The sequence below is a fragment of the Enterobacter cloacae complex sp. GF14B genome, assembly GCF_004136805.1.
Lineage (GTDB): Bacteria > Pseudomonadota > Gammaproteobacteria > Enterobacterales > Enterobacteriaceae > Enterobacter > Enterobacter hormaechei_C.
The window spans coordinates 1-100564 of record NZ_QFRV01000008.1 but is presented as its reverse complement, the minus strand read 5'-3'; the positions used below and the strand labels follow the sequence as shown (position 1 = coordinate 100564).

General features: G+C 51.6%; 107 protein-coding genes and 2 pseudogenes. 35 read left to right on the top strand and 74 right to left on the bottom strand.

Features of this window, described 5'->3' with window-relative positions; genetic code table 11:
- The 3 genes from DD606_RS04925 to DD606_RS04915 all read right to left on the bottom strand — a co-directional run.
- Positions 1 to 493 (bottom strand): MsnO8 family LLM class oxidoreductase (locus DD606_RS04925; RefSeq protein WP_129258332.1); only part of this gene is annotated, 493 nt, incomplete at its 3' end.
- A 109-nt stretch (positions 494 to 602) separates the two neighbouring features.
- Positions 603 to 1142 carry a shikimate kinase gene (locus DD606_RS04920; RefSeq protein ID WP_129258330.1) on the bottom strand — a complete coding sequence of 180 codons (540 nt, stop codon included), beginning with the start codon at positions 1140 to 1142 and terminating at the stop codon, positions 603 to 605.
- A 71-nt stretch (positions 1143 to 1213) separates the two neighbouring features.
- A complete protein-coding gene (locus DD606_RS04915; protein WP_023314200.1) occupies positions 1214 to 1612 on the bottom strand; it encodes a cupin domain-containing protein in 399 nt (132 codons plus the stop codon).
- A 112-nt stretch (positions 1613 to 1724) separates the two neighbouring features.
- Between DD606_RS04915 and DD606_RS04910 the strand changes: the two genes are divergently transcribed.
- Both DD606_RS04910 and ansP read left to right on the top strand, forming a co-directional pair.
- The gene (locus DD606_RS04910) at positions 1725 to 2615 is read left to right on the top strand and encodes a LysR family transcriptional regulator (protein WP_063855028.1); all 891 of its coding nucleotides are present in this window, start codon (positions 1725 to 1727) and stop codon (positions 2613 to 2615) included.
- Positions 2616 to 2942: 327 nt separating this feature from the next.
- A complete protein-coding gene (gene ansP / locus DD606_RS04905) occupies positions 2943 to 4439 on the top strand; it encodes an L-asparagine permease (protein ID WP_022648235.1) in 1497 nt (498 codons plus the stop codon).
- Positions 4440 to 4532: 93 nt separating this feature from the next.
- Here the strand turns inward: ansP and DD606_RS04900 are convergent, their stop codons facing one another.
- The gene (locus DD606_RS04900; RefSeq protein WP_023324693.1) at positions 4533 to 5594 is read right to left on the bottom strand and encodes a YncE family protein; all 1062 of its coding nucleotides are present in this window, start codon (positions 5592 to 5594) and stop codon (positions 4533 to 4535) included.
- Positions 5595 to 5840: 246 nt separating this feature from the next.
- Between DD606_RS04900 and pqqU the strand changes: the two genes are divergently transcribed.
- Positions 5841 to 7958: a TonB-dependent receptor PqqU gene (pqqU, locus tag DD606_RS04895; RefSeq protein WP_023314203.1), complete on the top strand. Its 2118-nt coding sequence runs from the start codon at positions 5841 to 5843 to the stop codon at positions 7956 to 7958.
- 123 nt (positions 7959 to 8081) lie between these two features.
- Here the strand turns inward: pqqU and DD606_RS04890 are convergent, their stop codons facing one another.
- From DD606_RS04890 to DD606_RS04880, 3 genes are all read right to left on the bottom strand, one after another.
- A complete protein-coding gene (locus tag DD606_RS04890) occupies positions 8082 to 8750 on the bottom strand; it encodes a GntR family transcriptional regulator (protein ID WP_032658540.1) in 669 nt (222 codons plus the stop codon).
- Positions 8751 to 9009: 259 nt separating this feature from the next.
- Positions 9010 to 10044 (bottom strand): NADP-dependent oxidoreductase, encoded by a 1035-nt coding sequence (locus DD606_RS04885; protein ID WP_109948785.1) that lies wholly within the window; start codon positions 10042 to 10044, stop codon positions 9010 to 9012.
- A 66-nt stretch (positions 10045 to 10110) separates the two neighbouring features.
- Positions 10111 to 10686 carry a helix-turn-helix domain-containing protein gene (locus DD606_RS04880; RefSeq protein ID WP_003856978.1) on the bottom strand — a complete coding sequence of 192 codons (576 nt, stop codon included), beginning with the start codon at positions 10684 to 10686 and terminating at the stop codon, positions 10111 to 10113.
- A 148-nt stretch (positions 10687 to 10834) separates the two neighbouring features.
- Here DD606_RS04880 and DD606_RS04875 point away from each other — a divergent pair, with 148 nt between their 5' ends.
- Together DD606_RS04875 and DD606_RS04870 are read left to right on the top strand one after the other, a co-directional pair.
- Positions 10835 to 11353, top strand: coding sequence for a GNAT family N-acetyltransferase (locus DD606_RS04875; RefSeq protein WP_129258328.1), 519 nt, complete (start codon positions 10835 to 10837; stop codon positions 11351 to 11353).
- Positions 11350 to 11799 (top strand): DMT family transporter, encoded by a 450-nt coding sequence (locus DD606_RS04870; RefSeq protein ID WP_003856973.1) that lies wholly within the window; start codon positions 11350 to 11352, stop codon positions 11797 to 11799. The genes DD606_RS04875 and DD606_RS04870 overlap by 4 nt, the downstream gene beginning before the upstream one ends.
- A 3-nt stretch (positions 11800 to 11802) precedes the next feature.
- Here DD606_RS04870 and DD606_RS04865 read toward each other — a convergent pair whose 3' ends face one another.
- The gene (locus tag DD606_RS04865; RefSeq protein ID WP_003856971.1) at positions 11803 to 12036 is read right to left on the bottom strand and encodes a YdcY family protein; all 234 of its coding nucleotides are present in this window, start codon (positions 12034 to 12036) and stop codon (positions 11803 to 11805) included.
- A 101-nt stretch (positions 12037 to 12137) separates the two neighbouring features.
- Positions 12138 to 13736 (bottom strand): ABC transporter substrate-binding protein, encoded by a 1599-nt coding sequence (locus tag DD606_RS04860; RefSeq protein WP_003856968.1) that lies wholly within the window; start codon positions 13734 to 13736, stop codon positions 12138 to 12140.
- A 282-nt stretch (positions 13737 to 14018) separates the two neighbouring features.
- Between DD606_RS04860 and DD606_RS04855 the strand changes: the two genes are divergently transcribed.
- The 3 genes from DD606_RS04855 to DD606_RS04845 are packed head-to-tail and all read left to right on the top strand — an operon-like array spanning position 14019 to position 20513.
- Positions 14019 to 15356, top strand: coding sequence for an SrfA family protein (locus tag DD606_RS04855; RefSeq protein WP_023324697.1), 1338 nt, complete (start codon positions 14019 to 14021; stop codon positions 15354 to 15356).
- Positions 15357 to 15360: 4 nt separating this feature from the next.
- On the top strand, positions 15361 to 18342 hold the full coding sequence (locus DD606_RS04850) for a virulence factor SrfB (protein ID WP_129258326.1): 2982 nt from the start codon (positions 15361 to 15363) through the stop codon (positions 18340 to 18342).
- Positions 18339 to 20513 (top strand): virulence factor SrfC family protein, encoded by a 2175-nt coding sequence (locus tag DD606_RS04845; protein ID WP_063401978.1) that lies wholly within the window; start codon positions 18339 to 18341, stop codon positions 20511 to 20513. Before DD606_RS04850 ends, DD606_RS04845 begins: the two co-directional genes overlap by 4 nt.
- Positions 20514 to 20546: 33 nt before the next feature.
- On the opposite strand, the gene DD606_RS04840 is transcribed toward DD606_RS04845, so the two are convergent.
- Both DD606_RS04840 and DD606_RS04835 read right to left on the bottom strand, forming a co-directional pair.
- Positions 20547 to 21305, bottom strand: a complete 759-nt coding sequence (locus tag DD606_RS04840; RefSeq protein WP_032658563.1) for an alpha/beta fold hydrolase — start codon at positions 21303 to 21305, stop codon at positions 20547 to 20549.
- Positions 21306 to 21391: 86 nt separating this feature from the next.
- Positions 21392 to 21565: a GhoT/OrtT family toxin gene (locus DD606_RS04835; RefSeq protein WP_003856960.1), complete on the bottom strand. Its 174-nt coding sequence runs from the start codon at positions 21563 to 21565 to the stop codon at positions 21392 to 21394.
- 243 nt (positions 21566 to 21808) lie between these two features.
- On the opposite strand from DD606_RS04835, the gene DD606_RS04830 reads away from it, so the two are divergent.
- The 3 genes from DD606_RS04830 to DD606_RS04820 are packed head-to-tail and all read left to right on the top strand — an operon-like array spanning position 21809 to position 22702.
- A complete protein-coding gene (locus DD606_RS04830; protein WP_023303799.1) occupies positions 21809 to 22135 on the top strand; it encodes a DUF1971 domain-containing protein in 327 nt (108 codons plus the stop codon).
- Between the two features lie 27 nt (positions 22136 to 22162).
- Complete coding sequence (locus DD606_RS04825) at positions 22163 to 22516, top strand: DUF1971 domain-containing protein (RefSeq protein ID WP_003856958.1); 354 nt, start codon at positions 22163 to 22165, stop codon at positions 22514 to 22516.
- Between the two features lie 3 nt (positions 22517 to 22519).
- Positions 22520 to 22702 (top strand): DUF1869 domain-containing protein, encoded by a 183-nt coding sequence (locus DD606_RS04820; protein WP_003856955.1) that lies wholly within the window; start codon positions 22520 to 22522, stop codon positions 22700 to 22702.
- A 35-nt stretch (positions 22703 to 22737) separates the two neighbouring features.
- Here DD606_RS04820 and patD read toward each other — a convergent pair whose 3' ends face one another.
- The 3 genes from patD to DD606_RS04805 form a co-directional block, all read right to left on the bottom strand.
- Complete coding sequence (gene patD, locus DD606_RS04815) at positions 22738 to 24162, bottom strand: aminobutyraldehyde dehydrogenase (RefSeq protein ID WP_023314212.1); 1425 nt, start codon at positions 24160 to 24162, stop codon at positions 22738 to 22740.
- A 139-nt stretch (positions 24163 to 24301) separates the two neighbouring features.
- Positions 24302 to 25726: a PLP-dependent aminotransferase family protein gene (locus tag DD606_RS04810; RefSeq protein WP_017693361.1), complete on the bottom strand. Its 1425-nt coding sequence runs from the start codon at positions 25724 to 25726 to the stop codon at positions 24302 to 24304.
- 82 nt (positions 25727 to 25808) lie between these two features.
- A complete protein-coding gene (locus DD606_RS04805; protein ID WP_003856945.1) occupies positions 25809 to 25997 on the bottom strand; it encodes a hypothetical protein in 189 nt (62 codons plus the stop codon).
- 393 nt (positions 25998 to 26390) lie between these two features.
- On the opposite strand from DD606_RS04805, the gene DD606_RS04800 reads away from it, so the two are divergent.
- From DD606_RS04800 to hslJ, 4 genes are all read left to right on the top strand, one after another.
- The gene (locus DD606_RS04800; protein WP_045333086.1) at positions 26391 to 27785 is read left to right on the top strand and encodes a cytochrome ubiquinol oxidase subunit I; all 1395 of its coding nucleotides are present in this window, start codon (positions 26391 to 26393) and stop codon (positions 27783 to 27785) included.
- A gap of 5 nt (positions 27786 to 27790) precedes the next feature.
- Positions 27791 to 28801: a cytochrome d ubiquinol oxidase subunit II gene (gene cydB, locus DD606_RS04795; RefSeq protein ID WP_023314215.1), complete on the top strand. Its 1011-nt coding sequence runs from the start codon at positions 27791 to 27793 to the stop codon at positions 28799 to 28801.
- The gene (locus tag DD606_RS04790; RefSeq protein WP_017693358.1) at positions 28801 to 28929 is read left to right on the top strand and encodes a DUF2474 domain-containing protein; all 129 of its coding nucleotides are present in this window, start codon (positions 28801 to 28803) and stop codon (positions 28927 to 28929) included. Before cydB ends, DD606_RS04790 begins: the two co-directional genes overlap by 1 nt.
- Before the next feature lie 122 nt (positions 28930 to 29051).
- Entirely contained in the window at positions 29052 to 29489 is a 438-nt protein-coding gene (gene hslJ / locus DD606_RS04785; protein ID WP_023314216.1) for a heat shock protein HslJ, read from the top strand.
- 1 nt (position 29490) lies between these two features.
- Here the strand turns inward: hslJ and DD606_RS04780 are convergent, their stop codons facing one another.
- The gene (locus tag DD606_RS04780; RefSeq protein ID WP_003856935.1) at positions 29491 to 29757 is read right to left on the bottom strand and encodes a DUF333 domain-containing protein; all 267 of its coding nucleotides are present in this window, start codon (positions 29755 to 29757) and stop codon (positions 29491 to 29493) included.
- Between the two features lie 270 nt (positions 29758 to 30027).
- On the opposite strand from DD606_RS04780, the gene nifJ reads away from it, so the two are divergent.
- Together nifJ and ompC are read left to right on the top strand one after the other, a co-directional pair.
- Positions 30028 to 33552, top strand: a complete 3525-nt coding sequence (gene nifJ, locus DD606_RS04775; protein ID WP_129258324.1) for a pyruvate:ferredoxin (flavodoxin) oxidoreductase — start codon at positions 30028 to 30030, stop codon at positions 33550 to 33552.
- Between the two features lie 387 nt (positions 33553 to 33939).
- The gene (gene ompC / locus DD606_RS04770) at positions 33940 to 35067 is read left to right on the top strand and encodes a porin OmpC (RefSeq protein WP_017382260.1); all 1128 of its coding nucleotides are present in this window, start codon (positions 33940 to 33942) and stop codon (positions 35065 to 35067) included.
- 34 nt (positions 35068 to 35101) lie between these two features.
- On the opposite strand, the gene DD606_RS04765 is transcribed toward ompC, so the two are convergent.
- The 3 genes from DD606_RS04765 to DD606_RS26385 form a co-directional block, all read right to left on the bottom strand.
- The gene (locus DD606_RS04765) at positions 35102 to 35524 is read right to left on the bottom strand and encodes a GFA family protein (RefSeq protein ID WP_129258322.1); all 423 of its coding nucleotides are present in this window, start codon (positions 35522 to 35524) and stop codon (positions 35102 to 35104) included.
- 3 nt (positions 35525 to 35527) lie between these two features.
- On the bottom strand, positions 35528 to 35725 hold the full coding sequence (locus DD606_RS04760; protein ID WP_003856931.1) for a hypothetical protein: 198 nt from the start codon (positions 35723 to 35725) through the stop codon (positions 35528 to 35530).
- 221 nt (positions 35726 to 35946) lie between these two features.
- A complete protein-coding gene (locus DD606_RS26385; RefSeq protein ID WP_255301129.1) occupies positions 35947 to 36078 on the bottom strand; it encodes a hypothetical protein in 132 nt (43 codons plus the stop codon).
- A gap of 70 nt (positions 36079 to 36148) precedes the next feature.
- Between DD606_RS26385 and DD606_RS04755 the strand changes: the two are divergent.
- Positions 36149 to 36346, top strand: a pseudogene (locus DD606_RS04755) (tyrosine-type recombinase/integrase); the annotation flags it as partial.
- 324 nt (positions 36347 to 36670) lie between these two features.
- Positions 36671 to 37339, top strand: a complete 669-nt coding sequence (locus DD606_RS04750) for an SOS response-associated peptidase (RefSeq protein WP_108453102.1) — start codon at positions 36671 to 36673, stop codon at positions 37337 to 37339.
- A 13-nt stretch (positions 37340 to 37352) separates the two neighbouring features.
- Here DD606_RS04750 and DD606_RS04745 read toward each other — a convergent pair whose 3' ends face one another.
- The 4 genes from DD606_RS04745 to DD606_RS04730 all read right to left on the bottom strand — a co-directional run bounded on the left by DD606_RS04745 (position 37353) and on the right by DD606_RS04730 (position 40802).
- Positions 37353 to 38324 carry a hypothetical protein gene (locus DD606_RS04745; protein ID WP_129258320.1) on the bottom strand — a complete coding sequence of 324 codons (972 nt, stop codon included), beginning with the start codon at positions 38322 to 38324 and terminating at the stop codon, positions 37353 to 37355.
- A 57-nt stretch (positions 38325 to 38381) separates the two neighbouring features.
- A complete protein-coding gene (locus DD606_RS04740) occupies positions 38382 to 39650 on the bottom strand; it encodes a Y-family DNA polymerase (protein ID WP_108453100.1) in 1269 nt (422 codons plus the stop codon).
- 2 nt (positions 39651 to 39652) lie between these two features.
- Positions 39653 to 40072, bottom strand: coding sequence for a translesion error-prone DNA polymerase V autoproteolytic subunit (locus tag DD606_RS04735; RefSeq protein WP_108453099.1), 420 nt, complete (start codon positions 40070 to 40072; stop codon positions 39653 to 39655).
- A gap of 172 nt (positions 40073 to 40244) precedes the next feature.
- Entirely contained in the window at positions 40245 to 40802 is a 558-nt protein-coding gene (locus tag DD606_RS04730) for a recombinase family protein (RefSeq protein WP_058691830.1), read from the bottom strand.
- A 34-nt stretch (positions 40803 to 40836) separates the two neighbouring features.
- On the opposite strand from DD606_RS04730, the gene DD606_RS04725 reads away from it, so the two are divergent.
- Positions 40837 to 41682, top strand: coding sequence for a hypothetical protein (locus DD606_RS04725; protein ID WP_255573081.1), 846 nt, complete (start codon positions 40837 to 40839; stop codon positions 41680 to 41682).
- Positions 41683 to 41690: 8 nt separating this feature from the next.
- The gene (locus tag DD606_RS26380) at positions 41691 to 42536 is read left to right on the top strand and encodes a hypothetical protein (protein WP_223307879.1); all 846 of its coding nucleotides are present in this window, start codon (positions 41691 to 41693) and stop codon (positions 42534 to 42536) included.
- Here DD606_RS26380 and DD606_RS26375 read toward each other — a convergent pair.
- The 37 genes and pseudogenes from DD606_RS26375 to DD606_RS04525 all read right to left on the bottom strand — a co-directional run bounded on the left by DD606_RS26375 (position 42481) and on the right by DD606_RS04525 (position 72608).
- Positions 42481 to 43587 carry a tail fiber domain-containing protein gene (locus DD606_RS26375; RefSeq protein WP_176691435.1) on the bottom strand — a complete coding sequence of 369 codons (1107 nt, stop codon included), beginning with the start codon at positions 43585 to 43587 and terminating at the stop codon, positions 42481 to 42483. The genes DD606_RS26380 and DD606_RS26375 overlap by 56 nt on opposite strands.
- A gap of 58 nt (positions 43588 to 43645) precedes the next feature.
- A complete protein-coding gene (locus DD606_RS04705) occupies positions 43646 to 43879 on the bottom strand; it encodes a hypothetical protein (RefSeq protein ID WP_017382566.1) in 234 nt (77 codons plus the stop codon).
- 107 nt (positions 43880 to 43986) lie between these two features.
- The gene (locus DD606_RS04700) at positions 43987 to 44658 is read right to left on the bottom strand and encodes a hypothetical protein (protein WP_108453096.1); all 672 of its coding nucleotides are present in this window, start codon (positions 44656 to 44658) and stop codon (positions 43987 to 43989) included.
- A complete protein-coding gene (locus tag DD606_RS04695; RefSeq protein ID WP_047365592.1) occupies positions 44659 to 44973 on the bottom strand; it encodes a hypothetical protein in 315 nt (104 codons plus the stop codon).
- A 40-nt stretch (positions 44974 to 45013) separates the two neighbouring features.
- Complete coding sequence (locus DD606_RS04690; RefSeq protein WP_129258316.1) at positions 45014 to 48565, bottom strand: host specificity protein J; 3552 nt, start codon at positions 48563 to 48565, stop codon at positions 45014 to 45016.
- Positions 48566 to 48613: 48 nt separating this feature from the next.
- Entirely contained in the window at positions 48614 to 49243 is a 630-nt protein-coding gene (locus DD606_RS04685; RefSeq protein WP_129258314.1) for a tail assembly protein, read from the bottom strand.
- Positions 49244 to 49275: 32 nt separating this feature from the next.
- Entirely contained in the window at positions 49276 to 49986 is a 711-nt protein-coding gene (locus tag DD606_RS04680; RefSeq protein WP_108453093.1) for a C40 family peptidase, read from the bottom strand.
- 1 nt (position 49987) lies between these two features.
- Positions 49988 to 50743 carry a phage minor tail protein L gene (locus DD606_RS04675; protein WP_108453092.1) on the bottom strand — a complete coding sequence of 252 codons (756 nt, stop codon included), beginning with the start codon at positions 50741 to 50743 and terminating at the stop codon, positions 49988 to 49990.
- The gene (locus tag DD606_RS04670) at positions 50740 to 51087 is read right to left on the bottom strand and encodes a phage tail protein (RefSeq protein WP_045336368.1); all 348 of its coding nucleotides are present in this window, start codon (positions 51085 to 51087) and stop codon (positions 50740 to 50742) included. The genes DD606_RS04675 and DD606_RS04670 overlap by 4 nt, the downstream gene beginning before the upstream one ends.
- A gap of 74 nt (positions 51088 to 51161) precedes the next feature.
- Positions 51162 to 51845, bottom strand: a complete 684-nt coding sequence (locus tag DD606_RS04665; RefSeq protein WP_129258312.1) for a hypothetical protein — start codon at positions 51843 to 51845, stop codon at positions 51162 to 51164.
- A gap of 113 nt (positions 51846 to 51958) precedes the next feature.
- Complete coding sequence (locus tag DD606_RS04660) at positions 51959 to 54889, bottom strand: phage tail tape measure protein (RefSeq protein ID WP_108453091.1); 2931 nt, start codon at positions 54887 to 54889, stop codon at positions 51959 to 51961.
- Positions 54886 to 55149, bottom strand: coding sequence for a DUF1799 domain-containing protein (locus DD606_RS04655; protein ID WP_048244186.1), 264 nt, complete (start codon positions 55147 to 55149; stop codon positions 54886 to 54888). The genes DD606_RS04660 and DD606_RS04655 overlap by 4 nt, the downstream gene beginning before the upstream one ends.
- Positions 55150 to 55196: 47 nt before the next feature.
- The gene (locus DD606_RS04650) at positions 55197 to 55508 is read right to left on the bottom strand and encodes a phage tail assembly chaperone (protein WP_020690995.1); all 312 of its coding nucleotides are present in this window, start codon (positions 55506 to 55508) and stop codon (positions 55197 to 55199) included.
- Between the two features lie 64 nt (positions 55509 to 55572).
- Positions 55573 to 56244, bottom strand: coding sequence for a phage tail protein (locus DD606_RS04645; RefSeq protein ID WP_063444226.1), 672 nt, complete (start codon positions 56242 to 56244; stop codon positions 55573 to 55575).
- A 69-nt stretch (positions 56245 to 56313) separates the two neighbouring features.
- The gene (locus DD606_RS04640; protein ID WP_059294645.1) at positions 56314 to 56724 is read right to left on the bottom strand and encodes a DUF4128 domain-containing protein; all 411 of its coding nucleotides are present in this window, start codon (positions 56722 to 56724) and stop codon (positions 56314 to 56316) included.
- A complete protein-coding gene (locus DD606_RS04635; RefSeq protein ID WP_063444227.1) occupies positions 56721 to 57305 on the bottom strand; it encodes a hypothetical protein in 585 nt (194 codons plus the stop codon). The genes DD606_RS04640 and DD606_RS04635 overlap by 4 nt, the downstream gene beginning before the upstream one ends.
- Before the next feature lies 1 nt (position 57306).
- Positions 57307 to 57657, bottom strand: a complete 351-nt coding sequence (locus DD606_RS04630; protein WP_059294643.1) for a hypothetical protein — start codon at positions 57655 to 57657, stop codon at positions 57307 to 57309.
- A gap of 1 nt (position 57658) precedes the next feature.
- Positions 57659 to 58141, bottom strand: coding sequence for a DnaT-like ssDNA-binding protein (locus DD606_RS04625; protein WP_059294642.1), 483 nt, complete (start codon positions 58139 to 58141; stop codon positions 57659 to 57661).
- Positions 58142 to 58177: 36 nt separating this feature from the next.
- Positions 58178 to 58456: an Ig-like domain-containing protein gene (locus DD606_RS25900; protein ID WP_225738779.1), complete on the bottom strand. Its 279-nt coding sequence runs from the start codon at positions 58454 to 58456 to the stop codon at positions 58178 to 58180.
- A 2-nt stretch (positions 58457 to 58458) separates the two neighbouring features.
- Positions 58459 to 59412: a major capsid protein gene (locus tag DD606_RS04620; protein WP_129258311.1), complete on the bottom strand. Its 954-nt coding sequence runs from the start codon at positions 59410 to 59412 to the stop codon at positions 58459 to 58461.
- A 12-nt stretch (positions 59413 to 59424) separates the two neighbouring features.
- The gene (locus tag DD606_RS25895) at positions 59425 to 60195 is read right to left on the bottom strand and encodes a hypothetical protein (protein WP_159077847.1); all 771 of its coding nucleotides are present in this window, start codon (positions 60193 to 60195) and stop codon (positions 59425 to 59427) included.
- A gap of 79 nt (positions 60196 to 60274) precedes the next feature.
- Positions 60275 to 61372: a phage minor head protein gene (locus DD606_RS04610; RefSeq protein ID WP_108453087.1), complete on the bottom strand. Its 1098-nt coding sequence runs from the start codon at positions 61370 to 61372 to the stop codon at positions 60275 to 60277.
- Position 61373: 1 nt separating this feature from the next.
- Positions 61374 to 62762 (bottom strand): DUF4055 domain-containing protein, encoded by a 1389-nt coding sequence (locus DD606_RS04605; protein ID WP_129258309.1) that lies wholly within the window; start codon positions 62760 to 62762, stop codon positions 61374 to 61376.
- A gap of 1 nt (position 62763) precedes the next feature.
- Positions 62764 to 64071 carry a terminase family protein gene (locus tag DD606_RS04600; protein WP_045336395.1) on the bottom strand — a complete coding sequence of 436 codons (1308 nt, stop codon included), beginning with the start codon at positions 64069 to 64071 and terminating at the stop codon, positions 62764 to 62766.
- A pseudogene (locus DD606_RS04595) lies at positions 64049 to 65034 on the bottom strand (terminase small subunit). The gene DD606_RS04600 and the pseudogene DD606_RS04595 overlap by 23 nt, the downstream one beginning before the upstream one ends.
- Positions 65035 to 65080: 46 nt before the next feature.
- Complete coding sequence (locus tag DD606_RS04590; protein ID WP_048243820.1) at positions 65081 to 65530, bottom strand: hypothetical protein; 450 nt, start codon at positions 65528 to 65530, stop codon at positions 65081 to 65083.
- 1729 nt (positions 65531 to 67259) lie between these two features.
- Positions 67260 to 67529, bottom strand: coding sequence for a hypothetical protein (locus tag DD606_RS04580; RefSeq protein ID WP_129258338.1), 270 nt, complete (start codon positions 67527 to 67529; stop codon positions 67260 to 67262).
- Positions 67530 to 67536: 7 nt separating this feature from the next.
- Positions 67537 to 68166: a glycoside hydrolase family 19 protein gene (locus tag DD606_RS04575; RefSeq protein WP_129258307.1), complete on the bottom strand. Its 630-nt coding sequence runs from the start codon at positions 68164 to 68166 to the stop codon at positions 67537 to 67539.
- Positions 68166 to 68447 carry a phage holin family protein gene (locus DD606_RS04570; RefSeq protein WP_048240575.1) on the bottom strand — a complete coding sequence of 94 codons (282 nt, stop codon included), beginning with the start codon at positions 68445 to 68447 and terminating at the stop codon, positions 68166 to 68168. Before DD606_RS04570 ends, DD606_RS04575 begins: the two co-directional genes overlap by 1 nt.
- On the bottom strand, positions 68434 to 68820 hold the full coding sequence (locus tag DD606_RS04565) for a phage holin family protein (protein ID WP_129258305.1): 387 nt from the start codon (positions 68818 to 68820) through the stop codon (positions 68434 to 68436). Before DD606_RS04565 ends, DD606_RS04570 begins: the two co-directional genes overlap by 14 nt.
- A gap of 93 nt (positions 68821 to 68913) precedes the next feature.
- Positions 68914 to 69102, bottom strand: coding sequence for a hypothetical protein (locus DD606_RS26370; protein WP_022651287.1), 189 nt, complete (start codon positions 69100 to 69102; stop codon positions 68914 to 68916).
- Positions 69103 to 69608: 506 nt separating this feature from the next.
- A complete protein-coding gene (locus DD606_RS04555; protein WP_129258303.1) occupies positions 69609 to 69800 on the bottom strand; it encodes a hypothetical protein in 192 nt (63 codons plus the stop codon).
- 192 nt (positions 69801 to 69992) lie between these two features.
- A complete protein-coding gene (locus tag DD606_RS04550; protein WP_129258301.1) occupies positions 69993 to 70826 on the bottom strand; it encodes an antitermination protein in 834 nt (277 codons plus the stop codon).
- Positions 70823 to 71185 (bottom strand): crossover junction endodeoxyribonuclease RusA, encoded by a 363-nt coding sequence (gene rusA, locus DD606_RS04545; RefSeq protein ID WP_129258299.1) that lies wholly within the window; start codon positions 71183 to 71185, stop codon positions 70823 to 70825. The genes DD606_RS04550 and rusA overlap by 4 nt, the downstream gene beginning before the upstream one ends.
- 2 nt (positions 71186 to 71187) lie before the next feature.
- The gene (locus DD606_RS04540; protein ID WP_072032019.1) at positions 71188 to 71394 is read right to left on the bottom strand and encodes a hypothetical protein; all 207 of its coding nucleotides are present in this window, start codon (positions 71392 to 71394) and stop codon (positions 71188 to 71190) included.
- Positions 71394 to 71996, bottom strand: coding sequence for a DUF1367 family protein (locus DD606_RS04535; protein WP_129258297.1), 603 nt, complete (start codon positions 71994 to 71996; stop codon positions 71394 to 71396). Before DD606_RS04535 ends, DD606_RS04540 begins: the two co-directional genes overlap by 1 nt.
- A 387-nt stretch (positions 71997 to 72383) precedes the next feature.
- A complete protein-coding gene (locus DD606_RS04525; protein ID WP_129258295.1) occupies positions 72384 to 72608 on the bottom strand; it encodes a DinI family protein in 225 nt (74 codons plus the stop codon).
- Positions 72609 to 73133: 525 nt separating this feature from the next.
- Here DD606_RS04525 and DD606_RS04520 point away from each other — a divergent pair.
- The 3 genes from DD606_RS04520 (at position 73134) to DD606_RS04510 (ending at position 78118) form a co-directional block, all read left to right on the top strand.
- On the top strand, positions 73134 to 74018 hold the full coding sequence (locus tag DD606_RS04520; protein ID WP_129258293.1) for a potassium channel family protein: 885 nt from the start codon (positions 73134 to 73136) through the stop codon (positions 74016 to 74018).
- A gap of 567 nt (positions 74019 to 74585) precedes the next feature.
- Positions 74586 to 75614, top strand: a complete 1029-nt coding sequence (locus tag DD606_RS04515; protein WP_129258291.1) for a DUF5677 domain-containing protein — start codon at positions 74586 to 74588, stop codon at positions 75612 to 75614.
- Positions 75615 to 75784: 170 nt separating this feature from the next.
- Positions 75785 to 78118 carry a YecA family protein gene (locus tag DD606_RS04510; protein ID WP_219824221.1) on the top strand — a complete coding sequence of 778 codons (2334 nt, stop codon included), beginning with the start codon at positions 75785 to 75787 and terminating at the stop codon, positions 78116 to 78118.
- A gap of 226 nt (positions 78119 to 78344) precedes the next feature.
- Here the strand turns inward: DD606_RS04510 and DD606_RS04505 are convergent, their stop codons facing one another.
- The 4 genes from DD606_RS04505 to DD606_RS04490 form a co-directional block, all read right to left on the bottom strand.
- Entirely contained in the window at positions 78345 to 79031 is a 687-nt protein-coding gene (locus DD606_RS04505) for a replication protein P (RefSeq protein ID WP_129258289.1), read from the bottom strand.
- On the bottom strand, positions 79028 to 79945 hold the full coding sequence (locus tag DD606_RS04500) for a replication protein (RefSeq protein WP_176691434.1): 918 nt from the start codon (positions 79943 to 79945) through the stop codon (positions 79028 to 79030). The genes DD606_RS04505 and DD606_RS04500 overlap by 4 nt, the downstream gene beginning before the upstream one ends.
- Positions 79946 to 80029: 84 nt before the next feature.
- Entirely contained in the window at positions 80030 to 80581 is a 552-nt protein-coding gene (locus DD606_RS04495) for a toxin YdaT family protein (protein WP_129258287.1), read from the bottom strand.
- Positions 80582 to 80583: 2 nt separating this feature from the next.
- Positions 80584 to 80811 (bottom strand): YdaS family helix-turn-helix protein, encoded by a 228-nt coding sequence (locus DD606_RS04490; protein ID WP_033486903.1) that lies wholly within the window; start codon positions 80809 to 80811, stop codon positions 80584 to 80586.
- A gap of 104 nt (positions 80812 to 80915) precedes the next feature.
- Between DD606_RS04490 and DD606_RS04485 the strand changes: the two genes are divergently transcribed.
- The 4 genes from DD606_RS04485 to DD606_RS04470 all read left to right on the top strand — a co-directional run bounded on the left by DD606_RS04485 (position 80916) and on the right by DD606_RS04470 (position 82877).
- Positions 80916 to 81299: a helix-turn-helix domain-containing protein gene (locus tag DD606_RS04485; protein ID WP_126522960.1), complete on the top strand. Its 384-nt coding sequence runs from the start codon at positions 80916 to 80918 to the stop codon at positions 81297 to 81299.
- A gap of 216 nt (positions 81300 to 81515) precedes the next feature.
- Positions 81516 to 81944 (top strand): hypothetical protein, encoded by a 429-nt coding sequence (locus tag DD606_RS04480; protein WP_126522958.1) that lies wholly within the window; start codon positions 81516 to 81518, stop codon positions 81942 to 81944.
- On the top strand, positions 81934 to 82386 hold the full coding sequence (locus DD606_RS04475) for a helix-turn-helix transcriptional regulator (RefSeq protein ID WP_050515878.1): 453 nt from the start codon (positions 81934 to 81936) through the stop codon (positions 82384 to 82386). Before DD606_RS04480 ends, DD606_RS04475 begins: the two co-directional genes overlap by 11 nt.
- Positions 82386 to 82877 carry a hypothetical protein gene (locus DD606_RS04470; RefSeq protein ID WP_129258285.1) on the top strand — a complete coding sequence of 164 codons (492 nt, stop codon included), beginning with the start codon at positions 82386 to 82388 and terminating at the stop codon, positions 82875 to 82877. Before DD606_RS04475 ends, DD606_RS04470 begins: the two co-directional genes overlap by 1 nt.
- Positions 82878 to 83278: 401 nt before the next feature.
- On the opposite strand, the gene DD606_RS04465 is transcribed toward DD606_RS04470, so the two are convergent.
- Positions 83279 to 83779, bottom strand: a complete 501-nt coding sequence (locus DD606_RS04465; RefSeq protein WP_255573079.1) for a hypothetical protein — start codon at positions 83777 to 83779, stop codon at positions 83279 to 83281.
- 227 nt (positions 83780 to 84006) lie between these two features.
- On the opposite strand from DD606_RS04465, the gene DD606_RS25890 reads away from it, so the two are divergent.
- The 7 genes from DD606_RS25890 to ttcA all read left to right on the top strand — a co-directional run bounded on the left by DD606_RS25890 (position 84007) and on the right by ttcA (position 91458).
- The gene (locus DD606_RS25890) at positions 84007 to 84171 is read left to right on the top strand and encodes a YdaE family protein (protein WP_176691433.1); all 165 of its coding nucleotides are present in this window, start codon (positions 84007 to 84009) and stop codon (positions 84169 to 84171) included.
- 138 nt (positions 84172 to 84309) lie between these two features.
- Positions 84310 to 87582, top strand: coding sequence for a RecE family exodeoxyribonuclease (locus tag DD606_RS04460; protein WP_129258283.1), 3273 nt, complete (start codon positions 84310 to 84312; stop codon positions 87580 to 87582).
- A 9-nt stretch (positions 87583 to 87591) separates the two neighbouring features.
- Complete coding sequence (locus DD606_RS04455) at positions 87592 to 88677, top strand: RecT family recombinase (RefSeq protein WP_129258281.1); 1086 nt, start codon at positions 87592 to 87594, stop codon at positions 88675 to 88677.
- Between the two features lie 38 nt (positions 88678 to 88715).
- Entirely contained in the window at positions 88716 to 88958 is a 243-nt protein-coding gene (locus DD606_RS04450; protein WP_020882485.1) for a DUF4060 family protein, read from the top strand.
- Between the two features lie 64 nt (positions 88959 to 89022).
- Positions 89023 to 89235 carry an excisionase family protein gene (xisR, locus tag DD606_RS04445; RefSeq protein WP_014884030.1) on the top strand — a complete coding sequence of 71 codons (213 nt, stop codon included), beginning with the start codon at positions 89023 to 89025 and terminating at the stop codon, positions 89233 to 89235.
- A gap of 1 nt (position 89236) precedes the next feature.
- Positions 89237 to 90475 (top strand): site-specific integrase, encoded by a 1239-nt coding sequence (locus DD606_RS04440; RefSeq protein ID WP_129258280.1) that lies wholly within the window; start codon positions 89237 to 89239, stop codon positions 90473 to 90475.
- A gap of 47 nt (positions 90476 to 90522) precedes the next feature.
- On the top strand, positions 90523 to 91458 hold the full coding sequence (gene ttcA / locus DD606_RS04435) for a tRNA 2-thiocytidine(32) synthetase TtcA (RefSeq protein WP_129258278.1): 936 nt from the start codon (positions 90523 to 90525) through the stop codon (positions 91456 to 91458).
- Between the two features lie 43 nt (positions 91459 to 91501).
- On the opposite strand, the gene dbpA is transcribed toward ttcA, so the two are convergent.
- The 10 genes from dbpA to DD606_RS04385 form a co-directional block, all read right to left on the bottom strand.
- Entirely contained in the window at positions 91502 to 92875 is a 1374-nt protein-coding gene (gene dbpA / locus DD606_RS04430; RefSeq protein WP_048244253.1) for an ATP-dependent RNA helicase DbpA, read from the bottom strand.
- 57 nt (positions 92876 to 92932) lie between these two features.
- Positions 92933 to 93085, bottom strand: coding sequence for a hypothetical protein (locus DD606_RS25885; RefSeq protein WP_015570430.1), 153 nt, complete (start codon positions 93083 to 93085; stop codon positions 92933 to 92935).
- 274 nt (positions 93086 to 93359) lie between these two features.
- A complete protein-coding gene (zntB, locus tag DD606_RS04420) occupies positions 93360 to 94343 on the bottom strand; it encodes a zinc transporter ZntB (protein ID WP_032609311.1) in 984 nt (327 codons plus the stop codon).
- A gap of 90 nt (positions 94344 to 94433) precedes the next feature.
- Complete coding sequence (locus tag DD606_RS04415) at positions 94434 to 95564, bottom strand: methyl-accepting chemotaxis protein (RefSeq protein ID WP_022651306.1); 1131 nt, start codon at positions 95562 to 95564, stop codon at positions 94434 to 94436.
- A 316-nt stretch (positions 95565 to 95880) separates the two neighbouring features.
- Positions 95881 to 96369, bottom strand: coding sequence for a hypothetical protein (locus tag DD606_RS04410; RefSeq protein WP_129258276.1), 489 nt, complete (start codon positions 96367 to 96369; stop codon positions 95881 to 95883).
- Positions 96370 to 96397: 28 nt separating this feature from the next.
- Positions 96398 to 97714 (bottom strand): VasL domain-containing protein, encoded by a 1317-nt coding sequence (locus tag DD606_RS04405; RefSeq protein WP_129258274.1) that lies wholly within the window; start codon positions 97712 to 97714, stop codon positions 96398 to 96400.
- A gap of 23 nt (positions 97715 to 97737) precedes the next feature.
- Positions 97738 to 98193, bottom strand: a complete 456-nt coding sequence (tssE, locus tag DD606_RS04400; protein ID WP_045895854.1) for a type VI secretion system baseplate subunit TssE — start codon at positions 98191 to 98193, stop codon at positions 97738 to 97740.
- Between the two features lie 417 nt (positions 98194 to 98610).
- Positions 98611 to 98910, bottom strand: a complete 300-nt coding sequence (locus DD606_RS04395) for a hypothetical protein (RefSeq protein WP_223307880.1) — start codon at positions 98908 to 98910, stop codon at positions 98611 to 98613.
- Positions 98911 to 98986: 76 nt separating this feature from the next.
- The gene (locus DD606_RS04390) at positions 98987 to 99970 is read right to left on the bottom strand and encodes a DUF6402 family protein (protein WP_063444238.1); all 984 of its coding nucleotides are present in this window, start codon (positions 99968 to 99970) and stop codon (positions 98987 to 98989) included.
- 4 nt (positions 99971 to 99974) lie between these two features.
- Positions 99975 to 100564, bottom strand: a 590-nt coding sequence (locus DD606_RS04385) for a DUF2345 domain-containing protein (RefSeq protein WP_129258272.1), incomplete at its 5' end; no start/stop codon positions are given.

Here is a 100564-nt window from a genome sequence, read left to right as displayed (position 1 = left end):
CAGGCACCGGCGGCAGCGGCGTGGCACGAACGTCCTCCTCCGCTGACTGATTTTCAGGGCGGATCCAGCGATCAAGCTGCGTCAGTTGGTCCGCAAAGCTGCCTTTCTCCTGCGGATTTAGGCCGTACTGCAAGGCGCGGGTAGAGAGCGGCAGACCGCCGGGCGCTTTGCCAACGCCCAGATCAACCCGGCCCGGCGCAATGGCGGCCAGTACGTTAAAATTTTCGGCGACTTTGTAGGGGCTGTAATGTTGCAGCATGACGCCGCCTGAGCCCACGCGAATACGCTTTGTTTGCCCGAGGATCCAGGCAATAAGCAGCTCCGGCGAGGGGCTGGCAAGCTGCGGGGTATTGTGGTGTTCGGCAATCCAGAAGCGGTGATAACCCAGCGTTTCTGCCTGCTGCGCCAGTGCTAAGGTTCGCGCCAGCGCATCGGCGGCTGTTTCGTGTTCTGCGACGGGGCTTTTATCCAGAATGCTGATTCGCCATGACATGTTGCGTTCTCGTTTGACTTAACATGTCGTCATTATTAAAGGCGGATTTCACCTCTGAGAAACAATTAATTTACATTTGGATTGCCGGAAAACGGCAATAGAGAGTCTGTCATCGGCGTGATTTAAGCGAGGCAATGAGTCTTTCGGCATCCTGCCGTCGGGTAATGCGGAGAAAGCGAATGTGTTTGTACTGCGGGTTTTGCATATCCGCTTGATAGCGTTTGCGGTTGCTGCGCCAGGTTTTGATCGTCCAGATGATAATAGAGTCCTTGCTAAGGAACGACCGACGAAAGCTTTCGCGGTTCCCCGTGCCGGGCCAGAGCTCCTGTTTGTGCCAGGCGCGTCTGGAGGCCCGCGTCACCACTTGCCAGAGCGTGCGGATAAACCCACGATCTATCCACACCACCAGATCGACGTCGCGCCACTTAACGTCGCGTGTGCGGTTGTAATTCCCGTCCAGGACCCAGTCAGGCGAGGCGGCGAGCGCTTTTTCCAGGGTTGCAAGAAACTCATCGTCCGGTGTTCCCTGCCAGTTCGCTCGCCAGTAAAGCCTGTCCATCTCAATGTAAGGGATAGCCAGCGCCTCCGCGATTCGCCTGCCAAACGTGCTTTTCCCACTTCCGCTGGTACCTATGATATTGATTTTCACCGTTCCGCCTGCAAATGCTGAAGAAAACGGATCGAATCATAACGTTAATAATTTGTTTACGAAACGCCAGACTACTCGTTCGGATACTGCTCGTCGGTGACCTTCTCCAGCCACGCCACCGGACTCCCGTCGACCGCTTCTGCGATGGCGATATGGGTCATCGCCGTCTGCGCGCTTGCGCCGTGCCAGTGCTTCACGCCGGGTGGGATCCAGGCGATATCCCCCTGATTCAGCGGTTCCGCCTCTTTCCCCCACTCCTGTAACCAGCCGCGCCCCTGCGTCACGATCAGCGTTTGTCCAAGAGGATGCGTATGCCAGGCGGTACGTGCGCCGGGTTCAAAGGTGACGGTCGCGCCACCGACTTTTGCCGGTTCAGTCGCCTGGAAAGGCGCGTCAATGCGCACGCTGCCGGTAAACCAGGCCTCTGGACCCTGAACGGAAGGTAACGAACCGCTACGGATAATTTTCATGATTTACTCCTCGTTTGCTGTTGCGTTAACAGTAGCGTAAAGCCATGGGGAGCATTAGAGTGCATAATCAGAAAGGAACCATGAGTTCAATTCATAAATCGAGTAAGCCGCCATGTTAAAAGACAACTTCAACGATCTGCTTTCCTTTATGGTCGTCGCCCGGGAGCGCAGCTTTACCCGCGCCGCGGCGCAGCTTGGGGTATCTCAGTCGGCACTCAGCCACGCAATGCGCAAGCTGGAAGCGAGGCTGGAAGTCCGTCTGTTAACCCGCACCACCCGTAGCGTGGCCCCTACCGAGGCCGGCGAGCAACTCTTTAGGCGCTTAAGCCCCCATCTGCTGGAGATCGAGCAGGAACTCACCGCGTTGCGTGATACCCGCGACAGACCTGCCGGGAATATTCGCCTTAACGCCGGGGAACACGCCATGTCTAAGGTGCTGTGGCCTGTGCTTAAACCCTTTATGGCGCAGTATCCTGACATCAACGTTGAAGTCACGGTGGACAATGGGCTGACTGATATTGTCGATGGCCGCTTTGACGCGGGGGTGCGTCTGGGTGAGCAGGTGGCGAAAGATATGATTGCGGTACGTATTGCGCCGGACATGCGCATGGCGGTTGTCGGGTCAGCAGAGTATTTGCAACGTTTCGGCATACCGAAAACGCCGGAGCAGCTCGATCAGCACCGCTGCATTAATATGCGCCTGCCCACACGCGGCGGATTATATGCCTGGGAATTTGAACGGGACGGACGTGAGCTGCGCGTGCGGGTTGACGGCCAGCTGATCCTAAACAGCCTGCCGCAGCGCATCGATGCCGCCGAAAACGGTCTGGGGCTGGCGTATGTTCCGCAAGATGCGGTTCAGGACGCCCTTGCTAAGGGCCGGTTAGTGGGTGTGCTTGAAGCCTGGTGTCCGGCTTTTACGGGATACCATCTGTATTATCCGAGCCGCCGCCAGCACACTACCGCCTTTGCATTACTTATTGCAGCCCTGCGGCATACATAGTCTCTACCTATAAGTAACTATTAAGTAAACCTGATGATTAAATCAGCATTCGCAGACCTTTTTGCCTAAAAAAACGCCACGATTCAGCGCGTTGTGATCCCCGTCTGCTCTGACCACACGATTTCCTTCGACGTGCATCACTTTCGGCACGGTTATATTTTGCGTCGCTTATCAATTGCGGGTAGGATGCCTCGCCATGTTTTGCCTTATCCATACACAGAATGACTGGAAAGGCAGCATGTGTCTGCGCAGAAGCAATCGTTTGTTTCGGCATCTGCCAGGCAGGACTATCACGTTAATGGTTCAGACAGGCAAACAGGTAACTCAATGAAAACAAGCAATAAAAGCGCAGCCGATCATCATGCTGCGAAACGTCGCTGGTTGAACTCTCATGAAGAGGGCTATCACAAGGCGATGGGCAACCGTCAGGTGCAGATGATCGCCATCGGCGGCGCTATCGGTACAGGTCTGTTTTTAGGTGCAGGCGCACGTCTGCAAATGGCTGGCCCCGCTCTCGCCCTGGTCTATCTGGTGTGCGGGATCTTCTCTTTCTTCATCCTTCGTGCCCTCGGCGAACTGGTACTCCACCGCCCTTCCAGCGGCAGCTTTGTCTCTTACGCCCGCGAGTTTCTTGGTGAAAAAGCCGCGTATGTCGCGGGCTGGATGTACTTCGTTAACTGGGCAATGACCGGTATTGTCGATATCACCGCCGTTGCGCTGTATATGCACTACTGGGGCGCGTTTGGCGATGTGCCGCAGTGGGTGTTCGCCCTCGGAGCGCTGGCAATTGTCGGGACCATGAACATGATCGGCGTGAAATGGTTCGCCGAAATGGAGTTCTGGTTCGCGCTGGTTAAGGTGCTGGCCATTGTGATCTTCCTGGTGGTCGGTACCGTATTCCTCGGCACCGGTAAACCGCTGGACGGTAACGCAACCGGCTTCCACCTGATTACCGATAACGGTGGTTTCTTCCCGCACGGCCTGCTGCCAGCGCTGGTTCTGGTGCAGGGGGTGGTGTTCGCCTTTGCCTCCATCGAACTGGTCGGTACGGCGGCAGGTGAATGCAAAGATCCGCAGACGATGGTGCCAAAAGCCATCAACAGCGTGATCTGGCGTATCGGCCTGTTCTATGTGGGCTCCGTGGTGCTACTGGTTCTGCTGCTGCCGTGGAACGCATACCAGGCGGGCCAAAGCCCGTTTGTAACCTTCTTCTCTAAGCTGGGCGTGCCGTACGTGGGCAGCATCATGAACATCGTGGTACTGACCGCCGCGCTCTCCAGCCTGAACTCCGGACTCTATTCGACGGGCCGTATCCTGCGCTCCATGTCGATGGGGGGCTCTGCGCCGAAGTTTATGTCGAAGATGAGCAAGCAGCAGGTGCCTTACGCGGGTATTCTGGCCACTCTGGTGGTGTATATCTTTGGCGTGTTCCTGAACTATCTGGTGCCGTCTCAGGTGTTTGAGATCGTGCTGAACGTCGCTGCACTGGGCATTATTGCCTCCTGGGCCTTTATTGTGGTGTGTCAGATGCGTCTGCGCAAAGCGATCAAAGAAGGAAAAGCGGCTGACGTCAGCTTCAAGCTGCCGGGCGCACCGGTGACCTCCTGGCTTACCCTGCTGTTCCTGCTGAGCGTGCTGGTGCTGATGGCCTTCGACTACCCGAACGGTACCTACACCATCGCCACAATACCGCTGCTGGCGGTGCTGTTGATTGCTGGCTGGTTTGGCGTTCGTAAACGCGTGAATGAAATCCACAGTACCGCACCGGTTCATCCTGGAGATGACAAACAGGACGGTCCGCTGGTGGAAGAGACGTCGCGTTAATAAAAAAGCCGGGTGGCGGCTTCGCCTTACCCGGCCTGCATTTCATGGTTTTTTTATGCCCGGTAAGCGCACCACCACCGGGCAAATCCCACATCAGAGCGCGATACGAATCACATCGTCAGGCTGGGTCGCTTCCTGCTGACGGGTTGATTTCTGTTTCACCGTTACGTACAGCGTTTTACCGTCCGCGGACAGCGCCAGGCTGTTCGGGTAAACCGGGGTATCGTAGGTCTTGGTCACTTTGTAGGTTTTGGCGTCAATCACGCTCACCTTGCCCGCCTCGCGGTGCGTCACATAGGCTTCGTTACGCGCCGGGTTAAACAGTACGGCCAGCGATTCTGGCGCGGCGATTTTCTGCATCACGCTGCCATCTTTCAGATTCACCACCAGCACTTCTGGCTGTTTTGAATCCGTCACAAACGCACGCTGGCCGACAGTGTCCAGGCTCAGGTTCAGGTAGAAGTGCTCTTTTCCGTCATCCTGCACTTTTTTACGGCTGAGGATTTTGTTGGTTGCCGTATCAATGGTCACCAGCTCGCCGTCCGCATTGGTGGTATACAGGCGTTTTGCCTTCGCATCCAGCGCCAGTCCGGTGCTGAACGTGCCGGTGTTCGTGATAGTGTCCTTCAGCTTCAGCGTTGCGCCATCAACAACCCAGATCACACTCTCCTTGCCGATGCCGGTAATGTACACCGTATTGGTCGTGTCATCGGCCACCAGCTGGCGCGGCTGAAGCGGCTTCACCGTGTCGCTACGCTTGCGATCGTCCAGCACCAGGCGCCCTTTCACCTCGCTCGTTTTGGCGTCAATCGCCGTCACGGCGCTGTTGACGGTATTACCGAACCACAGCGTCTGGGTGGCGTTATCGATCGTGGCGCCAAACGGCTTGAGATCGTTATGAATCGCCTGCGTCACTTCCAGCGTGACCGGATCCAGACGATAAACCACGCCGCCCTTATCGGTTTTGCGGCTTTGTGACGTCGCAACCCACAGCGCGTTTTCCTGCTGGCTGACGGCCATTTCATACGCGCCCTTGCCGACCGCTTTGCGCAACATCTCTTCAGCGGCATGAACCTGGAACGTACCGGCAAACAGTAAAGAGCCCAACAGCAGAGACCCACGCAGGCGCGGCGAGCACAGATGACGTAAAGACATAACAATTCCTTTTTAAATGAGGAGATTTACCGCTGACATCACTTCCGGTGGGCAAAGTCATCGCTTTGCCGTTATTTTAATGAGAATAGTAATCATTAATCAGTTGAATGTGGAGTATTTCTTTCCTTCAAAGCCTTACATTCACGAAATGTGCGGTTATAGTTTTCATAACATTTACAAAGGATTTAACATATATACACAGGTTCCAGTTGATTTGGTTCGAATTTTTCTTAACCGGTTTACTCCATGAAAATTATTACTGCCCGCAAGGCATCACTACCCCTGCTGTTCGCTCCCGTCATTTTTGGCCCGCTGAGTGCGATGGCCGCGGATGAACAGACCCTGATCGTCAGCGCCACGCCGCAAACTGTCTCCGAACTGGACACCCCGGCCGCAGTCAGCGTGGTGAGCGGCGAGGATATGCGACATGCCACACCGCGCATCAACCTTTCTGAATCCCTTGGGAGCGTGCCTGGCCTGCAAATCCAGAACCGCCAGAACTATGCTCAGGATCTGCAACTTTCCGTTCGCGGATTCGGCGCGCGTTCAACCTTCGGCGTACGCGGGATCCGCATGTACGTGGACGGCATTCCGGCAACCATGCCCGACGGCCAGGGGCAGACGTCAAACATAGACCTCAACAGCATTGAGAGCGTCGACGTGCTGCGCGGCCCCTTCTCTGCCCTGTACGGCAATGCCTCCGGCGGCGTAATCAACATCAACACCCAGACCGGACAACAGCCAGCCACAATTGAAGCCAGCAGCTATTACGGCAGTTACGGCACCTGGCGTTACGGCATGAAGGCCACCGGTGCGGTGGGCGACGGGACTCAGGCGGGGGATGTGGACTATGCGGTATCCACAACCCGCTTCACCACCCATGGCTATCGCGACCACAGCGGCGCACGGAAAAACCTCGCCAATGCGAAACTGGGCGTACGCATTGATGATGTCAGCAAGCTAACGCTGATTTTTAACAGCGTCGACATGAAAGCCAACGATCCGGGCGGACTGAGTTATCAGGAGTGGCAGAACAACCCACGCCAGTCACCCCGTGGCGATCAGTACAACACGCGTAAAACCATTAAGCAGACCCAGGCCGGGATCCGCTACGACCGTCAGTTGAGCGAACAGGACGACCTCAGCGTGATGATGTACGCCGGTGAGCGTGAAATGACCCAGTACCAGTCCATTCCGGATACCGCGCAGACTGAAAATCCTGCGCATTCGGGTGGCGTAATTGATATGCAGCGCCACTATCAGGGTATTGATACCCGCTGGACCCACCGCGGTGAGCTTCTGGTGCCGGTAACGTTTACCACCGGCCTGAACTACGAAAATATGAGTGAAAATCGCCGCGGGTATGAAAACTTCGTGATGAACAACGGCGTGCCGGATTTTGGCGTGAAGGGTAACAAACGCCGTGACGAACGTAACCTGATGTGGAACCTTGATCCCTACCTGCAAACCCAATGGCAGCTCACGCAAAAGCTGTCCGTTGAGGCGGGCGTGCGTTACAGCTCCGTCTGGTTTGACTCCAACGATCATTACATTACCCCTCAAAACGGCGATGACAGCGGTGACGCCAGCTACCATAAATGGCTCCCGGCTGGTGCGGTGAAATACGCCGTGACCGACGCCTGGAACCTGTATGCCGCGGCGGGACGGGGATTTGAGACCCCTACCATCAACGAACTCTCATACCGTTCTGATGGCAAAGGCGGCCTCAATATCAACCTGCAACCGTCAACCAACAACACCTATGAGATTGGCAGCAAAACCCGCATCGGCAATGGCATCCTGACGGCGGCGCTGTTCCGCACGGATACCGACAACGAGATCGTAGTGGACGAAAACAAAGATGGTCGCACTACCTACAAAAATGCGGGGAAAACGCGCCGTCAGGGTGTGGAAATTGCGCTTGACCAGCAGTTTGCCGAAAACTGGAAGCTGAAAATGGCGTGGACCTATCTCGATGCGACCTACCGTACCAACGTCTGCGATAAAGCAGATTGTAGCGGCAACCGAATGCCGGGGATTGCCCGTAATATGGGGTATGCGTCGTTTGGCTGGGAGCCTGAGGAAGGCTGGTACGCGGGGGCAGATGCCCGCTACATGAGCGACGTGATGGCAAACGACACCAATACCGCCAAAGCGCCCTCTTATACCGTGGTCGGTCTGAATACCGGGTATAAACTCAATTACGGCAAATGGGGAATGGACATCTTTGGTCGCGTCGATAACCTGTTCGATAAAGAGTACGTCGGTTCAGAGATTGTAAACGCCGGCTACAATCGCTATTACGAACCCGCCCCTGGCCGTAACTATGGCGTGGGCCTGTCGGTCTCTTATCGCTTTGAGTAAAACATTTTCCGGCAGCGCACGTTGCCGGTAAAAAAATAACATCATTCCCGGTAGCCTTAAGCGCCGGGAATATACTCAGGGAAGTTTAAAACGAATAAAAAAATAAGTGCGCCAGTGCGATCCTTAACTGTAGTATTGCCGTTGCAGGAGGATATTGGCTTCATCAATGGCTCGGTCGATCGCTTCCCGACTGGCCGTCACGTCCCTTTGCTCAAGCGCAGAAAGCAGATCGGCATAATGGTAAGTCGTGGCAGGGATATCTTTCATCTCTTCGTGCAGGTAGTTGATACACGGACCAATCCGTACCCATAGCTGCTCAATCAGCGAGTTCAGGGTCGGCATTTCGGCATACTGATAGAGCGTAAACCGGAACACGCGGTTGGCATGGATCGCTTTCTGCACGTCGCCCTGATGCATGGCGGTGCTGAAGTTATCTGACAGCGCGCGTAATGCACCCAGTTTGGTCTCGGTCATATTCTGACATGCCGCCGCAACGGCCATCGGCTCAAGCTGTTTTCGGATGGCGTTAATTTCGTTATAACGCTCCAGCGTAACCTCTGGCACCAAAAACGCCTGAGCAGGCGTGGCCTGTAATGCGCCTGCCGACACCAGACGCAGCAGGGCTTCGCGCACTGGTGTGATGCTGGTGCCTAATTTATCCGCAATCTCTTTCGTGATGAGTCGAGCCCCAGGTTTTAATGAGCCCGTAATTAACGCTCCCTTTAAACTGTTCTCAACTTGCATCGTCAGACTGATTCTTTGTGCTTTTTCCAGGTTTTCCAAATCAAGCATGTTTAATTCCCGTAGCCAAAACAAAATGCCATTTTCAGCGACTGTTTAAAAAAACATCGCCGGTTTGATATATCCTGTATCGTCATGCCTGGTATGAAGGGCGCGCGTTAAAATAAAAATTGTTCAATTACTATTACGTTTACCACTTCTGGCTCAGCTGGGCCGATGGCGCGCAATGCTTATGGATTAATTAAAGACAATATATCGTATCTTCACAAATAATTATGGCGGACTTTGCCCGCCATAACCGATGCTCTGTTTAGTCCGCCGCCACGCGGATCACGACCTTGCCGAAGTTTTTCCCTTCCAGCAGCCCAATCAGCGCCTCCGGCGCCGCGTTCAGCCCTTCGGTGACCTGCTCGCGATAGTGAATTTTGCCTTCCTGCACCCAGCGTCCCATTTCCTGCTGGAACTCGCCGATACGATGACCATAGTCCTGAGCGATGATAAAGCCCTGCATGCGGATGCGTTTTTTCAGGATGGTCCCCATCAGCAGCGGCAAGCGATCCGGCCCCTCCGGCAGGTTGGTCGCGTTGTAGCCGCTGACCAGTCCGCAAACCGGCACGCGCGCGGAGGTATTCAGGAGCGGCAGCACGGCGTCAAAGACTTTACCGCCGACGTTTTCATAATACACGTCAATGCCCTGCGGGCAGGCTTTCGCCAGCTGTTCGGCAAAATCATCCGCATGGTGATCCAGACAGGCGTCGAAACCGAGCACGTCGACCGCATGACGGCATTTCTCCTCCCCGCCAGCCACGCCGATGACCCGGCACCCTTTGATTTTTCCGATCTGCCCCACCGTTGCGCCAACCGGCCCCGTGGCCGCCGCCACGACGAGGGTTTCTCCTGCCTGAGGCTGGCCGATATCGAGCAGCCCCATATACGCGGTGAAGCCCGGCATCCCGAGCACGCCGAGTGCCCATGAAGGATGCGACGGGTTTTCACCCAGCTTCACCAGCCCCTGCCCGTCGGACAGTTCATACTCCTGCCAGCCGCTGTAACCCAGCACCCATTCACCCTCTTTATAATCCGGATGGCGGGAGGTCTCGACGCGGCTTACCGTGCCGCCCACCATCACCGCACCAATCTCGACAGGAGGTGAATAGGATGGCGCATCGCTCATACGGCCCCGCATGTACGGATCAAGCGAGAGCCATACGGTGCGTAATAACACCTGTCCCTCTGCGGGCGTGGGGATCGGCTGCTCTTCCAGGCGGAAATTTTCGGCAACCGGCGCGCCGTGTGGACGGGAAGCCAGTACCCAGCGTCGGTTTTGCGTAGTTGATTGATTCATTCTTCGCTCCTTACTGCTGAAAATGTCATTCAAGTCTGGCACGTTATCCTGCGGATCGCCTTTGCATTATGAGCCGGACTGATTAAGCCGCACGACCAGATAGAGGCACGATTCATCCGTTTCGTTGATAAACCGGCAGTCGTTCGGCGGCCCGAGTTCCAGACAATCTCCGGCCTTCATTTCATGGCGGGTATCCCCCTCCAGAAAGACCAGTTCACCTGCCTGCAACCAAATCAGCTGTCGCGCCAGCGCGTAAGAGGAAGCGGGCATCGGCACATCGCTGCCTGCGGGTAGCTCCACCTGGACGAGGTCGATAGGCATATCGGTGCGCGGCGACACATGGCGACGCAAATAGTGGGTTTGCGGATCGCGCCAGACGGGCTGGTTCGCCAGACGTAACAGTTTGCCCTCCTGCATTTCCGCGCGCGCAATGAGCGTAGACATGCTAATACCGAAGGCACCGGATAACCGCGCAAGCAGCGTCGCCGTTGGGCTACTGTCACCCCGTTCAATCTTATGGATCATGGCGCGTGAGATACCTGCCCGTTCGGCCAGTTCGCTTAATGACCAGCCACGCGACTCGCGTTCAAGGCGTATGCGGGCGCTAATGCGTTGATTCATATTGTCTGTCATTGTATTCATGACGTCATACTATAGTGTACGGATGGTTTTTCGGGGCAGTTTTGTGACAAAAAAACAGGGATTTTGTCGTAGCGATGGAATACATGAACTGTGTAATATTGTGAGAAAATCATACTACTATAGTGAACAACACAGCCAGAGGTTAACCATGATTGTTCGTCATGCCTGCAAAGAAGATTGTGCCGCTATCGGTGAAATTTATAACCATGCGGTGCTGCACACCGCCGCAATCTGGAACGATACAACTGTCGATACCGATAACCGTATTGCATGGTTTGAGGCGCGCACGCTGTTGGGTTATCCGGTGCTGGTCAGTGAAGAAGAAGGTGTAGTGACGGGATACGCCTCATTTGGCGACTGGCGAGCATTCGACGGTTTTCGCCATACGGTGGAGCACTCGGTTTACGTTCATCCCGATCATCATGGCAAAGGCATTGGTCGACTGCTAATGACGGAATTAATTAAGGAAGCCCGCCAGATTGGTAAACATGTGATGGTTGCCGGTATTGAGGCGCAGAACCAGGCGTCGATTCATCTGCATGAAACCCTGGGCTTTATTACCACCGGAAATATGCCGCAGGTAGGAACCAAATTCGGTCGCTGGCTGGATTTAACCTTTATGCAACTCCAGCTCGATGAGCGCAGCGATCCGGATGCTCTGCCATGAATCAATCGTTGACGTTAGCATTTCTGGTGGCCGCCGGGATTGGGCTGGTGGTACAAAACACCCTTATGGTGCGCATTACGCAATCCTCTTCCACCATTCTTATCGCCATGCTACTGAACTCGCTGGTGGGGATTGTGTTGTTTGTCAGCATGTTGCTGGTGAAAAATGGCATGGCGGGGTTTAACGAACTGGCGTCAACGGTGCGCTGGTGGACGCTGATCCCCGGCCTGCTGGGGTCATTTTTTGTCTTTGCCAGTATTAGCGGATATCAGAATGTGGGCGCGGCAACGACCATTGCCGTACTGGTGGCAAGCCAGCTGATTGGCGGTCTGGTGATGGACATCCTCAAGAGCAACGGCGTTCCCCTGCGCGCGCTGGTTGGCCCGGTCTGCGGCGCAGTGATGCTGGTGGTTGGCGCCTGGCTGGTGGCACGGCGCCAGTTTTAACCCTTACAGGATAGTCCCACCCTGCGTGAGGTGGGCATGGCGTGCCTCCGCCTCTTCTTTATGTTGCTTGCCATGATGCGCAATCGCGGTACGCAGGCGCTGCTGCTGGGTATAACGATCTTCACGGCTGAGCTCTGCATCGTCGCTTAATTCGATCAGCAGTTCGTTCATGTGGGTAATCACGCTCTCTTCGATGGTGGCATCGACGCGGGCGATAACTTTGTTTAAATGTGACATTGTCACTCCTTATCACGTGCCGGGTGACGCTACGCTTCCCCGGCCTACGGGTGCTAACTGTAGGCCGGGTAAGGCATAGCCGCCACCCGGCAAGAATACGATCAGTTCAGCTTCGCTTTCGAGAAGTCACTGCCCATCAGACTCACGCTGTACCCGGTCACGTTGCTGCGGGTCGCATAGAACGTTTTGCCGTTAGCTAACGCAATCCACGGTGCCTGCTGATAGAAAATCTCCTGTGCCTGTCCATACAGCTTCGCACGTTCGTCCGGGTTGCTGGTCAGTTTGGCCTTTTGCACCAGCTCATCATACCCCTTATCACACCAGCGCGCGGCGTTAGATCCGGTTTTGATGCTGTTACAACCCAGCAGCACATCGGCGAAGTTGTCCGGATCGCCGTTATCAGACATCCAGCCGAACAGCGCGGAATCATGCTCGCCTTTGCGCATGCCGGAAAGGTACTCACCCCACTCGTAAGAGACGATTTTCGCCTTCACACCCACTTTCGCCCAGTCAGCCTGGATCATCTCCGCAATGCGTCGCGAGTTCGGGTTGTACGGACGCTGAACCGGCATGGACCAGAGGGTCACTTCCGCGCCCTTTTCCAGACCCGCCTGCTTCAGCAGCGCTTTCGCTTTTTCCGGATCGTAGCCGTAATCCTTCAGGTCTTTATTAAAGCCGAGCATGTTCGGCGGGATCGGCGATTTAGCGACCGTACCAGACCCCATAAAGACCGCGTTCACAATGGCCTTTTTGTCCGTCGCGTAATTCAGAGCCTGGCGCACCAGCACGTTATCAAACGGTTTTTTCTCCGTGTTGAACGCCAGGTACCCCACGTTCAGCGCATCCACCGAGTGCAGGGTCAGGTCTTTGTTTTTCTTGATCGCTTCAAACTGCACCGGCGACGGCGCAGGAATGATCTGACACTCGTTCGTTTGCAGCTTCGCCAGACGCGTCTCAACGTTTGGCGTGATGGAGAAGATCAGGTGTTTGGTCGGCACCTCACCGTCCCAGTAGTTCGGATTGGCGACGTAGCGGATCAGCGAATCCACCTTGTACTGCTGAAGCACATACGGGCCGGTGCCGATTGGCCAGGTGTCCACATTTTCAGGTGTCCCCTTTTTCAACATCGCGTCCGCGTACTCGGCAGAGAGGATCGAGGCGAAGTCCATTCCCCAGTCGGCCAGGAACGCCGCGTTGGGTTCGCTCAGCGTGAACTGGACGTGATAATCGTCGATCTTTTTCACATCCTGAATGAGCTTGTCGAGGCCCACGTCATTAAAGTATTCGTAATTACCCTGGGAAACATTGTGATAGGGATGCTTAGGGTCTTTCTGACGCATAACGGAGAAAATAACGTCATCAGCGTTAAAATCACGGGTAGGTTTGAAGTATTTATTGCTGTTGAATTTTACCCCTTTACGCAGGGTAAATGTGTATGTTTTGCCGTCTGGCGAAATGGTCCACGACTCGGCCAGAGAAGGCACCGGCGTGTTTTTTACCGGGTCGAAGTTAATCAGACGGTTATACAGCGTTTGCGAGCTGGCGACAAACGAAGGTCCAGAGCTGGCGATCTGCGGGTTAAACGACTCCGGCGACGCCTCGGAGCAGTAGATAATGGTGTCTTTATTTGCCGCCCATGCGGCGCTTGCCGGTAGCAGCGCGCTCAGCGCGAGGGCGAGCACGGTTTTCCCTGTAGACATGGTTATTACCCTTTCGGTTTTATTATAGTGAACAGTAATAACAGCACAGACGTATTGGCCTGACAAATAACGAATCACTATCAGGTTATTCTAAAGCCGTACATTTCGCTGGTTTTAGCATCACCCCGCAGAAACCGATTTGCCTTAAGGTTCATTATTCGTCAAGCACAACCATCACGATCAATGCCGCAAGAAATCGTCCCTTTTATCGTCTCCTCCGCCGTTTGCTTGCTTAGCTGTTTCGTTAAAGTAATGGCGTGAAGAAGTCTACAGGACCAAATCGTGGCAAAAACACTTTTACGCAGCGGTAATCTGGATGATTTTCAGGCCGTTGGTGGCGGCGGACAGGCCGTTTTTGAATCAGCGCTGCAAATCCGCGAAGCGCTTCGGTTGCGCAAACAACAGGCTATCGTCGATTGTCTGGCCATCCCCCAGGTCTACGACGGCGGCGATCGCGTTGACTGGTACTCCCCGGTTGAGGGAACCGTCTCCAGCTGGAAGGCGGCGGATGAAGATGATCGTTATCGCGCCCTACGCTATCTGGAAAACACGCTCGCCAGCGTGGAGTCGCTGAGTAAAAAATGCCTTCAGTCACCGAAAACGGCGCAGCAACTGTTTGGCTCTCTGCTCTCAAAAGCCTTTCAGTTTCCCGGTGAAAACTTTGTTTTCCTGGTGGATGGCAAACCGGTGATCTGCTTCTGGGGTTTCGTCAATCTTAACGAGAACGCGCGCGACGACGTGCTGGACTGCCTGCGCGAATCGTTGGTCCCTGAACCTGAGCCAGTGGTGATTAACGAGCCTGAACCTGAACAGGAGCAAGAACCGGCCCCGGTAGTGACCTTTGAGCAGGCCGACGCGCCGCTTATCACGCCTGTGGCTTCCGTCCGTATCACCGAAGATGAACTGTATACGCCAGAGCCGGTGCGCATGAACGCCGCGCCGCCAGAGCCCGCACCGGCGGCCATGCAGAAAAAACGTCGCTCCCCCCTGTGGTTGCTGCCGGTTGCCGCCGTCATTATTGCGGCCATTGCCACCCCGCTGCTTTGGCCAAAACAGGCCCCGACCGCAGCGCCTGTTGCCACACCAGCGCCAGTGCCTGTCGCCATTGCTCCGGCCCCCGTAAAGACGGTCGAGCCGCTTGAGCTGAAACTCCCGCTGCACCAGGCCGAAGTGGTAGAGCCGAAGGTGAAAACGCCTGCACCGGCAGCCGAACCAGTGGTCATTACCGCGATACCGAAAGATGCGATGGTGATGGAGGCAAACCAGGTCAAAGCGGGGTTAACGCGCTTCCTGAATGGCACCTGGCGCGCGTTTCTCGATGTGCAGGATCCGCTCACCGGCAAACCGCCGTCGCTGCGCTACCAGATCCAGAACAATAAAGGTTTCGCCCGGGTTGTGCATGGCGACAACATTGTCTGCCGGGTAGACGTCTTTTCCGGATTACACAGCAACGGCGAGCTGTTGATCAAAACGCGCGGAAACGCTCGTTGCACCGACGGTTCACGCTATCCGATGCCGGAAGTGACCTGTAAGGCAGGTGCCAGCGACGTGGCGGAATGCACCGCACGTTACGATGCCAACACCATCGTTCCTCTGACGTTCAAGAAAGCAGGTGTCTGATCCTATGCTGGTTAATCTTTGCGACTATAAACAGAGCGTGACGCTGATTGCTAACAGCGGCGTGCAGTTTCTCGATTTTGGCCTGACTCCGCAGGACACCGCCAGCAACGGGCGTTTCGTGCGTAAAACGGCAAATGGCCCGCTGTTGCGCCTGGATTTTGATCTGGTTAACGGCCGGTACACGCTGCCTGCCACCGATGGCGGGCAGCCGGAAGTGGTCAAGCCTGAAAGCACCATTCCACTGCGTAACTCCCTGAACGTGCTGGACGGCGTCTGGCTGCCGCTCCCTTTCCTGCGCTTTAACCCGCCGCGGACGTTTGTTGATGGCCCGGATAACTGGGCACGCGTCCAGGTACGAAAGCTTTCCACGCCCGACGCGGCTGGCAATACGCACCGGGTCACCGTCGCGCTCGACAGCCAGATTGCAGAGCATGCGACGTCTGCGCTGTCGCCGGTTGAAAACGATATCCTTAACGGCACGCGTTTCGCGCTCGCCTGGCGCGACAGTGAGGTTGAGAGTTTCCTTGACCAGACCTGGATTGACGGCTGGCTGCGCGAAGCCTTTACGCAATTTGCCGACGGGGTTGAAAAACGCTCCGAGCGGGAGCTGCATCAGGCCATGCGCAGCTTTGAATATCAGGCACACTGGCTCAACCTGCTCTCCATGCTCGGGGAACAACTCACCGTGCCGGAAGTGAAGTTTGTCACCCATACCCTGAGCACCCCTGCTATTCCTGTCGATCTGATCCTTGACGTAGGCAACACCCACACCTGCGGCGTGATTATTGAAGATCATGGTGATGCCAACGACGGCCTGCGCCAGGCGGCTGAACTTCAGGTACGATCTCTGAGTGAGCCACAGTTCCTGAATGAGCCGCTGTTTACCAGCCGTCTTGAATTTTCCGAAGCGCGTTTTGGCAAGCAGCACTTCTCGGTGGAAAGCGGCCGGGAGGATGCATTCGTCTGGCCGTCCATTGTCCGCGTGGGTGATGAAGCGCGTAAGCTGGCAATGCAGCGTCTGGGCACGGAAGGCAACAGTGGAATTTCCAGCCCGCGTCGCTATCTGTGGGACGAGACGCCGGTAGTGCAGGACTGGCGCTTTAGCCAGATGAACAGCAAAACCCAGCGCGAACCGCTGGCAACTGCGTTTCCGCTGATGAACCTGATGAACGACGACGGGGAACCACTCTTTACGCTGCCGCAGGATGAGCGTCTGCCGGTGTTCTCTCCGCAGTACAGCCGCAGCACCCTGATGACGCACATGCTCTGCGAGCTGCTGGCTCAGGCGCTTGGCCAGATTAACAGCGTGGCCACCCGCTTGCGGCTCGGCTTCCCGGCCTCTCCCCGCCAGCTGCGGACGCTGATCCTCACCCTGCCTTCGGCAATGCCGAAACAGGAGCGCGAGATTTTCCGTCGCCGCATGTTCGAAGCCATCGCCATCGTCTGGAAAGCGATGGGCTGGCACCCGCAGGATGAAGATTTTGCCAGCCGCAAGCAGCAGGAAAAAAGCGTGGTGCCGGTCCCTGAGATCCAGATGGAGTGGGACGAGGCCAGCTGCGGCCAGCTGGTGTGGCTGTATAACGAAGCCATTTCCCATTTCGGTGGCCAGACCGAGGCCTTTTTCGCCTCCCTCGCCCGTCCGGATCGCGCGCCTGAGCCTGGCGTCCTGCCGGGGCGTGCGCTGCGCGTGGCCTCGATTGATATCGGCGGCGGCACGACGGATATGGCCATCACGCACTATCAGTTAGATGATGGTTCCGGAAATAACGTCAAAATCACCCCGCAGCTGCTGTTCCGCGAAGGGTTCAAGGTCGCTGGCGATGATACGCTGCTGGACGTGATCCAGCGCTACGTTCTGCCCGCGCTGCAAACCCAGCTTCAGAAATCCGGCATAGCCGATGCCTCCCAACTGATGGCATCCCTGTTCGGTGATTCCGGGCGGATCGATACCCAGGCGGTCCTGCGCCAGCAGACGGCGCTTCAGCTTTTTATGCCGATAGGTCACGCGATCCTGGCGGCGTGGGAATCGAGCGATGTTGACGATCCGCTGGCCGGGCTGCATGCCACCTTTGGCGACCTGCTTACGCAAAAACCGACGCGCAACGTGATGAATTATCTCCAGCAGGCGATTGACCATGCGTTGCCTGCCGGCTCAGAACACTTTGATCTGTTCAGCGTACCGCTGCACGTCAGCTTTCGGGAGATGCGGGACGCCATGCTGGCGGGTCAGTTCACGCTTGCCGCCCCGCTTCATGCGGTATGTGAGGCGATCTCTCACTACAGCTGCGATATCCTGCTGATCACGGGACGGCCGGGCTGTCTGCCGGGCGTTCAGGCCCTGATTCGCCACCTGCAACCGGTGCCCGTCAACCGCATCGTCTGGCTGGATAAATACCAGGTTCATGAATGGTATCCGTTCAGCCAGCAGGGACGGATCGGCAACCCGAAATCCACCGCTGCGGTGGGAGCGATGCTCTGTAGCCTGGCGCTGGATCTTCGTCTGCCGCGCTTTAACTTTAAAGCAGCGGATATCGGCGCGTACTCTACGGTGCGCTATCTGGGCGTGCTGGATAACACGATCAATACCCTGCGGGACGAGAACGTCTGGTATCACGATATCGACCTCGATAAACCCGGCGCGAAACTGGACGCCCGTCTGCACTTCCCGCTGCGCGGCAACGTTACGCTCGGCTTCCGGCAGCTGGCCAATGCCCGCTGGCCCGCGACGCCGCTCTATACCCTGAGCATCAACTCTGCCGAGCTGGCGAAAGCCATTGCGGGCGACGGCGTACTGAACGTGCGCCTGAAGCTGCGTGGCGGCACTAAGCAGGGAGGTCCGGAATCTTTCGAGCTGAGTGATGCCTGGCTACAGGACGGCACGCCAGTGCCGCCGGATGCCCTGACCTTTAAACTGAATACTCTGGCCGATCGCCGACACAGCGGCAGCCACTACTGGATCGACAGCGGGAGCGTATACCTCAAATGACTGCGACGACTGCCACCACTCAGGCCTTAATCGGGTGGATCAACGAGACGCGACAGCACGCCCCGATGCTGGATAACGAAGCCGACGCCCTGCTTGCCCGCCTTAACGCAGTAAGCGCGCGTGAAGAGGCGCTCGATCGCGCCCTTGTCAGCCAGGGCAGTATCGGCCTATATGGCCACTCGCAGGCCGCGAAAGCGCACCTGCTGGCTGCCCTGTGCGGCAGCGGGGACGAACGGCTGAACGTTACGCCGGGTCAACGCACGTTTGATTACTTCTCGCATATTAACCCCGGGCATGCACCGACCAACATGGCCGTGCGTTTCAGCAGAGCGTCCCGCGAGGTCGCAGACGACGCGTTTCCCCTGCGCCTGCGCCTGGTAACGGAGGCCGAGCTGGTGCAGCTGTTTATCGCGCGCACCACGCTGGATCCACAGATCCGCGCGGTGGATAAATCGGTGATTGAAGCACGGCTTGAGAAGTGGCGGGCGCTGCGTCAACCGCAGAGCGTGCCGGGAATGACGGCGCGGGAAGTCGCGACCATAGCCCGGTTCTGGCAAAGCGTAGTACCCGGCGCTAAGCAGCATATTGATGATGCCCTGTGGCACCAGTTTGCTCTGCTGGTTCCGTCGCTTGATCTCAGCACCCGCGCCAGCGTCTGGTCTCTGCTGTGGGGTGAGCAGCAGGAGTTAACCCAGCAGTGGCTTAAATTCGCCCAGGTGCTGCATCAAACCAGCCATGCCAGCGCACTTGCGGCGCCGTTGAGTCTGCTGGTGGACAGCTTTGGTCTACCCTGCGAAGGCTTTCTTACTCACAGGGCGTTTACCGTGCCGGAAGCACAGGAAACACTGCTTCATCCGGTAAAAAACGGCGAGCTGCTTAACGCCATTAGCCTGCCCGTTGATGTACTGGCATCTCTGACCCGCGAAGTGGTGCTGCCCGTTGAGAACTGCGTGCTGGATAACGTTGACGTCATTGATATTCCGGCCATTTCTGAGGAAAACACGCCGCTGATGATGCAGGCAAAATGCCTGTGGTTGCTGGAGCATTATCGTCAGCACATTCAGCCAGATGTCCTGGTTATCTGCAATGCAACGGCGCACCACCAGCAGACCGCGAAAACGGCAAGGCTCTTGCAAAACTGGGTCAAAGAGACGCAGCCGGTTGAAGAATCCGCGTTGCCGGGGCTGGTCTGGGCCATTACCCCTCATGATGCGCGGTTTACCACAAAGCAGAATCTGGACGAAGCGGTGCAGCAATTGCTGGGCCAGCCGGGTCTGCGCTGGGGCACGCTTCAGGCGCTCGATAGCCACAGCATGCAGCGAGTGATTGAGTGGCTGTCGCAGGCTACCCTGCCGGCACAGCGCCAGAAGCGTCTCCGCGCGCTGAAAAGGCTGTTACAAGAGTCGCTGTCAACGCTGATGCGCCCATATGTCGCGCCTCTCACTCAGGAGCCAGGCGCAGGGCGGGCAATGGCCGAAAAAATGGTCCGAACGCTGCAAGGCAGTGCCGCTCGTCATGGTGAACTGCTTGAGGGGCTTCTGCCGCCGTTAAACGCGTTTGAGACGCTGCTGACCGTCCACCAGCCTCGTGAGGAACAGGTCAACGGCCTGTTTAACGATGTTATCGATCTGTTTGCGGAAGAGACGCAGGAAAATCCAGGCGCGTTGCAGACCAAAGACAAAGCGCGGCTGGCCCATAACGTGTGGGTTAACCATCTTCGTCAGTGGAGTCGCAACGACGCGGCGGCTGCCCGTCTGGGCCTGGACGCAGAGGTACTACAGCAGATTGCGGATGTGCTGATCGTTACCAGCTACCGGCTGGATCTGCCGCTGCAACTGCAACGCATTGCAGAAAAAGATAAAAGCAGCGCCGCGCAGCTGCATGCCGCGACAGGCAATTTCATTAGCTGGCTTGGCTATGAACTGACACCCGTCTCTGAACGGCCTGCAAGCCGGATCCGCAAAGGTGAGCCAATTTTTGTGACGCCCGTTGTGAGCAGCGCCTCACCCCGTCTTACCCGACTTGGCGAGCAGCCTGTCCATGCGGCGACAGCCTATGTCTATGACTGGTTGGTTGCGCTCTACACCCGCGCGATTGAGAACGTGGATTATCAGTGTCCGTATGACGTTCAGCCTGCGGCACGGAAAGCCTTGTCTGCCTTGCTGTCTTAATCATTCCAGCCCGCAACAATGCGGGCTGCCCATTCATGAGCCGTTTATGAAGCCAGACAAAGCCTGAGCCAACGCTGACGGGTTTTCCCAGGACATTGAATGGCCCGCATCAGGGATAATTTTTACAGCAACGCCGTTTTGTTGCAGACGATTAAAATCGTCATCAGGCAGGGATCGCTCACCAAAAACTAACATTACCGGGCAGCGCAATGACAAGAACAGGTGTTCCCAGTCAGGTTTAACGCCCTCGACCAGGCTTGTTGCGCCGCGCCAGACGGCCCAGGGGGCATTACTTTGAAGGCTTCCAGCCCACGGCGACGTTTCCGCCCGCAGCATGTCATCATAGCCCTGAGCCAGAAAATGTTGTTCCGTTTGGGCCGCAATTGCCCGGCTGAACATCCCGCCACCCGCATGAAAATTGGGTTCAGACACTATCAGGCCCTTAACGCGCGACGTTAACAGCGTTGCCGTTTCGATCGCGATACTCCCCCCCATGCTATGACCATAGAGCCATAGACTATCCAGGCCGAGATGGTTTAACAGTTCAACCACCACCTGCGCCTGTTCGCTCGTGCGATAACGGTAGATGTCAGGTTTGTCACTGTAACCGCTACCGGGAAGATCGATCAGAATGGCTCTGCGCCCCCCGAAACGGGTATCACAGACAATACGAGGATATTCATACGACGATGCACAGCCCAACCCGTGGATAAACACAACCGGGTCACCGAAACCGGGAAGATCCTGCCAGCGCACAGTGCAGCCTGCTTGCTGCGAATAGAAACTGTTCATAAGCACTCCATGTATGACAGACTGTATATTTATACAGCCTCAATGTATGGAATGCTATGTCTGGATGCTGATTCTGGAAGCGTGCTTCAGAAAAGAGAGATCAACAGGGCAACAGGAAAGCTCATCGGCCAGGTAGATCCCACCAGGAATGCGCTCAACAGGCGAATACGTTTACGATCTTTAGACAGGAACCAGGTGATTAATGCGCAGATGGAGGCCATGATTGCGTAGAACACCAACATCTTTTGATACAACGTCATTCTGTTTACCTGAGCCGAAAAATAACCGCACGCAATATGCGTCATATGTTGACACAGATCAAGTTTTTTCGTTACATCATAACCACTTAAATACTATGGATAATAACAACTGAGTACCTTGTGTAACAACGCCGGGTAAAGCAAAACGGTTATTATTGATAACATGCAAATTAAATGCACTTTTTGATAAATCCATCCCCTCAGAAAGCAGTTTAATAACAGCAGGCTTTTAAGGGAGGAAACATGCTACGCATTCCGCAGAGTTGCATTCACACCCGTTCCACGCCTTTCTGGAACAAAGAAACGGCCCCCGCCGGCATTTTTAAACGTCACCTTGATACGGGCACGCGTCCGGGCGTTTACCCTCGCCTGTCGGTGATGCGTGGCGCAGTGCGTTATCTGGGCTATGCTGATGAATTTACCTCTGAGCCTGACAGCGAGCTCGTCATTGAAGCGGGTCGTTTCGGCGTTTTCCCGCCAGAGAGATGGCACCACATTGAGGTGATGACCGACGACACCCTGTTCAATATTGAATTCTTTGTTGAACCTGAGGTGCTTAAGTCCCTTTAAGCACCCGCCAACATGAAGGAAACTATGATGTTACGTATTCCTGAAAACTTTGTTCATACCCGCTCGACGCCGTTCTGGAATAAAGAGACCGCCCCAAAAGCGCTTTTTACCCATCACAACACCAAAGCCGGCGTGTACGGTCGGTTGTCCGTCATGCAGGGTGCGGTGCGTTACTTTGGCTTTGCCGATGGCGACGCCACCGAGCCCGATCTGGAAGTGGTCATTGAGGCCGGTTCTTTTGGCATCTCCCCACCGCAAAAATGGCACCGCATTGAGCTTCTGACCGACGACACCTATTTTAATATCGACTTTTTCGCGGATCCTGCCGTCACGCTCAGCGGTGCGGGCATCGGTAAAGTGGTCAACACGCATAAGGAGTAAATAATGGGTAAGGCTACCTATACTGTGACCGTCACCAACAACAGCAACGGCGTGTCAGTGGATTATGAAACAGAAGCGCCAATGGAGCTGTTGATCCCGGACGTCGCGGCAGATGTCGTGAAGGATCTGGTGAACACCGTTCGCGCCTACGATACGGAAAATGAACACGAGGTATGTGGCTGGTAAGCTGAATCGCCCGGCACTGCGCCGGGCATGAGGGTTTAGTGTTTAAACATGACATGTCGGACTACCGTGTAATCCTCAAGTCCGTAGACCGACATATCTTTTCCGTAACCGGATAACTTCATCCCGCCGTGCGGCATTTCGCTCACCAGCATAAAATGGGTATTGACCCAGGTGCAGCCATACTGCAACCGTGCGCTGAGGCGATGGGCGCGTCCGACGTCTTTTGTCCAGACGGACGAGGCCAGGCCGTATTGCGAATCGTTAGCCCAGTTCAGCACCTGCGCTTCATCCTCAAATTCTGTCACGCTGACCACCGGGCCAAACACTTCTCGCTGGACGATCGCATCTTCCTGCTTCGCCCCGGCCAGCAGCGTTGGCTGGAAGTAATATCCTGCCCCCTCTTTTTTACTGCCACCGGTGACGACGCGGATATGTCCAAGGGTTTTGGCCTCGTCCACGGCAGCACAAACGCGGGAAAGATGCGCTGCGGAGCTGAGCGGGCCCAGCTCGGTTGAAGCATCGTCCGGCGCGCCCATTTTCAGGCTGGCAACGGCTGCGCCCAGCTTTTCGACCAGCGCGGGGTAAATCCCCTTCTGGGCATAGATACGACAGGCTGCGGTACAATCCTGACCAGCATTGTAGAAACCAAACGTACGCACGCCTTCAACCACGGCATCCAAATCTGCATCGTCAAAGACAATGACCGGCGCTTTTCCGCCCAATTCCATATGGGTACGTTTAACTGAAGATGCGGTATGCCCGATAATATGTTCTCCGGTAGCAATAGAGCCGGTGAGAGAAACCATACGGACTTTTTCGTGGCCGGTCAGCGGATCTCCTACGGTTTTTCCGCGACCAAACAGCACGTTCAGCACGCCTGGAGGGAAGATATCTTTCGCCAGTTCCGCCAGCTTCAGCGCCGTCAACGGGGTGATTTCAGACGGCTTGATGACGACACAGTTTCCCGCCGCCAGCGCGGGCGCCAGCTTCCACGCCGCCATCATCAGAGGATAGTTCCAGGGCGCAATAGAGGCGACAACGCCAACCGGGTCGCGGCGGATCATCGAAGTATGTCCTTCGAGGTATTCTCCGGCAGCCAGCCCGTTCAGGCAGCGGGCGGCCCCGGCAAAGAAGCGAAACACATCGACCACGGCCGGGATCTCGTCCCCCTGGACACAGTGCAGCGGTTTCCCGCAGTTAAGGGATTCCAGATTTGCGAACGCGTCAGCGTTGGCTTCTATCACATCAGCCAGTTTCAACAGACATTCGGCGCGCGTTTTCGGCGTCGTTTGTCCCCACTCTGTAAACGCGCGATCGGCAGCCTGGACGGCAGCGTCCACCTGTGCTTCCGACGCTTCAGCAATCTCCAGCAGCACATCACCCGTGGCAGGATTATAAACCGCCTGCTTCTCACCTTCGCCGGCCACCAGTTCACCATTAATCAGCAATTGATTTTGCATAGCATCGTCCTGTTGAAATCGACATTGTTTTCGCTGTCAGCACACGTTCTGGCGGACATGTACGTGACAACGTCACGTCACCAATCCGCACTCCTTTACTAAAGGTAGACCGCGCGTCATATCGCTTCAGGAATTTTCATCAAGGTGTGACTGGGTGCAGCATCATTTCGCGGATTAGCCCCGCCAGCTGGACGACCGCCTGCTCCTCCCGCTCGCCCCATCCCCATGAGGTATTGAAACGGAAAAACGGTGTCCAGATATTGGAGGTGGAAAACATCTTGCCGGGCGCAATGCTGATTTGATGGGTTAACGCCTTCTCACTCAACCGCCCCGCATCCAGCTGTTCAGGCAGTTCCAGCCATAAAAAGTAGCCGCTGTCGTTATGATGGATTTTGACGCCGGCAGGCATATGGCGCAAAAGCGATTGCCAGGCCTGCTGTTTGCGTTCAGCAAGCGTGCGTCGCAGGCGGCGAAGGTGGGCGTCGTAACGTTTGGTCGCCAGGTAATCCACCAGCGCCAGCTGCATGGGAGAACTGGTGGATAACGTACTCATCAGCTGCAACTGCTGAATACGGCGCGCATGTTTTCCCGCCGCCACCCAGCCAATACGAAAACCAGCCACCAGACACTTGGAGAATGAGGAGCAGTGCAACGTCATATCCTGCTTATCCCAGGCCTTTGCCGGAAGCGGCTTTTCGCGGCCAAAGTAGAGTTCGCTGTAAACATCGTCTTCAATCAGCGTGACGTTATGCCGGGTTAATAACGCCACCAGCTGAGCTTTCTTCTCTGCACTCAGCGTGAAGCCGAGCGGGTTCTGACTGTTGGTCATCAGCCAGCAGGCTTTCACCGGATAATCATTTAATGCCTGCTCAAGGGCACTGAGATCGATGCCCTCACGCACGTCAGTGGCAACCGACAGCGCTTTCAGTTTCAGACGTTCAAGCGCCTGGAGTGCGCCATAAAAACAGGGATTTTCAACGATAACCCAGTCCCCTGGTTCAGTCACAGCCTGCAAACTGAGGTTGAGCGCCTCAAGCGCACCCGCGGTGATCACAATTTCATCTGGGGAGATATTCATTCCCTGCTGAGCGTAGCGACGGGCAATGGCATGACGTAAGTCGACGTTACCCGGCGGCAGGTTTTCAATCACGCTCATGGCGGTAGCCGTTTTGCTGACGTTAGCCAGCGATCGGTTGAGTTGCTGAAGCGGGAAAAGGCGCGGATCGGGAAACGCCGAGGCAAAAGGGACAACGGAGGGGTCGCGGCTGGCCTGTAGCACGTCGAAGATATAGGTGTTGATGTCGACCACTTCATCGCGCATCACCTGCGCGGGCGGTGCAGGCTGGTGTGTGGTCGGGCGGGCGGCAACGTAATAGCCTGACTGCGGTCTGGCAACAATGCGCCCCTGACTTTCCAGCATCTGATACGCGTGGCCCACGGTCATAAAACTCATGCCGCTGCTTGCCACCTGCTCTCGCAGAGAAGGCAGCTTATCGCCCGGCAACCATACGCCAAGCTCAATCTGCGAGATAATTTGTTGCGCCAGACGCTGGTATTTTTTCATCAGATTCTCCTTATTGCTGACAGTGTATATCAGCAGGAGAAAAAGAGAAGATTTTGCTAACTGTTATGGGAAACGCGGCAGATTACTTGCGGTACTCAGTAATGTGATTCTGAGCCGAACGCGCTGCGGCCAGGTGGTCGAGCGTGATCATTGGCGATTTGCAGAAAATGCATTTCGCGCCGAACGGATTTTTGTCAGACACATCAAAAGCTGAGGTGCGGTACTGCGAGCCATGACAGCATGGGCAGCGGAAATGGATATAAGAAGTCATAGGATTCTCCTGTAAACGTAAAAACGTAAATTACTCATGAGCCGATCAGGCAAAAAATGGTTCGATACAAAACTAATCGGAATGTAGATAAAGACCCAAGAGAGGCTGCGGAGAGGCACAACGTGATGAGAACTGCTTTATAAAACTACGTCAGATATTTATTTGGATTCAAAACCAGAAATCCATTAACGCATGTTGCTGGCGACAAAGCAAGCTGTTTAATGCGTAATAATCATAAAAAGAAATTTTTTATTCTTACTTGTTAGCTATATCAGCCAGATAAAGTTCACCTTTTCACACAACTGTTATAGGTAAATTATCAATTTCTGCTTCTGATATCTCATTCCCCCCCTCTTTATCATAACAGTACACCGTTTAACATTGAGGCAATGCATGTTTGGTCCAGATGCGTTTCATCTTGCGCGAATACAGTTCGCCTTTACCGTATCCTTTCATATTATTTTTCCGGCGATAACCATTGGCCTGGCGAGCTATCTCGCCGTGCTGGAAGGGCTGTGGCTGAGAACAAAAAATCCCGTCTGGCGATCGCTGTACCATTTCTGGTCAAAGATCTTCGCCGTCAACTTTGGGATGGGCGTGGTCTCCGGCCTGGTGATGGCTTATCAGTTTGGCACCAACTGGAGCGGGTTTTCGCAGTTCGCGGGCAGTATTACCGGCCCCCTGCTGACCTATGAAGTGCTTACCGCGTTCTTCCTTGAGGCGGGGTTCCTCGGGGTGATGTTGTTTGGCTGGAATAAGGTCGGGCCGGGGCTGCACTTCTTTTCGACCTGCATGGTCGCACTGGGGACCCTCATGTCTACGTTCTGGATCCTCTCGTCAAACAGCTGGATGCAGACACCGCAAGGGTATGAAATCATCAACGGTCAGGTCGTTCCGGTGGACTGGTTTGCCGTGGTGTTTAACCCCTCCTTCCCTTACCGCCTGCTGCACATGTCGATAGCGGCATTTCTCAGCAGCGCACTGTTTGTTGGTGCCTCCGCGGCCTGGCATTTGCTGCGCGGAAACAATACCCCCGCTATTCGCACTATGTTCTCCATGGCGTTGTGGATGACGTTAATCGTGGCCCCAGTCCAGGCGCTGGTGGGGGATATGCACGGGCTTAATACCTTAAAACACCAGCCAGCGAAAATAGCCGCCATCGAAGGTCACTGGGAGAATCCGCCGGGTGAGCCTACTCCACTGCTGCTGTTTGGCTGGCCGGATATGGAGCAGGAACGGACCCGTTTTGGCCTGGAAATTCCCGCTCTCGGCAGCCTGATCCTGACCCACAGTCTCGATAAACAGGTTCCGGCATTGAAGGAGTTCCCAAAAGAAGATCGCCCGAACGCCACCATTGTCTTCTGGTCTTTCCGCATCATGGCCGGCCTGGGGATGTTGATGCTGCTCCTGGGCGTGACGGCAATCTGGCTGCGTTACAAACAGCGCCTTTATACATCACGTTCCTTCCTGTGGTTTGCCCTGCTGATGGGACCGTCCGGGCTGATCGCGATCCTCGCCGGATGGGTAACAACGGAGGTCGGCCGCCAGCCGTGGGTCGTCTATGGACTACAGCGTACGAAGGATGCGGTTTCCGCGCATGGCGATCTGCACATGAGCGTCAGTTTGCTGGCCTTCTTCGTAGTTTATACCGCGGTATTCGGCGTGGGTTACAGCTATATGGTGCGTCTGATTAAAAAAGGGCCGCAGCCCCATGAATCCTTCGCGACTGAATCCGATGGCCGCCCTGCTCGTCCGCTTTCTGCCGTCACCACTGAATTTAAGGAGTAACCGTAATGGGTATTGATCTTTCCATTATCTGGTTCGTGATTATCGTTTTCGCCACGTTGATGTATATCGTGATGGACGGTTTTGATCTGGGGATAGGCATCCTGTTTCCGGCAACGCCGAATGCGGACGACCGCGACGTGATGGTCAACAGCGTGGCTCCCGTCTGGGATGGCAACGAAACCTGGCTGGTGCTTGGCGGTGCGGCCCTGTTTGGCGCCTTTCCTCTCGCCTATGCGGTTATCATCGACGCGCTAACCATTCCACTGACAATCATGCTGATCGGGCTTATATTTCGTGGGGTCGCCTTCGAATTTCGCTTCAAGGCCACTCCGGCGCACCGCCCGTTCTGGGATAAGGCCTTTATTGGCGGGTCAATTGTGGCGACCTTCAGCCAGGGCATCACCGTCGGTGCGGTCATCCAGGGGTTCAGCGTCACCGGTCGAGCTTACAGCGGTGGTCCGTTTGACTGGTTTACCGCGTTCAATTTTTTCTGCGGAGCGGGTCTTGTGGTGGCTTACGCGCTGTTAGGATCAACGTGGCTGGTAATGAAAAGCGAAAATGCCCTGCAAAAGCGGATGCGTCAGCTATCGAAAGTGCTTCTGCCCCTGCTTCTGGTATTCATTGCGATAATCAGTATCTGGACCCCTCTCGCCCAACCAGCCATTGCTGCGCGCTGGTTTACTCTGCCGAATCTGTTTTATCTGCTGCCTGTTCCTGCGCTGGTTGCGATCCTGAGTCTGTGCCAGTGGCGCTGCCTGCACGATCCTGCGAGCCATACCCTGCCGTTTATCATGACGTTAGGGCTGGTTTTTCTTGGCTTTAGCGGGCTTGGGATCAGCATCTGGCCGCATATCATCCCGCCGGACATTACCCTCTGGCAGGCCGCTGCGCCGGCCCAAAGCCAGGGCTTTATGTTAGTGGGTGCACTGTTGATCATTCCCGTGATTCTGGTCTACACCTTCTGGAGTTATTACGTTTTTCGCGGAAAAGTACAGCATGGGGAGGGTTATCACTGATGCAACAACCTGTATGGAAACGTTTGATGTGGCTTGCCATCATCTGGGGCGGCAGCGTCCTGGCGCTGGCCTGCGTAAGTATGCTTTTTAAAATGCTGATGGCCGCAGCTGGATTTAAATCGCACTAACTCGCTGACCGGGCGCGCCGCCGCCCGGTCCCTTCCCGCACTTTCAGATAAACCCCATTAACACTCAGGAGGGTATGGTTACACTGAAAAAATATTTACAGCATTGATAGTTTGAGTAGAAAATGAAAAAGCTCGCGGCAGTAAGTTTAATCAGCCTTGTACTGGCTGGATGCGTTAATCCTGGTAAAGCCTCCGTTCAGACCGATCAGTTAGAGAATCACCGTTTCGTTCTTGAAAATGTGGATGGCAAAGCAGTCAAAGGCGGGAAAACGCAGCCTGAAATTCGCTTCAGTGCGCAACCCAATATCAGCCTGATCAACAACATTGTCGTCTCCGGCACAATGTGCAACGGCTTCAACGGCCAGGGTAAACTGTCCGAAGGAGAGTTGACGGTCAAAACGCTGGCAATGACGCGGAAACTCTGCACCGAGCCGCAGCTAAATGAACTGGATCAGACCATCGCCGATATGCTACGCACAGGCGCACAGGTAGACCTGACCGAAGACCAGTTAACGCTGGCGACAGCCAATAAGACATTGATGTTTAAGCGAGTTGAATAACTCAGTAGCTTCCGCACGAACCAACGGCAAGCGACTGCTCACTACAGCGTTTGCCATTTGGCAACGCGCACATGCCGATGGCTGAGCCGTCGAGCTGACGGGCAACGGAGAGTGAACCGCCGATCATTGCGCAGTTGGCCTGACCTGAACTGGACATAGCCGCTCGCATACCCGGCGTAACGTGTGCCGCTGTCGCCTGCTGTACAGGTTCATTGCTGCATGCCGACAACAGTAACGCGGCACATCCGACCCAAAATGCTGAACGCATACCTTCCTCCCCATAATTAACGCGAAACCTATGCATAATAGGCATCACGCGCCGCATCGTCGAGAGCGGATGTGCGTATTTATGCGCCCTGGTAACAATTTCTCGCAATTTTTTAACGCGAATAGCCTTCGAGTCATTGATACAGCGCATACCAAGGACACAAAAGCGAAAATCGTAAAACCTGAGCTTTGCTAAAATACACAGATAATATTCAGGGTCTGTCGTCGTTTTACAGACCCCTCTTTTTGCGCAATGTAAGGGTGTTGTCCTATGCAAACTATTGACGGCAATGGTGCAGTCGCGTCTGTTGCGTTTCGTACCAGCGAAGTGATCGCCATCTACCCCATCACTCCCAGCTCCACGATGGCTGAACAGGCTGACGCCTGGGCTGGTAATGGGATAAAAAACGTCTGGGGCGATGTCCCGCGGGTTGTTGAGATGCAGTCCGAAGCCGGGGCCATTGCCACCGTACATGGTGCGTTGCAGACCGGTGCCCTGTCGACCTCGTTTACGTCGTCTCAGGGGCTGCTGTTGATGATCCCCACGCTTTACAAGCTGGCAGGGCAATTAACGCCGTTTGTGTTGCACGTTGCCGCACGCACCGTAGCCACTCACGCTCTCTCTATTTTTGGCGACCACTCAGACGTGATGGCCGTGCGTCAGACCGGCTGCGCTATGCTCTGCGCCAGCAGCGTACAGGAAGCACAGGACTTCGCGCTGATATCGCATATCGCTACGCTGAAAAGCCGAGTGCCATTTATTCATTTCTTCGATGGTTTTCGCACGTCCCACGAGATCAATAAAATCGTTCCACTGCCGGACGACACCATTCTGAATCTGCTGCCGCAGGCTGACATCGATGCGCATCGCGCTCGCGCCCTCAATCCGGAACATCCGGTGATCCGGGGTACCTCTGCGAACCCGGATACCTATTTCCAGTCCCGCGAGGCGACAAACCCATGGTACAACGCGGTGTATGAGCACGTTGAACAGGCGATGGACGATTTTGCCGCTGCGACGGGCCGCGAATATAAGCCGTTTGAATATTATGGTCATCCGCAGGCCGAGCGCGTGATCGTCCTGATGGGCTCTGCCATCGGCACCTGCGAAGAGGTGGTCGATGAGCTGCTGACGCGTGGTGAAAAAGTTGGCGTGCTCAAAGTTCGCCTCTACCGTCCCTTCTCAGCGAAACACCTGCTCGCAGCCCTGCCGGACAGCGCGCGTGCCGTGGCAGTACTGGACCGCACCAAAGAACCTGGCGCACAGGCTGAGCCACTTTATCTGGATGTGATGACCGCACTGGCTGAGGCGTTTAACCGCGGTGAGCGCGAAACGCTGCCGCGCGTCATTGGCGGGCGTTATGGATTGTCTTCAAAAGAGTTCGGGCCGGAGTGCGTCCTTGCGGTATTTGCTGAACTGCGCGAGGCAAAACCGAAGCCGCGCTTTACGGTCGGCATTTATGATGACGTGACTAACCTTTCTCTCCCTTTGCCGGAAAACACCCTGCCCTCGAATGCGAAACTGGAAGCGCTGTTCTACGGTCTGGGCAGCGACGGCAGCGTCTCGGCGACCAAGAACAACATCAAAATTATCGGCAACTCTACGCCGTGGTATGCGCAAGGATATTTCGTTTACGACTCCAAAAAAGCGGGCGGACTGACCGTCTCCCACCTGCGCGTCAGCGAACACCCGATCCGCTCGGCATACCTGATTTCTCAGGCGGATTTTGTTGGCTGTCACCAGCTCCAGTTCATTGATAAATATCAGATGGCCGAGCGCCTGAAGCCTGGCGGTATTTTCCTGATCAACACCCCTTACAGCGCCGACGAGGTCTGGGCACGCCTGCCCCAGGAAGTGCAGGCAGTGCTTAACCAGAAACAGGCGCGCCTGTATGTCATTAACGCCGCGAAGATCGCCCGCGAATGCGGCCTGGCGGCGCGCATCAATACGGTTATGCAGATGGCGTTCTTCCACCTGACCAATATTCTGCCGGGCGACAGCGCGCTGATGGAACTCCAGGGGGCGATCGCCAAAAGCTACAGCAGCAAAGGTCAGGAACTGGTTGAGCGCAACTGGCAGGCGCTGGCGCTGGCCCGCGAATCGCTGTTCGCGGTGCCGTTGCAGCCGGTCAATGCCAGCAGTCCGAACCGGCCGCCAGTGGTGTCTGACGCCGCCCCGGATTTCGTCAAAACCGTCACGGCGGCGATGCTTGCCGGACTGGGAGACACCCTTCCCGTCTCTGCGCTTCCGCCTGACGGCACCTGGCCGATGGGCACGACCCGCTGGGAAAAACGCAACATTGCCGAAGCGATCCCTATCTGGAAAGAAGAGCTGTGCACCCAGTGCAACCACTGCGTGGCGGCCTGCCCGCACTCGGCCATTCGCGCCAAAGTGGTGTCACCAGAAGCGTTAGATGGCGCACCGGAAAGTTTGCACTCGCTGGATGTAAAATCCCGCGATATGCGTGGTCAGAAATATGTTCTTCAGGTGGCGCCGGAAGACTGTACCGGCTGTAACCTGTGCGTCGAGGTGTGCCCGGCGAAAGATCGTCAGGACCCGTCAATCAAAGCCATCAATATGATGTCGCGTCTTGAACATGTTGAAGAAGAGAAAGTGAATTATGATTTCTTCCTCGACCTGCCCGAAATCGATCGCAACAAGCTGGAACGCATTGACATTCGTACCTCGCAGCTCATCACCCCGCTCTTCGAGTACTCCGGGGCGTGCTCCGGCTGCGGCGAAACACCGTATATCAAACTGCTTACCCAGCTTTACGGCGACCGGATGCTGATTGCCAACGCGACGGGCTGCTCGTCGATCTACGGAGGTAACCTGCCGTCCACGCCGTACACTACCGACGCAAACGGTCGCGGCCCGGCGTGGGCAAACTCGCTTTTCGAGGACAACGCAGAATTTGGTCTGGGATTCCGTCTGACGGTCGATCAGCACCGCGCCCGCGTAATACGTCTGCTGGCACAGTTTGCCGATAAGATCCCGGCAGAACTGAATGATGCCCTGCATGCGGAGGCCACACCTGACGTTCGTCGCGCGCAGGTTGCTGAACTGCGCCACGCGCTTCAGGGTGTTGAAGGGGCTGAACAACTCCTGACTGATGCTGACGCGTTGGTTGAAAAATCTGTCTGGCTGATCGGCGGCGACGGGTGGGCCTACGATATTGGTTTCGGTGGTCTTGATCATGTCCTGAGCCTGACCGAAAACGTCAATATTCTGGTGCTCGATACTCAGTGTTATTCCAACACCGGCGGACAGGCCTCGAAAGCAACGCCATTGGGGGCGGTCACGAAATTTGGTGAGCACGGCAAGCGCAAGGCGCGTAAAGATTTGGGCGTCAGCATGATGATGTATGGGCACGTCTACGTCGCGCAAATTTCGCTTGGGGCGCAGCTCAACCAGACGGTGAAAGCCATTCAGGAAGCGGAAGCGTATCCAGGCCCGTCGCTGATCATCGCCTACAGTCCGTGTGAGGAGCATGGCTACGATCTGGCACTCAGCCACGACCAGATGCGTCAGCTCACCGCAACCGGCTTCTGGCCACTGTACCGCTTTGACCCGCGCCGTGCCGATGAAGGGAAATTGCCGCTGGCGCTGGATTCGCGTCCGCCGTCAGACGCCCTTGCCGAAACCTTACTTCAGGAGCAGCGTTTCCGCAGGCTGAACGCCCAGCAGCCTGAAGTAGCAGAGCAGCTATGGAAGGATGCGGCAGCGGATCTTCAGAAGCGTTATGACTTTCTGGCGCAACTGGCAGGAAAAGCCGAAAAATCGACCAGTGAATAACCTGTATGCCCGGCTTGTCCGGGCATTTTTTTGCTATAAAAAAGCCCGATGCACGTGCACCGGGCGAATCCAGAAGATCGGTGAAAATTGCCTCAATGTTCTGAACAATATTCACGTGAATTATGGATGAAATAATCTTAAAGGCATATAACGGCGTGGAGATTACCTTGTTTTCCGCGTAATTAATAATTTTTATTTTGTATTGATTATAATAATTCATTCATGACGTTTATCATTATTTCAACCGCATCATTTAGTTTAGATTTTACTTAACCCGTAACAATTATATTTTATTCATCCGCCGCCAGAGTGATTTAGCATGGGACACCTTTCCAGCCCGGAAAGTTCACTAAGCAATAAAAAAATAACTGCAAAGGAATAATCAAAATGCAAAGAAAAGTACTGGCACTGATGATCCCCGCTTTGTTAATGGCTGGAGCCGCTCACGCAGCTGAAATTTATAATAAAGACGGCAATAAACTGGATCTGTATGGCAAAGTAGATGGTCTGCATTATTTCTCTGACGACGCGTCTAAAGATGGCGATCAAACCTATATGCGTCTGGGTTTTAAAGGTGAAACCCAAATCAACGACATGATGACCGGCTTCGCCCAATGGGAATATAACATTCAGGCAAACAACACCGAAGGTTCTGACAATCAGTCCTGGACGCGTCTGGCCTTCGCGGGCGTGAAGGTGGGCGATTACGGCTCCTTCGATTACGGCCGCAACTATGGCGTCCTGTACGACGTTGAAGGCTGGACCGATATGCTGCCAGAATTTGGTGGCGACTCTTATACTTATGCCGATAACTTTATGACCGGTCGTGCAAACGGCGTGGCGACCTACCGTAACACCGACTTCTTTGGTCTGGTGCAGGGTCTGAACTTCGCGGTGCAGTATCAGGGTAATAATGAAGGTAATAACTGCGACGAGAATTTCTGCTCTACCAATGAAGGGACCAACAACGGTCGTGATACACGTCATGAAAATGGTGACGGTTACGGTATATCCGCAACCTACGATTTCGGCATGGGCTTCAGCGCAGGTGCAGCATATACTTCATCTGACCGTACCAACGATCAGGTAAATTACACTACTGCGGGCGGCGATACTGCGGATGCATGGACCGCAGGTCTGAAATACGATGCCAACAACATTTATCTGGCGGCAATGTATTCCGAAACCCGCAATATGACGCCGTACGGCGACAATGCAGATGCGGTGGCAAACAAAACCCAGAACTTCGAAGTCACCGCACAATATCAGTTCGATTTCGGTCTGCGTCCGGCCATTTCCTATTTACAGTCTAAAGGTAAAGACCTGGGCAATGGCCAGGACGATAAAGACCTGGTAAAATATGCTGACGTCGGTGCTACCTATTATTTCAACAAAAACATGTCCACCTATGTTGATTACAAAATCAACCTGCTGGATGAAGATGATTCATTCTACAAAAACAATGGCATCGGTACGGATGACATTGTAGCGTTGGGTCTGGTTTACCAGTTCTAATCCCGTTAGCCCGCAGCGATCTGCGGGCTAGTTTTCATCGCTGTTTCGCCTGTTCTTTACGGAAAGAGAGATAGCCAAATACCCCGCTGTCGCCATCCATAGGGTGATTTACTCCATCCATTACCGCCACTTCCGGGAAGTCGAATGGCGTGACATTTTCCAGACAGGCGACATTCACTCCATATTCATTGGGATTGGAACGTCGTTGGTGGAACGTGTAAATACCGCAAATCGAACAGAAGAAATGGCGCGCCGTGCCGGTGTTGAAACGGTACTCTGTGAGCGTGTCCGCGCCCTGCGTCACCTTAATGCCCGTCAAAGGCGCTGAAACCACGACCGCCCCACGCATCCTGCAAAACGAGCAGCTGCATCGACGTGCGGTATTCAGGCCGTCCGTCAGCTCAACCGTAAATTTCACCGCCCCACAATGACACTGTGCATGACGAATGTCAGCCATCGCTTATACCCCTTTTCTCACTAACTCAGCCGCTTTTAAAAAGACCTCATCTTCGACACCATCCCCCTTCTGCCTGCCGAGCCTTACCAGTTCATCGACAATACTTTCACGGTTGATGATCTTCTGGGATGAAACCAGCCCGATAACGGCGGCACCAATCGCCAGCCCAACTAATCCTGTCTGCTCGTCTTTATTTTTCATAGAAGCGCTCCCTTGTCCCCCTCAAAAGCGTAGCAGGAGAACTGTAAAACGCGCTGGTACGCGGAAATGAGATCCGTGCTTTATCTCACCCGTTCATCCGGCAAAAAAGGGATGGATTCTGAGCGGTTATCAGACGACGTTGATGAGGATAACGTGAATAGCGGTGCGCGTAGAGAGGCCGTAATGGGTGTTAAAACCGCCTTCGTAAAGGCGGTTGGTCATTACTCTGGATCTTTATCGCCTGATTCAGGCGCTGAGCCAGGATCATCTTTCGGTTTTCTTCCATCCTTTTCCGGGTTATCCGGGCTGGGATTATAATCAGGATGGTCACCATGAACGGGACGGTCAGTCATTTTCACCTCCGTTTTTACTGCGTAAGCTGTAAGTGTAGACAACCCTTCAGTCTTAACCAAACTTCTCCTGTGGGGCTCATTTGTAAATCGTGCTGGCATTCGGCGCTGCAATCCGTACCATACACGACACACTTTCGCATGCTGGTTTTTACCGGTAGCCGCAAACCCGTCTTTTATCGCTAACCAGATGGGGCACGTTAATGCGCAGATGGTGTATGAAATCTATGCTACATGGATAGAAGAGATGAACACGAAGCTGACGCTTTGAAATCGTTTTCCTCACCCTGTGCCCCATTTGAGATCTGAGTAACGAATAGATGCAAGAAAATCAAGAGATTAACAAGAAAGAACAGTACAACCTGAATAAGCTACGCTGATTTTTCCAACTCATTGATGTCATTTATTTTTTCCAATTATTCAATTAGTTATAGCATAATAACTTCTCCCTAAAGCTACCCAGACCTACATTTTCAGTGCCCTTTTTTTGCCCCTATTCCGCATTTTTGCCCCTAAATTTGCCCCTAACTTTACTCAGTACGTACCTCTTTTTCTCCCTGCCCTATACTTTCAGTCTGACTGACTGGAGGTTTCTATGTGTGGACGTTTTGCACAAGCACAAACCCGTGAAGAATATCTGGCTTACCTGGCCGACGAAACCGATCGTGACATTGCCTATGACCCGGAACCTATTGGCCGGTACAACGCGGCGCCAGGAACCAAAGTCCTACTGCTGAGCGAATGCGATGAGCAACTTCATCTTGATCCTGTGTTCTGGGGTTATGCCCCGGGATGGTGGGATAAAGCGCCACTGATTAACGCGCGCGTCGAAACCGCGGCCACAAGCAGAATGTGCAAACCTCTCTGGCAGCATGGCCGGGCGATCTGTTTTGCAGATGGCTGGTTTGAATGGAAGAAGGAAGGCGGCAAGAAACAGCCCTACTTCATTCACCGCGCCGACGGCCAGCCGATATTTATGGCCGCGATCGGCAGCACACCGTTCGAGCGCGGAGACGAAGCGGAAGGATTCCTGATTGTGACGTCTGCAGCTGATAAAGGTCTGGTCGATATTCACGATCGGCGGCCGCTTGTTCTGTCACCTGAAGCGGCGAGGGAGTGGATGCGACAGGATATAGGCGGAAAGAAAGCTGAAGAGATAGCTGCCGACGGTTCCGTGCCGGCAGACAAGTTTATCTGGCACGCCGTGACGCGTGCGGTAGGTAATATTAAAAACCAAAGTAAACAACTTCTTTCTGAACGTTAAAGGGTTGCTTAAACTATTTATTTTCTGTTTTTAAGGCCTTAATTGCCTCTGTTAGAGATGCCATAGCCTCTTTTCCAAATGTATCTTCTTTACTTTCTATAACAGAGACATCTGGCCATATAATATCCTTGCTCAAGGAATTGATAGTAGCTTTGTTTTTACCATTCCCCCCTGCATTATTATCATTCTCTAAATGGTATAGTAGAAGATATCTGTCAAAAATAGCTTTAACCTTAAGTAAATACACTGAATTATCAGTAAAGTTTTTGTACTGCTTCAAAAACCAGGCGCTTAAAAACTCAATAAATAGAAACAAAAAAGAACAGGATGCAATCCCCCATAAATATTCCTTCTTGTATCCATTATAAAAAAAGATAATCTGCCAAAGAATTATTGACGCCAAATAATATGCAATACCAAATTTTGTATAGGCAATCCCTCTCTGCAGTAAGATCGACGCTTTTTCGTCAGCCGCATCAGCTTTGGCTTGCAGATGAGAAAGCACTCTTAAAGAATGCCCGGCATAATCAACTGCTTTACCTTTAACAGAATCTACATCAGCATCATCGCTGTTGTGTTGATTCACTTCAGAAAAACGTAATGAAATCTGCTCGTCGATGTATTTTTCTACACTATGTACAGAGCTGTATTTATAATCAACATCAACAAAACTATTTTCTGCTTTTCTTGTATAATACCTTCCATGTGAAGAATATGTATATATACCAACCAAAAGTGCCACGCCTATAAAGGTGGGCCAGATATTAGAGAAAAACGGAAAAACAACTGAGCCTATGGGGAATAAAATCAAACCCAATGCAACAACACTCAAAATATAAAAAATTATTTTTTCTGTTTTTATACCATCAACTCTATCATCCATATTTTTAGATTTTATTTGCGCACTATTTGAATCAGTGTCATTTTTTTGGGGTGCAGAATCCTCCGTCCCTTTAGACAACTTATCTGTCTCAACGTCACTCATATTTAACTAATCCATTAACTAAAACCTTTGTATTGTTCATGATAATTTATATACATCTTACCGAACTGTCAAAATATCTGTGTATCGTGTTGTATACCGGGGCGAAAGCATTTCTCGCTTCATCTGCCACTGTTGTTGGATGCCCTGCCCAGCAAAGTAGAGCGTTCCTTTTCCGTCTTTCGCGTTCAAGTGATCAAGCACCTCCATTAACTTAACGCTTCCGGCCCGCGGCGCGTTCTCGTCGAACAGGTTGAGCTGGGCCACCCCTTGGCTGAAAAAATCTCCCAGCATGATTCCAGCCTTTTGATAGCGATGGCCATCCTGCCAGATTTTGTCCAGGCACTTTACCGCGGCGTTGATGATGTCGCGAGAATCCTGTGAAGGGGTGAGAAGCTTTAAGGACGCACTGTTACCGTAATATGGCTCGTTAAGCGCAAAGGGAGAGGTTTTCACGAACGCAGAGATAAAGCGGCAGTACTGATGTTCACCCCGAAGTTTTTCAGCACCACGGGCGGCATAGCTGCAGATAGCCTGGCGCATCTGTTCGTACTCGGTGACGCGTTCGCCGAATGACCGACTGCAGACGATTTCCTGCTTAGCTGGTGCAAACTCCTCCAGATCCAAACATGGTTCGCCGCGCAGCTCCCGGACAGTTCGTTCCAAGACGACATTGAAGTGCTTTCGAATAATCCACGTACTCTGCTCAGAGAGGTCCAGAGCCGTTTTGATACCCATGGCATTGAGCTTCTTGCTGATACGCCTTCCGACGCCCCATACGTCTTCTACTGGTACCAGAGCCAACAATCTGCGCTGACGGTCGATATTGGACAGGTCCACTACCCCGCCTGTCTGCCGCTGCCATTTCTTTGCGGCGTGGTTTGCCAGCTTAGCGAGGGTTTTTGTTTGCGCAATGCCAACCCCGACAGTTAGGTGCGTACGCTTAAGAACTGTTGCGCGGATCTCTTTGCCGAAGTCAGTCAGGTCCCGGCAGTTCCTAACGCCCGTCAGGTCACAAAATGCTTCATCGATACTGTAAATTTCGACGCGAGGGCTCATTTCCTCCAGAGTCGTCATTACCCGGTTCGACATATCAGCGTAAAGCTCGTAATTGCTGCTGAAGCAAACAACGCCAGCGCGCCGGAAAAGCTCCTTTTGCTTGAAAAATGGCTCTCCCATGGTGATTCCTGCCGCTTTTGCTTCTGCGCTACGTGCGATTACACAGCCATCGTTATTTGATAGAACGACAACAGGCCGCCCTCTCAGGTCTGGCCTGAATACAGTCTCGCATGATGCGTAGAACGAATTCACATCACAGAGGGCAAACATATTCAGCTCGCAGATTTAACGATGAAAGTAACAACGCCAAAAACGTCCAGCGTGTCTTCGCTACCAACAACAATCGGACTATATGCGCTGTTCATAGGATTGAGTTGCACTGTAGGGCGCAGCTGCAGGCGTTTTACAGTAAATTCCCCTTCTACTGCTGCGATGACAATGTCACCATGCTCAGCTGTGCGCGAGCTGTCGACCACCAGCAGATCACCGTCGCTGATCCCGGCTTCGATCATCGAATCCCCTGCGGCTTTAACGAAATACGTTGAGCTGGGATGGGAAACAAGCAACTCATTAAGATCAATACGCTGCTCTACATAATCAGCTGCAGGGCTGGGAAAACCACATTGCACCAAATCGCTGTATAGCGGGATTGCGATAATTTCTCGCAGTTCAGTAGGCCTGATAAACTCCATTACGCATACCTCAAATACTGTTTTTATATACAGTAGTTTCGTTTCTGTCAGCGCGCAATACACCTTAGTCGTAGCGACTGTTTAAAGCTTCACCGCTTCGTTTCTAAGTTTCTATCAGGCTTCGAATTATTATTTTTGTAAATTTTCCGACTGAAATCCCAGGTGCACAAATTTAAGCCGGTTTGGATGCAGGGAATTTTTTATACAGCGTGCACACCGCTACGTCGTAAATAATCGCCACCTGCTTTCTGTCCAGGCCGTTTGAAATCAACCTGCCAGCCTGCGCCCATTGCTCCGGTGTTAGCTTTGGTCGTCTGCCTCCTATGCGCCCCTTCTCCCGGGCAGCCGCCAGTCCTGCCCGGGTGCGTTCCACGATTAACTCCCTCTCCATCTCGGCCAGGGCTGACATGATGTGGAATATGAAACGCCCCATTGGGCTGGAGGTGTCTATGCTGTCCGTAAGACTTTTGAAGTGGATGCCGCGCTGCCGGAGTTCGTCTACCAGCAGTACCAGGTTCCGCATGCTTCGCCCGAGGCGATCCAGCTTCCACACTACCAGCGTATCGCCCTCATTCAGCGTTCGCAGAAGCTTTTTAAGCGCTGGCCGGTTCGCTACCGTCCCGCTCATTTTTTCCTCAAAAACCTGTTCACATCCTGCTCGTTCGAGAGCTTGTCGCTGAAGATCTGTGTTTTGGTCATTTGTTGACACCCTAACGTAGCCAATTTGCATATTTTTCACCCAATATTTTCTGCAAAAAAATCAGGTGAAGTTATCGGCATGGATGCCGCAGGGCAATCTAGAAAACGTCGGTTTAGGAAGTAGCGCGACTAAGAACGTCGGAACGGCAGTGGGAAATGTTATGGAGGTGGGCGCGTTTGGGTTCGGAGGCAAAGGAAACTCATTCAACGCGGATACAGTTGCTGAGGTATGGGCAAACCTCATGGATAAAGGTTCTCGTGTATTTCGTAACAACAAAACTGTTAACTCACAAACATCTTATGCTGCATCGCTATATTTTGCAGCTGAAGATACGCATGCGATCATCAGCGTTGCTTACGGAACTGGGGTGGTGGGGGTCTTGGCAAGAAACACCTCAGGAACCTCCGCAACCTCAACCTTTAACATGCTTTACGGCACAGCCAACACGACCCGCGCAAGCGACGGTACATTGAAATCTGCATCGCCAGTGGTGGCAATATTTTCGAATGGCTCATACCGGACGAATGACGAATCGGAGGGCTGCACTGTAACCCGTCTGGCCACCGGCCAATATCTGGTTGAAGGATGTCAGGGGCTGAACTCAGACGCAGCATGGGGCGGCATCGATGGCGGTTTTGACATCCCTACCGATCGCAACAGGCAGCCGCTTATCTGGCTGGATTATGAGGTTAACGGGGATGGCTCGGTGCTGGTGAAAACCTATCACCGTACTCACCCTGATGCGCCAGCGTTTGCCAGGAACGAAATAGACGGCGTAGGTGATGGAGATCCGGTCGACATCCCCCGCGACCAGTTTGTGTCCGTGCGTGTCGAAATGCCTGCTGATTCTTTGTACAACCAAAAACTCAGTGCGGCAGAGCTGGCCATGACTGCCGATGCAGGTGAATAAAGGTCGGTTTGGTAGACAGCAATGGTGTCATCCCATTAGAACTGGGAGGAACAGGTGCAAAGACTGCCAGTTCTGCACTCTCAAACCTTGGCGCGCTGGGCTTGAGCGGAGGTACATTAACGAATGCTCTGAATATCGCAGGTATCGCTGGCAACCCTTACGCTTTTACCGTTGAAGGACTTTCAACGGTGGGTAGTGTATGGGCTCATACGGTGATGGTTAACGGTACTCCTCGCTTCAGGGCAGGTGTTGCAGGCATTGGTGGTGCCGTCTCTTACCAAATCGCAGGAAGAAATAATGGCACCGATGCATTCTCAACAATGCTGTCTGTGAAGCCAGGCTCAGTTGTTTACACTTCTGAAAATACCACGAAAGCCAGCGACGGAACGCTCAAGGCAGCATCCCCTGTAGCCCGTATAGTGAAAAGTCAGGAGGAATGTCAGCGGACTGATATCGATGAACCAGGCTTTTTCTGGAGCGGCTGTGGTACGGCGAACGCCGAGGCTGAAGGAATCAAAATCTCCCGCCTGGATGTTGGTGTATATGCCCTGTTCGGTTCCGCAGGCTTGGCATCAGAAGGCTGGCAGTTACTGCCGCCAATGGACCCTGGCGGCATGGGAGAACTGGGTGTGGCTGAAGCTGAACAAACCGCTGACGGCGAGCTGACTATCCGCCTGTTTAAGCGAAAATACATGCTGAGCGATGAAGGGGAGATCGTCAAAACAAAAGGGGAACCGATGGACGTGCCGGTGAACAGCTGGATCGATGTTCGCCTGGATATGCCTGATGATTCTGCCTTTAATCAGCGGATGAGACAGGAACCACAGCTTGAGCCTCTTTCTCCAGCTCTCTGACACGGATTGTCAGGGCTTTGATGGCAGCAAGCGCATCGAGCACTAGAGGGTTGAGGTCAAGTGTCATTTTCCCCGATTCCTCAGCTGAATGAACATACTGGGGATCTATCTTTTCCAGTTCCTGAGCAATAACGCCGCGGCGAATGACTTTATCTTCATCAGCAAGATAGTAGAAGGTTTTAAAATCCATTGCCCCGATGTTTGACAGCGATTCGTTTAGATCCAGATCCCCGGTCACTTTCTTAAAGTTAATGTCCGATGTTCCTGCTGACTGAAATACCGTCCATGGAGCATCTGTTTTTGCAGTTTGAGGATTCGTGTTTAACAGAAAACGGCAATAGCCAGCTCCGCCAGTGGTAACCCACATTTGCGCTATGCGCTGAGTGTTATAAGAGCTTTGGTAGCCACAGCCATTGGCAGGAGCCCAACTTGTGTTACCGTCAGCATCACTGATAAACGATGAGTTTGCATCATTTGGCCTTGGAGCCTGGTATGTTCCAACCCCAAAAGCCCCCACTTGCATGACATTACCGGAGTCCGTTCCGACGTCCCTCGTCGCGGATGTTCCCAAACCGAGGTTTGCGCGAGCGTCAGCGGCATTCGTTGCCCCGGTCCCGCCGTCCGAAACTCCAACCGCCGCATTGCTCCCTTTCTGGACCAGTTTGCCGATCGCAGGAATGGTCACGCGTACGCCGTTGATGGTGACGGTGATGTTCTGGTTTGCTGAGGTGGTGGCGAACGTCTCCCAGGCGCCGATGTTCTCGTCGTACTCGTTGATGAGCTGAGACATGCTCTGCGCCAGGCCGTCGACTGAGAGACTATCAGTAACAAGAATGCCGTACTTCTGGCCGCTCAGCGCCGGAGACGCGGCAGGCGTAACCGTCAGTGACGTCGCACTGTTGATGGCGGTGATCTGAAACATCTGTACCGGGTTAGAAAGAACAAACAACGTCTGGCCAACCCGAATCTGGCTGGCCGGTGCCGTCCAGTTCGTGCCGGTGCCGGTGGCTGTATTTCCGTTAATGGCGATGGTGCCAGTGTTATAAAGCATATTTTCTCCAGGCAATAAAAAACCCCGCCGAAGCGGGGTTTGTTCAAAACTGAATGGGTTAGTGGCAGGTGGTGCTGGTGAACGTGTTGGCGCTCACCCATGACCAGTTAAAGGGATAACCGGCGCGGTACTGCGTCTGATTATTTTGCTTGCGGACTCCGTAGATCTGGACGCTGCTTTCCTGTCCGCCAACCAGGGCTGTTCCGGTGCATACAGGTTGCTGCTTCTCAATAACGCCAGCGCAACCGGAGAGCAAAACCGCTACCGCCAGGCAAAGAATCATATTTTTCATATTTGTTATATCCCAGGGCATTCATGAAGCTACACAATAACAATATGAATCAATGGGATATAATTGATTTGGTAGATCAATTATTCGAAATTGATCGTTCAAAACGATCAATCATAGTTGGCGCAGTTAATGGCCATAATCACGTTCCTCAGATTCGAATACGCGACGTTTTGAAGGTTGCCGCCGGGGGTTGTCTGCGGTCTGGCGAATATCCGCGTATTGCTTCCCTCAAGTTTTGCCATGCTCTTGTATATGGCCATGTATGGCTGCGGCTGACCGCCAGCCGATATAACCCCGGTAATTAGCCCCAGCATGGCAGGCATACAGGCCCACTTCCCCGCCAGAGTTGTATTGATGTTGTATCCTGAGCTGGCATCCACCCCGGCGGTACCGAGGGTGACAACATCGTTCAGCGTGCGCGTTTCGTTTGTTAAAATCAGCGTCCCTGATGCATCCCACACAGCCAGCCCGTAGTCTGGCTTTGTCTGCGGGAAAATAGAGAAAAAATAAACGTACGCTGTGCCGGTTGCATTCGGTCTGAGAAAATCAATCGTGATGGTGTTCCCGCTTATCGTCTGAGTGATTTCGACCTCAACCGTGCAATGAACGAAGGCGACAACAGGCTGACCTGCGGGGAATGTGTGCGTCACTTTGGTATTGAACCCCGATGTTCCCTGAAGTGCCGCTGTCTTTCGCGCCTGAAGAGCGATTGGCGAGCTGTTCGCGGTCACCCATACTTCCCCGCTCGTGGTCGTCAGTAAAACGCCATACTCCGCCATTTATGCCCTCTCGATCTGGAAAATGAGATAAGCCGCTGCCGCAGGCTCAGTCCCTGCTGAGTAGTCGGTATCGCCTACTGCTGACACTGTTGCTGTTCCCCCCGAAATGGTGATCTTCCTCCGACTCGTACCAAACTGATCACCGTTCATGCTCTGAAAATAGGTAAGCCTGCAACCCGGTGGAAGCGCTACGGAGTAAGAGCCTGTTTTCTGGTTCTGGGCCAGCTGAAGATAGCCACAAACGCTGACAGGCTTAACGCCATAGTTGTTTACCTTGCCTGAGGCGTCCCATGTCTGGACACCATATTCCGCCATCCAGTCCTCCTGAAAAAAGAGGCCCGTAAGAGGCCTCCCGTTACCATGTTCCCGTGATTCTCCCGATCTGCACCCTCAAAACATTCCTGGAGTCCCGCACGCTGATTGTCTGGTTTGTCTGTTTCATTGCCCCCTCACCAGCTGTCGAACCGTAGTTCTCAAACGTACCGCCCTTATCCAACCTCCACCCGACTGAGCCAGCGACATAGTTATTGGACTGGATGTAGTTGCCGATCTTGGCGTTGCTGATGGTGCCATCACCTATCAGCGCGTCTCTGATGAACACCTGCCCATTCTGGATAACGAACGGAAGGGTCACCGTAGCTCCGGCCTGGTGCGTTACGGCGAAGCGGTCAGCCAGGAAGATAACCTGCGACTGCATACCAGAAGGCGTATTCTCAACGCCGATCCCCATCCCAGCCGCGTAATACTGACCGTTGCTGGATAACCCGACCTTGATGCTGTACATCGCCTTCAGATCCCCGTTAACGTTCGCGATGGCCTGAGCGTTAGTGGTAATGGCTGAGGTATGTCCGTTGATGGTCGCCGTGATGCCGTTTATCTGCGTGGCCGTGGCCTGCTGGTAATCGGAGAAGGTCTGGTTCAGGCTGTTTATGGATGCCTTGTTGCCGTTCACGTCAGTCTGCAAACTCAGCAGCGAACGCGCCGTTGCCTCCTTCTCGTTGACGATCACCTCATCAATGCGGTCCAGCTGCGCGCTGTTACCGGCGACCGATGCAGACAGCGTTTTTCGCGCCGCCACCTGCGCCAGGTTACCCTGAATAATCGCGATGGCGGAGGTCTTCACTCCCCCCGCCATGCCGTCCACAGACACGCTGATGTTATCGATGCGCTGGCCCAGCGCGGTATTGGCCGTCGCCACTGTCTGCTCAAGCTCGCTCAGAGAAGAAGACACATTTCCGACCTTGCTCGACAGGTTTGTAACGCTGGTCTGAACCTTCCCGATATCCTGGGCATTTTGGGCAATTTTCTGCGCCTGTTGCTCCAGTTCGTCGTTGGCCTGTTTGATGTCGTTAGCCATGCCAGCAATTTTTTCATTGCTGTCTACCGCGTTCTCGATCAGGTCCTTGAATGTATCGGAGCCTTTCATGTCCTCCAGAATGGCATCGGTGATATCGGATACATCAATGCTGGCCTGTCCGCGCACAAAGTCAGTGTACCCTGATTCGTTTCCGCTGCGGTCAACCAGCTGCGCGCGGTACCAGAAAATTTGCCCTGCCTTAAGGCCCATCTGCTGATACTTGCGCTGCGGATAGGGTACGTCTGCCAGAAGCATCGCATCGTCTTCCGTCCCGGTCAGGCTGTACTGAATTTCCGTCTTCAGCGTGTCGTCGGTGTTCGCCGGGAATCCCCAGCTCATCTCAATACCGAAAATCACATTATCAGAAGCGATGAAGCCGACCGGTTTCGGCGGATTGCCCACTTTACCCGTCAGCGTTTTCTCTTCTGAATAGCCCCACCCGGAAGAAATTTCTGCGGCATTGATGGCGCGCACCCGTACCAGATAACGCCCGGCATAAATTCCAGGAACGTCGAATGACGTGGTGGAACTGCGCGGCACGTTAACCCAGTTCCCGTCGTTGCGGCGCCATTGCGCTTCATAGGCGATAGCGTTCTGCGCCTGGTCCCAGCTCACGCGCATTGTTTCGACGCTGATATTCTGCTGCACTACTGAAAACGAACTGATTACGATGTTGTCTGGTGGTGACTGATTGCCAGGCGGGATCACGCTCACCGGCCGCTGGTCAATGATGGCTCCGGTATCGATTCGGGCATATTTATCCGGATCATGATTTGCACCGACGATTGTGAACGTGCCGTCATTATTATCAGTTACCGTAATAACGCGATACTGCTGTGCATAGAGTTCATCAGACTCTATGACCCACACGGCCTGAGTCACAGGTGTTTCGCTGTAAGCAGTCGTAACGGTTACTTTATTGCCCGTTATCGACTGGATGGTGCGTGACTGCGCAACCCCTGATGGCAGATTGATAATCATCCTGTCGCCCGAAGATGCATCTGGCGCCCTGTCCAGCGTCAAAATACGACCATTCACCGCTGAAACACGGCCGCCAAGGTCACGTCCGGAAAGATTTCGGTCGGCTACAGCAATTACATAGCCAGGCTGTGGAATATTGCCGTCTTCCCCTACATTGAAAGTAACAACGCGATCTTTGTTGTTGGTGAGGATCCCCCATCGCCCTTTGCGATTCGCTTCCGACTGACGGGTACAACCGATCGCAGTTATCTCAAGTTGATTAAACCCATAACGCGCAACCAGGGCCTGCTCAAAAACAGGCTCCATCGCATCAGAATAAGCGTTATCAGGATCAGACCAGGAAACCAGCGCATTGGTGTAACGGTTCTTTGTGGTGCTGCTGGAATAGGTAAAGCGGCCATCAATAACGTTCGCATGAGTGTATGTAAAATCAACATCTCTCGGCATGTCCGCCAGCGCCACAATCTGGTCGTCGCCCCAGTAGGTCATCCCACGGAAGATGGCAGCAAAATCACGCAGGACCGTATAAGCGTCGTTGCGTTCCTGAATGTAGACGTTGCAGGTATAACGTGGTTCGGTACCACTTCCGCCTTTGCCATCCGGTACCATTTGATCGCAATACTGCGCAACCTGGTAGAGCGTCCATTTATCTATGTTGGCCGTTGTAAGACGATCCCCAAGACCGAAACGGTCGCTAACCACCAGGTCGTAGAAAATCCATGCAGGGTTATCGGTCCAGGCCCATTTAAATGTCCCAGCCCACGTACCGCTATAAGTGCGGGTTTCGGGGTCGTAAGTATCCGGAATGCGGATAACGCGGCCGCGGGGCTCGCAGGAGATCTGCGGGATAGAGCCGTTAAACTGGCTGGAATCGAATTCGATATAAAGCAGCGCTGTGTTTGGATAGCGTAATTTGGCGTCAATTACCTCGGTGAAGCTCTGCAGCATCATCGCGTCGCCGATCTTCGCACTGTTGGCATCAGACGTAATCTTACGGAGTCGGATTGTCCAGGTTCTGCCAGCCTGAGGTAGATCAATACGGTGGCTGCGCTCGTAACCTGACGTCGTTTTGCCGGTCACGCTGGTATTGAGTACCGTCTGCCATGTGCCGCCGTCCGTCTGCAGGTCAATCGCATAATTAACCGAGTAACCGACCAGATCGCCGTCGTCCTCCTGCCTGAAAAGCGAAGGCCATTTCAGGCGCAGGCGAACAGCTGAAAGCTGCGTATTGGTAAACGTGCGCGTCCACGCTGTAGCGCTCGATACCTCAGTTCCCACGTTGATTTCGTTTTCGGTACCAGGTATGCCCTGAATATATTTTTGCGCCTGAGTTCCCGCGCGAAATTCCCACGTAACGCCGCTGAAGTTTTGAGAGCCATCAGCATTCTCCAGGGCCGTTCCGTCCAGGTAGATATCTTTCGCCGTCAGCTGCCCTGCAAATTCTCCCTCTCCCAGTGCAACGAGGATTTTTGCCTTTGCAACAGATTGCAGATCATCAGGCTGTTCGGTAGGGGTTCGGGAACTTGAGCTGCCGCCCTTGCGGCCTTTTATAGCGATTGCAGTTGCCATATTGCGCCCATGAAAAAAGCCACCCGAAGGTGGCCTGAAAGAAGGTATTTATTGCTGATCTTCGGCATAAATCCCGGCAGAAATAATCGCGCCGCCGATTCGCCGGCGGCCATAAAGAAGTGGTACCGGATTCCCCTGGGCTGTCGTGTTTGTTACTCCACCAAAGGCGTAGCTGGCTTGGTTATCCGCAGATTGCTTACTGGCGAGCCCGGTTGTCTGTGGAGAAAGCATCTGGACTACGCCTCCGATCGCCATTGATGCCCCAATCCCCGCCACAGCGCCCCATCCACCAGCGAAAGCGGTACCACCAATCCCAATCGCGGCCCCTCCCGTGACGAACGCGGCAACAGCGACAAGGGCAACCCCGAGGATTGTCTGAAACACCCCGGCTCGCTTACTGCCGATGATCACCGGCGCGATGCGGATTTCCTCTTTGCTCCTGTCCATACTGAGCTCATCGTTTGAGAGGTTTCGTTTCCCGCTGAATACCGCATAAGTTAAACCTCGTTGCTTACTGGTATTAAGGAAACGTTCAAAACCCGGCACGATAACGCTCAGGGCGCGGATGGCCTCCTTTGGTGAAGCGACTGATAAACGATATTCACGCCCGAAGGTGGCGCCTAGCACGCCGTATAATCGAATTGTGCGGACCGGCTCAACATTGAGTAATGCAGCCATTTTTCCCCCATAAAAACTGTCACAGGCAGTTATCAGAAACAGTCTTTAAAGCGCAGTATTTTCATCGTGCGCTCACGCCAGTAACCGCCATAAGGTACGCGCTGGCTCAGATGCCCATAAAGGTGATGCAGTAGCATGTTGCCTTCCAGCAGAATCCCCGCATGATTCCACTTATCAGCCTGAACCTGCATGATCACCATATCGCCAGGTTTTGGCGGCCCGTCGAATTCACGGAATCCGCACTCATACCAGCAATCCTGATAGAAGTTGTCCGGGTAGTCGTTTTCCCACCAGGGATAATCGACCCGGTAATCGTGAAGCTCTATCCCGTGTGTTTGCCGGTAATAGCTCATCACCAGACCCCAGCAGTCGAAGTGACCAAGCACAAACGGTCGCTCCAGCAGCGGCAGTTCTCCACGCGGCTGGATAGTCCGTAAATCCCCCTCCGGCCAGCTCACGATATGCCAGGGTAAAAGGGTTGCATCGCATTGCGCTTTATCCAGCTCGCTCGGTTGCGTCGTGGCATCTGGGTGACTGTGAGCGATGGCGATCACCTTCCCCCAGTCTTCTGCAGCTGCATAGTCTTCGGGGCAAAGTACAAAATTGTCCTCCGGCGCCGCGGCAAGATTCCGGCACGGGAAATAACGTTCAACACAGCTTTTCTGCGCCACCACGCCGCAACACTCGCGAGGATACTCAGCTGCAGCATGAGCCATAATCGCATCGATGGTTTTCTGACGCATATCAGCTCCTGATCAAAGACGTGCCAGGGAACCCACCAAACGGCAGTTCGTTGCCGTCTCCATGCCGGAGCTTACAGGCCGTAAGCGTGCCGTTGCATTCATCCAGAGAGGGGTCGCTCACCGGGTTGTTGTTTTTATCGAAATAGCGGGTTCCGGCATAGTCGCAGCCATCGCCGGTGCGATATTTATTCCGGATACACCAGGTACACAGAGAATGAAGTTGACGTGTAGGAATCATCTTTCCCTGTAACGACATTGGGCTATCGAGTACAAATTCGATACTTTCGCCCGGAATTTCGCTGCTTTTACTATCGATGTAAAAAACTCGTTTTCTGACCTGTTGCGGATCAGCTGTTGGGTTACCTGCTGGGAAGTTCTTCGCATCGAGATAGTGCGAATAGGTGTCATGGATAGAGACTTTCGCCTGTAGCATATCGTCATAAGCAAGGCACAGCGCTGTAATCTTGCTTTCGATATCTGCAACCGTCAGCGTTGGCTGGGCGCTGTTGCCTTCAGTGGATGCTTCAAGTCCTTCAATTTGATACGGCCAGGCGGCATATTCTTCCCCCTGCCACCAGATGCTTTTCGCCTTCAGCTTTGATTCATCACCACCAGCGGCGGCGATTTCTTCTTCCGTGTGCGGGAGATTGTACGCGTGAAATCGCAGTACATCATCCACGCCGAACGTAGAGCCATCAACTTCGATAAGCCGGACTTTGTTGCCGGGCTCAAGGCTTTGATAGTCTGCGGTGATCATGGTGCGTACGCCTGTTTGAATGTTGAAGAAATGGTCAGAACGTTGCTGGATAAGGGCTGTGACTTGATTGATTCGGCCTCAATCCGATAGAGCCCTGTTTCGCCAACTGGCGATGTCCAGATAAATGACTTTGTGACGTGAGAACGAAAGAACTTCAGGGCCTGAAGCATGTCCGCTTTTTTCCCCGTCAGTGTGACAGGCCATGACTGCTTTTCAGGGTTAATGCCTTCCCCGGCGATCTGCTCATAGCCGTCGCCAAAGGTTGCAGAGCGCGTTTTAAGGCTGAATGCCCCTTCCATCCCCGCCTGTATCTGTGTTCGCCAGGTGAACGTTTCGATTGCCATGCTATCTCCGGACATAAAAAAACCCGCCGAAGCGGGTTAAGTGTTAATATATCAATAAATAAGTTAAAGATTTTTCAATTGGTATTAAAGTTTCGCGTAAGCTTAAAAGTGATTGACTGGTTATTCGCCTCAAGGATATATAAAACAGCACCTTTATAGCGTATGGTTTTTGATTCAGAAAGGTCATATTCGACTTCATTTGAGAAGGCAGCTCTTGCCAATCCCCCCTGAAACTCACGATAACCAATATTTATCTTATTCCCAACCTTACCATTATAAATCAAGGTTTGTTGAAAAGCCGACTGCTGTTCTGTTTGAAATTTCACTTTTGAATATGGTTTCCCTGTATCACATTTGGTCGCGCCATAGATTGTCACAATACAGATCTCACCATTTTTTTTGAGCTGAATACTTTGAGTTGGATCGTTGACCATAAATCGATTCGGTACTAGAGCACCTGATGATCTTTCTACATTAGAGAAAAACTCAGATTTGGAATCCTCGCCAATTTTTACGTAGTCACCTGCAGGGATTGTATATACCCCTATGGATCCGATCTCAACTGCCTGATTGAAATGAATAGCATCAATACTGGCGTCGATACCCTGTCTAACCATATCTTCACCAACATAGGTAGTCGTAGTCGTATTAAGCGGCGGTATACTTATCTCTTTCGTTTGGGGTACATAGTTTCTAGCTGGCGTAGTACATCCGGCAACCAGTAAAGTCAGAATTGTCAGCCCTAGTAATTTTCTCATTGCAATATCCTTAAGTTACAATCAGAAACATCCTAACATTAACTTTTATTTGGTCAATGACTATCCATTTCCTAAGATCAGCAATTAAAACCGAATTTTAAGAAAGTTTTCCATTAACGCATTTTCGTTGCATTCCAGATGAGCCCTCCGGGCCTTAATTGCTTCGCAATACCTTCGCGCACTGACTGATCAATAGTTTGCTTATAGGCTCGGTACATCGTATCGCTACCAGCGTTTGTTTGCTGTTGCGGGCTCTGGTTCTGCACAACAACAGACGTTTGAACAGTAACACTGCCAGCGCCAGCGGATTGCAATCCATACATGGGCGCGGTGCCTACATACCCGCCGTTTGCATAGCCCTGAGCGCCTCGCATCAACGCGTAAAGGTTGCCAACACCCAACGCGCTGGTAGCCTCTTTGGTGAAAACAAACTCCCCACCGTGGACCACACCCTTCGGCTGATATTTACCGCCATCGCCGGTATAGCCAACCGCACCACCATTGGCGTACTCAGGGATATAACCGCCTGACCACGCCTGTTTTATTCCAAGGAAATTACCGAACCACGTTCCACCAAAGGCTGACTTCATTCCATTAACCAGAGCCAGTTGAGTCAGCATCTGGGCGATGCCCTTCAGGAAGGTAGTCAGGAAGTCGGAGAAGTTAGATTTACCAGTAGTAAAAAAGTCGGTGAGCGTGCTGGCCATCCCGGTGAACGCATTGCTGGTAATCGTCTGCACCTGCGAGTAAACATTGGTCGCGCTGTCCTCAAATTCAGCCCAGCCCTTTTTCGCGCCAGTCAGCCAGTCGCCACGTAACCGATCCTCAGCATCATAGTAATCATTCGCCGCTTTAAGCTGCTTCTGATAACCCTCGTCGTCAAGCGTGCCGCCTGAGTTGATCCATCCAGAAGAAAGCTGGCTCTTTGCCAGCTCACGTTGTGCCTGACGGTCACTCATCCCGGCACCGTTCACTAATGCAGCCTGCTTCTCTGCCATCTGTGTGACGTATTTCTGCGAGGTATCCATTCGCTTGTTCAGCTGTTCCTGTGCGGTAATCTGATCACCTAACAGGGCTTTCTGCCGTGCCAACTGAAGCACCTGGTCTTTACTCGCCAGCAGGGATTGTTCCTGCTTTGTCAGTGAACGTGAACGCGAGGCCTCCTCCAGCACCTGAAATTTCGCTTCAGTTGTCCACAGATCTTTGCGCTGCTGGCTGATAGTGTCGTTCAGCCTTTTATGCTGCTGCAGCGCGCGTAACTGAGCCTGAAGCGCCAGCAGCTCTGCCTGGGCAGCATCCGTGCTGCGATCGCCAGCCGATAAAGTGCCCTGCTTTCCGGTTTTGGTCTTTTTGCCGAAAGAAGCGACTCCTTCCCGATCCTTCTGGGTGGTTGCGGTACTTATCTTTCTGGTCGTATCGAGGTATTTACCTGCACTGATATCAGCGGCATCCCAGTCATTTTTCAGCTGAGAGACGCTGTCGCCATAAGCGCTGGCCATTTGTTCGTTGTAGTCCTGCCATCCCTGCAAAGTATCTGTTTTCGCCCAGTCGGGAACGAGGTTGATCGCGGCAGCGATAGAGGAAGAAATGATCTGGTTCAGCTTCTGGAAAACGATCGCAACGCTGTAATAAATTGCGTTGAATTCCTTCAGGGTGTTTGATGCCAGCTCAGCTACCCACTGACCGATACTCTGCATGGCCTCAGACGCCCAGCCCTTAATATCCAGCCACAGGCGACCAAACGGCGTCAGCGAGTCGTAAGCCTGTTCTCCGCGCTTTGACATCGTATCGCCAAACAGGTCCATAGCCTGCGTAACGGCCGCGGTCTGGTCCTTTTGCTTGATCAGATCGTCAACATGCTTAAGTTGTGAAACGGTCAGGAAATTATATTGTTCGTTGAGACTCTGCAGCGCTTTAACAGGGTCTTTTTCGATGTCCTTATAGGCTTTGGTGATGTCCTGCGCCGAGACTATACCGGTCTGAACCGCCAGCGCCGTGGAGCCCGCTGCTTTTTCAAGTTGCTGCTGTGTCAGCGATCCCATGCCAACTAGCTCAGTCATCAAACTCTGAACGGTTCCTACAGTAGCGCCAGTAGAGGCAGCAATAGACTGGGAGGAAGCCATGATCTGAAGCGCTGACGTGCCGGCAATGTTGCCAGTCCTGATAATGGCCTTGTTGATTTCGTCGTAGGCGGTGAAGTAGTCCGACCCCGCTTTCGCCGCAATCAGAACGGCACCAGCCAGGCCGCCAATGGCCACTCGGGCAGGAGTCACCATCGACAACATCGCTTTCAGAGCATTGCCTACACCGCCAAACGAGTCACGGAGCTGACCGCCCTGCTGAATAGCAACCATATAAACCGGCATGCCGGAAGCCAGTGAAGTCACAATGTCGGTCATTTGCATCGGTAGATAACGCATAGCATTGCGATATTGACCCGCGCTGACAGCCCCAGACTTCCATGCTTCTTCCTGCTCTTTCAGCTTTGCGATCATTGGTGCAGCACGATCGGATACGCCGAGTTGGGCAGCTTTTAGCTCTAACAGTTCTGCGCGCGTTCTTCCGATTGCTGTGACCTGCTCCTCCAGCGAATCGATAAAGGTTTTGCTCGCTGCAGCTGCCCGCTGCGCTGCCTGAGCCTGCTCAATGCGAGCCCGCCCCTCTGCGGTCTCAGACTCCATTACCTGTGCCAGTTTTGCCCGCGTCGTCTCAAGCACGCTGTTGTAACGAGTAAAATCCTCGTCTCCCACCAGCCCTTTACCACGAAACTTCGCCAGGCTCTCCTGGATAGTGTCCAGCTCATCCAGCGCCTTGTTTACCGGACTAATTTTATTCAGCAGGTTCTGCAGTTCCTGACGCTGCTGCTTCAGGCTTTCGCTGTTCTTCTTCTGGTTATCGATGCCGGTGCGGAACGTACTGTTCAGGTCATCCGCTTTACCTGCAGCAGCGGTCGCGGTCTCCTGGAAGCGATCCAGTGCCTGGTTACCGCGCTCCAGCTCAGTGGTATTTACGCGCAGGGAAATCGTGGCGATATCGTTACTCATTCCGCCCTCTCTTTATGCATAACTTTTAGTGCGGCGCTCTCCATGATTCGGATGTCCGAAAGTGCGGTTGCCTCGTCCTCGACGTGGTGCAGGCGCATTACCCAGGGCAGCACGTTGTAATCAAGCCCTGATGCCCCTCCCATACCCGTGCGCCACTGCGTGCTGACAGCCTGAAACACCAGGAATGAAGGCCATACATCTGGCCATACGTCGATGTATTGATCGTCGTAGTCATCCGGCGTAAGCCCGTAAGGCGCCAGGTCTGCCGCTGTGGGTTCAGGCGTATAGAACGCAGAGGCAACCGCTATCAGTTTTTTTCGCGCTGCCCCATCAGCTCGCGGTAGTAGGTTTCCGGAATGGCCTTCATTGCCGCCGGATAGTTTTCAAGCAGTACCGACAGATTCTCCGCGTTGAACGCATCGGGAAGCGCCCAACCAGAAATGATTTCCATTAGAAAATCAGTGGCGGTTTTGCCTTCGAGTCTTTCCAGGTCAGCTAGTTCTTTAAGCGGCTTGTGATTAAACGTGAACGTCAGCACGCCATCCTCATCCCCGGCACGGGGAATCGAGACATTGGCCTTAAAAGTAGGTTTGGGCTGAAGAGTGAATTTGGTCGCCATTGATACCTCTTACGAAAAAAATGCCTCCGCAAAGGGAGGCAAAGATAGTGAAAGTTCTGACGGGTCAGGCGGCAGCGTCGGTCAACTTATAAAACGTCATCGCAGGTGACTGCAGGTTCAGCACCACGCTCACTGTCTCTACCTCGTTAACCGCTGTGGTCGGCGTGTCATCAAAGGATACCGTGGCCGCCCAGTACCGGTTCTCCTTCGCCTTCGGCACGTACATGTACGCTGCAACAGTCTCTTCCTCTTCATCCAACTGGCGCAGTAGTGGATAAACCGGGAGCGCAGAGTCATGTGCAATCGAGTAGGTCTGAGAGACAGCAGATTTATAGGTATTCAGGTTGCGCTGGCGGTCATCGCTCAGGAACTGAATCTGCGTTGTGTTCTGATCGCCACCGGATTTAGAAACCTCAGTGATTTGCGGCAACTCGGTCCATTCAAGCACTTTGCGGATCGAACCGATACCGCCACCAGCAGCATATTTGTTTTTGTTGGTGGTATTGATATTGCGAAGAGTGACAGCGCTTTCTGCAATCGCATCAATTTTTGCAATGACGTTATCAACACCGGACCAGTTGCAGCTCACATGGACAATATCACCCACCTTGAGTGCGTCAGCTTCACTCACGGTGATCACCATGTTTTCGGCGTTCGTCGCCCCGGTGAAAGTAATGGCTGGGCCATAGCCCGATGCAAGATAGACGTGAGCGCCGTTAGGCAGTGCAAAGCCCATAATGGTTACTCCTTTAGAAACGGGAAAACCGGCTCAAGGCCGGTCAGTTGTGGGACATCACAGAGGGAATCAGCTGGTAATGTCTGTCCGATAATTCAGGCTGACAGGAACGGTGTAGGACACAGGTGTAGGGACGCCGCGGAATATGCCAGGCGCGCTGCTAATCCAGCAGGTAAAGTCTTTGCCTGCAATTTCCAGCCCCTCGGGGAACAATTCCGCTACTCTGCCCGCCAGGGCAACGACGGAGGTACGGCCGGAGCCGGCTGGCGCCACGACATTAATCTGGTACACGCCAGAATAAGTCCGACAGCGCAAGCCGAGATCGATTATTCGCGGTGTAACGGGCATATCGTGAACGGCCAGGTACATCTCGTTAGCAGGAGGTGAAAACGGCACATTCTCCCATGCAACCGAAATGCCCTCAGCATCGGCCCAAGTACCCAGTCTGGCGGCCAGTGCAGATGCAATATCAGGAATCACTTAGTCACCTCCCTGACAGCTTCCTCAAAGAAGCGTTGAAACTCAGCTGCAGTTATGCGGACCACGCCGCCCGGCGCCTGTGTGGAATGCCCCATTTCAAGCGGGTAGGCATAGGGCACGTTGTTGCAGAAATAAATGGCCTTCATCCCGACTTTGAAGAGCGACAGCGTGTAGTTCCCGGCCGCTTTTGTCAGGTCGCCGGTCTTGTCTATTCGCCCTGTTTCATCAGTCGTTGGCGCATCAAAGGACACCTGCCAGTTACCGCGAAAGCGTCCGCCCGTATACCCCGGCGGTGTTTTGATATCCATCCCATCCACCACCTGGGCTTTTTTCTTCAGTCGCCCGGTTTTGGTCAGGTTGTCGGGATTGGCCCGCTGCGCTTCGTTATGGTCGTAAACAGCGCGATTATAGGAAACGGCTGTCTGGTTAACTTCCCACAACTCCGGGTTGCCCACTGGGGACATCATCACCAGTTGATTAAGGATCCGAATGCCGACTGCGCGTACGACTGCTTCCTGATTCGCTTTGGCTTTGTCCACAAATGCTGTGATAGCAGCTGTGAACGCCTTATTATCGCCCATTTTATGCCCTCAACTGAGCTTTGTAGCAGAGCACCACAGCGCCCGGTTTCACCGGGTTAGGTTTAACAACGCGGTGGCTTACGCCGTCCACGTCAATCAGATCGCCGGTTTTAATTTCCTTCTCAGCAGTGAAGGCAATCCGTACATCGCCGTTTTCAATGACGGTTCCGTCAATTTCGCCTGGCTCATATTCGGTTTTTACCCCGTTCGCAGTGAACTGAACATCATCCGTTTTGTGCTCGACTCCGCCAATAACAGTCACAGAGCCTTTACGGATTACGCTGTATTCCGTACCGTTTTGCCTGAGCATGCGGGTCGTTCTGGCCTGCATAAGTTGGTAATCAATCGACATATCAGGCCCTCTCTGCAAATGCATTGATGGCGTAACCTCGACCACCAGCAAGGTCGCCCAGCAGCGCCATAACGGCAGGATAGGACGGCGTGAAAACCTCACCATCTGCGACCGCATAGGTCATCGTGACGGCACCTTCCACACGTTCCGTTTTCACAGCGGCTTCGCGCACACTGGAGAGTAAATCGCCGTCGATTGCCTCTACCGCCAGCATGCACTGCGCGGTTATAACCTGCCGTGGAACTTCATCCGGCGGGAAATCATGTTCATCCAGAACGACATTCACGCGTGGCCATGCCAGCGGCTGTCGAGGGTCGGCTTTTGAGCCAACCCAGTCCAGCCCCTCCAGGTAATCCATTGCCTTAATCAGCAAAGGTGTGAGCTTGTCAGGCAGTTCAATGCCGCGTATTTCCGCAAATGAGACAAGATCCTCTTCACTGGCGTAGCTGTTGGCATCAGGAGAGGTGATATCGGTATTGATCATCGAATCATCCTGTTTATGGGGCTTTCGCCCCATTCGTTATTCTCCGGCAGGCGCAGTGAAGGTGATCTCATCAGTGGTTTTCGCCACTCCTTCAACCGTGCCGGTTACCGTAAAGGTGCCAGCAACGTCTGATGTGAGTTTCACCGTTGCACCACCAGCAGAACCGGTCTGAGAGCTGGCAGTGCTGAGCGTGCCGCCCGTTGAACTCCATGCAACAGTCTTACCGGAAACACCTGCGCCGTTTAGCGTGTACTTCAGGGAAATGGTGACCGCATCGGTGCTGTCAGCGGTTGCGGAGGTTTTATCCGCTGACAGCGTTACTCCCCCACTGCGGATCCCAGTTTAATCAGCACACCTGCAGTTGATTTGTTGCTGGTGAAGTGTTTCTTCCAGTTGCCCGCAGTGCCGATGGCGGTCAGGTCAGGGTTATCACCTTTGGCGGTATCCCAGCTGTAGCCCAGCAGGTCAACGTTCACCACGCCTTCAGCGCGATAGCCAACCGCAAGGTTTTCCTGATCGTTGATATCGTAGGAACGGAAGCCCGGCGCCTGAGATTCGGTGACGGTAACCGCTCCGGCCACCAGCCCAAGGATCGCATCAGCGTCCATGGTGTCGGTAACCAGGACAGGTTTACCCAGGGTGCCCGGCTGCCCGCCGTAAACCACCACCCCCGCTTCTTCATAGATTTTGTTGGCGATCGCCTCATCCACGATGTCGAAGTAAGTGGCGGAGTGCATAACGAAGAGCACCACACGGTTGAACTTGTCGCCGTACTTACGCAGGCCGCGCGTCAGGGTCTTCTTGCCGTCTGTTTCGATATCGGCGGTAACCACCATGTCCGCGTTGGCGCCAATAGTAGCCGTCAGCGCCTTCAAGCCGTATTTCACGTAGCCTTCCAGCGTCGCGTCAGCCACATCAGTGCCGATCACTTCGGAGAACTCGTCAACCGAGCGGCCGCGGCGTTTGAACGCTTCTTCAGTCGTTTCGTATGGACCGTATTTCCACGGCGCTTTGACGGAAACTGCTTCGCCGGCGCCAATCTTCTTACCCGTCACTTTTTCGGTGGAGTTCACGTCACGCGATTCGATAGAACCGCCCACCTTGTAGAAGGCTCGCTTGCGGAAATCACCTTCAATCAGCTCGTTATCCAGCAGAATCGCCCCGTTGGAAGAGGCGTTAAAGATTGCCAGGTTATCCTGTCGGCGTTCAAGGAAAGCGGTCTGCGCCAGGTCGTCATAAATAACCAGGTCAGTATTAACAGTCGTTGCCATGGTTTAAATCCCTTATTTCGGAAGTTTGAGGAAGGCCTGCTGGCCGTGTTTGCGGATGTAGTCCGCTTTGTCGCTGGCGCTCATTTCGGAACGTTTCAGGCTGCCACCGCTGTTTGATTTGTGTCCGCCTGCGCCGGTGCCTTCGGCGCGCGGGAACAGGTGCGGAGCCGTCTCCTTAAGAGACTCCGCCCATTCAAGCGGGCTTAGTGGGGTTTTGCCGTCTTTACCGAACAGAACATCGCCATTTGCATCAACTGCCACGGCCTCGCCTTCGTCGTTGAGCTGGAATGTGCCTTTGGCACGCAGGATCAGATCGTCTGATGCTTCCGGCAGCGCGCCAGCTTTTGACGCTGCTGCACGGATTGCATCGCACAGAACTCGATCCCGGAATTTGTTGGAGAACGCTTCGGCTTTGTCCGCGCGTTCATTTGCGGCTTTAATCTGCTTATCAACGTCAGCACGCAGACGCTCGGTGCGCTTATTGAGCACCTCATCGATTTTTCCGGCGGCAATCAGCTTTGCCTCTTCGTCGTCGGAAAAACGCTGGAGAATGCCGCGCACAGCGTCTGGATCGATACCTTCAAAGCGGGACAGGTTTTCTTTCTGCTGTTTAATGGTGCCCAGCAGTTCACTATTTTTCGTTTTGAGGCCAGTGACTTCACTGGTCACGCGCTCATCAATCAGCTTCTGGATTTCAGGAGTGATTTCGATACCACCGCCACCGCCGCCCTCACCGCCGCTTTCAGGTGCGTAATATTTCAGAAGCATGTTTCGAATTAACATAATTTCCCCTCGGGATTTTGCCGGGCCTCGCCCATAAAAAAGCCCCAGCGGATGCCAGGGCGTGGAGTAAGATGGATTGTTAGTTGTCTGTGCCTGAGAGCTGCTTCAGACGTTCCAGGCTGATCCATTCGCCTTTGTCAGTGAACATATCAGCCAGGTCGATTTCACCCGCGCGGAACAAACGGCCACGCTCGGCGCCCAAAACCTGATCCTGGCGTTGTGCAGGCTGGCGCGCGAGCCATTCCAGATATGATGTTTTTCCCGGTACCTGTCCATCCATGCTGGCACGAGTCCCCTCGTCCATCTCGTCGATATCGATGCCGAGTTCGCGCCACGACTTGAGAATCAGGGTTTCAGTAGAACGACAGCAGAAATGAATCCTCCCGGGTCCCTGCAGGTAAGGCACCTTATGCCCGACCGGTTTGTTATCCAGGGTGTAACGCAACAGGTCACGAATAATGCAGTCGTGGCTGGTTTTATTGTCCAGCGTAGATAGCCACTGTTTGCCTTTTACGATATCGCTGTTGGCGCTGGTGAAGCTGTTGCGTGCTGTGGCAGCCAGATGATTCACGGCTGTTTTAGCGATGCTGGCAGCGTTTGCCCTGCTCATCTGCAGCGCGCCGTCACGATAATCTTTATTGGCGTGGCCGCGAACACTGCGCGCGATTGTTTCTACCGTGTCGCCGGCAAGATACCCTCTGCGGACGGCGTTCACTATCCGTGCCAGCCTGTCCGATTCCAGATTCTCCGCCCACTCACTCAGCAGCCTCCCCTGAAAGGGCTGCGCCATTGCTGCGGCATACACCATATCGGCGGTGATGCCCTGCAGCGGATAGTGAGACAGGACCTGTGAAGGCAGAAGGGAATCGAACAGGCTCAGATGATAACTGGCTTCGTTCTTTGCCAGTGCCACCAGCTCATTTTCGAGCCCTGCCAGCATGGACGCTACGGCTTGATGGTTAAGTTCGCGCACGCTGCCCAGTAAACTCTCCAGACGGTTAACGGTGAAGCTCTCAGGAGGCAATTTGTCCAGCGCATCGAGCAGGTGGGCTGACAGATCCGCGTCCGTCTCGTTAAGCAACTTCACCATCCGATTTGCCACACCAGTGGCGTAGCGACTTAACCAGACGGAATGTGCGATAGACTCATCGCGCAGGCTTTCGTTAATGGTGGCCATATCAGCCTCCGGTCAACGTGGGTGCCTGATTGCGAAGCGCATCAATAACCTCGTCCGGGCTGTCTGCCGGGTCAATGAGATCGAGCTTCTGCAGCGCTCGAATCATATCGCTGTCGCGCAGCGCACCGGACTGCCAGGCGTTAACGATCGCCGTCACCATGCCCGACTCAGCAACCTTCGCAATGAATTCCTGATTGATGGTGTAACTCGTCGTTTCGCCCTTGATGCCGAGGTATTTCGCACACCAGCCAAGCGCCAGCGTATAGGCTTCAGAAACGTTTGAAACGCAGATACCGAGCACCGATGTTGAGGATGTTTGCTCACCGCTCGCTTGGGTTGCCGTCTTCGCCGTGGCGTTCTGCTCAATCAGCCGGGCGCCAAGCTGCACCATGTAATCGCGCTTGCTGTCCATGGCCTCTTTAGCCAGCATGTTCGGCTGTGCCTGGGCATAACCAAACGAGCCTTCTTTGGGAAGCAAAAGCGGTGATCGGGAACCAATTTTCACGCCCTTCTTCTCAAGGTGATCTCGCCAGTTGGTATCAAGCCCGGTAATATACGGCTGTACCTGGCCACAGAACCACACGCTGTCTTCATAGTCAGCACTGTTACGGTAATGTCCGTGGTTTATCTCCACCAGCGCGGCCAGCGGCGAATCATCGATAGTAGGATCATTGTTTTGGGCACCGACAAAGGTGAACGGGATTTCGTCCCAGTAGTCCTTTCCTTTCGGCTTTGGGTGGTACTCACTATCAACAGTGTAGGCTCCGCTTGCAGTGCCAACAGCCCGGCGCCATACCCGGCAGATGAACCGCCCTTCTTCCAGCGCCAGCTCGCGGTATTGGATTTCATCCTTGTAAGCGTAGCCATCCGGCTCTTCTACGCATTCGCGCAGTACCACCAGCACCAGCTGATCGCGTCCGTTAATTCGCTTTGTTCGCCAGTTAATAATGTTCTCTGCCGGATAGCGGAGGATGATCGCCTCATCGGATGCTTCTGCGTAGTCAACATAAAGCCCCTCTCGTGCCACCTCCAGCACGTTCTCGGTCACCAGTTGCGACTGCTGATAGATGCTGGTACCGGCCCCGTCAGCATTGTCCAACAGGTATTTCAGCTTTTCAGGACCGTTAAACGTGGGGTCCTTGCGATACGCCATTCCAAGCATGCCGATCTTCGTATTGCCGGCAATGGCGTAGAACACAGCGCGGCTCAGATAGTCCTCATTACGCTTTTTATTGCGTAATGATTTATCGGTTGGGTCGAGATACGGCAGATACTTATTACCTGCCCCTTTTACGGCCTCGGCCCCTTTGCAAAAGTCCCTGTATTTCCGCCAGGCAGCAGAAGCCGCCCGGTGTTCTGGTCGAACCCAGGTGATGTCGTCGTTTGCCATATCAGAAAGTGGTGTCCATGGTGATTGAGTATGCCGGCTTCACAATGGGGTAATCCTTCACGATGAAGTACCCACCAGCATCATTGGGGTGATCGTTATCCGCTGATTTATCCGGTTCGCCGTTCGCAGCCCAGACTTGTTGTTCAAGGCTTTCGGTATAGACCGGGCAGTTCTGGACGTTGACCAGATAGCGGCGTTCGCCGTTGGCGTTACAGAACATGGCGTTCATCGAGTTGATACGGTCCTTAACCGGCGGGTTGGCATCATCAACAATGACGCTGAATCCGGCTTCGTTGAGCTGGGCGATATCGGTCTTACTGGCGTTCTGGGATTTACGGGAATCGCCTGAGGCATCCGGGTAAATATAAATCTCCCGGTTTTTCACATAGCGGCCATCCTCGTAGCGCCAGAATTCCTCCTGAATGCGCTTAATCATCGCCGGCGTGTCGTAGACCTTCACTAACTCACGAACAGCGCGCGGCAGGCCGTTACGCTTTACGTGAACAATCGCGGCCATTTTCCCAACGTTGAAGTCCATGCCGATAAACAGCGGATCCCCATCCTGAACCTCATCAGAACAGTTATTGAGCTTACGGTTGAACGTGTGGTAAATGGTCCCGCTGTTGAGGTTGGTGAATTTGCCGCGCAGATAGGCCTGAATCAGTTCGTCAGGGTATGAGCTCAGCAGCGATGGGATGTAATCAGGCGGTAGATTCTTCGCATTGTCAAACGTGCTGGCCTGAATCAGTCCATAGAGGGCCGCGAGCTCCGGCTTTTCACGAACCGCCTTCACGAACTGCTGGTAGACGAATTTGAAGCCTTCCGGCGTTGTCGTTACATCGATGCCGTTACGCAGCCCGTCTACTTTGTAGCGCATACGGGCGATGATTTTTCGCCAGGCCTGCTGCGCTTTGGCTGCCGCCATGACGTCCAGCTCATCCACCATCGCATTACCGATTTTGAAACCAACTATCGAGCCAGGTTTCTCCATCGAACGGCAGATTGTCGTCCCGCGGTATCGTCGCCCCTCGTAGAAGTGAACCTCTTTGTTCCCCTCGTTGATTTTGACGCTCAGCCCCCAGTCAAAGGCCACTTCCTCAATCGTCGGGTAGAAGATGTCACGGATCTGCGGGTACGTCGGCGCGAAATAACCCTGGTTGATTTTAGGGTGCTCCCACATCCCCTTACAGATGCCGCCACAACCCACCCACGTCTTACCGGAACCGAACCCGGCAACGTAGGCTTTGAATTTGTGCTGCATCGCGAGGAAACGCGCCTGAGGAATGTTAAGTGTCGGGCTGATCCCCATCTTCCGCCCTCGCGTCCACTACATTGATATTGATCTGAACTGGGGTCGGTTCGTCATCATCACCATCACCGGCCAGCTCTTTGCGGAGTTTCTCAACCTCCAGCTGCCGGCGGTCGATTTCGATTTGCTGGAGACGTTGAGCGAACTCGCTATCCGCCAGGCCGAGCCGCTTCATTACCGCTTCAAACATTCGCTCACGGCTGATAGCGGTTATCTCGACGCCATTCTTCCCCAGCTTCACACCGGAATAAGCCAGAGCAGCAACAGGGGAGAGTTTCCGAGTATCGGCGAAATACGGCTGACCAATACCATCGCCGTTGCAGCGCGGACAGCCTGGGTTAGGCTCTCGGGTGTGATCGTAGCCGTAACCTCCAACATCGACTGGCTCACGCTTATCGCGTTCTGTAGCTTCGAGGCGCTTCTCTTCGAATTCCACCATATCGCGCCACTGGTACTGGTGACCGAAGCCCCAGCAGTAACGACACGCGCCGCGGCGATACTGCGAAAGCTGGTTTGCATCGAAGGTGGCAAGCTGCCACATCTGCGCGAGGACTTCATCGGCACCGCCAAGCGTGCGAGCAATGGAAGCTTTCTGCTGTTGTGCAATAGCCTGGGCAACTGAAGTTTTCTGAAGGAGTTGATAACCGATTTGTTCAGCGGATTTTTTGCTGTAACCCGCCCTGATAGCGGCTTGTGTGGCGTTACCATCCTTTAGGTATTCTGCGACAAAACGTCTTTGCTGTGCCGTTAATCCATCATCATCCACCAGCTCTTCTGCGCTTTGTTCTTTTTGCGCAGTGCGCACTTTTTTCTGCGCAGTTTGCGCAGAAGGTTTTTAATATATCGACGGGCGGTAGCGTAATTCAGTCCCTGCGCTTCACACCATTCCTTTGGTGATACGCCGGTTGCGGCATGTTCGGACAGGAACCGTTGCTGAAGCTCGCCCCAGTCCGGTTTTGCCATATTAACTCCAATAAAAAACCGCCCTTAGGCGGTTAAATTTTGAGATTTAAAATTTTGGTGCTAAGCCATACTTCGGCGTCTTTATGTTAGCAGCCCAGACCTTGATATCGTTCTGAAGCAACAAAGTGAAATCTGACTTGAGGTGGTTAACCATCTCATTGACCTTGCTTGCATCATTCACTGAAAAGTGTTCAATCCTGTCTGCTCCGACTGATACACAGGTGTAAGTTGCAGGCACATCCTTCCCGTTAGCATTAAGCCGCACCTTCTTATCTCCACAACCACCATCGGACATATAGGATACGAGCATATTAGCTGACTCCCTCCCCGGTTGAGAGATGCTTATCATGACAGGCAATCCCTCTGAGGTCTGGGTAATGTCGTAGAGTACAGCATCTTTTTGATACCAGGTATTGTATTCTCTTTCCTGAAACGCTGCGTAGGATGGCGAAGAAATCGTCGCCAGCAAGGCGATTGTAATAAAGTGAATTTTCATCGGTTGCTATTGTTTTGTTTAGGCAAAGTTATTATCCATATTGTGCCAACAGCAACAACGACGTAAGATTATTCCTACTATTTTTAGTGGTGCTAAATTCTCTTTTAGCAACCGTTAAGTATCCATATATCTCATATCAATAAAGCATTATAAATCCCGATAATTTGCATTAAGTAAAAGCTAACTCCATGGTAACGAAAAAAATTTGCAATCACCTCTCAATACATTATCAGCATTCTACAGCATCAACCTTATTTTTGGTGAGCTTTTTCGAATGGCGAACTGGCTGCTATGTTTCGTCCATGATGTCTAATAACAAAGAGTCACTTATTAAACAAATATGCGAGTATGCCAGGCTTAACGAGCAGGAAGAAATCCAGTTGCGCAAGATAATCAGCTGATTGATTCATCCGCTTAATCTTATAACTATTATCAAGCCCACCAGCAGGTGGGCGTTGTAATGGCTGCCACTACCCGGAGTGGCCACGCTCATGCCCTTGAGTTGCTGTCGCTTCATCGCCGCTTATAACCGGTGCGCGTCTGGCGTTCGCGCTGCTTTACCGGAGCATGTCCCCTTATTTACCCTCACAACGGTCTGCTATACCTGCTCGCCATAACGCAACTTAGAGCAGCATCATGGTTGCCGCATCGCCTTACGGCTGCGGTCATCCCGTCTTACTACTTCATGATCTCTCGTCACCCACTCTTTGTATCTATCTAAGGAAATTCTCAATCCCCCACGCTTACGCTTGTTGTTATCTGCCTGGCTGCTAGGCTATACATGACTCTGATGCGGAGAATGCCAACTCCGGGGAACATCAATAAAAAGAGCAACGAAACTGAGACTCCTGTAGCCCTCCCTGAGAGGGCTTTTTTTTCAAAAAAAAGCCAGTTCGGACAGAACTGGCTGGGTCTAGCAGTAAGTAGGTATTACTTCGCACTCATTTCGACGTGTACCCTATTCCTTTAGTCAAGCATTCAGATGCCGGGTGCCTCCCGGTGGACTTGCATCACTCAGCAAACCCGCAACATTACGTCCAGCAGTGACTGGTTGCCCCTCCGCTCAGGGGGATTCATCTGTATGGCAGAGATATCGAATCACTCGTGCCATTAAAATGTAGCTGACAGACAAAATAAAGTTGTGAGCATTGTTAAAATTCTTCGCTAATCATTCATTCCGTGTACCCATCAGGCATTAGAAGAAAGTGGGTTTTCGCTCCTTTGAGTTATTTATTTAATACACCTTTTTACTTTTGAGAAATGGATTACATTTACATTCTCTTGTAATGATGACCCCTTTGGTCTCCCTTCCGAATTGCAGGATTTCATTTCGGAAGGGACTTTTTTTCCTTTCCCGCCTTGATAAATACTCATTGTTTTCTAGACTCTTACGTAGACTTTGCTATGTCAGGTGAAGTCGTCGTTCAGGACTACCCGTGTGCTCAAGGATGAGCCACCCTGATTTGTTCAAGCTTTTCCCTGCCAACTAATCATATGCGCTCCAAGAATTGTCCATTCGTATAACGGAATCCTCAATACTTGCTATGGTTAAAGTCCAGAGGAGAGACTGTGTCCGAACCTCAGGGATGAGGCTCAATTTTTCCCGCAATTTGCTTTCCATGCTTTGTTATGCGCCAAGATGTCTTTTTTGGTCTGCCGGTCTAGCACATCCCAGTCGTGCGCTGTGCCGTAGATGGGTTTAACCCAGTCGCAAGCCGTGTCCACCACCTCAACCCTTACGGGTCCAGTTGTCCCGCAGCTCGCGATCAACATCGTCGCCAGGCATATGGTTAACAGTCTGCTGTACATTGCTGGCCTCTTTCGTTGTTTCTACCCTGCGTTCGGCTGCTGCGACCATTGCCGCTGCGTTATCTTCGGTTCGCTGCTGGTCGGCTTTGGCTTCTGCTTTGCTGGTACCGCGAATATGGCCCAGGCCAAAAGCGCCGGCGATAGCGGAAATGACCAGTGCGGCCAGCCCGATTATTGTCTCGATCCCCACACTCACCTCATACCAGAACTGATTTCGCCAGGTTAAACAACGCACGGCGTATTTCCAGCCCGTTGCGGCCGCCATTGATTAATAGTGTCACGCGCTCAACGTCGCCGGAATGAAGAAGGCAACCGCGGGAGGCATAGAACCATGCGGCTGAGCGCGCGGCGTATTCATTCTCTTCAAGCAGTTCCGGGTGGGTTACAAGGTCCAGTTTCAACGCCTGGCCACAACTGCGATAGTTACTCAGACCAGTAACCTGTTTCAGCCCGCGACCGCGATATTTCCATCCATCACCGGCAACCTGATTGCCCAAGTGTTCTTTTCCCCACTCACCACCGTATACCAGATTAGCGATCGCTTCCTGGTTTGCCGGTTGCGTTGTCGTTCTGCCAAGTGCAGCGGCTTGCTGAGATGTGATGCGGTGGCTGCCGAACGTCGGCACCAGGTTTTCTGCCGCATAATTAAGATTTTCCACCACACGGGTAAATCTGGAGCTTTCATGCCCCATCTGGGCAATAAACATCGCCTGATCAAGCGGTGTGGTTATGCCGTATTCCTTCATAGCGGCGTCGATATTCGGAATCCAGCGCGCAGCTAACCCGGCGCTGATACCAGCCGCCTTCTGAAATTGTGTTTGGTTCATTAGTGCCTCAGATGATCAACCAGACGTGCAACGTTGCCTTTGACGGCCACCAGCACGGAAAGGAATATGATGTTTGCCGCAATGGTGGCCCATGATGAATGCGGGTAAATCCCACACAGGTACGCCAGCGGTACAGCGCTGTATGTGACGGTAATCAGCCAGGCTAAACGCGAAATCCATGGCCGGTGCCGCGAATCACCACGGCGATAAAACATCAGGGTAATCACAACTCCGGCGCAGAGTAGCGCGTTGATCGTTGCTGATGGGTCATTTAGTACCACCTGAACCTCCCCGGCGCGTTATCAGCGCCACCAGCGAGCCGATATCCTGCTTATTCAGGAACGTAAGGATTTGAACGGCCAGCGCAGAGACAATCACGGCACCGATGGCATCCAGCGGTTTATCGCTATATTCCGTCCATGATGCGAGCTTAGATCCAACCAGACCAGAGCCAAGAATGCCGACGATATACGACACGAAGAAGTATGCCAGGCGACGTAACACACTCAGGTCAGCCGCAGTCGCTATGTAAAATACGGCGCCCGCAAATGCACCAAAAACTACACCGTAGTCAGTTCCGGTCAATAGACCGTAGACACTGGCTCCGGTCAAAGCTAAACCGGCCAGCCCCGTGCCGGAAAATGGATCGGACATCGGCCCCCCTCATATTGCTGTGAATCCTCTCAGTAAATTTGAGGGGAAATAAAAAAGGCCGCCCTGAGGCAGCCTGTGTTCTTCGAATTATGTTCATAATGGTGGGGATATGGGTCCTTCCAGAACGACCGCTTCACCGTTATGGCAAAGATCGTAGCCACGAGTTAGATGCCAAACGCCTCTGATTATTTTTCCTGTAACCATATCTTCGGTTTTACCGTGCGAAAAGTAGGCGATCTGGACACAGTCATTGTGTCTAATCCAATAATATCCCTCTTTCATAATTCACCTCTTAAATTGTTTCATTTAGAAGTGTATATGACGATTCAGAACCTGGTAGTCGATAAAACGTTTTTTTGAGGATGTGATGTCGGGCGCTTCCTGGTGACTTATTTCTCATCGTCAAAGTCGTGTGCATACCTGCACATAGCAGTTAACCACACGTTCCACTGCTTAAGAGGGATTCACCACATTCATAACTAAAACAAGAAACATTCATCTGGTCAATGGATGATTAATAAGTGAAAAAAAAGCCTGCTCGGAAAAGCAGGCATAAACAGCTAAGTTGGCAATAACTGAGGGAGTGGTGCCGGGTGCCTCCCGGTGGAAATGATTACAGCGTTCATCTCCGCGCGCTGGTTGGACACTCTGGAAAAATGTCCTGCTGAACCGCCCCTCCGCTTAGGGGGATCCACCACAAAAACGCTTTCAGAAACATCCATTCCGCAGGATGCTTAAGAAGCATATGTGCAGTATGAAAAATCTGCCACGTAATCAGATGAATATATTCATATAAATGGTACAGGCAGAGGGCCTTCAATCACTTCAGCCTCTCCGTTGTGGCAAATGTCGTCTCCCTGCGTAAGATGCCAGACACCAGTTATCAACTGGCCCGTTTCAAGGTCATCGGTTACACCATCGGTGTAATAGGCTACCTGAATTCTGCCGTTGTGCTGAATCCAGTAGAAACCTTCTTCCATATTCCCTCCTGCGTTTTTGGGGTAATTATAAATCACCGCAGGGTTAGATGGTTTTAGATATTCTTAAGTCGCTATTAAGCAAAAAGCCCCACGGGGTTGACCGCAGGGCTTTAAACGAATGCAATAAACCATCGTTAGAGCAAAATTACCACAGATTCGGGAAAAGTAAATAGCTCACGATAAAATAACGCCCTATTTTGTTATCTGTTTCAACTGTACATCGGCCCATTCCTCTTCGATGTCAAATTTTGTGATTAGCTGATCGTAAAAGGGCTTAACAGACTTCTTCCAGGTATCCAAGCTGATTGTATTCGTTATCTGGCACACCGCGGCGTAAGCCTTAGTTGAGGGGATACGCTCATATCCACGTCCGCTGCAGCGCTTGCAATCGGCCATAACCGGAACACCCTGCTGTTCTGTAAGGGCCTGATTAACGGCTTTCCCGCGTCCATGGCAGTCATTACAGGCGCAGCTGACAACCTTCTTCCCCTTACACTGAGGGCAGAGAACGCGCGCTACTTCCCTAACCTCTCTACACACCTCATACTCAGAAGGACGAATATCCTCTGCGCCCATGTTCAGGGAGATCTTCACGAACTTCTTCTCTTTTGCCGGAGTGTGAGACTTCATGCTGAATACCTCAGCGTCAATAAACCCTTCCCCATTGCAGCCATCGCACTGCTTCACACTTGCGGCGCTGCGGGAATAGTCCTCGAACGCGAAAGTGGCCAGCTGGTGCATCACCATTGATTTAACCTCTGGATCCAGTTTGCGAAGCGCCGCCACCCGATTGCACTTGGTCAGCGCGTACTGCGCCAACAACTTAATCGCCCTCTCTCGGTCATTGTTGCTGATACCCATCTTCCCGAGAAAGGCGCTGTAACCCATGGCGGCCCGTTCCTGCGTCATGCCCATAGCGGCCATGATATCCGTTCCGGTTAATGAGTCTGACGCCGTTGCGCGCGGAGAGTCGCTAATCATTGTCGATTTGGCGAAGTGATATTTGAGGGTGTTTTCAAGATTCATGCGGTCTCCAGCTCAGTGATGGTGAGTTCTAATTTCCCGCCCTTAACGACAGGCATTTTCACAACGCGATAGTCGACAACCTGGCAGTCATCCAGCCAGAATCCCGCCTTGGTTAAAGCGTCGAATGCAGCTTTCTGCAGGTTATCCAGATCGCGGCGCCGACGGTCGGGCATGTGACATTCAATACGGATTTTGAGTGGTGTAGCTGTCCGAATATTAAGCCGGGCGCTTTGAATGACGCTGGCCACCGCATAGCGATACGCGACACCATCAGCGCTAATGTGCGTTCGCCCTCGGTTGTGCCGGTAATACCGGTTATTGCTCGGCGGCCAGGGCAATGTGATTTGATATGTCTTCACGTTCACCCCCACATCCGGTTTCGCCAGCGACTATCCGGGCGCGCTGGTGTATTTGAGGTCGGAAGGAATGCACTGACAGTCCAAGTCACGTAATCCTGGTTAAGGCTGCGCTCTACTCTCACGCCGCGCGCTTTGTAACGCTTAACCAGCTCGTCGGCCTGTTCGGTGCTGCAATCGGTGTGGTGGAACCAGGTATATTTCATGGCCATCACCCCGCGAAGCCAAGCAGCTGTGCAGCGACACTTTCTGCCTCATCACGACTGCGGAATGAACGGTACAGGACCCAGCGCCAGAGAACATCGAGCGCAGCTTTATAGAGTTGCTGGAACTCGAGTTCGTCCATGTTGGCGAATGAAATGCTACGTGGATGCTTTTTGAGTGTGCCGTCAGGTAGCTGAATGGCATCAAAGTGCCCTGCCTCGACGATCACCCATGAACGGTAAGCATCGAATGATTTGCACAGGCTAATGCCATTTGTGACGCGCCGATAAGCAACCTGCTCAAGATACTGCTCAGCAGCATCGATCAGCGCGCCCTCATTCCCGCCATAAGAAGCCAGGAATTTTGCGTAGCCGGTAATCAGCTTCCGCTCGTTACTCGATATAGCCCCAGCGGTTGGTTCCCAGTATTCAAAACCAAGATTTAGAAGCGCGAAAAAGCGCCGGTGAAATGCCGGGTTTCGTACCCGCCTGAACTCGGCAACAAGAACATCGCCGAGCCGGGTTTTTGATTGCAGAATATCGCTGGTCTCGGGCGTAGCCGGGATCAGTATTCCTGAATGGTGTTTGATAAGTTGTAATTCTAGCGCCATGGTTATCTCCGTGGCGCATCAGGTATAGGGTGTTCAGGCCTATGAAAGAATAATATCAGACGGTGGTGTAACTCGGTACCCCAGTCGTTTTGCAAATTGCATAAACCCGTTGAGAGTGAATATTTCTTCCTCTTCGAGTAACGGTCGTAATGAAACTATTCCATTTACTCGATAAACCAGATATCTCCCTTCCGCCGGGAAGCTATAGATAACTGCTTTATCGGCCCTTCTGACCACGTCGTACCATTGATCATCTGCATTAAAGGCATCTGCACTACACACTATTTCCCCCAGAGCGACTTATTGACGCGGTAAACAGTAATCGGGAACAGCAGGGGAACGCAAACAGCGATACTCTTTGAAACTGCTCCAGTGAAATTCACGCGATTAATAAAACCACTCGTCCGCGCTTTCCCAGGTCACCTGCACTATATGTTCGACCTCTTTCTTGTCGCCCCCGAAAACAGTCAAACCATCATTACTGGCACGCTTAATCGTTAGCTGGCAATCATCGAACTGTTTGCTGAGTCTTTTGAGCAGTTCTGACTCGAGCGCAGGTAGGGCTCCATCAGGAAGTTTCTTCATGCGATCAATGGTTAGCTCAATTTTCATTTTTCCCTCCGCAACGAATTACTGTATGCATATACAGTGTATTTATAAACGTATCTCACGGATTTTGCAACGATTTAAGAGCTCTCAATGTATCTCACTGAGATTGTGTGGCTCACAAACAAACAACAGGTTATTCTTGAGTGAAGACATGTAGTTTCTATGGATTGCATGTTTTAAGGCGGAAGCAATAAAGAATGTTTAGATAAGGCAGCATGACTCACAAGCACCTTCTCATTGTCAAGTTCTGTAGCAAGAACCTGCCTTGCAGGCTCTCGCTTTGGGATCATCGTTAAAGCACCCGTTGCATAATGTTCTACCCAAATCCGCCAAATGCCAAAAATTTAGCTTTAATCACAATCTAAATTGATAAATCATGAACTCATGTCTCCGAATTTGACAACTCAACTGTTTTAATAGCACTTTCTTCAAATTTATCATATTATATTAACTACTCCCTCCCCAAAAAGAGTTGTTTTTTTAAACGCAAAACACAAAAAGGTTTGCAATCACAATCAGGATCTAAATATGAAATTAAAACCATGGATGTATCTTGCCACTTATATCTCCTTAATATTTGTTTTTGCTCTACTTTACTGGTTATGTTCAAATGAAATTAAAACATTTGACGGAGAAGAACTATCTTTTCCCAAATCTCTTTATTTTAGCACTGTAACAATTACCACCCTAGGATATGGTGATATTCTGCCTCTAACAAAAACCACAATGGCAATTGTGGCCAGCGAAGTTGTACTAGGCATAGTTATCATTGGTCTTTTCTTAAGTTCTTTGTGGCAGTCTTTTGCCAATCGAATTGAAAAACAGCAAGGAATGCTCATCAAAAAACGTTTAGCTGAGCAGAACCTATACAAACTTCTAAGTTTTTATTCCTATCTAAGTGTTGTTATCAACAATTATAAACTTGCATTATGCGAAGTTACAACGCCATTAAATAAAAGAGGTTCTGAATTCAAATTAAATATAGATTTCCAATTTTCAGATTTGAAAGATATGTTCGGACCATCCTTACTATTAAAAAACTCTTTCAACAAATCGGTTTTTAACAATTATTACAGCAATTTAGAGTTTGTATTACTTGAATTTAAGTTCATTCTTTCAAATTTTGACCTAACCGACCACCCTGAAATACATGCAAATATAATTGATTTTCTCCGCACATCAAAAGAAGGTGATGTAAAAGAAGCTCTGGAATCTATTAATGAAATGAACAGCGATGATGGAAAGATGAAGAAAATGGTAATCGACATGATTGAAACCATTGAACCAGATCTTGAGAAATACAAGTCAAACCTAGTAACTCCTGTGATAATATTTTTCATAGTATTAAAAAAACAAACCGATTTAATATTGGCAATAGAGAAAGATATTAGAAATCTCAAGACACACTCTTAATAATAACGTCCTTATATAGACTTAAATTTGTAATTAACAACTGTATGATATTGTCCCCTATAGCTAAGTGCTCACTAGGGGCTATTTTATTTATGATGCGGTACTATCGTATGGTTTTGACCTGCTCCCAGTTAATTAACACGCCGCAAAGTTAGTAATACGACTATTTGGCTGCGAGTTCAACTGCTTACCTCCGCTCCTCGTTCACCGCACACCTTCAGCCTAGCCATCTTGTTCGCGTCGTGCCAGAAGCGAACAAAGTTGACATCATCATTTGCCTATCCACGCGACGCCAGCTAGTTTGGGACGGGAGAGAGTAATCAACAGTTGTCGCCCTCTACCAGCGCCATCGGAGACTCATAAGTGTACCCACCGTAAGTTACAGTGGCTTCAGTCAGTTAGTTTTTACAAACCACATAAACAGTTGTATTATTTGTTAAACAACATTGTTTTTTACATGATTTTCTCAAGTCAAATTCAAGCTTAAATGGCATGATTTTAATGATGTTTTTTATGAAAGGTGTTATTTTTTATTTTTAACAATTGCTCATGCAACTTAGGTGCAGAATGGAAACTTTTCATAATATTTTTTTGAAAAATCTTGATAGTCTTTTAGAGGCGCAGTCAGAATTATCAGATGACTTCGATTTAGAAGGAAAAATAAATAATATAATACCCAAGATAGTAGATCTTATGAGATCTTCTTTAATTGGCTCAACAGAAGAGATGTTGAGTGAAAATCGCGCACGTTCGAAAGAGTTTTTTCACCAAAATCACGTAAAATGGGGGGTTGGATTTGATTTACTTGAGGCAATGATAGTTCTCTGTACGGAGTCTGGAGCCGAGTTTAATAGTTCTTACAGACCTAAGGCTGTTTTAGATGATAATTTAGTCTTTGAGATAGTTGTTAGACACCACGCTAGAGCCTGTCAGATTTCACAAGAGATATTATGTCTTTTAAAACATGGGTTCGCAGATGCAGCGCATGCTAGATGGAGAGCCCTACATGAAGTCAATATCACTGCTATGTTTATTTCAAAACACGGCCAAGAATGTGCAGAGCGTTTTTATCTCCATGATGTAGTAGATTCTTATCATGGAATGGTTGAACATAAAAAATATGAACATAGACTTCAAGCGAAGGGGCCAAAAAATGAGGATATTGATAAATGTAAAGAGCATTTCAATTTTCTAATTAAAAAATATGGCAAGAAGTTTGCTGATAATTATGGGTGGGCATCCTATATTTTTCCTAACCATAATAAACTTGGTTTCGGTGCAATAGAAAAAGATGTTCAATTAGAACATATGCGTCCATATTACAAGTGGGCAAGTCAGAATATACACGCTGGCGCTAAAGGAATGAGAAACAGACTTGGTCTCTCTCATTCTTCAGATGATATATTATTGGTTGGTCCTAGCGATGCTGGGATGACTGACCCTGCTCATGCAACTGCAATTAGTTTAATGCAAATAACCACCACATTATTATCTCTTGAGCCTACTCTTGACCATATTGTAGTGACCAAGATAATTCAAGAATATACAGATGATATTGGGGCCGCATTTGTGAAAGTTGATAAAAGTTGCGAATGAGAAGTTGTGAAGTGTTTTGTTGAGGGGTGGTTATTATCTCGTTTTAACAAATAATATTAGGTTGATTAGTTTTTAAAAATAAAAATTAGAATTTTGAGATCTAGATTTGGTTTACATATGTAAAATGGTAGTAATATTTAGTTAACTTTATACTTAAAAAGGCAATGCCCATGATGTTTGCAGAAAGGAAAGAAAAAGTTGCAGAGTCAGGTGTTAAGCTCCTTGAGGAAATGGAAGCGACAGCATGTGAGATGCGAACTCTCATTGCAAGTATGCCGCCTGAAGATTTAATCGGATATATTTATGCTCAATTCATGATGCATGCGGCTTCTGATAGTCAGGATAAAGATACTGCAGATACCAAAGATTTAGTGAACGATAATCAATTCCTTCTTGAATATGTGCACGCCGTGCTTGCGACAGACATTCCTCCTAAGGAAATTAGTTTTGATGAAAAAAAATGTAGTTATTTATTTAGCCTAAGCAGGGATTTACGTCAGAAGGCTATGCTATACGCAATAGCATCTTCACTTGAAGCAAAAGATAGCATTTTTGGGCCTGATACATCGACTATAGAGTTCCATTCAAAAACAGCATGGGTAATGCTTAGAGGGAACCGCTATCAAGTTTTAGAAGAAGAGTTTTATAGGTACGTACTTTCGCCACATGATGATATTTTAAAAGAGGTCTACGGAGCAAGTGGAGATGAGATAGCTCACGGTATTCAATCCATGGCCAATGCTATTCGTACAGGTCATACAAATGCTTTTGAAGAAATGATGATGCAGTTTATAGAAGTGCAAGAAATTGCTTCGCAACAGAAAAAAACCATAGAAGAGGTTATGGCATCATGGAAGGAAGAAAATGGAGAAAAATTAAAATCTGCTAGTCAAGCAGCTAGTGATATGTTCCGGGGGGGGATTACCAACGTCAGTCTTCATACTGGGTTACCAGACAAATTATTAGCGGATTTAGCCTATCAACGCGGGGAGGATACGGAATTCTTTGCCATTGGAGATTTTTCTGGCACTCCTTATAGAACTCTGCCTGCAAGGAAAAAACCTCTTATTAAACTCGATGCCGGTTATTATGCTGTAGACCCTTGTTTCATGCGTGATGCAGGATATCGGGCACTTCTACATAATCTTTTGCAGCGAAAGCCTGAATACAAAAAAGAATTCGAAGAACGTCAGAAAACGATGAGTGAAGGTGCATTCTTTGACATTTTGAGAGCACAATTTCCAACCGCTAATGTTTACCAAGAGATTTATTATAAGGATCCAGAAACAAATCAATGGTCTGAAAATGACACACTAATATTAATGGATGATGTGCTATTTCTTATAGAGGCTAAGGCTGGTGCTGCAGCAACGATTGCTTCACCTGCAACAGATTTTAAAAGACACGCCCAATCTGTACAGGATTTGGTAATCAAAGCATACAAACAATGTGAGCGTTTTTTTAACTATTTGAACTCAGCAGATGAAATCGTTATTTATCAGTTAGTAAACGGTAAGCACAGAGAGTGTGGTAGAATTAAAGCTTCGAATTATAGAGTAATGTTGCCTATCGGATTAACTGTTGAATCATTTTCTCCATTTTCATCTTTCTGTAAGCAGTTGCCACAAATCACACCTCTATTAGGTAAATATGGATTTGTATCCATGTCGATTGACGATTTGTTTGTTCTGAAGCGTTTTCTACCTTCTCCTGGGGAGTTTTTACATTACATGGAGGTGAGGCAGTCATTTGCAAATGTGAAAAATGCGTTTCTTTATGATGAATTTGACCACTTGGGATCATATATAACTCAGAATCGTTTTGACTTAGTTAGCATTGAAAAGTTGGCAAAAGAAAAAGGCAGTATGCTTCTGTGGGACGGTATGAGTAGTGTCATTGATAAGAGTTTTGAAGGACTCGATTGGGACACTAAACCATTACCTACTCAGGATTTTCCAAAGGAAGTGAGAGATTTGCTGGAAGCACTTGATTCCACACGTGCACCAGGTTGGCTAGCAATAGACAGCCATATCAGAAACTACGATGCACAAACGCGATCTACTCTTGGAAATATGCTTAAGAGGCTAGGTGATAGTTTAGATGAACATCCTGCACGCTATTTCTTGATTGGAAATGATGAAGAATCTTTGTTTGTTTGGATGCAAAATTACGAGAATGAAATAGACTGGCTGAAAGTTAATGATAAAGCAAGTTCAATGGCTCTTAACATTAAAGATGCTGCCAGACATAATTTTGTTATTGTAGAAGTGGATTCTGAAGGGAATTACATCAAGGCTTTTGGCATTAATGTTATTGTGCCTCAAGTGAAAACCGATGAAAATGCTCACATCTTCGAAGATGCTGAACGATTGATGAACTCTAGCGGTTCTGATTCAAATTTTATAATGTCTTCAATAAAACCGGAAGACTTCGGTAAAGTTGGCCGGAATGAAACCTGCCCTTGTGGAAGCGGTAAAAAGTATAAAAAGTGTCATGGCCGCTGAATTCTAAAAATCATGTAGAGAGAGCCCATTTTATGGGCTCTCTGAAAGCAAGTCTTAAGTTGAATTCGAATTTTAGTGGATGAATTTATACACTCTTTAGTAAAGTTACCTTGATGGGGGTACTTTTGGGGGTATCTCTAAGATGTTGAAATCAAACTTTCTTTTATATCATGCTATTAGGTTGTGTGATTTGTTCCTATTACCCTCATAACAGACCATTTCTTCGCTATAACGCCCCTTCAGCCTTCAACCGCTCATATTTAGCTTTCAAAAGCTCAGCAGGTGTCGGCCCCTTCGGCGATACTGGCGCAGCCAACGCCCTCCGAACGGGCGGGATCGGCTTCCCGGCCAGCACCCGCTTTTCCCACATAGCCAGAATTTCTCCAGCTTCACGCTCGAGTTCTTTCTGGCTCAACTGCCCATCAGTTCCGCGGCGCCGCAGTTCCAGACAGATGTGGTAAAAAACCGGCTTCGGCCAGGGATACTGCTCACTGCTCGGGTACCGGAACACCAGCTTACGCCACTTCCAGTACTCAGTCATGACGTCAGCGGTGGTGATCCCCAGCACGCAGCGCCCTTCCCTGCACCACTTGATGAACTGGCCTGGCGAAGGCAGGAACGGGCGATCCTGGCGACGCACCATGCGCATACCGGCTTCAACCTGCTCCAGAGTGGTGATCCCGTTTTCTTTGAAGGCCAGCACCCACTGACGGCGAATCTCGTTCACGTCTTCCTGGCTGCGATTAACCAGGCTTGCTGGGAACGCGGCGGCCAGCTGTACGAATAGCCCATTGATAATCTGCGCCACCTGCTGCGTTTGTTCGCGTTCGGTGTACTGCTCAGGCAAGTTGTGCGCCACACGGCGAGCCTGTTCCCGGTCAAAATTGCGAATGCTCTCGGCAAGGTTTTTCATTCCAGCACCCCGTCAATCCAGTCGGTGTTATGCAGGTCGATACCGCCCCGGGATGGTTTTACCGCTCCGGTTGCGCGCAGCCGTTTGGTGGTGAGCTGATCCCACTTTTTACGAAGACTCGAAGGGCTCAGGATGTTGTCTTTCCAGAACTCGTCCCTGTTGGCCCACTGGAACAGGTCACAAATTTCGTAGTGCGTGCGCTTGTCCTGGACGCGCATCAGCCTGATGGTGTTTGCCCATTCAGCCCAGTTGGGCTCAGATAGCGATGCGTTGACGGTGAGAAGCCTGTCGTAAATCCAGCGAGCCGCCTTGAGGTCGTCAGCTGATCCCCATGATTTACCTGCCGGGGTGTATATCCCGGCGGCAGCTTCTGGATGGCGAGAGAGAAACTTTTGAGTTTTCTGGTTTCGGGATTCGTCAGAATTCCGAGACGAGGATATTTTAATATTGTTCTTGTTATAGTCTTGGGTGTCTACCGTTTCCGGGAAGGTTTTTCCCGTTTTCGGTAACACTTTTCCCGATTTCGGGAAGACTTTTCCCGTTTTCGGTTTGTCTAAAATCCATGCTAAAAGGTCAGTATTTATACCGACCGTTTTCATTACGCCCTGCTTTTGACTGAAGATAATTTTGCGTTCAGCGAGCGATTTGAGCGCATCAGAAACATGCGAATCACTCAGCCCTGTAAGCTCGGCGATAACTGTGTTCGTAACGCGGTCTTGTTTCTTGTTCCAGCCGTAGGTAAGCCAGATCACCGCCTCAAAACACTGCCACTCCCGGCCTGACATTCTCAGACGAGGCTTGAGCTGTTGGATCTCGTTAGCGACCTTGGTATACCCGTTCGACAGGTCGGCCATACGACCTCCCGGTTGTTCAGTTCTGTTGGGAAAATTGATAATTTCAGCTGTGTTTGACATACTTAGCTCCGCAATTACACTCCGTTTTTGCACCTGAAAGCCGTTGGTGTTCGAGCACCGCGGCTTTCGCCTTTTCTGAAGTCTTCACACTGCCCCCAGCATGGTTGTGACCATCGCCAACAGCGGCGCCGTAAGGTCCGGATCGATCCTGAACATCTCAAAAATCCCCTCTCCTAACTCCTTCAGCTTTTCCTTCTTCGGTGCATCGAGCATCAGAGCTTGCTTCGCCTCACTCACCTCTTTTTCCAGCCTAGCCATTCGATAAGCAAACGAGTCGTTCTTTACGACACGGTCGCGGTACCGAATCGCTAATACAGACATGATCGCGGGCAAGAGCTGTTCGACGTTCTTTCGGTACGATGCGGAGTCTTCTTTGTTGTCCAGCCATCGGAACAGCTTCACGTTCCAGACATCGGCTTGGCCTGAATAATCCACGCCATCAAGTTGTATTTCTTTCGCCGCTTCCTGGATTTGAAGCGCAACAGCTATGCGCCCTTCTGCCGCTGCCCAGGCTCGGACCGCTGAGCAGATATCTCGATGATCAATATCCTGCGCTGCCGGTTCGCTTTGATGACACGGGAATATCAGTCGATTAGAGGAAGCTCTGCTACTCTGTTGAAATGAAACAGTTTGCATTGTTAAGGCTCCTGTTTAGGTAAACCATCAGTAGGGTTCGGGTAGAGATCGGGGCGTAGCTCGTGGGGTGTCACGCCAGTTATTTTGAAAATTGGTAGAACACGCTCAGCAGGAACTACACCCTGATATCGATTTTTCCAGCGACTAACTGACATTGGTTTGATTCCAAGTAGAAAGGCTAGCTTTGTCGCATTACCAGCCCTATTTATGGCTTTTGTTAACCCATTCATCTTGTTCTCCGCTATGAATGCAAATCAAATTAAGCCCCAGGCTTACATTAATGTCAAGCCCCTGGCGAATTTCCAAGTTTAAGCAAAAGGCTTATTCTTTAACTATGAAAGAGAAAATCTTACTTAATCCGACGCTTGTTCAACGCTTGTCCGAATTGAACGGGCGAGGTATGACTAAATCCGATATGGCAAGGGTTGCTGGTGTAACACCGCAATCTGTTAACGGCTGGTTCAAAAAAGGGGTTATAAGTAAAAAATCAGCGCTTGCAGTTGCTGATGCTGCTGGAGTATCAGTACCTTGGCTGCTTGGTGAGAATGTGGATGAAAAAGAAGGGCTCAAACCGGACGAACAGAGAATGTTAGAGCTCTATAGACAACTTCCAGAAGAAGAACAGAAAAATATGTTGCGTATTTTTTCACTTCGCCTTAAAGAGCTCGACGAGATGTACGAAAAGTACATGAAAGGACGGATCCGTTCACAGCAGTGACGTATAGTCCCCCATGAAATCTGTTGCTATGACTTATGTGTTCTTTGATAAGCGTTAGATAAAGATGAACATTTTTTATCAATATAAACATATAGATATCTCATGTCATTAAGTCTTTTTTCGTATAAAAACAGTTGATACTTTTTGTGCGAAACGGTAGCCAGCAAACTTGACATTGCAGAGTTAACATATATATTAACTGACACGAGGTCACTGATGAGCAACGATGAGTCGCCATCCAAATGTCCTAACTTGATTGTTGGCTCAATGCTACGAGTCGTCCATTGCGAAGGGGCTTGGGACACATTTATCGAGGCTTTAAATAGCGTATCTGCAAGTAAACGAGACTCAGTAAAAACTCAAATGGATCTGTTGGTTAAGCGGTTATCCGATGGGGGAAGACTATCCAAAGACTCTTTTCCGCCTGAAGGCCCTCTTCCCTGTCGCCCCGGAAGACCGGCAAAACAGTTTTACGCATTCAAAAAGATTCCTATTCGAGCTTATGGTTGGTTTTCAGAAAGGTATGAAAAAACGTTTTTCATCAGCCATTACATCTATAAGAATCAAGATAAGCTCGCACAGAAAGATACAACAAAAGTCCAAGGGAATTGGACGAGAATTGAGGTAGACGGCGATGAGAAATGACAGTCTTTATCATACTGAAGTTGAAATGCATTCTGAAGAACACAAGCGCCTCTATGCAGCCGAAGAATTAACGTTTAATGTCACTGAAGATATCCTGATCCAAATGGAAGACAGAGGTGTATCTAAATCGGATCTTGCAGAGAAGCTCGGAAAAACAAAAGCTTACATCTCACAATTGCTAAGTGGTTCTAGAAACATGACTTTACGAACCCTTGCAGATATTTGTTTTGCTTTGGATATTAAACCAACTGTTTGTTTTGAAGAAGAAGCAACCACCTCTATAGAATCAAAACCTATACTGTTGAAAGAAACTTGTGGCTGGCAAGATGTTGTTAATGAATTCAATGGCTTTACTGACACCCTGCTTCAGGGAACTAGTACAGTAAATAAATCCAACGTTATTGTAAGGGCCCAGAAAGAGTTCTGGAGCAAAGCTGCATAATGAAGGAATCACTAAAGGTAGCAATTGAAAACTTGGCAATACTGTCAGTTCATTTACGTAATGCTAAGATTGAAATGGATGATTCATATAATTTCCTTAACATTAATTCTATTCCAAGGAAGAATCAGTCGTTTAGAAATGTTGTAAAAATTGAGTTAATCGAAATGGTTCGTGAAGATGATCCGAACGATAAAAAACTCTTTTATTCATTTCTTTATGATGTGGGCGCTCGCCTTGTCACACCTGAAAGTGATGATGATGGCAAAGATGATGATGCGATACTTACTATTGAGTCTTGCTTCGAAGCTATTTACTCAGCAAAAAAAGAGCTTGGAGAAGAAGAACTTGAAGCATTTGGTGCTAATAATGTCGGTTATCATGTTTGGCCGTACTGGAGAGAATATCTTCAATCAACATGCTCCAGGTTAGGAGTTAATCCTATAAGAACCCCTTTTTATGACATGAAGAAGTCAGACATCCGAAAAGACTAGTACACAGCGACCCGGCCAATGGCCGGGTTTTTTGTATTCATTTCCATATCTCTTACCTCAAATCACTCCCTGTAAACCAACGGTCAGTTCTTCAGTACTTTGCCGGCTTTTACAACCCCAAAATTATCGAAATCATCACATTTAAGCCTAAAACTTAGCTATCAACTTCGCCCTGAGCTTGACATTAATTAAGCCCAGAGCTTAATATCACTACACCAAGACGCACTACGAACCACCCAGGCAGGACGCCCACGAAGTAGTCGCCGACGGCATACGAATAGTCGGATGAGGTGGAGAGATTAACGCGCATCAGGTGTAAACGTTCCGCTGGCCGGCGATAAGGCATAAAAAAGCGCCCAAAAGGACGCTTAGCTCTTTAAAAATCTGGGTATCCCTGAATGTCAGCTAATCCAGCTGGTATCAAGAGTGTAGTTAGAGGTATTCATCGAGTAAGAGGCATTACAGTTATGGCAAATAGATTGGTGAAAATAGCATCTGGCATGAGCGTTATAGTACGGCTCTCCAGTAGGCTGAAGTATCGATACTATTCTCTTTGTAAAACACTGTGGGCAAAGATGCACCGTTACCTTCTTTTCACCCACAATTTGCTCCTTCGAATACACAAACGTACCAGATTCAAGTTGATTGAAAACATAACCTTCAGTCTGGGATTGAAAATCTTCGTACTCTGCAATTTTTGCTTTGAGAAGCATTGCTTCTTCTTCACGTTGACGGATCACGTCACCGAGCGAGAAGCACTCCGCCTGAAGTGTAATTAACCTGTTCTGAAGCTCAATCGTGGCAGCTTTAACTTCCGCATCAGTTTTTGCATCGTTGATGACTTTGGCTAAACCTGCGGTCTCTTTTATGGCGGCCATGGCAGCTGATAGTTCGGCAATCACTACGAATACTCTTCTTGTTGATGGGGATATCCAGATTAAACGAATCCTTGTTGTTGGGGAATAGCAGGATCCACCGAGCCTGATGTGGTCAAAAGACAGGCATTACAAGGAGATCAAAGTGATTGATTACGCACGTAAGCCATCACGGCAGCAGGCAGTAAAGCTTAACTGCATCGAGGTGATTCTTCGCCGCCTGTGCTATCTGCTGGCGCAAAAGGGGAATCCAGATGTGTAACTCAACGAAATGTGGGTACTGCGGCAAGCCGGTTGAACCGGAGAAAGTAGTCAAAAGTACCCTTCTCTATCGCAACGGCGCACAACTGGCGCGCAAAGAAAAAGAATACTGCTCTGTACGTTGCGCTTCGTTCGACCAGATGGCCCACGAAGCATAACGAAAACCCCGCGCAAGGCGGGATTCACGTCCGGTGCCACCGACCAAAGTTACACCGGAATTTATACCAAACCAAAAACATACCCAATGGGCGCTATCTCTGGCCCGGGGATCTTACATCCAAAAATGAGGATCTGACATGGAATTTTTCTATGTAGTTAAGGCTACGCAGAAATCTGGCAAAGAAGACGCAGTGATTTGGTTCACTGCTAAATCAGAAGCCCGTGCAAACCTGCAGCTCGATGTTGAGTTAGAAGATGCTGGTATTGAAACCGGCCGCGGTAAGGATTACGTCAAACCGGTTCGCACCGATTTCCCGGTGTATAACGACCTCCCGGAAGAAAGCACAGTGGATTACACCTGGTGCAAACGCTACGAACTGCAGGACGATGGACGCACCTGGCTGCCAAAGGCTGGTGCTGAGTTGACTGGATCAGCGGACACCACTGCCGCACCGGAAACGACCGTTAAAGTCGAAACTATCGTCGAAAGTGTCCCGCTTGAAAACCGCACTCCAGCGGTCCGTTTTGCCGTCCATCTGACCAGCGACAAATACCAGTCACATATCACTAAAGAGCAGCAACTGGCTGCCAGCGAAATGTCACTGGATGAAGGCAACACCTATCTCCATAACCTGCTGCTGGCGAAAAACGGCATCCCAGAAGTAGCCGAACTCAGCCTGAACGCTGAGTGGAAACTGGTTCAGGCGATTAAGCAGGTATTTGCGCCAGATGAAGAGCACGAAGTAAAGCTGCTTGCTGCTTTCATGGCCGACTGGTTGAGAGTAGAGGCAGGTGACCGCAATGAGTTAGTTAGAGAGTGGAGAAGCGGAAAGCTTACACTTCTCAAATCAGAAAGCACCAGCGAGACCGGCGTTACAACCGATCAGGATCCAGAACCCGATAACGGTATCCAGATTGACGAGAATGATGACGAAACCACACGTTATCCAGTCGTTCGTATGCCGTTCCGGAAGCAGCTACTCGCCCAGTTCACCGCCAACGAACTGCGCCACCACTTAACCCGCGAAGAATACGAAGGTATCAGCGCGCTGGAAATGGACACTGACAACGGCTACGTCCAGAACCTGCTGCTGGCGGCAGAAAACTGCAAAGAGGTTAAGGGTTACGATACCAAAGACCTGTGGCGCTACACCGAGGCCATTCGCAAGGTGTTCAGCCAGGAGAAGCGTCACGAACTCGCTTTGGTTCTCCGATTCACCAGAATCTGGGCGGCGACTGATTACATTGACCGCGGCATTCTCGTTCGCGAATGGGCTGTAGGTAATCGCATCAGTAATATTCAGCGCACTGATTCTGGTACCAATGCAGACGGCGGCTATGTAACGGATCGCGGCGAAGGCGCGCACCACACTCTGGACACTCTCGATCTTGAAATCGCATGTGCCCTACTGCCTATGGACTTCCACCACTTCGAAATTCCTTCGAGCGTGTTACGACGTGCCAAAGAAATCGTGGCTAAGAAAGAAGAGCCATGGAAATCATGGAGCGCCATCTTGCGTAATCAGCCGGGCGTACTAGCGGTGAACCGTGCGGCAATCTTCAATCTGATCCGCATCGCACCAGAAAACATTCATCACACGCCAGCGGCTCATCTTGAGTTTGTGAATAAAACCATGACGGCTGAGTTTAACTCTGCTGTGGAGTTGCTGCCGCTGTCTACTCCGGCTGTTGAGACCGAAGCACCTGTTGAACAACCGCAGGTTGAAAATCTCGGCAGCGGCATGTTCTCCATCGATGGCCTGATGTGTGGAAATACCGAACCGGTCATCAATACCTCCTCAAATGATGTTCAAAAAACGGAAAACGCAGCGGAGACCACCAGCAATGTGCAGATGGAAACGACTCAGCCAGAGAAAGTCGAAAATACTGATCCGGTACAACCAGGCGAAGGCGCTGATGCAGCTGATACGCAAGCAGTTACCGTAGCACCAGCAGAGATACTTGCCGCTGCCGCGCCAAGCCTGGCGAATCAGGAACAGGCGAGCGTTGACCATAAAACAGATTCAGCCAGCCAGAATAGCGTTCCTGCACACCAGAATGAGCCAGAACCGGCACAAAGCGAGCCAGAACTGCAGCAGGGAGAACCAGCTGTTGAATATCCTGCTTATTTTGAGCCAGGCCGCTATGAAGGTCTGCCGAACGAGGTTTACCACGCCGCCAACGGTATCAGCTCCACCCAGGTGAAGGATGCCCGCGTGTCGCTGATGTATTTCAATGCGCGCCACGTTGAGAAAACCATAGTCAAAGAGCGATCCGCGGTGCTGGACATGGGTAACTTGGTACATGCGCTGGCGCTGCAGCCTCAACAACTGGACGCAGAATTCAGCGTTGAACCGGTAATCCCGGAAGACGCATTCACAACGGCCGCGACCTTGCGCGCCTTTATCGATGAGTACAATGCCAGCCTGCCGGTGCTGCTAAGCGCGGACGAGATTAAAGCGTTGCTTGAAGAACATAATGCAGCCCTTCCCGTTCCAGTGCCGCTTGGCACGAGCCTGGAAGAAACGGCTCAAAGCTATATGGCTCTCCCTGTTGAGTACCAGCGTATTGAAGAAGGCCAGAAGCAGACAGCAACAGCAATGAAGGCATGCATTAAAGAGTACAACGCCACCCTGCCCGTGCCGGTTAAAACCAGCGGCAGCCGTGATGCGTTACTTGAGCAATTAGCAATCATCAATCCAGACCTGGTGGCGCAAGAAGCGCAGAAACCGACACCACTGAAAGTGTCCGGTACCAAAGCAGACATGATCCAGGCAGTTAAATCAGTTAAGCCCGATACCATCTTCGCCGACGAACTGCTGGATGCCTGGCGCAGCAACCCTGGCGAAAAGATATTGGTTACCCGCCAGCAGTTGGCCACAGCGCGGGCAATTCAGTCTGCACTCCTGGGGCACCCGACCGCCGGCATGCTGCTGACACATCCAAGCCGCGCCGTTGAAGTGAGCTACTTCGGCTTTGACGACGAAACAGGTTTAGAGGTGCGTGTACGCCCTGACCTCGAGATTGAACTGGACGGCGTGCGCATCGGTGCTGACCTGAAAACCATCAGCATGTGGAATGTGAAGCAGGAAAGCCTGCGCGCCAGGCTGCACCGGGAAATCATTGACCGTGACTATCACCTGAGCGCGGCCATGTACTGCGAAACCGCGGCGCTGGACCAGTTCTTCTGGATTTTCGTCAACAAAGACGAGAACTACCACTGGATCGCCATCATCGAGGCGTCAACCGAACTGCTGGAACTGGGCATGCTCGAGTACCGCAAAACAATGCGCGCCATCGCATCCGGATTCGACACGGGCGAATGGCCAGCTCCGATCATCGATGATTACACTGACGAACTGAACGACTTTGACATGCGCCGCCTCGAAGCGCTGCGCGCTCAGGCTTAAGGGGGATTTATGCATAACACTAACGTTGCCGTTGCTGATCAGAACACCGTTATTAACTCCAACGTGGCTTTGTTCGATTCCCAGTATCTGAACGCCATCAGCACGTTCGCGCAGATCATGGCGCAAGGCACCGCTACCGTTCCTAAACACCTGCAGGGCAACCAGGCCGACTGCATGGCTGTAGCGATGCAAGCAGCACAGTGGCAGATGAATCCCTTTGCCGTGGCGCAGAAAACACACCTGATTAACGGTGTGCTCGGGTATGAAGCGCAGCTGGTTAATGCCGTCATTTCACGAAGCGGCGTGCTGGCCAGCCGCTTTGAGTATGAATGGTACGGGCCATGGGAAAAGGTCGTTGGAAAATTCAATATCCGTAAAGGCGACAAAGGCGAGTACCGCGTTCCGGGTTGGACCCTGGCTGACGAAGCCGGGATCGGCATCATTATCCGCGCAACGTTGAAAGGTGAAGATCAGCCGAGAGAACTTGATTTACTGCTGGCTCAGGCCCGTACCCGAAACTCTACCCTTTGGGCTGACGACCCTCGCCAGCAGTTGGCGTACCTGGCAGTCAAACGCTGGGCGAGACTGTTCTGCCCGGATGTGATTCTGGGAGTTTATACCCCGGATGAACTGGATGATCGCCGTGAAGAGCGAGAGGTAAACCCGGCACCGGCGCAGCACGTTAGCCTCGCTGACATTTCAAGTGACAACGTCACTACTACTCAAACGGCTCAGGAATCAGCTCAAAACATCGATGCACTTGCTGATGATTTCCGTGATCGCATCGAGGCGGCTCAGGATGTGGATAGCGCTAAAGCTCTGCGCGCAGATATTGAAACCGTGAAAGCAACGCTGGGTTCTGCCCTGTTCACTGAGCTGAAAAACAAGGCCGTGAAGCGTTATTACCTAGTTGATGCACGGAACAAAGTCGAAGCAGCCATCAATTCCTTGCCACCTTCAGATGAGCCCGATGCAGCTGCGCGGTTCGCAGAAGTAGAGCGCGTTCTTGCATCTTCGAAACGACATCTGGGCGACGAGCTGCATAGTCAGTTCAGCATCACCCTGGCGGATATGAAACCGGAATACGTGGACTAACGAGATCGGGAGGGGAAACTCTCCCTCAAGGAGAAGAAATGCGACTGATTAACCGAGGCAGTAAGCAATCCCCTTTGGCTCGCCAGGCATGTGAAATCGCACTCGCAGCCCACCAGCAAAGATACGGCGACTATGGGCGCAGCAAGATGAAAGAGACCTATACGGTGAGAGTGGAAGGCGTGAAGGTCTGGGTTGAAGTGGTCAACTGCAAGGCAAGCTACGTGGCCACGGCAATGACCGGCATGCGCCGACTGCGCTCCCTGCCCGGCCAGGCAAACTGAAACTGAAATATCAACGACTGAAGACCGGCATATCTATACTCATGCCGGTTACCTTAGGTGAACCATGTCGCAGGTAATTTTTAACGAAGAATGGGTTGTTGGCGCAAGGCTCACAGAAAAAACTGGCCTGACCGAACGACAGATTGAGAAGTATCGCCAGGGCTGCTGGGTGGAAGGAGTCCATTTTAAACGGGTATCTCCTTCAGGAGAAAAAACCTTGCGTGGCACAACCTGGTATAACTATCCGAGAATTAATCAGTTAATAAGGGATGCGTAAGATGGCAGCTTTGCCTACAGGTGTCGAAATCAGAAACAATAAGATTTGCATCTGGTTTATGTACCGGGGAAAGCGTTGCCGCGAAATTCTAAAAGGTTGGATTAACACCCCGGCGAACATCAAAAAAGCCGGGAATCTTCGGGCTGTGATCGTTAGCGAGATCAACCTTGGAGAGTTTGATTACCACCAGCGCTTTCCTTCATCTTCCAGAGCAAAAAAAACCGTAACCACTGTTTCAGTTCAAACCTTTTCAGAGCTGTGTGAACTGTGGACGAACATTAAAGAAACAGAAATTAGCGCGAATACGATGCGTAAGACGCGCTCACAACTCGGTACGTTAATGCACATCATTAACGAAGACACGCCGGTTTCAACTATACGGCACAGCGACATTCTGAAATACAGAAAGGAACTATTGAACGGTGAGACACTTTACCTGGCAAATCCCAGAAGCAACAAACAGGGACGCACTGTGCGTACCGTGAATAACTATATATCGCTACTGTGCTCCCTTCTTCGGTTTGCACACAAATCAGGCTTTATCAATGGCAAGCCCTTCGAAGGGATCAAGAAATTACACAAAGGGAAAGTTAAACCGGATCCTTTAACGAAGCAGGAGTTTAGTTTGCTTGCGGAATCCGAGCGTGGCCAAAGCCTGAATATGTGGACGTTCGCAGTATATACTGGCGTCCGTCATGGAGAGCTCGCAGCTCTTGCCTGGGAAGATATTGACTGGGAAAAAGGTACAGCCCATATAAAGCGCAATCTTAATGCGTTGGGCATGTTCGGCCCACCAAAAACCGAAGCAGGTAACCGGGTTATCACCCTATTAGAGCCGGCACTTGAAGCCTTGAAAGCACAGCGTAAGCTGACAGCACTACAGCCTAAAACCGAAATTGTCTTTAATCATCGCGAGTATGGCGCAGTGGAAAATCAAAGCCTGCGATTCGTTTTCATACCCCGGATGCGCAAAGGAGAGCAGAAAGCCTACTACTCTTTATCAAGCATCGGTGCGAGATTCAACGCAGCTGTAAAACGTGCTGGTATTCGCCGCCGGAATCCGTACCATACGCGGCATACTTTTGCCTGCTGGCTTTTATCTGCCGGCGCTAACCCGTCTTTCATAGCCAGCCAGATGGGGCATGAAAACGCGCAAATGGTTTATGAAGTCTACGGTGCGTGGATTGAAGAAATGAATGGCGAACAGGTGCTGATGCTTAACGATAAGCTCGCACGCTGAAAAATTTGCCCCTATTATGCCCCTATTGGCTCCGAAGGTAGTAATAAATGCAACAAAATCAAGAATTTAACAAGAAAGAACAATACAACCTGAATAAACTGCAAAAGCGACTGCGCCGTAACGTGGGCGAAGCCATTGCAGACTTCAACATGATTGAAGAAGGCGATCGCATCATGGTCTGCCTGTCGGGCGGTAAAGACAGCTACACCATGCTGGAGATCCTGCGTAATCTACAGCAAAGCGCACCGGTGAACTTTTCCCTGGTCGCGGTTAACCTCGATCAGAAACAACCTGGCTTCCCGGAGCATATCCTGCCGGAGTACCTTGATAACCTGGGCGTTGAGTACAAAATCGTAGAAGAGAATACCTACGGCATTGTTAAAGAGAAGATCCCAGAGGGCAAAACGACCTGCTCGCTCTGCTCACGTTTGCGTCGCGGCATTCTGTACCGCACCGCAACCGAACTGGGTGCCACCAAGATTGCGCTTGGCCATCACCGGGACGACATTCTGCAAACGCTGTTTCTGAATATGTTCTACGGCGGCAAAATGAAGGGAATGCCACCGAAGCTGATGAGCGACGACGGCAAACACATCGTGATCCGCCCACTTGCCTACTGCCGCGAGAAAGACATTGAGCGTTTCTCTCAGGCCAAAGCCTTCCCTATCATTCCGTGCAATCTGTGCGGCTCACAGCCGAACCTGCAACGTCAGGTCATTGGCGACATGCTGCGTGACTGGGATAAACGCTATCCGGGCCGCATCGAAACCATGTTCAGCGCCATGCAGAACGTGGTGCCTTCGCACCTCGCCGACGTTGAACTGTTCGATTTCAAAGGGATTAACCACGGTTCAGAGGTGGTGAATGGCGGGGATCTGGCGTTTGATCGCGAAGAGATCCCGATGCAGCCTGCTGGCTGGCAGCCAGAGGAAGAGGATGCGCAATTCGATGAACTGCGCCTGAACGTGGTAGAAGTCAAGTAACCTGGCAGCGTCTCAGATATCGTTTCTGAGACGCGTTTTAAGCTTACTTCAGCAGTCGAACGCGGCAGGTTTTCCCTTTAATCTTCCCGCCCTGCAACTGTTTCCAGGCCTTATGCGCAACCGACTGGCGAACCGCTACGTAGACATGCGCAGGGTGGACCGTGATCTTGCCAATATCTGCCCCGTCGAGACCGATATCCCCTGTTAACGCCCCCAGAACGTCACCGGGACGCATTTTGGCCTTTTTACCGCCGTCGATGCACAGGGTGGCCATTTCCGCCGCCAGCGGAGCGATGCTGATATTACCTGGGGTATTCACCCAGTTGAGTTTCAGTTGCAGCATTTCCGAAAGAATATTAGCGCGCTGCGCCTCTTCAGGTGCGCAGAAGCTGATGGCGAGACCACTGTTACCCGCACGCGCAGTACGCCCGATGCGGTGGACATGCACTTCCGGATCCCATGCCAGTTCGAAATTCACCACCAGCTCAAGCGATTTAATATCCAGGCCACGGGCCGCCACATCCGTTGCAACCAGCACGCGAGCGCTGCCGTTAGCGAAACGCACCAGCGTCTGATCGCGATCGCGCTGTTCCAGATCGCCATGCAGCGATAATGCGCTCTGTCCGGCATCATTCAGGGCATCGCACACCGCCTGACAGTCTTTTTTGGTATTACAGAACACCACGCAGGACGCTGGCTGGTGTTGGCTCAGCAATTTTTGTAGCAGTGGAATTTTGCCCTGCTGCGATGTCTCGAAGAACTGCTGCTCAATCGCCGGCAACGCATCGACAGTATTGATTTCAATGGTCAGCGGGTTCTTCTGCACGCGCCCGCTGATCGCCGCAATCGCCTCAGGCCAGGTGGCAGAAAAGAGCAGCGTCTGACGCGTGGCTGGCGCAAAGCGGATCACTTCGTCAATCGCATCGCTGAAGCCCATATCCAGCATGCGGTCAGCTTCATCCATCACCAGCGTTTGCAGTGCATCGAGTGAAACGGTGCCTTTTTGCAGGTGATCGAGCAGACGGCCCGGCGTTGCTACAATGATATGCGGCGCGTGCTGAAGGGAATCGCGCTGCGCACCAAACGGTTGCCCGCCGCAGAGCGTTAAAATTTTAGTGTTAGGCAAAAAACGCGCCAGACGACGCAGCTCACCCGCGACCTGGTCGGCCAGCTCGCGCGTCGGGCAGAGTATCAGGGACTGAGTCTGAAACAGGGTTGCATCAATGTGTTGTAACAGGCCTAGCCCGAATGCAGCCGTTTTTCCACTGCCGGTTTTCGCCTGCACGCGCACGTCACGGCCTTCAAGGATAGCCGGCAGCGCGGCGGCCTGGACAGGGGTCATAGTGAGGTAGCCCAACTCATTCAGGTTACTCAGTTGGGCTTCAGGCAGAACGTTCAGCGTGGAAAAAGCGGTCACAATATACTCTCGTGGTAATGATTGCAGTCAGATGGCGCGTATCCTCGCAGATCTGCGCTAACGATGCGACAATTTAATCGGTTCTTCATCCGGCGGTGGATCAGGCATCGGCTGCGGACGTGGGACAGGGTCAGGTATCGGCGTCGGATCGGTGGGCACCGGATCGGACTGCCAGGTGTTCAGGCGTTGCAGGGCAAGTAGCATACTCATCTTTTCCTCCAGATTAGGGTGCTGACCCCTAAAGGGTAGACGCAGATAGACAGGAGGCAAAAAAAAGCCGACTATGAAGTCGGCGTCGTACGAATCAATTGTGCTATGCAGTAATTCAAAAAAAGGAAGTAAGACAATATGGAGCGCAACGCCCATCGCTTGACGTTGCATTCACCTGCGGGAGTAATATTGCACCTAACATGGTCGGAGTTTATTGACTTCGCTCAATTAAAATGTCGTTTTGAAGCCGACTCTGCCACAGAAAAGCGTAAATTTACAGCCATTTACTACGATGCAACCACCACGCAACACCGCCAATCAAAACCACTAACATGACGCAAAATGTCGTGAAGCCATAGTGATATTCACCGCCGGGGATCCCTCCGAGGTTTACGCCAAACAACCCCGTCAGGAAGGTACTCGGTAAAAAGACCATCGCCATCAGCGACATGGTGTACGTTCTCCTGGCTAACGACTCCTGCATTACCTGGGCTATCTCATCCGCCATGACTGCCGTTCTGGCAATACATGAGTCAATCTCGTCCAGACCACGTCCGAGCCGGTCAGCGATATCCTGCATTCTGCGGCGCTGATCGTCGTTCATCCAGCTCATGCGTTCGCTGGCCAGTCGCGCATAAACGTCGCGCTGGGGGGTCATATAGCGGCGCATCACGATGAGCTGTTTACGCAGCAACGCCAGAAAACCACGTGGGGGGATTTGCTGATCGAGCAAGTTATCTTCCAGATCGATGATTTTATCGTGAAGTTCTTCTATAAACTCGCTGGCATGATCGGTCAACGCATCACACACATCCACCAGCCAGCTGCCGCAATCCGTTGGTCCCGTGCCCTCTTTCAGATCGTTAATGACGTCATCCAGCGCCAGCACTTTTCGCTGGCGGGTGGAAACAATCAGCCGTTCATCCATATAAACACGCATGGCCACCAGCTGATCCGGACGCTCATCCGTACTGCCGTTTATACAACGCAGCGTAATTAACGTCCCCTCACCCATCCGGCTGACGCGGGGTCTGAGACTTTCTCCCGCCAGCGCATCCCGAACGTTGTTGGGCAATAGCGGCGTGGACGCGAGCCACTCGGCGCTGTCCGGGTGCGTGTAGTTGAGGTGCAGCCAGCATGGATGTTCGTTGTCGATATGATCCTGATCTTCAAGCGGCCTTGCGCCGCCACGTCCATCAAACACCCATGCAAAAACTGCGTCAGGTACGTTAACCTCAGACCCTTCGATGCTCTCCACAGCGCCTCCACCGTTTTATCTCTTTCGGTGTCAGTCTAGCTTTCGCCGAGGGTTAAGCAATAATTATGTGAGGCATCGTCCTGAATACGCTCAGGAATTCACCGCCCATTCGCGGCTTCTTAACGCATTGTCAGCCTGGAGCTCATTTTCCAGACGGAAATTACGTGTTCGTGTCTGGAGCTCAATCACCTGATTGCGCAGCACATCTGACGATCCATTGAGTTCTTCAACCATCGACACGTTGCTCTGCGTTACGCGTTCAAGCTCAGACAATGCCTGCGTAATTTGTGAAATACCTTTTTCCTGTTCTGATGTTGAGGCGGATATTTCATCCATCAGTCTGCTCACATTGCCCGAACCGGTAACAATATCATGCATATTTTTTTCGGCTTCAGAGACCACGTTAACGCCCTGTGTCACGTTATGGCTGGTAACTTCAATCAATGACTTAATATTTTTTGCCGCTTCGGCGCTACGATGCGCAAGGCTTCTCACTTCGCCCGCGACCACAGAAAACCCTTTACCATGGTCGCCCGCTCTTGCCGCTTCAACGGCGGCGTTAAGCGCCAGAATATTGGTCTGAAAAGCGATACCGTCAATCAGCGAGATAATCTCTGTCATTTGCTGGGCGCAGTCGGTAATCGACTGCATATTGTTCGCGACCTGCCCCATTAACTCTCCGCCTTTACGCGCCTGCAACGTCGCGAGATTCGCCTGTTCGCTGGCTAAACGGGTATTGTCGGCATTATTTTTTGTACTTGCAGCCATCTCTTCCATGCTGGCTGCCGTTTGCACCAGCGAAGCTGACTGCTGTTCTGTTTTGACGGAAAGCTGCGCGCTGCGTGAAGAGAGTTGATCTGACAGGGTCATCGCGGTTTGCGAGGAGGCGCGGATCTCACGGACCAGCGTTGCAATGTTGCTGGAGAGACTATTAATCCCCGGGATCAGACGTCCCGCACAGTTGTTGCCAAATTCAGGTATCGACACGCCAAGTTTGCCTGACGTCACTTCTTCAATACTTTTTTTCACAGTATTGATCGGCGTCACAAGATATTTTGTCATGTACGCCCAGAGTAAAAATAATGCGATGAATTGTACAATTATGACTGCAATAAAAAGCGAAGAATTCCGTGAAAATAGCGCTATAACTCCATCACTTACCAAAAATACACATAAAAGGAAATAGACAATGAACGTTCTGACACTAATATTTCTTAGCATACGTTTTCCTGGGGCATTATATTTTGGTTGGCATTAAGGGTTATAGCATTGCCATACGAATTTGTCCTCACGTTCGTCGCTGGTTTGTTGTTTTGCAGTTTGATTTGTGCAGTTTTACTTAAGGCGGATAAAAAGCATGTGTTACGGTAAATATCTGGCTTGTCGTTTGGTTACTGATACTCCTTCAATAACGGTAATTATATATTTAAGGAGAGATACTGTAGAGTGCCGATGTTTAGTGGTGCTTAATAAGTTAACGTAGTTAATATATATTAACTACGTTATTGCACGCCCCTTCCGTTAGGGTGGCTGACGTTCAGGCCAGACAGTCGATAGCCTGGAAAAAACAGTCCTCAGTCATGAGGATATTCTCTTTTGCACTTTGATGCCCGCGACGAATATACCAGCCTGCTTCAGGCGCCATGCTTAAATGGAATATCCTGGCCCCCGACAGACTATCGGGGACAGTAATACTCATCGTCACACACCCCTTCTCCGCCCCCCTGATCACCTGTTCTGGCATAATGGTGACGCTGCGATCCCCATTTTGCAAAATGATCGTCGTAATAGCATAACGACATATACCGCTACTAAGGCTGTAGCCAACCGTACTTAAATCGGTGATATGTTTTTTAGATAAAAATATTTCAATACCAGAACCTTCAAACCATGTAATGATTTGCTGCGCAAGATCCTCCATCCGCTCACAAAACGCCCTGACTTCGGCCTCAGCCGTATTAACATTGATCGGTTTGTCCCCGATACTCTGTTGCACTTTCTTAAAAAAACGCTCTCTTGCTGACATGTCAACTCCGTGTTTTTCGCCAGTCTCATTACTCTTTTTGGTGCTTCAGCAGAGCATAGCTGGCAATCAACTGCTGAAGATGCTGTTCGGTCTGGTTTAGCTGCGCTGCTGACAGGGGTTGCCCGGCAGGTAAAATAGAAAGCAGACGAAGCTGCTCCTCAAGCGGAACGGTATGGCTGAAGGACTGCGACATGGCAAACACGGCTGATTTCAGTTCACTCACCGTCATGTACTTCCCCTTCTGTTCATCCAGCGCGTTCAGCCTGTTCGTCAACTGCTGTAACTGCGTCATCCCCTGATGCCAGCCATTCAGATCTGACTCTGCAAGCCCGGCAACGCTAATCTGCGTGTGCCACTGTTGCGCCAGGGATTTGGCCTCTTCAGGCCACAGCGTCAGCGCCTGCTGCACCAGACGGTCGCCGTAGCTTACTGCCCAGTCTGGTTTCAGATGTAAAAGCTGCGCTAACATCTGCTGTGTCTTACTGATCCCCGGTTCAGGTGGCGGTGACGTTTGTTGCAGCGCCTGCAACTGTGCTGTAGAGAGTCCTTCAGGTATAGGAGCCAGGGACGCGGCCAGCTGCATTTTCGCCGAATCTGGCGCATGCATCATCTGCCATGCCACTGCGACAACACTGGCAGCCACCAGCATGGACAACATACCCGCAGCAAATGGCTTCCACTGCTTCAGGGATACAGGAGGCTCTTTATTCAGCAACGGCTCGGGCTGAACCACATAAACCCTTTTACAACGCTCTGTCGGTTCTGTGAGGTGGAGTTCCGCGGCCCCCACCGCGTTCCCCGGCAGACTTACGCCCGTATTTTCGCTGTTTTCCAGACGCACTGCTGCGTTCTGCATCATCGAGCGCAGGGCATCAAGCTGAGCAGCATGCTTAAGTTCGAGGCGCTGCAACATGTCACTCAGAGCCTTCAGATTCTCCTCAGCCTGATAAAGCTGCCCTAAATCGGCATGCGTCAACGTCAGCGTTCTCATCACCTGTTGCAGGCGTTTGCTCAGTGCGCTGAGGATTTCAACTCGCGCATGAACAGGCTGTGGCCAGAGGCTACCCCACTGACGGACGACCAGGGCAGCCAGTAGCGCCAGCCCTTCATTCATGCCGTAGAGTCCGGCAAGATGCGTGCGGGCGAGCGTATACCAGGCAGCCGTTTGTAGCTCCACACCGTTATGCTCGAACAGTGACAGACAGAGCGTTTCCGCATGTTGCCAGTTAACATCCGGGCGTGCCGGATGGGTGAGCTTGTTCATTTCGTCGCGCAAGGCAGCGTAATCCGCAAGCGTGCGCGGATCCCCGCCGGTTTTAAGTTGGCGTTCAGAATTTATTGTCATAACTGTTTTAACCTGAGTAATAACTAGATGGCGGCTCGTGCATCGAGGTATTGCTGTTGTTTCAGATGACGGATTAATACCCTGCCCTCGGGCATAAATTCCGTGCCGTAGCGCACCAGCCCGACCCCCTTCAGCTCCGCATCAATGGCGTAGCGGAGTTCACCGGGCTGAATCTGTTCCTGCATCACCACATTAATCCGGCTCAGGCGCGGCTCGTATTTCAGCAACACAGCCGACAGTGTGGTGATCAGCTGGTGGGCGGTCCCGGGCATTCCCTGGAGGATTTTTGTCATATCCGGCAGGCCGTAGTCCGGCAGGTGAGCCAGCGTACCGGCGCGGCAGTTGAGTACCCGCTGCATATTATCGAGTACCGATAAAATCACCTGATTCTGTTCGCTGACCTGGTTGAGGCTCAGGCCTCCTGAGAAATTACCGCTCAGCATTTCATAAAGCGATGGCGTGTTGTGTCCCTGTGGCATCAGTCATTATATGAACACATTCCGTTTGCAAAGCATCCATTGTTTAGACATTGACGGGTAGGGTTCAGCATCATTCCTGGCTTATTTGCAGCTATAACGCTGCCAGCCCTAATGTAATTCGCTGACTCCCCCCTTATTTCCTTTGCGGCTTTAAGCCCAGTGACTGATTCAGGTGTAGTGAGTCCTGGTCTTACCTGTCTTTGTCATTACACTGGCCGCCAGAGCAACCTTTCAGTATTCACCCATTTGTTAAGAGTTTATATTCATCCGTATCAGCGATTAGTATGACCGGATACTGATATGATCCTTACCGTACTTATGGTAATAAGTCGCTATAGCCCATCCTATTTCATTGCCTTAATCGCGTTTCCAGGTCAATTCTGACCAAGGGGGCGGAGGGGATTGGCATTTTAAACGTTAAGCACACTCTGGAATTTTCCATCCAGCCCACCCTTCACTTGTTGGATACATTGCATATTGCCCGTGCCATTCTGGTGCAACCGAATCAGAGAACTGAGCTTGCCAAAAGTGCCATGCAGAGCTTTTTATTTTATTCCCATTGGAATCATATACAACAAAAAAAGATTGGTTGGAAAACAACCGTAACACTCTCCCGATACCACCATATGGTCGATAGTCAGGAATATAAGTAGTCAGTTCGCATTTATTATCTCGACTCCATATAGTATCATTCTTGATTGCGTTTTGATAAGCCATGGTCTTAATCACCATTAGCAAAACGCAAAAGAAGAAAACTGATATCAACATGAAGCAGCACGTTTTTTTTATAAAGCTATGCATTTATATTCACCTCTTTCCAGTAAATATATTCCTCCATATCTACCTTATTCAAATGAATGATAATGTTCGTAGGGATTTTTTTCACCGTCGAGTATACGAAAAAATCTCCAGTTTTATTTTCGCCCTTATATTTTTCCCGGTATCTCACAAAAGATGAGTTAGTAACTCTAAAGTATCTACAGTCACCTTCATCAATATATTCTTTTTTCAATAGTTCACTTATAATCCCTGGTTTGATGACACCATTCTCTCCCCAATAGCCTAACGGTTGATCATCACCATCATTCATAAACTCGTAGGTATCCCTAACGTACAATCCAAGCTCTTTAATTTCTAACCTCATAAAACCATCAGTATCTTTCGTGACATTAAGTTCTGTAAACGCAATTTTGATTATGAAAGAACCAAGAGCACCATACACATCATCCAGGGTATCTGTTGCTTTTTCCCACAATGTACTACCAATTTTTATAAAGTTAAATTGACTTGTTTTATCAAGCTCTATTGCTGACAGATTGCCATTATTTAAATAACAGTCCTTTATTTCATTATCAATAAAAAGACCTAATTCATCCAATCTGTTAATGATATAACAAAGGCCATTAGACAACTGTTGTGAGATTTGTTTTTTTCGCCCCAAATAGTCATTATACTCAATGACATTCGATACTTGCTCCACAAAAGCATCGTAAATTGGCTTGATTCGTAACGAAGACGTTAGTAACCAGTCAAAGTCCAAATCTTCAATGATGTGACTTTTGTCCACAGTATTCACATCAACTTTATTTAGCTTCTCTTCACGTGACATTTCGTAATATGGATCATTGAACCATTTTCGCATGAAACGTGCTGACACTGACCAACCTTTTTTCTCCATCACATCCGGGATGTCAGTTATTTTGAAGATTTTGACCGGGACTGTTTGTTTACTTTCACTTTCATTTGTTAACTTTGATTTAATTTTTACATTCGCCACAAAATCACCCTATAAATAATGAATCTTGTTCTAGAACATTTAATTCCACTTCAGCCTCATCGGGATGACTAACGAAACTTGTGAAGCCCTTCTTGCATGTAGTCCCTTTAACGACCGAGCCTGTAGGTGAGGTCAATTCATATCCAATATTTGATATTGGCTCTTGGGTTCTATTATCTACAAGAATAAAACTCCTACGGAAAACATCTCCTGGCCCAGGTAAGAATGGGAGTTCTGGAGACTGAGCATTACTTCCCGCCACCATCGTCCTTTTCACCCGGCGCAGGTAGGTCGCCGTCGTGCCGTACTCGATTTTCCCCGCCTCCAGCCGCAGATAACTCCCGCCCCCGATGAGCGTGATGCGCTTTTTCCCCGCAAACGTGATGTCGCTCGCGGACGACAGGGTGAGCTTCTTTTCCGCGAACAGCTGCATTCTCCCGTTCTGCGCCTGCATCTCAACCGGGCCTTCACTGGCTTTCAGGCTCAGCTGGCCCGTTCTGGCAAACAGCCCGAGCTTTTCCCCCGACAGCGCCGTCATGTTGCCCATGACACCGGCACTGATATCCCCTCCGGCGTTAACGGCGACGTTTTTTG

Excerpts from the sequence above, each read along its gene's own strand:
- DD606_RS26370 (WP_022651287.1), bottom strand. The coding sequence starts at position 69,102 with ATGAAAGAGGGATATTATTGGATTAGACACAATGACTGTGTCCAGATC.
- DD606_RS04665 (WP_129258312.1), bottom strand. The coding sequence starts at position 51,845 with ATGAGAAAATTACTAGGGCTGACAATTCTGACTTTACTGGTTGCCGGA.
- DD606_RS04865 (WP_003856971.1), bottom strand. The coding sequence starts at position 12,036 with ATGTCACATTTAAACAAAGTTATCGCCCGCGTCGATGCCACCATCGAA.
- DD606_RS04760 (WP_003856931.1), bottom strand. The coding sequence starts at position 35,725 with ATGAAAAATAAAGACGAGCAGACAGGATTAGTTGGGCTGGCGATTGGT.
- DD606_RS04805 (WP_003856945.1), bottom strand. The coding sequence starts at position 25,997 with ATGACTTCTTATATCCATTTCCGCTGCCCATGCTGTCATGGCTCGCAG.
- DD606_RS04790 (WP_017693358.1), top strand. The coding sequence starts at position 28,801 with ATGCAACAACCTGTATGGAAACGTTTGATGTGGCTTGCCATCATCTGG.
- DD606_RS04495 (WP_129258287.1), bottom strand. The coding sequence starts at position 80,581 with ATGCAAACTGTTTCATTTCAACAGAGTAGCAGAGCTTCCTCTAATCGA.
- DD606_RS04475 (WP_050515878.1), top strand. The coding sequence starts at position 81,934 with ATGAGAAATGACAGTCTTTATCATACTGAAGTTGAAATGCATTCTGAA.
- DD606_RS04735 (WP_108453099.1), bottom strand. The coding sequence starts at position 40,072 with ATGGAGTTTATCAGGCCTACTGAACTGCGAGAAATTATCGCAATCCCG.
- DD606_RS04730 (WP_058691830.1), bottom strand. The coding sequence starts at position 40,802 with ATGCAAATTGGCTACGTTAGGGTGTCAACAAATGACCAAAACACAGAT.
- DD606_RS04605 (WP_129258309.1), bottom strand. The coding sequence starts at position 62,762 with ATGGCAAACGACGACATCACCTGGGTTCGACCAGAACACCGGGCGGCT.
- DD606_RS04550 (WP_129258301.1), bottom strand. The coding sequence starts at position 70,826 with ATGAATCTTGAAAACACCCTCAAATATCACTTCGCCAAATCGACAATG.
- DD606_RS04535 (WP_129258297.1), bottom strand. The coding sequence starts at position 71,996 with ATGGCGCTAGAATTACAACTTATCAAACACCATTCAGGAATACTGATC.
- pqqU (WP_023314203.1), top strand. The coding sequence starts at position 5,841 with ATGAAAATTATTACTGCCCGCAAGGCATCACTACCCCTGCTGTTCGCT.
- DD606_RS26375 (WP_176691435.1), bottom strand. The coding sequence starts at position 43,587 with ATGCTTTATAACACTGGCACCATCGCCATTAACGGAAATACAGCCACC.
- ompC (WP_017382260.1), top strand. The coding sequence starts at position 33,940 with ATGCAAAGAAAAGTACTGGCACTGATGATCCCCGCTTTGTTAATGGCT.
- DD606_RS04625 (WP_059294642.1), bottom strand. The coding sequence starts at position 58,141 with ATGATCAATACCGATATCACCTCTCCTGATGCCAACAGCTACGCCAGT.
- DD606_RS04620 (WP_129258311.1), bottom strand. The coding sequence starts at position 59,412 with ATGGCAACGACTGTTAATACTGACCTGGTTATTTATGACGACCTGGCG.
- DD606_RS04845 (WP_063401978.1), top strand. The coding sequence starts at position 18,339 with ATGACTGCGACGACTGCCACCACTCAGGCCTTAATCGGGTGGATCAAC.
- DD606_RS04610 (WP_108453087.1), bottom strand. The coding sequence starts at position 61,372 with ATGGCCACCATTAACGAAAGCCTGCGCGATGAGTCTATCGCACATTCC.
- DD606_RS04830 (WP_023303799.1), top strand. The coding sequence starts at position 21,809 with ATGCTACGCATTCCGCAGAGTTGCATTCACACCCGTTCCACGCCTTTC.
- tssE (WP_045895854.1), bottom strand. The coding sequence starts at position 98,193 with ATGCCACAGGGACACAACACGCCATCGCTTTATGAAATGCTGAGCGGT.
- DD606_RS04650 (WP_020690995.1), bottom strand. The coding sequence starts at position 55,508 with ATGGCGACCAAATTCACTCTTCAGCCCAAACCTACTTTTAAGGCCAAT.
- DD606_RS04405 (WP_129258274.1), bottom strand. The coding sequence starts at position 97,714 with ATGACAATAAATTCTGAACGCCAACTTAAAACCGGCGGGGATCCGCGC.
- DD606_RS04695 (WP_047365592.1), bottom strand. The coding sequence starts at position 44,973 with ATGGCGGAATATGGTGTCCAGACATGGGACGCCTCAGGCAAGGTAAAC.
- DD606_RS04500 (WP_176691434.1), bottom strand. The coding sequence starts at position 79,945 with ATGTCAAACACAGCTGAAATTATCAATTTTCCCAACAGAACTGAACAA.
- DD606_RS04460 (WP_129258283.1), top strand. The coding sequence starts at position 84,310 with ATGGAATTTTTCTATGTAGTTAAGGCTACGCAGAAATCTGGCAAAGAA.
- DD606_RS04410 (WP_129258276.1), bottom strand. The coding sequence starts at position 96,369 with ATGTCAGCAAGAGAGCGTTTTTTTAAGAAAGTGCAACAGAGTATCGGG.
- DD606_RS04470 (WP_129258285.1), top strand. The coding sequence starts at position 82,386 with ATGAAGGAATCACTAAAGGTAGCAATTGAAAACTTGGCAATACTGTCA.
- DD606_RS04745 (WP_129258320.1), bottom strand. The coding sequence starts at position 38,324 with ATGAGTGACGTTGAGACAGATAAGTTGTCTAAAGGGACGGAGGATTCT.
- DD606_RS04835 (WP_003856960.1), bottom strand. The coding sequence starts at position 21,565 with ATGACGTTGTATCAAAAGATGTTGGTGTTCTACGCAATCATGGCCTCC.
- DD606_RS04590 (WP_048243820.1), bottom strand. The coding sequence starts at position 65,530 with ATGAAAATTCACTTTATTACAATCGCCTTGCTGGCGACGATTTCTTCG.
- DD606_RS04900 (WP_023324693.1), bottom strand. The coding sequence starts at position 5,594 with ATGTCTTTACGTCATCTGTGCTCGCCGCGCCTGCGTGGGTCTCTGCTG.
- DD606_RS04680 (WP_108453093.1), bottom strand. The coding sequence starts at position 49,986 with ATGCGTCAGAAAACCATCGATGCGATTATGGCTCATGCTGCAGCTGAG.
- DD606_RS04480 (WP_126522958.1), top strand. The coding sequence starts at position 81,516 with ATGAGCAACGATGAGTCGCCATCCAAATGTCCTAACTTGATTGTTGGC.
- DD606_RS04750 (WP_108453102.1), top strand. The coding sequence starts at position 36,671 with ATGTGTGGACGTTTTGCACAAGCACAAACCCGTGAAGAATATCTGGCT.
- cydB (WP_023314215.1), top strand. The coding sequence starts at position 27,791 with ATGGGTATTGATCTTTCCATTATCTGGTTCGTGATTATCGTTTTCGCC.
- xisR (WP_014884030.1), top strand. The coding sequence starts at position 89,023 with ATGTCGCAGGTAATTTTTAACGAAGAATGGGTTGTTGGCGCAAGGCTC.
- DD606_RS04455 (WP_129258281.1), top strand. The coding sequence starts at position 87,592 with ATGCATAACACTAACGTTGCCGTTGCTGATCAGAACACCGTTATTAAC.
- DD606_RS04850 (WP_129258326.1), top strand. The coding sequence starts at position 15,361 with ATGCTGGTTAATCTTTGCGACTATAAACAGAGCGTGACGCTGATTGCT.
- DD606_RS04450 (WP_020882485.1), top strand. The coding sequence starts at position 88,716 with ATGCGACTGATTAACCGAGGCAGTAAGCAATCCCCTTTGGCTCGCCAG.
- DD606_RS04840 (WP_032658563.1), bottom strand. The coding sequence starts at position 21,305 with ATGAACAGTTTCTATTCGCAGCAAGCAGGCTGCACTGTGCGCTGGCAG.
- DD606_RS04515 (WP_129258291.1), top strand. The coding sequence starts at position 74,586 with ATGGAAACTTTTCATAATATTTTTTTGAAAAATCTTGATAGTCTTTTA.
- DD606_RS04825 (WP_003856958.1), top strand. The coding sequence starts at position 22,163 with ATGTTACGTATTCCTGAAAACTTTGTTCATACCCGCTCGACGCCGTTC.
- DD606_RS04705 (WP_017382566.1), bottom strand. The coding sequence starts at position 43,879 with ATGAAAAATATGATTCTTTGCCTGGCGGTAGCGGTTTTGCTCTCCGGT.
- DD606_RS04645 (WP_063444226.1), bottom strand. The coding sequence starts at position 56,244 with ATGGGCTTTGCACTGCCTAACGGCGCTCACGTCTATCTTGCATCGGGC.
- DD606_RS04565 (WP_129258305.1), bottom strand. The coding sequence starts at position 68,820 with ATGTCCGATCCATTTTCCGGCACGGGGCTGGCCGGTTTAGCTTTGACC.
- DD606_RS04910 (WP_063855028.1), top strand. The coding sequence starts at position 1,725 with ATGTTAAAAGACAACTTCAACGATCTGCTTTCCTTTATGGTCGTCGCC.
- DD606_RS04660 (WP_108453091.1), bottom strand. The coding sequence starts at position 54,889 with ATGAGTAACGATATCGCCACGATTTCCCTGCGCGTAAATACCACTGAG.
- DD606_RS04860 (WP_003856968.1), bottom strand. The coding sequence starts at position 13,736 with ATGTCTACAGGGAAAACCGTGCTCGCCCTCGCGCTGAGCGCGCTGCTA.
- DD606_RS04485 (WP_126522960.1), top strand. The coding sequence starts at position 80,916 with ATGAAAGAGAAAATCTTACTTAATCCGACGCTTGTTCAACGCTTGTCC.
- DD606_RS04675 (WP_108453092.1), bottom strand. The coding sequence starts at position 50,743 with ATGATCACCGCAGACTATCAAAGCCTTGAGCCCGGCAACAAAGTCCGG.
- DD606_RS04670 (WP_045336368.1), bottom strand. The coding sequence starts at position 51,087 with ATGGCAATCGAAACGTTCACCTGGCGAACACAGATACAGGCGGGGATG.
- DD606_RS26385 (WP_255301129.1), bottom strand. The coding sequence starts at position 36,078 with ATGACTGACCGTCCCGTTCATGGTGACCATCCTGATTATAATCCCAGC.
- DD606_RS04810 (WP_017693361.1), bottom strand. The coding sequence starts at position 25,726 with ATGAAAAAATACCAGCGTCTGGCGCAACAAATTATCTCGCAGATTGAG.
- DD606_RS04700 (WP_108453096.1), bottom strand. The coding sequence starts at position 44,658 with ATGGCGGAGTATGGCGTTTTACTGACGACCACGAGCGGGGAAGTATGG.
- DD606_RS04765 (WP_129258322.1), bottom strand. The coding sequence starts at position 35,524 with ATGGCTGACATTCGTCATGCACAGTGTCATTGTGGGGCGGTGAAATTT.
- DD606_RS25890 (WP_176691433.1), top strand. The coding sequence starts at position 84,007 with ATGTGTAACTCAACGAAATGTGGGTACTGCGGCAAGCCGGTTGAACCG.
- DD606_RS25885 (WP_015570430.1), bottom strand. The coding sequence starts at position 93,085 with ATGAGTATGCTACTTGCCCTGCAACGCCTGAACACCTGGCAGTCCGAT.
- patD (WP_023314212.1), bottom strand. The coding sequence starts at position 24,162 with ATGCAAAATCAATTGCTGATTAATGGTGAACTGGTGGCCGGCGAAGGT.
- DD606_RS04630 (WP_059294643.1), bottom strand. The coding sequence starts at position 57,657 with ATGTCGATTGATTACCAACTTATGCAGGCCAGAACGACCCGCATGCTC.
- hslJ (WP_023314216.1), top strand. The coding sequence starts at position 29,052 with ATGAAAAAGCTCGCGGCAGTAAGTTTAATCAGCCTTGTACTGGCTGGA.
- DD606_RS04800 (WP_045333086.1), top strand. The coding sequence starts at position 26,391 with ATGTTTGGTCCAGATGCGTTTCATCTTGCGCGAATACAGTTCGCCTTT.
- DD606_RS04520 (WP_129258293.1), top strand. The coding sequence starts at position 73,134 with ATGAAATTAAAACCATGGATGTATCTTGCCACTTATATCTCCTTAATA.
- DD606_RS04505 (WP_129258289.1), bottom strand. The coding sequence starts at position 79,031 with ATGAAAAACCTTGCCGAGAGCATTCGCAATTTTGACCGGGAACAGGCT.
- DD606_RS04490 (WP_033486903.1), bottom strand. The coding sequence starts at position 80,811 with ATGAATGGGTTAACAAAAGCCATAAATAGGGCTGGTAATGCGACAAAG.
- DD606_RS04525 (WP_129258295.1), bottom strand. The coding sequence starts at position 72,608 with ATGAAAATTGAGCTAACCATTGATCGCATGAAGAAACTTCCTGATGGA.
- DD606_RS04600 (WP_045336395.1), bottom strand. The coding sequence starts at position 64,071 with ATGGGGATCAGCCCGACACTTAACATTCCTCAGGCGCGTTTCCTCGCG.
- DD606_RS04635 (WP_063444227.1), bottom strand. The coding sequence starts at position 57,305 with ATGGGCGATAATAAGGCGTTCACAGCTGCTATCACAGCATTTGTGGAC.
- DD606_RS04415 (WP_022651306.1), bottom strand. The coding sequence starts at position 95,564 with ATGCTAAGAAATATTAGTGTCAGAACGTTCATTGTCTATTTCCTTTTA.
- DD606_RS04440 (WP_129258280.1), top strand. The coding sequence starts at position 89,237 with ATGGCAGCTTTGCCTACAGGTGTCGAAATCAGAAACAATAAGATTTGC.
- DD606_RS04510 (WP_219824221.1), top strand. The coding sequence starts at position 75,785 with ATGATGTTTGCAGAAAGGAAAGAAAAAGTTGCAGAGTCAGGTGTTAAG.
- DD606_RS04875 (WP_129258328.1), top strand. The coding sequence starts at position 10,835 with ATGATTGTTCGTCATGCCTGCAAAGAAGATTGTGCCGCTATCGGTGAA.
- DD606_RS04685 (WP_129258314.1), bottom strand. The coding sequence starts at position 49,243 with ATGGCTGCATTACTCAATGTTGAGCCGGTCCGCACAATTCGATTATAC.
- ansP (WP_022648235.1), top strand. The coding sequence starts at position 2,943 with ATGAAAACAAGCAATAAAAGCGCAGCCGATCATCATGCTGCGAAACGT.
- DD606_RS04880 (WP_003856978.1), bottom strand. The coding sequence starts at position 10,686 with ATGAATACAATGACAGACAATATGAATCAACGCATTAGCGCCCGCATA.
- DD606_RS04575 (WP_129258307.1), bottom strand. The coding sequence starts at position 68,166 with ATGAACCAAACACAATTTCAGAAGGCGGCTGGTATCAGCGCCGGGTTA.
- DD606_RS04555 (WP_129258303.1), bottom strand. The coding sequence starts at position 69,800 with ATGGAAGAAGGTTTCTACTGGATTCAGCACAACGGCAGAATTCAGGTA.
- DD606_RS25895 (WP_159077847.1), bottom strand. The coding sequence starts at position 60,195 with ATGTTAATTCGAAACATGCTTCTGAAATATTACGCACCTGAAAGCGGC.
- DD606_RS04540 (WP_072032019.1), bottom strand. The coding sequence starts at position 71,394 with ATGGCCATGAAATATACCTGGTTCCACCACACCGATTGCAGCACCGAA.
- DD606_RS04820 (WP_003856955.1), top strand. The coding sequence starts at position 22,520 with ATGGGTAAGGCTACCTATACTGTGACCGTCACCAACAACAGCAACGGC.
- DD606_RS04885 (WP_109948785.1), bottom strand. The coding sequence starts at position 10,044 with ATGAATCAATCAACTACGCAAAACCGACGCTGGGTACTGGCTTCCCGT.
- nifJ (WP_129258324.1), top strand. The coding sequence starts at position 30,028 with ATGCAAACTATTGACGGCAATGGTGCAGTCGCGTCTGTTGCGTTTCGT.
- ttcA (WP_129258278.1), top strand. The coding sequence starts at position 90,523 with ATGCAACAAAATCAAGAATTTAACAAGAAAGAACAATACAACCTGAAT.
- DD606_RS04780 (WP_003856935.1), bottom strand. The coding sequence starts at position 29,757 with ATGCGTTCAGCATTTTGGGTCGGATGTGCCGCGTTACTGTTGTCGGCA.
- DD606_RS04690 (WP_129258316.1), bottom strand. The coding sequence starts at position 48,565 with ATGGCAACTGCAATCGCTATAAAAGGCCGCAAGGGCGGCAGCTCAAGT.
- DD606_RS04740 (WP_108453100.1), bottom strand. The coding sequence starts at position 39,650 with ATGTTTGCCCTCTGTGATGTGAATTCGTTCTACGCATCATGCGAGACT.
- DD606_RS04870 (WP_003856973.1), top strand. The coding sequence starts at position 11,350 with ATGAATCAATCGTTGACGTTAGCATTTCTGGTGGCCGCCGGGATTGGG.
- DD606_RS04395 (WP_223307880.1), bottom strand. The coding sequence starts at position 98,910 with ATGGCTTATCAAAACGCAATCAAGAATGATACTATATGGAGTCGAGAT.
- DD606_RS04915 (WP_023314200.1), bottom strand. The coding sequence starts at position 1,612 with ATGAAAATTATCCGTAGCGGTTCGTTACCTTCCGTTCAGGGTCCAGAG.
- DD606_RS04890 (WP_032658540.1), bottom strand. The coding sequence starts at position 8,750 with ATGCTTGATTTGGAAAACCTGGAAAAAGCACAAAGAATCAGTCTGACG.